General features: G+C 71.3%; 87 protein-coding genes, 1 pseudogene and 1 riboswitch. Of the genes and pseudogenes, 59 read left to right on the top strand and 29 right to left on the bottom strand.

Annotated features, from left to right (window positions below):
• From AB0J06_RS17445 to AB0J06_RS17425, 5 genes and pseudogenes are all read left to right on the top strand, one after another.
• A partial coding sequence (locus AB0J06_RS17445) for a DegV family protein (protein ID WP_357429592.1) occupies positions 1 to 262 on the top strand: 262 nt, incomplete at its 5' end.
• Positions 263 to 442: 180 nt separating this feature from the next.
• Positions 443 to 1,324 carry a ComEA family DNA-binding protein gene (locus AB0J06_RS17440; protein WP_357429590.1) on the top strand — a complete coding sequence of 294 codons (882 nt, stop codon included), beginning with the start codon at positions 443 to 445 and terminating at the stop codon, positions 1,322 to 1,324.
• Positions 1,321 to 3,717 carry a ComEC/Rec2 family competence protein gene (locus tag AB0J06_RS17435; RefSeq protein WP_357429588.1) on the top strand — a complete coding sequence of 799 codons (2,397 nt, stop codon included), beginning with the start codon at positions 1,321 to 1,323 and terminating at the stop codon, positions 3,715 to 3,717. Before AB0J06_RS17440 ends, AB0J06_RS17435 begins: the two co-directional genes overlap by 4 nt.
• A 117-nt stretch (positions 3,718 to 3,834) precedes the next feature.
• A complete protein-coding gene (gene holA, locus AB0J06_RS17430; protein ID WP_357429586.1) occupies positions 3,835 to 4,809 on the top strand; it encodes a DNA polymerase III subunit delta in 975 nt (324 codons plus the stop codon).
• Between the two features lie 29 nt (positions 4,810 to 4,838).
• A pseudogene (locus AB0J06_RS17425) lies at positions 4,839 to 5,144 on the top strand (hypothetical protein); the annotation flags it as partial.
• A gap of 708 nt (positions 5,145 to 5,852) precedes the next feature.
• Here the strand turns inward: AB0J06_RS17425 and rpsT are convergent.
• Both rpsT and AB0J06_RS17415 read right to left on the bottom strand, forming a co-directional pair.
• Positions 5,853 to 6,119, bottom strand: a complete 267-nt coding sequence (gene rpsT, locus AB0J06_RS17420; RefSeq protein ID WP_357429584.1) for a 30S ribosomal protein S20 — start codon at positions 6,117 to 6,119, stop codon at positions 5,853 to 5,855.
• A gap of 117 nt (positions 6,120 to 6,236) precedes the next feature.
• Positions 6,237 to 7,220, bottom strand: a complete 984-nt coding sequence (locus tag AB0J06_RS17415) for a phosphotransferase (RefSeq protein ID WP_357429582.1) — start codon at positions 7,218 to 7,220, stop codon at positions 6,237 to 6,239.
• Positions 7,221 to 7,266: 46 nt separating this feature from the next.
• Here AB0J06_RS17415 and AB0J06_RS17410 point away from each other — a divergent pair, with 46 nt between their 5' ends.
• The 7 genes from AB0J06_RS17410 to AB0J06_RS17380 all read left to right on the top strand — a co-directional run bounded on the left by AB0J06_RS17410 (position 7,267) and on the right by AB0J06_RS17380 (position 13,937).
• Positions 7,267 to 7,803 (top strand): DUF4240 domain-containing protein, encoded by a 537-nt coding sequence (locus tag AB0J06_RS17410; RefSeq protein ID WP_357429580.1) that lies wholly within the window; start codon positions 7,267 to 7,269, stop codon positions 7,801 to 7,803.
• Positions 7,804 to 7,921: 118 nt separating this feature from the next.
• Positions 7,922 to 9,805 (top strand): translation elongation factor 4, encoded by a 1,884-nt coding sequence (gene lepA / locus AB0J06_RS17405; RefSeq protein ID WP_357429577.1) that lies wholly within the window; start codon positions 7,922 to 7,924, stop codon positions 9,803 to 9,805.
• Positions 9,806 to 9,807: 2 nt separating this feature from the next.
• Positions 9,808 to 10,317, top strand: a complete 510-nt coding sequence (locus AB0J06_RS17400) for an NUDIX hydrolase (protein WP_357429575.1) — start codon at positions 9,808 to 9,810, stop codon at positions 10,315 to 10,317.
• A gap of 74 nt (positions 10,318 to 10,391) precedes the next feature.
• Positions 10,392 to 10,670: a GlsB/YeaQ/YmgE family stress response membrane protein gene (locus AB0J06_RS17395; RefSeq protein WP_357429573.1), complete on the top strand. Its 279-nt coding sequence runs from the start codon at positions 10,392 to 10,394 to the stop codon at positions 10,668 to 10,670.
• 161 nt (positions 10,671 to 10,831) lie between these two features.
• Positions 10,832 to 12,124: a sugar ABC transporter substrate-binding protein gene (locus tag AB0J06_RS17390; RefSeq protein WP_357429571.1), complete on the top strand. Its 1,293-nt coding sequence runs from the start codon at positions 10,832 to 10,834 to the stop codon at positions 12,122 to 12,124.
• Positions 12,121 to 13,110: a sugar ABC transporter permease gene (locus AB0J06_RS17385; protein ID WP_357429569.1), complete on the top strand. Its 990-nt coding sequence runs from the start codon at positions 12,121 to 12,123 to the stop codon at positions 13,108 to 13,110. Before AB0J06_RS17390 ends, AB0J06_RS17385 begins: the two co-directional genes overlap by 4 nt.
• Positions 13,107 to 13,937: a carbohydrate ABC transporter permease gene (locus AB0J06_RS17380; protein WP_357429567.1), complete on the top strand. Its 831-nt coding sequence runs from the start codon at positions 13,107 to 13,109 to the stop codon at positions 13,935 to 13,937. The genes AB0J06_RS17385 and AB0J06_RS17380 overlap by 4 nt, the downstream gene beginning before the upstream one ends.
• Positions 13,938 to 14,044: 107 nt before the next feature.
• Here the strand turns inward: AB0J06_RS17380 and AB0J06_RS17375 are convergent, their stop codons facing one another.
• Complete coding sequence (locus tag AB0J06_RS17375; protein WP_357429565.1) at positions 14,045 to 14,935, bottom strand: hypothetical protein; 891 nt, start codon at positions 14,933 to 14,935, stop codon at positions 14,045 to 14,047.
• A gap of 141 nt (positions 14,936 to 15,076) precedes the next feature.
• Positions 15,077 to 15,862 carry an enoyl-CoA hydratase-related protein gene (locus AB0J06_RS17370; protein WP_357429563.1) on the bottom strand — a complete coding sequence of 262 codons (786 nt, stop codon included), beginning with the start codon at positions 15,860 to 15,862 and terminating at the stop codon, positions 15,077 to 15,079.
• A gap of 17 nt (positions 15,863 to 15,879) precedes the next feature.
• Here AB0J06_RS17370 and hemW point away from each other — a divergent pair, with 17 nt between their 5' ends.
• The gene (hemW, locus tag AB0J06_RS17365; RefSeq protein WP_357429561.1) at positions 15,880 to 17,103 is read left to right on the top strand and encodes a radical SAM family heme chaperone HemW; all 1,224 of its coding nucleotides are present in this window, start codon (positions 15,880 to 15,882) and stop codon (positions 17,101 to 17,103) included.
• A gap of 49 nt (positions 17,104 to 17,152) precedes the next feature.
• Here hemW and AB0J06_RS17360 read toward each other — a convergent pair whose 3' ends face one another.
• Complete coding sequence (locus tag AB0J06_RS17360) at positions 17,153 to 17,809, bottom strand: DUF4870 domain-containing protein (RefSeq protein WP_357429559.1); 657 nt, start codon at positions 17,807 to 17,809, stop codon at positions 17,153 to 17,155.
• A 226-nt stretch (positions 17,810 to 18,035) separates the two neighbouring features.
• Here AB0J06_RS17360 and hrcA point away from each other — a divergent pair, with 226 nt between their 5' ends.
• The 3 genes from hrcA (at position 18,036) to AB0J06_RS17345 (ending at position 21,024) form a co-directional block, all read left to right on the top strand.
• Positions 18,036 to 19,058, top strand: a complete 1,023-nt coding sequence (hrcA, locus tag AB0J06_RS17355; protein ID WP_357429557.1) for a heat-inducible transcriptional repressor HrcA — start codon at positions 18,036 to 18,038, stop codon at positions 19,056 to 19,058.
• A gap of 81 nt (positions 19,059 to 19,139) precedes the next feature.
• On the top strand, positions 19,140 to 20,276 hold the full coding sequence (gene dnaJ / locus AB0J06_RS17350) for a molecular chaperone DnaJ (RefSeq protein WP_357429614.1): 1,137 nt from the start codon (positions 19,140 to 19,142) through the stop codon (positions 20,274 to 20,276).
• A 4-nt stretch (positions 20,277 to 20,280) separates the two neighbouring features.
• A complete protein-coding gene (locus tag AB0J06_RS17345) occupies positions 20,281 to 21,024 on the top strand; it encodes a 16S rRNA (uracil(1498)-N(3))-methyltransferase (protein ID WP_357429555.1) in 744 nt (247 codons plus the stop codon).
• Between the two features lie 89 nt (positions 21,025 to 21,113).
• On the opposite strand, the gene AB0J06_RS17340 is transcribed toward AB0J06_RS17345, so the two are convergent.
• Together AB0J06_RS17340 and AB0J06_RS17335 are read right to left on the bottom strand one after the other, a co-directional pair.
• Entirely contained in the window at positions 21,114 to 21,899 is a 786-nt protein-coding gene (locus AB0J06_RS17340) for a serine protease (protein WP_357429553.1), read from the bottom strand.
• A gap of 138 nt (positions 21,900 to 22,037) precedes the next feature.
• Positions 22,038 to 22,787 carry an SDR family oxidoreductase gene (locus AB0J06_RS17335; RefSeq protein ID WP_357429551.1) on the bottom strand — a complete coding sequence of 250 codons (750 nt, stop codon included), beginning with the start codon at positions 22,785 to 22,787 and terminating at the stop codon, positions 22,038 to 22,040.
• 74 nt (positions 22,788 to 22,861) lie between these two features.
• Between AB0J06_RS17335 and AB0J06_RS17330 the strand changes: the two genes are divergently transcribed.
• From AB0J06_RS17330 to AB0J06_RS17290, 9 genes are all read left to right on the top strand, one after another.
• Positions 22,862 to 23,212 (top strand): histidine triad nucleotide-binding protein, encoded by a 351-nt coding sequence (locus AB0J06_RS17330; protein ID WP_357429549.1) that lies wholly within the window; start codon positions 22,862 to 22,864, stop codon positions 23,210 to 23,212.
• A 101-nt stretch (positions 23,213 to 23,313) separates the two neighbouring features.
• Positions 23,314 to 24,687, top strand: a complete 1,374-nt coding sequence (locus AB0J06_RS17325) for a serine hydrolase domain-containing protein (RefSeq protein ID WP_357429547.1) — start codon at positions 23,314 to 23,316, stop codon at positions 24,685 to 24,687.
• 330 nt (positions 24,688 to 25,017) lie between these two features.
• Positions 25,018 to 26,076 carry a PhoH family protein gene (locus tag AB0J06_RS17320; protein WP_357429545.1) on the top strand — a complete coding sequence of 353 codons (1,059 nt, stop codon included), beginning with the start codon at positions 25,018 to 25,020 and terminating at the stop codon, positions 26,074 to 26,076.
• 17 nt (positions 26,077 to 26,093) lie between these two features.
• Positions 26,094 to 26,561, top strand: coding sequence for an rRNA maturation RNase YbeY (gene ybeY, locus AB0J06_RS17315; protein ID WP_357429543.1), 468 nt, complete (start codon positions 26,094 to 26,096; stop codon positions 26,559 to 26,561).
• A complete protein-coding gene (locus tag AB0J06_RS17310) occupies positions 26,558 to 27,979 on the top strand; it encodes a hemolysin family protein (protein WP_357429541.1) in 1,422 nt (473 codons plus the stop codon). The genes ybeY and AB0J06_RS17310 overlap by 4 nt, the downstream gene beginning before the upstream one ends.
• Positions 27,972 to 28,358, top strand: a complete 387-nt coding sequence (locus tag AB0J06_RS17305) for a cytidine deaminase (protein WP_357429539.1) — start codon at positions 27,972 to 27,974, stop codon at positions 28,356 to 28,358. The genes AB0J06_RS17310 and AB0J06_RS17305 overlap by 8 nt, the downstream gene beginning before the upstream one ends.
• Complete coding sequence (era, locus tag AB0J06_RS17300; RefSeq protein ID WP_357429537.1) at positions 28,355 to 29,290, top strand: GTPase Era; 936 nt, start codon at positions 28,355 to 28,357, stop codon at positions 29,288 to 29,290. Before AB0J06_RS17305 ends, era begins: the two co-directional genes overlap by 4 nt.
• Positions 29,291 to 29,314: 24 nt before the next feature.
• Positions 29,315 to 30,154: an NAD(P)-dependent oxidoreductase gene (locus AB0J06_RS17295; protein ID WP_357429535.1), complete on the top strand. Its 840-nt coding sequence runs from the start codon at positions 29,315 to 29,317 to the stop codon at positions 30,152 to 30,154.
• Positions 30,155 to 30,297: 143 nt separating this feature from the next.
• Entirely contained in the window at positions 30,298 to 31,458 is a 1,161-nt protein-coding gene (locus tag AB0J06_RS17290) for an acyltransferase (RefSeq protein WP_357429533.1), read from the top strand.
• Here AB0J06_RS17290 and AB0J06_RS17285 read toward each other — a convergent pair.
• Entirely contained in the window at positions 31,439 to 32,215 is a 777-nt protein-coding gene (locus AB0J06_RS17285; RefSeq protein ID WP_357429531.1) for a DUF4097 family beta strand repeat-containing protein, read from the bottom strand. The two genes, AB0J06_RS17290 and AB0J06_RS17285, sit on opposite strands and share 20 nt — an antisense overlap.
• Before the next feature lie 143 nt (positions 32,216 to 32,358).
• Here AB0J06_RS17285 and recO point away from each other — a divergent pair, with 143 nt between their 5' ends.
• Positions 32,359 to 33,135 (top strand): DNA repair protein RecO, encoded by a 777-nt coding sequence (gene recO, locus AB0J06_RS17280; protein ID WP_357429528.1) that lies wholly within the window; start codon positions 32,359 to 32,361, stop codon positions 33,133 to 33,135.
• A gap of 8 nt (positions 33,136 to 33,143) precedes the next feature.
• Positions 33,144 to 33,959: an isoprenyl transferase gene (locus AB0J06_RS17275; protein ID WP_357429611.1), complete on the top strand. Its 816-nt coding sequence runs from the start codon at positions 33,144 to 33,146 to the stop codon at positions 33,957 to 33,959.
• Between the two features lie 27 nt (positions 33,960 to 33,986).
• On the opposite strand, the gene AB0J06_RS17270 is transcribed toward AB0J06_RS17275, so the two are convergent.
• On the bottom strand, positions 33,987 to 34,697 hold the full coding sequence (locus AB0J06_RS17270) for an HAD hydrolase-like protein (RefSeq protein ID WP_357429526.1): 711 nt from the start codon (positions 34,695 to 34,697) through the stop codon (positions 33,987 to 33,989).
• Positions 34,694 to 34,990: an MTH1187 family thiamine-binding protein gene (locus AB0J06_RS17265; RefSeq protein WP_357429524.1), complete on the bottom strand. Its 297-nt coding sequence runs from the start codon at positions 34,988 to 34,990 to the stop codon at positions 34,694 to 34,696. The genes AB0J06_RS17270 and AB0J06_RS17265 overlap by 4 nt, the downstream gene beginning before the upstream one ends.
• Before the next feature lie 256 nt (positions 34,991 to 35,246).
• Here AB0J06_RS17265 and AB0J06_RS17260 point away from each other — a divergent pair, with 256 nt between their 5' ends.
• Positions 35,247 to 35,510 carry a hypothetical protein gene (locus AB0J06_RS17260; RefSeq protein ID WP_357429522.1) on the top strand — a complete coding sequence of 88 codons (264 nt, stop codon included), beginning with the start codon at positions 35,247 to 35,249 and terminating at the stop codon, positions 35,508 to 35,510.
• Positions 35,511 to 35,717: 207 nt separating this feature from the next.
• On the opposite strand, the gene AB0J06_RS17255 is transcribed toward AB0J06_RS17260, so the two are convergent.
• The 5 genes from AB0J06_RS17255 to AB0J06_RS17235 all read right to left on the bottom strand — a co-directional run bounded on the left by AB0J06_RS17255 (position 35,718) and on the right by AB0J06_RS17235 (position 40,986).
• Positions 35,718 to 36,218, bottom strand: coding sequence for a hypothetical protein (locus AB0J06_RS17255; protein WP_357429520.1), 501 nt, complete (start codon positions 36,216 to 36,218; stop codon positions 35,718 to 35,720).
• Positions 36,218 to 37,927: a PHP domain-containing protein gene (locus tag AB0J06_RS17250; RefSeq protein WP_357429518.1), complete on the bottom strand. Its 1,710-nt coding sequence runs from the start codon at positions 37,925 to 37,927 to the stop codon at positions 36,218 to 36,220. The genes AB0J06_RS17255 and AB0J06_RS17250 overlap by 1 nt, the downstream gene beginning before the upstream one ends.
• 119 nt (positions 37,928 to 38,046) lie before the next feature.
• Positions 38,047 to 38,847, bottom strand: a complete 801-nt coding sequence (locus AB0J06_RS17245; RefSeq protein WP_357429609.1) for an energy-coupling factor transporter transmembrane component T — start codon at positions 38,845 to 38,847, stop codon at positions 38,047 to 38,049.
• Between the two features lie 5 nt (positions 38,848 to 38,852).
• A complete protein-coding gene (locus AB0J06_RS17240) occupies positions 38,853 to 40,277 on the bottom strand; it encodes an ATP-binding cassette domain-containing protein (RefSeq protein ID WP_357429516.1) in 1,425 nt (474 codons plus the stop codon).
• Between the two features lie 118 nt (positions 40,278 to 40,395).
• Positions 40,396 to 40,986, bottom strand: a complete 591-nt coding sequence (locus AB0J06_RS17235; protein ID WP_357429514.1) for an ECF transporter S component — start codon at positions 40,984 to 40,986, stop codon at positions 40,396 to 40,398.
• A 75-nt stretch (positions 40,987 to 41,061) separates the two neighbouring features.
• Positions 41,062 to 41,166, bottom strand: a riboswitch (TPP riboswitch).
• Between the two features lie 222 nt (positions 41,167 to 41,388).
• On the opposite strand from AB0J06_RS17235, the gene AB0J06_RS17230 reads away from it, so the two are divergent.
• The 7 genes from AB0J06_RS17230 to AB0J06_RS17200 all read left to right on the top strand — a co-directional run bounded on the left by AB0J06_RS17230 (position 41,389) and on the right by AB0J06_RS17200 (position 48,329).
• On the top strand, positions 41,389 to 42,393 hold the full coding sequence (locus AB0J06_RS17230) for a permease (protein WP_357429607.1): 1,005 nt from the start codon (positions 41,389 to 41,391) through the stop codon (positions 42,391 to 42,393).
• A complete protein-coding gene (locus AB0J06_RS17225; protein ID WP_357429512.1) occupies positions 42,390 to 43,163 on the top strand; it encodes a TIGR03943 family protein in 774 nt (257 codons plus the stop codon). The genes AB0J06_RS17230 and AB0J06_RS17225 overlap by 4 nt, the downstream gene beginning before the upstream one ends.
• 26 nt (positions 43,164 to 43,189) lie before the next feature.
• Positions 43,190 to 44,020 (top strand): alpha/beta hydrolase, encoded by an 831-nt coding sequence (locus tag AB0J06_RS17220; RefSeq protein WP_357429510.1) that lies wholly within the window; start codon positions 43,190 to 43,192, stop codon positions 44,018 to 44,020.
• Positions 44,017 to 44,811 (top strand): AAC(3) family N-acetyltransferase, encoded by a 795-nt coding sequence (locus AB0J06_RS17215; protein ID WP_357429508.1) that lies wholly within the window; start codon positions 44,017 to 44,019, stop codon positions 44,809 to 44,811. The genes AB0J06_RS17220 and AB0J06_RS17215 overlap by 4 nt, the downstream gene beginning before the upstream one ends.
• A gap of 91 nt (positions 44,812 to 44,902) precedes the next feature.
• Positions 44,903 to 45,652, top strand: a complete 750-nt coding sequence (locus tag AB0J06_RS17210) for an SIS domain-containing protein (RefSeq protein WP_357429506.1) — start codon at positions 44,903 to 44,905, stop codon at positions 45,650 to 45,652.
• 72 nt (positions 45,653 to 45,724) lie between these two features.
• On the top strand, positions 45,725 to 46,231 hold the full coding sequence (locus AB0J06_RS17205; RefSeq protein WP_357429504.1) for a DUF6328 family protein: 507 nt from the start codon (positions 45,725 to 45,727) through the stop codon (positions 46,229 to 46,231).
• Between the two features lie 121 nt (positions 46,232 to 46,352).
• Complete coding sequence (locus tag AB0J06_RS17200; RefSeq protein WP_357429502.1) at positions 46,353 to 48,329, top strand: acyl-CoA dehydrogenase family protein; 1,977 nt, start codon at positions 46,353 to 46,355, stop codon at positions 48,327 to 48,329.
• A 101-nt stretch (positions 48,330 to 48,430) separates the two neighbouring features.
• Here AB0J06_RS17200 and AB0J06_RS17195 read toward each other — a convergent pair whose 3' ends face one another.
• The 7 genes from AB0J06_RS17195 to AB0J06_RS17165 form a co-directional block, all read right to left on the bottom strand.
• Positions 48,431 to 49,042 (bottom strand): hypothetical protein, encoded by a 612-nt coding sequence (locus AB0J06_RS17195; protein ID WP_357429500.1) that lies wholly within the window; start codon positions 49,040 to 49,042, stop codon positions 48,431 to 48,433.
• 63 nt (positions 49,043 to 49,105) lie between these two features.
• On the bottom strand, positions 49,106 to 49,507 hold the full coding sequence (locus tag AB0J06_RS17190) for a Fur family transcriptional regulator (protein ID WP_357429498.1): 402 nt from the start codon (positions 49,505 to 49,507) through the stop codon (positions 49,106 to 49,108).
• A complete protein-coding gene (locus tag AB0J06_RS17185) occupies positions 49,504 to 49,803 on the bottom strand; it encodes a metalloregulator ArsR/SmtB family transcription factor (protein WP_357429496.1) in 300 nt (99 codons plus the stop codon). Before AB0J06_RS17185 ends, AB0J06_RS17190 begins: the two co-directional genes overlap by 4 nt.
• A gap of 68 nt (positions 49,804 to 49,871) precedes the next feature.
• Entirely contained in the window at positions 49,872 to 50,753 is an 882-nt protein-coding gene (locus tag AB0J06_RS17180) for a metal ABC transporter permease (RefSeq protein ID WP_357429605.1), read from the bottom strand.
• On the bottom strand, positions 50,750 to 51,517 hold the full coding sequence (locus AB0J06_RS17175; RefSeq protein ID WP_357429603.1) for a metal ABC transporter ATP-binding protein: 768 nt from the start codon (positions 51,515 to 51,517) through the stop codon (positions 50,750 to 50,752). Before AB0J06_RS17175 ends, AB0J06_RS17180 begins: the two co-directional genes overlap by 4 nt.
• The gene (locus AB0J06_RS17170; protein WP_357429494.1) at positions 51,508 to 52,455 is read right to left on the bottom strand and encodes a metal ABC transporter substrate-binding protein; all 948 of its coding nucleotides are present in this window, start codon (positions 52,453 to 52,455) and stop codon (positions 51,508 to 51,510) included. Before AB0J06_RS17170 ends, AB0J06_RS17175 begins: the two co-directional genes overlap by 10 nt.
• Positions 52,456 to 52,523: 68 nt before the next feature.
• Positions 52,524 to 52,781, bottom strand: coding sequence for a DUF6703 family protein (locus AB0J06_RS17165; RefSeq protein WP_357429492.1), 258 nt, complete (start codon positions 52,779 to 52,781; stop codon positions 52,524 to 52,526).
• 55 nt (positions 52,782 to 52,836) lie between these two features.
• On the opposite strand from AB0J06_RS17165, the gene AB0J06_RS17160 reads away from it, so the two are divergent.
• The 6 genes from AB0J06_RS17160 (at position 52,837) to AB0J06_RS17135 (ending at position 60,165) form a co-directional block, all read left to right on the top strand.
• A complete protein-coding gene (locus tag AB0J06_RS17160; protein WP_357429490.1) occupies positions 52,837 to 53,178 on the top strand; it encodes an antibiotic biosynthesis monooxygenase family protein in 342 nt (113 codons plus the stop codon).
• Between the two features lie 132 nt (positions 53,179 to 53,310).
• Entirely contained in the window at positions 53,311 to 53,787 is a 477-nt protein-coding gene (locus AB0J06_RS17155; RefSeq protein ID WP_357429601.1) for a hypothetical protein, read from the top strand.
• Positions 53,788 to 53,943: 156 nt separating this feature from the next.
• On the top strand, positions 53,944 to 55,323 hold the full coding sequence (locus AB0J06_RS17150; protein ID WP_357429487.1) for a glycine--tRNA ligase: 1,380 nt from the start codon (positions 53,944 to 53,946) through the stop codon (positions 55,321 to 55,323).
• Positions 55,324 to 55,438: 115 nt separating this feature from the next.
• The gene (dusB, locus tag AB0J06_RS17145) at positions 55,439 to 56,590 is read left to right on the top strand and encodes a tRNA dihydrouridine synthase DusB (protein ID WP_357429485.1); all 1,152 of its coding nucleotides are present in this window, start codon (positions 55,439 to 55,441) and stop codon (positions 56,588 to 56,590) included.
• Positions 56,591 to 56,841: 251 nt separating this feature from the next.
• On the top strand, positions 56,842 to 59,550 hold the full coding sequence (gene ppdK / locus AB0J06_RS17140) for a pyruvate, phosphate dikinase (protein ID WP_357429483.1): 2,709 nt from the start codon (positions 56,842 to 56,844) through the stop codon (positions 59,548 to 59,550).
• A 255-nt stretch (positions 59,551 to 59,805) separates the two neighbouring features.
• Positions 59,806 to 60,165: a VOC family protein gene (locus tag AB0J06_RS17135; RefSeq protein ID WP_357429481.1), complete on the top strand. Its 360-nt coding sequence runs from the start codon at positions 59,806 to 59,808 to the stop codon at positions 60,163 to 60,165.
• On the opposite strand, the gene AB0J06_RS17130 is transcribed toward AB0J06_RS17135, so the two are convergent.
• Complete coding sequence (locus AB0J06_RS17130; protein ID WP_357429479.1) at positions 60,162 to 60,665, bottom strand: hypothetical protein; 504 nt, start codon at positions 60,663 to 60,665, stop codon at positions 60,162 to 60,164. The two genes, AB0J06_RS17135 and AB0J06_RS17130, sit on opposite strands and share 4 nt — an antisense overlap.
• 149 nt (positions 60,666 to 60,814) lie before the next feature.
• Between AB0J06_RS17130 and AB0J06_RS17125 the strand changes: the two genes are divergently transcribed.
• Together AB0J06_RS17125 and AB0J06_RS17120 are read left to right on the top strand one after the other, a co-directional pair.
• The gene (locus AB0J06_RS17125) at positions 60,815 to 62,065 is read left to right on the top strand and encodes a deoxyguanosinetriphosphate triphosphohydrolase (RefSeq protein ID WP_357429598.1); all 1,251 of its coding nucleotides are present in this window, start codon (positions 60,815 to 60,817) and stop codon (positions 62,063 to 62,065) included.
• Positions 62,066 to 62,143: 78 nt separating this feature from the next.
• Positions 62,144 to 62,821 (top strand): class I SAM-dependent methyltransferase, encoded by a 678-nt coding sequence (locus tag AB0J06_RS17120; RefSeq protein WP_357429477.1) that lies wholly within the window; start codon positions 62,144 to 62,146, stop codon positions 62,819 to 62,821.
• A gap of 133 nt (positions 62,822 to 62,954) precedes the next feature.
• Here the strand turns inward: AB0J06_RS17120 and AB0J06_RS17115 are convergent, their stop codons facing one another.
• Complete coding sequence (locus AB0J06_RS17115; protein ID WP_357429475.1) at positions 62,955 to 63,374, bottom strand: NUDIX domain-containing protein; 420 nt, start codon at positions 63,372 to 63,374, stop codon at positions 62,955 to 62,957.
• A 20-nt stretch (positions 63,375 to 63,394) separates the two neighbouring features.
• A complete protein-coding gene (locus tag AB0J06_RS17110) occupies positions 63,395 to 63,742 on the bottom strand; it encodes a VOC family protein (RefSeq protein WP_357429473.1) in 348 nt (115 codons plus the stop codon).
• A gap of 72 nt (positions 63,743 to 63,814) precedes the next feature.
• Here AB0J06_RS17110 and AB0J06_RS17105 point away from each other — a divergent pair, with 72 nt between their 5' ends.
• The gene (locus AB0J06_RS17105) at positions 63,815 to 64,189 is read left to right on the top strand and encodes a metalloregulator ArsR/SmtB family transcription factor (protein ID WP_357429471.1); all 375 of its coding nucleotides are present in this window, start codon (positions 63,815 to 63,817) and stop codon (positions 64,187 to 64,189) included.
• Positions 64,186 to 64,764: an SRPBCC family protein gene (locus tag AB0J06_RS17100; protein WP_357429469.1), complete on the top strand. Its 579-nt coding sequence runs from the start codon at positions 64,186 to 64,188 to the stop codon at positions 64,762 to 64,764. The genes AB0J06_RS17105 and AB0J06_RS17100 overlap by 4 nt, the downstream gene beginning before the upstream one ends.
• Before the next feature lie 15 nt (positions 64,765 to 64,779).
• On the opposite strand, the gene AB0J06_RS17095 is transcribed toward AB0J06_RS17100, so the two are convergent.
• From AB0J06_RS17095 to AB0J06_RS17085, 3 genes are all read right to left on the bottom strand, one after another.
• The gene (locus AB0J06_RS17095; protein WP_357429467.1) at positions 64,780 to 65,079 is read right to left on the bottom strand and encodes a hypothetical protein; all 300 of its coding nucleotides are present in this window, start codon (positions 65,077 to 65,079) and stop codon (positions 64,780 to 64,782) included.
• Between the two features lie 216 nt (positions 65,080 to 65,295).
• Positions 65,296 to 65,499 carry a DUF397 domain-containing protein gene (locus AB0J06_RS17090; protein WP_357429465.1) on the bottom strand — a complete coding sequence of 68 codons (204 nt, stop codon included), beginning with the start codon at positions 65,497 to 65,499 and terminating at the stop codon, positions 65,296 to 65,298.
• A gap of 7 nt (positions 65,500 to 65,506) precedes the next feature.
• Positions 65,507 to 66,418 (bottom strand): helix-turn-helix transcriptional regulator, encoded by a 912-nt coding sequence (locus AB0J06_RS17085; RefSeq protein WP_357429463.1) that lies wholly within the window; start codon positions 66,416 to 66,418, stop codon positions 65,507 to 65,509.
• A 176-nt stretch (positions 66,419 to 66,594) separates the two neighbouring features.
• Between AB0J06_RS17085 and dnaG the strand changes: the two genes are divergently transcribed.
• Together dnaG and AB0J06_RS17075 are read left to right on the top strand one after the other, a co-directional pair.
• The gene (gene dnaG / locus AB0J06_RS17080; protein ID WP_357429460.1) at positions 66,595 to 68,469 is read left to right on the top strand and encodes a DNA primase; all 1,875 of its coding nucleotides are present in this window, start codon (positions 66,595 to 66,597) and stop codon (positions 68,467 to 68,469) included.
• Between the two features lie 2 nt (positions 68,470 to 68,471).
• On the top strand, positions 68,472 to 69,002 hold the full coding sequence (locus AB0J06_RS17075; RefSeq protein WP_357429458.1) for a hypothetical protein: 531 nt from the start codon (positions 68,472 to 68,474) through the stop codon (positions 69,000 to 69,002).
• Positions 69,003 to 69,143: 141 nt separating this feature from the next.
• On the opposite strand, the gene AB0J06_RS17070 is transcribed toward AB0J06_RS17075, so the two are convergent.
• Positions 69,144 to 70,346, bottom strand: a complete 1,203-nt coding sequence (locus tag AB0J06_RS17070) for an ROK family transcriptional regulator (protein ID WP_357429456.1) — start codon at positions 70,344 to 70,346, stop codon at positions 69,144 to 69,146.
• 369 nt (positions 70,347 to 70,715) lie between these two features.
• Between AB0J06_RS17070 and AB0J06_RS17065 the strand changes: the two genes are divergently transcribed.
• From AB0J06_RS17065 to AB0J06_RS17010, 12 genes are all read left to right on the top strand, one after another.
• The gene (locus tag AB0J06_RS17065; RefSeq protein WP_357429454.1) at positions 70,716 to 71,654 is read left to right on the top strand and encodes an ABC transporter ATP-binding protein; all 939 of its coding nucleotides are present in this window, start codon (positions 70,716 to 70,718) and stop codon (positions 71,652 to 71,654) included.
• A 1-nt stretch (position 71,655) separates the two neighbouring features.
• On the top strand, positions 71,656 to 72,423 hold the full coding sequence (locus AB0J06_RS17060) for an ABC transporter permease (RefSeq protein ID WP_357429452.1): 768 nt from the start codon (positions 71,656 to 71,658) through the stop codon (positions 72,421 to 72,423).
• A 39-nt stretch (positions 72,424 to 72,462) separates the two neighbouring features.
• On the top strand, positions 72,463 to 73,272 hold the full coding sequence (locus tag AB0J06_RS17055; protein WP_357429450.1) for an ABC transporter permease: 810 nt from the start codon (positions 72,463 to 72,465) through the stop codon (positions 73,270 to 73,272).
• Positions 73,273 to 73,639: 367 nt separating this feature from the next.
• Positions 73,640 to 74,752 (top strand): sugar phosphate isomerase/epimerase, encoded by a 1,113-nt coding sequence (locus AB0J06_RS17050; RefSeq protein WP_357429448.1) that lies wholly within the window; start codon positions 73,640 to 73,642, stop codon positions 74,750 to 74,752.
• 327 nt (positions 74,753 to 75,079) lie between these two features.
• Complete coding sequence (locus tag AB0J06_RS17045; protein ID WP_357429446.1) at positions 75,080 to 76,258, top strand: ROK family protein; 1,179 nt, start codon at positions 75,080 to 75,082, stop codon at positions 76,256 to 76,258.
• A complete protein-coding gene (locus AB0J06_RS17040) occupies positions 76,255 to 77,826 on the top strand; it encodes a sugar ABC transporter ATP-binding protein (RefSeq protein ID WP_357429444.1) in 1,572 nt (523 codons plus the stop codon). The genes AB0J06_RS17045 and AB0J06_RS17040 overlap by 4 nt, the downstream gene beginning before the upstream one ends.
• Positions 77,827 to 77,977: 151 nt before the next feature.
• Entirely contained in the window at positions 77,978 to 79,018 is a 1,041-nt protein-coding gene (locus AB0J06_RS17035; RefSeq protein WP_357429596.1) for an ABC transporter permease, read from the top strand.
• A 117-nt stretch (positions 79,019 to 79,135) separates the two neighbouring features.
• Positions 79,136 to 80,206 (top strand): substrate-binding domain-containing protein, encoded by a 1,071-nt coding sequence (locus tag AB0J06_RS17030; protein ID WP_357429442.1) that lies wholly within the window; start codon positions 79,136 to 79,138, stop codon positions 80,204 to 80,206.
• A 21-nt stretch (positions 80,207 to 80,227) separates the two neighbouring features.
• The gene (locus AB0J06_RS17025; protein ID WP_357429440.1) at positions 80,228 to 81,445 is read left to right on the top strand and encodes a Gfo/Idh/MocA family oxidoreductase; all 1,218 of its coding nucleotides are present in this window, start codon (positions 80,228 to 80,230) and stop codon (positions 81,443 to 81,445) included.
• A gap of 216 nt (positions 81,446 to 81,661) precedes the next feature.
• A complete protein-coding gene (locus AB0J06_RS17020) occupies positions 81,662 to 84,919 on the top strand; it encodes a ThuA domain-containing protein (protein ID WP_357429438.1) in 3,258 nt (1,085 codons plus the stop codon).
• A 314-nt stretch (positions 84,920 to 85,233) separates the two neighbouring features.
• Complete coding sequence (locus AB0J06_RS17015) at positions 85,234 to 86,409, top strand: inositol-3-phosphate synthase (RefSeq protein WP_357429594.1); 1,176 nt, start codon at positions 85,234 to 85,236, stop codon at positions 86,407 to 86,409.
• Positions 86,409 to 86,721, top strand: a 313-nt coding sequence (locus AB0J06_RS17010; RefSeq protein WP_357429436.1) for a UbiA family prenyltransferase, incomplete at its 3' end; no start/stop codon positions are given. The genes AB0J06_RS17015 and AB0J06_RS17010, both read left to right, overlap by 1 nt.

The raw sequence follows: 86,721 nt of genomic DNA, 5'->3' as shown, positions 1-86,721 counted from the left end.
GTTGGCCCGGCTGGTCGATCTGGCGGTCGAGGCGGCGGGGGAGTCCGAGGTCGACGTGGCGGTGCACCATCTCGACGGCGCGCAGCGGGCGGGTGATCTTGCGGGAGTGCTCGCGCAGCGGCTCGGTGACCGGCTGAGGGACTGCTACGTGACGGAGATCGGCGCGGTGGTCGCCGCCCACGTCGGCCCCGGCCTCGCCTGCATCGTCATTCACCGCCGCCCGCCTCTTTCCGTCGATCAAGGACATATGCGCGGGGTTTGATCTCTGATCGTGTGTATACGCCCTTGATCGATGGAAAGCTCCTTGATCGGCCGGTGACGCGAGTCGCTCTGCATAGCAGGGACTGCGCATGATCAGGGCTTTTTCCACAGGGGCCGCGGCTGTCCACAGCCGGTCGCCGGCGGCGTGCTGTCGGTCCCGCTGCCGACCTACCTTCTGCCCGTGCCCGACGATGACGAGATCGCGGTCCGTGCCCGGTTGCTGCGCCTGACCGGCCGGCTGGCCGAGATCGAGCTGCCCCCGGTCATCCGGCCGCCCGGGCCGGCCACGCCGACCCGGACCCCCACGGGAAGCGGCGGGGCGGCGCCGGAGAGGCCGTCCGGTGCGCTCCCGCCGGCTGCCGCACATCCCGGTACCGGTGACGAACATCTGCCCACGCCGAGCCGGCTGAGCGGCCAGGGCGCCTTCGATCCCGGTCGCCGTGGCATCAAGGCGCTGGGTGTCATCGCGGCTGTCGTCGTGGTGGGCGCCGGGGTCGTCGCCTGGTGGTCGCGGCCAGCCGTCGAGCCGGTGCCGGGCGCTCCGGCTGAGCTGACCGCGGCGCCGCCGACGGCGTCCGCGCCCGCCGCCAGCGGCGGCGGCGAGGTGGTGGTGGCGGTCGCCGGCAGGGTACGCCGTCCCGGCCTGGTCCGGTTGCCGACCGGAGCCCGGGTCGCCGATGTCCTCGACGCCGCTGGCGGAGCTCTCCCCGGCACCGACGTGGCCCTGCTCAATCTCGCCCGGAAGGTCAGCGACGGTGAGTTGATCATGGTTGGGGTGACCCCGCCACCCGGCGTCGGCGCACCACCGGGCATCGCACCGGGGGCCGGTGGACCGGAGGGGGCCGCCCCGGCCCCCGGTGCGCCCGGTGGCGGGAAGATCAATCTCAATACCGCGACACTGGCGCAGCTCGACGCGCTGCCCGGGGTCGGCCCCGTGCTCGCCCAGCGGATTCTCGACCACCGTCAACGGCGCGGCAGCTTCCGCTCCGTAGGCGACCTGCGCCAGGTCGACGGCATCGGGGATGCCCGTTTCGAGCAACTGCGTGAGCTGGTGACGGTGTGACCGGCCCGGCAGCAGACGACCCGCCGCCGGACCCGCCGCCGGACCTGCGGCTGGCCGGGCTGGCGGTGGCGGCCTGGCTCTCCGCTCTGGCCTGCCTGCACGTCTCCGCACGCACCGGAGCCGCGCTCGCCGGCGTGGCGGCCGGGTCCGCCCTCGTCGGGTCCGTGACCGACCGGCTACGCAGCCTCCGGCTCCCGTCCATCGTGGACAGGGTGCGCTGGGTCGTGGTGGCCGTGCTGCTCGGCGTGGTGTGCGGGAGCGTCGCCACCGCCGCCCGGGTGGCGGTACGGGACGCCGACCCCTTGGCCGCCCTCGTCCGACAGCATGAGTCGGTCACCGCGGACCTCGTCGTCCGTGACGATCCGCGTCCCGTCGCCGGAGCCACTGGGCGTCCACCGGTCTTCCTGCTCTCCGCCGAGCTCTCCCGCGTGCGCGCCACCGGCCCGGACGCCGTGCGGATCGCCGTGTCGGCGCGTGTGCTCGTGCTCGGCAGCGACGCGGGATGGCGTCCGCTCCTGCCCGGCCAGCGGGTGACCGTCGCCGGTCGGCTCCTGCCGCCGCGCGGTGGCGACCTGCGCGCAGCGGTCCTCTCCACCGACCGCGCCCCGATTCCGCGCGGTCGTCCGTCATGGGCTCAACGGGTCGCCGGATCGTTGCGCGCGGGCCTGCAGCGGGCGTGCGCGCCGCTCCCCGACGAGCAGGGCGGTCTGCTGCCCGGGTTGGTGGTCGGCGACACGACCCGACTGGATCCGACGGTCGAGGAGGATTTCCGCGCCACCGGGATGACGCACCTGGTCGCGGTGAGCGGCTCGAACGTCGCGATCGTCGTCGGGATGGTGCTGTTGCTGGCGCGCTGGGGTCGCGCCGGTCCGTGGCTGGCCGCCGCCGCGTCCGCCGTGGCGCTGGTCGGCTTCGTGATCCTGGCGCGTCCGTCGCCGAGCGTCATCCGGGCCGCCACGATGGGCGCCGTCGCCCTTCTGGCGCTCGCCGCGGGCCGTCCCCGTGCGGCCGTGCCGGCGCTCGGCGCGGCCGTCACGGTGTTGGTCGTGCTGGATCCGGAGCTTGCGGGGGACCCGGGATTCGCGCTCTCCGTCCTCGCCACGGCCGGCCTGCTTCTGATCGCGCCGCGGTGGCGCGACGCGCTGCGTCGGCGGGGGGTGCCGGCGGGCGTGGCCGAGGCGCTCGTCATTCCCGCCGCCGCACAGCTCGCCTGCGCTCCGGTCGTCGCCGGGCTCTCCGGCACGGTGAGCCTCGTGGCCGTACCGGCGAATCTGCTGGTCGTGCCCGCGATCGCGCCGGCAACTCTGCTCGGGGTCGGCGCCGCCGTGCTGTCGCCGTTCTGGCCGGCCGGCGCGGAGATCGCCGCCTGGTTCGGTGGCTGGCCGGCGTGGTGGCTGGTGACCGTGGCACGCTACGGCGCGCAGCTCCCCGCCGGCACGTTGCCCTGGCCGGGCGGGGTCGCCGGTGGCCTGTTGCTCGGAGCGCTCACCGTTGCCCTGCTCTTCGCCGTTCGACACCGTCTTGTCCGCCGGCTGGTCGCGGTGCTGGCGGTCGCGGTGGTGGTCGGCGCGCTGCCCGTGCGTCTGGTCGCATCGGGCTGGCCACCGCCGGGCTGGGTGCTCGCGGTGTGCGCGGTGGGCCAGGGGGACGCGGTGGTTCTGCCCGTCTCAGCCGGGACCGCCGTTGTGATTGACGCGGGACCCGATCCGGCGGCCGTCGACCGGTGCCTGCGCCGGCTCGGCGTCCGGGCCGTGCCGCTGCTGGTCGTGAGTCACTTCCACGCGGACCACATTGGCGGCTTCGGCGGGGTTCTCCGGGGACGTCGGGTTGGCGCCGTGATCACGACGAGGTGGCCGGAGCCCGCGATGGGGCGCGATGCGGTCTACCGGGCCGCGGCGCGGCGCGCGGTTCCGGTCGCCCCCGCGCCGGTCGGCTGGAGCTACCGGCGGGGGCTGCTCGAATTGACGATGATCGGCCCGCCGGACGAGATGACCGGCACCCGGTCGGATCCGAACAACAATTCGCTCGTGCTGCGGGCGACGGTGCGCGGAGTCGCCATGCTGCTGGTCGGCGATGCGGAGGGGGAGGAGCAGCGGGCGTTGCTGGACCGGTTCGGCGCCGCGTCGCTCCGTGCGGACGTGCTGAAGGTCGCCCATCACGGCTCGGCCTACCAGGACACCGCCTTTCTCGACGCCGTGCGGCCGAAGGTGGCGTTCGTGGCGGTCGGGGCGGACAACGGGTACGGGCATCCCAATCCCGGTGTGCTGGCCAGGCTCGCGCGGGGTGGAGCGCGGGTGCTGCGGACCGATGTGGACGGGGACCTCGCCGCGGTGCGGGGCGACCGGGGCCTCGCGGTCGCGGTGCGCGGGCCGGACATCGGTGAGTGGAGGTAGGCTTTGTAAGCTTTGTACCAATAATAGTAGATGTCTGGATTAGCGTTGGGTGATCAGTCCGATACTCGTCGGGATGAGGTGAGCCGCCGCGGCCGGACGCATGCGACGATGGCGAGCGTGGCCCCCACAGATCTCGCCCTACTCCAGCTTGTCCTCGGCGACGAGGAGTTGCTCGCCACCCGGGCAGTGACCGAGGCGATCGAGCGGGCGCGGGACCTGGAGCCCGGCGCCGACGTTCGCGAGTACGAGGCGGGAACGCTGACGCCGGGCGAGGTCGCGGAGATGCTGAGCCCGTCGCTCTTCGGCGGGCGTCGGGTGCTGATCCTGCGCTCCGGTCAGGACGCCCGCAAGGATCTGGTCGCCGCACTGCTGGCGTACGCGAAGAACCCCGATCCCGACGTCACGCTGGTCGTCGCGCACGCCGGTGGCGCCAAGGGCAAGGCCTTCGCCGACGGCCTGCGGGCGGCGGGCGCGACCGTGGTGCCCGCGGCGAAGCTGAAGGGGGACCGCGAACGGGTCGCGTTCGTCCGCGACGAGATTCGGCGGCTTGGTGGCCGCTGCACCGACACCGCGGCCGAGGCCCTGCTCGCCGCCGTCGGCAACGACCTGCGCGAGCTCGCGGCGGCCTGCGCGCAGCTCATCGCCGACACCGACGGCAAGATCGACCCGGGCACCGTCGCCCGTTACTACCGCGGCCGGGCCCAGGTGAGCGGCTTCACCGTCGCGGACGCCGCCATGGTCGGCGACGTGCCGGCCGCGCTGGAGGCGCTGCGGTGGGCGCTGCACGTCGGTGTCGATCCGGTGCCGATCGCGGACGCGCTCGCCGACGGCGTACGGACCGTCGCCCGGGTCGCCTCCGCGGGGCGGGGGAGCGCCTACCAGCTCGCGAGTTCGCTGGGCATGCCGGCGTGGAAGATCGAGCGGGCCCAGCGGCAGGGGCGTGGATGGACGGCCGAAGGGCTGGTCGACGCAATGCACGCGGCGGCCCAGTGCAACGCCGACGTCAAGGGCGGCGCTGACGACCGTGGCTACGCCCTGGAGCGCGCCGTCTTCGCCGTCGCCGCGGCGCGGCACGGAAGCGCCGGGCGGTGAGCGGGGAGCTCCGCCCCGGTCGGGTCGGGCTGTCGCCCGAGGAAGCCCAACTGCAACCGCTGTACGCGCGGGTAATCGGGCTGCAATATCTCAACCCCGGCGGAGTGCTCTGCTTCTTCTTCTTCGAAGGCGCGATCGCGCTCGCGGTGCTGCTGGCACTCGCCGAGTTGGTCACCTGGTGGGCGGTGCTGATCCTGCCGGCCACCGTGGGGGTGATGGTCAAGATCAATGACCTGGTGGCGGGTGCGGTGGTGCGTTCGGCGGCGCAGGTGCCCGCGCGTGAGCAGGAGCGGTTCCGACGTGAGGTGACGCCGGTGGTCGGCCGGGCCACCGTCCCCGATCCCGCCGCCGCCGACGACGCCGCGGGCGAGCCGACCGGCGCGCCGGACGAGCGTGCGGTGTCGGCGGCGCGCCCGTCGGATGTGCGCGGGGGACCGGTGCCGGCAGCGGAGACGCCGGGAGTGGATCCAGTGCCGGACGACGCCCGCTCGACGCGTGACAGCCGGGGGCCGGCTCTGCCCGGGGCGGAGCCGGCGATCGGGGGAGCCGTAGCCGGGGAGCCGGAGAACGCGTCGGACGTGGATGCGGTTGGCCCCGCCACCGCGCCGCCCATACCGGTCGCGTCGACGAGGTTGCCCGCACCCGCGCCGCCCGGTCCTGAACAGCTCACGCACGCCGGCTCGGCGGAGGACCTGAAGAGGATGGGCCCAGGGAACGGAGGACCCTGTCCCGCGCTGCGCGTGGGGGGCGACCCCGGGGCGGAGTCCGGCCGGCTCGGCGCCGCGCGCGAAAACGCCGGCACTGCGCGTCCGCTCAACGCACCCGCCGCCGAGCACCTGCAACGACCGGCGCGGCAGCGGACCGATCCGACGGATCGGATGGATCAGGCGGACACGCCCGAGCAGCGGTCACGGCAGTCGGCCAGCCGCCGCTACGAATGACCGCTCGGCAGCCGAACGTGGTCGGCTCCGGACAGCCCAACGGGCACCGCCCGGAGCCGTGAGACTCGGACGATGCCCGTGCAGGTAGGTGCGTCGAACCCGTCAGGCGGAGAGCGACTCCAGGCGCTTGGCGATGGCCGACTTGCGGTTCGCCGCCTGGTTCTTGTGGATAACGCCCTTGCTGACCGCAACGTCGAGCTTGCGCGAGGCTTCGCGCATGAGGGCGGTGGCCTGCTCGGCGTCGCCAGTCTCGCTCACCGCGTTGAACTTGCGGATGGCGGTCTTCAGCGCCGACTTGACCGACTTGTTGCGCAGCCGGGCCTTCTCGTTCTGCCGGTTGCGCTTGATCTGGGACTTGATGTTCGCCACGCGACAGCCTCGTCCTGGTAGTTCGGGTTGATTACGTCTTCGAGCGCAGGCAACAACAGCGCGTCGCCAGGCGCGAAAATTCAGGCTACCAGGTCGGCGGGGTCGAGCCAAAATGGCTCAGCTCCACCCCCGCCGTGCGGAGAGCCAGGTCAACGCTATCCCGCCGCTCCATCGCGCGTGTGCGCGAAGGTGCGGGGAGGCGTCGGTGGCCCCCGCCGCGCTCCGGGTGAGCCAGTGCCCGCAGAGCGCGGCCAGGGTGGCGTCGAGCGCGTCCGCCGGGGCGTCCCGGGCCGTCGGATGCGCCGCGAAGAGCGCGTCGGCGTCGAGTCCGCTGGCGTACGCGGTGACGAGCAGGCCGGCGGTGTCGAACCAGGCCGGGCCGAGGCAGGGCCAGTTCCAGTCGCAGATCCAGGCCGCGCCGCCCCCGTCGATCAGCACGTTGTCCAGCCGCAGATCGCAGTGGATCACCCCGCCACCGGTGGCGTACGCGGGGAGGGCCGCCTCCAGGGCGGCGAGTTCGGCCAGCCGGGCCGCCGCGTGTGACGGGACGGCGGGGAGCGCTTCGCGCCCGGCGACGATCTCGCCCCACCAGCTCAGGTCGGCGCGGAGCAGGTCGGCGAGGGTGGGGAGCCCCACGCGGAGAAGCTCGGCGGGGGGCTCCCGCAGGGCCGCCGCCGCGGTCGCCCACGCGGTCAGGGTCGCGTCGAGGTCGTCGGGGGCCCAGGGCAGGCGGGGCATCCGGCCGTCGATCGCGTCGAAGCAGACAACGGTGTGCCCCGCCGCGTCCAGGGTCCAGCGGAGCCGGGGCGCGGGGACCACGGCGGGCAGGATCGCGGTGATCGCGGCCTCCCGTGCGTACCAGTCGGCGACGTGTGGCTGGTCGCTGCGGGAGGCGGCCTTGACGAAGACCCGGTCGCCGTCCGCGGCCGTCAGGACGGCCGCGAAACCGCGGGTGAAGCCGCCGCCCGCGGTGACCGCGGCGGTGACCGGCACGCCGATCCGCGCGGTGATCGCGTCGCGCAGCGCCGCGGGGAGGTCCGCCCAGTCCGGGCGTACGGCGGTCGCGCCGTACGGCACGGGCGGCACGGAGATCGGGAGCATGCGCCCATGGTGCCGGTGTCGTACCGACATGGCACACTGCCGCGCCATGAACACCCAGCAGTTCTGGACGTTGATCGAGCAGGCCCGGGCGGGCGCCGAGGGCGAGCCGGCGTCGGTCGCGGCGCGGGCGACGGCGGCGCTCGCCGGTCATGACGTCGCGGAGATCGTGGCGTGGGACCGGCATCTGCGAAGGGTGCTCACCGCCTCGTACCGCGAGGACCTGTGGGGCGCCGCCTATCTGATCAACGGCGGCTGCTCCGACGACGGCTTCGACCATTTCCGGGGCTGGCTGATGACGCAGGGCCGGGACGCGTTCGCCCGGGCGGTGACGCAACCGGATTCCCTGGCGGAGCTCCCGGCGGTGCGTCGGGCGGCGGCCACCGGCGAGGAGTTGGAGGCGCCGGACATGCTGGGGATCGCCGAGCGCGCCCACGTGCAGGTGGCCGGCGTCGAGTTGCCCGTCGAGCCCGATGCCACGCCCCCGCCGGCCACGGACGAGTTCTGGGACTTTGACGACGAGGACGAAGCGCGCAGGCGCCTGCCAGGGCTGGCGGCGCTCTTCGTGGAGCCGCCGCAGGAGTGATCCGGCGCTGCTCGGAGGAGTGATTCGACGCCGGTTCCGGGGGGCGTGGGAGCATAGAGTTGGTCGGCGGCACCGCCGGCCGTTGTTCACCGCAGCCAGCCGACCAGAACGGACCGCCGTGCCACCCACGCTCGACCCCGGCGCGAACGCCCCCGGTGCGACCGCTTCCGATCGCCTCCGGAACTTCTGCATCATCGCCCACATCGACCACGGAAAGTCGACGCTGGCCGACCGGATGCTGCAGCTCACCGAGGTGGTCGACCCGCGGCAGATGCGCGCGCAGTACCTCGACCGGATGGACATCGAGCGCGAGCGCGGCATCACGATCAAGAGCCAGGCCGTGCGCATGCCGTGGACGGTGCGCGAGGGGGACCAGCGGGGCGAGCACGCCGTCCTGAACATGATCGACACTCCGGGACACGTCGACTTCACGTACGAGGTGTCGCGGTCGCTGGCCGCCTGTGAGGGCGCGGTGCTGCTGGTCGACGCGGCGCAGGGGATCGAGGCCCAGACTCTGGCCAACCTCTACCTGGCGCTGGAGAACGACCTGCACGTCATCCCGGTGCTCAACAAGATCGACCTGCCGGCGGCGCAGCCGGAGAAGTTCGCCGAGGAACTGGCGCACCTCATCGGCTGCCAGCCCGAGGACTGCATCCGGGTCTCCGGCAAGACCGGTATGGGGGTCGCGCACCTGCTCGACGAGATCGTCCGGCAGTTCAAGCCGCCGGTCGGCGACGCCGCGGCCCCGGCGCGGGCCATGATCTTCGACTCGGTCTACGACGTCTACCGGGGCGTGGTCACCTACGTCCGCGTGGTCGACGGGCGGATATCGGCGCGCGACAAGATCAAGATGATGTCGACCGGCGCGGTGCACGAGCTGCTCGAGATCGGGGTGATCTCCCCGGAGATGCAGAAGGCGCAGGCGCTCGGCGTTGGTGAGGTGGGCTACCTCATCACCGGCGTAAAGGACGTGCGGCAGTCGCGGGTGGGCGACACGGTCACCATCAACGCCCGTCCGGCGTCCGAGTCCCTCGGTGGCTACAAGGACCCCAGGCCGATGGTCTACTCCGGCCTCTACCCGATCGACGGATCGGACTACCCCAACCTGCGCGAGGCGCTGGACAAGCTCAAGCTCAACGACGCCGCGTTGAACTACGAACCGGAGACGTCGGGGGCGCTCGGATTCGGCTTCCGCTGTGGGTTCCTCGGGCTACTCCACCTGGAGATCATCGCGGAACGGCTGGAGCGCGAGTTCGGGCTGGACCTGATCTCGACCGCGCCCAACGTCGTCTACCGCGCCGTCCAGGAGGACGGCAGCGAGATCGTCGTGACGAACCCGAGCGAGTACCCGACGGGCAAGCTCGCCGAGGTCTACGAACCGATCGTGCGTGCCACGGTGCTGACGCCCAACGACTACGTGGGCGCCGTGATGGAGCTGTGCCAGGGACGGCGCGGCACGCTGCAGGGGATGGACTACCTGTCGGCCGACCGGGTGGAGCTGCGCTACACGCTGCCGCTCGCTGAGATCATCTACGACTTCTTCGACCAGCTGAAGAGTCGCACCAAGGGCTACGCGTCGCTGGACTACGAGCCCTCCGGCGAGCAGCAGTCCGACCTGGTCAAGGTCGACGTCCTGCTGCACGGCGAGCCGGTCGACGCGTTCAGCGCGATCGTGCACAAGGACAAGGCCTACAACTACGGCGTCACGATCGCGTCGAAGCTGCAGAAACTGATCCCCCGGCAGCAGTTCGAGGTGCCTATCCAGGCCGCCATCGGCAGCCGCGTGATCGCCCGGGAGACGATCCGCGCGATCCGCAAGGACGTGCTCGCCAAGTGCTACGGCGGCGACATCACCCGTAAGCGCAAGCTGCTGGAGAAGCAGAAAGAGGGCAAGAAGCGGATGAAGATGGTCGGTCGGGTGGAGGTGCCGCAGGAGGCCTTCATCGCCGCCCTCTCCACGTCGGACGGTGGCGACGGCAAGGCGGCCGGCGGAAAGAAGTGACGGTGCGCGCCTACGGCAGCGTCGCCTCGTTCTGTCCGCGCTGCGCGGCCCCGCTGTCGGAGGCTCCGCCGACCCGCTGCGCCGCGTGCGACTACTCGCTCTACGTCAACGCCCGTCCGACGGGAAGCCTGATCGTGCTCGACGGGGATCGGTTCCTCGCGTTGAAGCGGGCGGCCGAACCGCGGTCGGGGCTGTGGGAGACGCCGGGCGGCTTCTGCGACGGCTGGGAGCATCCCGCCGACGCCGCGGTGCGCGAGGGGCGCGAGGAGCTCGGCGTCGAGGTCACTCTCGGCGACTTCGTCGGGATGTACGTCGGCAGCTACGAGTTTCAGGGCGAGACGCTGCCCGTACTCGACTGCTTCTTCCTCGCGACCATCGAGCACGGTGACATCACGTTGGACCCGGCGGAGTCGTCGGACCTGCGGTGGTTCGCGCTGCGCGACGCGCCGCCGCTGGCGTTCGCGACCATGGACGCGGCGATCCGAGAAGTCCGGCAACGTCTGGGGCGGTAATCCGGTTTGGATTTTCCGGGGGCCGGGAATTTACCGGTCACACACGAAAACGTGAACCCCCGGAGGAGAACGACATGACTGTCACCGGCATCATCACCGCCCTCATCGTTGGTCTCGTCATCGGTGCCCTGGGCCGTCTGGTCATTCCGGGCAAGCAGAACATCCCGATCTGGCTCACCATGCTGATCGGTGTGGGCGCTGCCCTGCTCGGCACCGTGATCGCCCGCGCGGCCGGCCTCGCCACCACCGACGGCGTCGACTGGACCGAGCTCCTCATCCAGGTCGTGCTCGCGGCCATCGGTGTCGCCATCGTCGCCGGTGTCGGCGGCCGTCGCGGCGTCAGCCGTTACTGATCCTCGCCACTGCCTCTAGGGGGCGCCTGACCGACTGGTCAGGCGCCCCCTACGCTTTCTGCCGGGCGAGGTCCGCGGCCCGCACCCTCTGTCGTAAAGGAAATTTACCTACTATCGTGCGGCGCAGTAGGTAAATGCCAGACGGTGCGAGGAGAAGTGGCGTGAGAACCTGGAGAGGGCTCGTCCCGTTCACCGCCGTGGCGGCCTCGGCCGCAATGCTGCTCAGCGGATGTGGCGGCGGCTCGGACGCCGACAAGGCGGTCGACAACAGCAAGTTGACCGTCTGGATGATGGGCGACGGCGGGGCGGCGCAGACGGCGTTCCTCGACGGCGTCGAGACCGAGTTCAAGCAGAAGCACCCTGGCACCGACGTGGTCGTGCAGTACATCCCGTGGCTCGAGGCGCCGAAGAAGTTCCAGGCCGCGCTCGCCGGTGGGGACGGACCGGACGTGACGGAGCTGGGCAACACCGAAACCCAGGGCTGGGCCGAGCAGGAGGCGCTCGCCGACCTGACCGGCCGGATGGGCAGCTGGTCCGAGGGGAAGGACATCCTCCCCGATCTGGTGAAGAACGCGCAGCTCGACGGCAAGCAGTACGGCGTGCCGTGGTACGCCGGCGTCCGCGCGATGTACTACCGGACCGACTGGTTCGCCGAGGCCGGCGTCAAGCCGCCGACCACCTGGGACGAGCTGATCGCCGCCGCCAAGGCGGTCCAGGCGAAGAAGCCCAACACGTACGGCATCGCCCTGCCGGGTAACTCCGAGCTCCCCTTCTACTCCCTGCTGTGGTCCGCCGGCGCGGAGATCGCCACGAAGGACGGCGACGCCTGGAAGTCCGGCTACAACACCCCGGAGGCCAAGCGGGCGGTCACGTTCTGGACGGAGCTGGTGACCAAGCACAAGGTCGCCCCGCCGGCCGCCGCCGGGTGGAACGAGCTCGACGCCCGTACGCAGTTCGCGACCGGCAAAGCGGCGATGGCCTTCGCCGGCAGTTGGCAGCAGGGCGCGATGAAGAAGGACAACCCCGACATCGAGAAGGTGTGGGGCACGTTCCCGATCCCCGGCCCGGACGGCAAGCCCGCGCCCGCCTTCGCCGGTGGGTCGGACGTGGCGATCTGGAAGGACAGCAAGCGGCAGGATCTCGCCTGGGACTACCTGACGGTGCTGCTCAAGAAGGAGAACGACCAGAAGTTCGCCAGCAGCCTCGGCTTCTTCCCGGTCTACTCCGACCTCGTGGCCGGTGGCAGCTACCGCAACGACAAGATCATGGCCGCCTTCGCCGCCACGATGCAGAACACCAAGCTGACCCCGATGACGCCGAAGTGGGTCGAGGTGAGCCGGACCAAGACGGTGACCCAGGCGATGAACAGCTCGGTCATGAAGGGCCAGAAAACGGTCGAGCAGGCGACCGCCGAGGCCGCGACCGAGATGGAAAGCATCCTCAACGCCAAGTGACCACCCTGACCACGCCATCCCGGGGCGCCGCCGCGCGGGACACCACCCCCGCGCGGCGGCCCCGAAGGCGGGGGAGTCCCCTGCCGTACCTGCTGCTCCTGCCCGCCCTCCTGGTCATCGCGGTGCTGCTGCTCTGGCCGCTCGGCCAGGTCGTCGCGATGTCCTTCCACCAGCTGGGGATCCGGCAACTCCGCGGCGACCGGGAGTGGCCGTGGGTGGGTCTCGGCAACTACGCCGAGATCCTCGGTGACCCCTTCTTCCACACCGTCCTGCGCAACACGGTGCTCTTCGCCGCCGCCAACGTCGTGCTCACGATGATCCTCGGTACCCTGGTCGGCCTGCTGCTCAACCGGCTCGGTCGGCGGATGTCCACCTTCGTCGGCAGCTGCGTGATGCTCGCCTGGGCCACTCCGGCGCTGACCGGCACGATCGTCTGGAAGTGGCTCTTCGACGACACCAGCGGGCTGGTCACCTGGCTGTTCAACCAGCTCCCCGACGGGCTGTCGCAGGCCCTGTTCGGCCGCGCCGACTGGAGCGGATACGGCTGGTTCAACTCGCCGCTCACCTTCTTCTCCGTGCTGACCCTCGTGGTGGTGTGGCACTCCTTCCCGTTCGTGGCGGTCAGCGTGCTGGCCGGACTCAAGAGCGTCCCCGCCGAGCTGCACGAGGCGGCGCGTGTCGACGGCGCCGGGCCCTGGCGGGTCTTCTGGTCGGTGACGTTCCCGCTGCTGCGACCGGTCTTCGGCATTCTCGTGGTGCTGTCGACCATCTGGGACTTCAAGGTCTTCACCCAGCAGTACGTCCTCGCCGGCGGGACCCAGGACCGCTCGACGTTCATGCTCTCGATCTACTCGTACTCGATGGCGTTCTCGCCCCCGCCGAAGTTCGGCCTCGGTTCGGCCATCGCGGTCATCCTCACCGTGATCCTGCTGGTCGTGACCGGGTTGTACGTGCGGATGGTGCTGCGGCAGGAGGAGGAGTCGTGAAGCGTTTCGCCCTCAACGCCGTCGGGCTGCTGGTGGCGCTCTTCGCGGTCTTCCCGGTCTTCTGGATGATCTCCACCTCGCTGAAGCCCAACAGGGAGATCTTCTCGGCGACGCCGCAGCCGGTGCCGCGCGAACCGACGCTGCAGCACTACCGCAACATCCTGAGCGGCGACCTCATCCCCGGGGTCAGCTTCACCGACTTCTTCATCAACAGCGCGATCGTCGCCATCGCGACCGTCCTCCTCAGCGGACTGTTGGCGCTGCTGGCCGCGACGGCGGTGGCCCGGTTCCGATTCCGGTTGCGTACGGCGTTCCTCGTGATGCTGCTGGTCGTGCAGATGATCCCGCTGGAAGCGCTGGTGATCCCGCTCTTCCTGATGATCCGTCGCCTCGGGCTCTACAACCAGTTGCCCGGCCTGGTCCTGGTCTACCTCGGCTTCTCGTTGCCGTTCGCGGTCTGGATGTTGCGGGGTTTCGTCGCGGCGGTGCCGCGTGAGCTGGAAGAGGCGGCGGCGATCGACGGGGCCACCCGGTGGCAGGCGTTCTGGCGGATCCTGTTGCCGCTGGTCGCGCCGGGGCTGGTCGCGACCAGCATCTTCTCGTTCATCACCGCGTGGAACGAGCTGATCTTCGCGCTCACCTTCATCAGCACCGAGGACCGCTATACCCTGCCCGTCGCGATGACCTATTTCTTCGGACGCGACGACACCGCCTGGGGCCCGGTCATGGCGGCGTCGACGCTGCTGACGCTGCCGGTAATGATCTTCTTTGTGCTGGTGCAGCGCCGGATGGTCTCCGGCCTGGTCTCCGGCGCCGTCAAGGGCTGAGGGAAAGGACAGGGTCTCGCCGGATTGGGCGACGAACTGCTGCAGCGCCGCGACGGCCGGGTAGGGACGTGGATCAGTGTGCCGGGCAGGTAAGTGTTTCCGCGCGATCAGCCCTCGGCGAAGACTTCGGCGGTCACCTGCTGCGTGCCGGTGGTCGCCCCAGTGCCGATCTTCGCCCAGATGCCGTCCTTGGCCGTCCACTCGAGGTCGCCGAAGCGCACCCGCTTCACTCCGTGGTCGCTGGCGTGCGAGACGAGCCAGTGCGCGTACCGCCAACCCGAGCGGCTGTTGGCGGCGGAGACGGTGACGCCGGTCAGCTCAGTGGGGGTCGCCGTGTCCAGGTTGCCCCAGTCGAGCAGGAGCCCGTTGGCGAGTGCGGAAGCCGCGGCGGTGCCACGCATCGCCGGCTCGCGCGCCACCGTGCAGGCCACCGCCTCCGCGGCGTCACCGAGCAAAGCCCGACTCAGCACCCGCGATTCGTCGGCCCACTGCTCGTACGCCTCGGGAAACGCCGACCGCTGCACCGTCTGGGCCGCATCGGTGACCCGCATCTTCTCCCAGCCGCGCACCTTCTTGAGCGCGGCGTAGAAGGTGTTCGTCGCGTAGCGGGTGTCGCGGATCTCTTCCACGCTGCCCCAACCCTGACTCGGTCGCTGCTGGAACAGGCCGACCGAGTCGCGGTCGCCGCCCGCCAGATTCTCCAGCTTCGACTCCTGGAACGCGGTCGCGAGCGCGACGATCACTGCCCGTTCCGGCATCTTGCGCTGCATGCCGATCGCGGCGATCGTGGCGGCGTTCGCCATCTGCTCGGCGTTGAGGGTGACCGTCCGGGTGCCCCCGGGCGAATCGGGGATCTCGGCCCGGACGGTGCAGGTGCGGGTCGCCCGGGGCAGCGGCAGGTGCGCGCTCAACTGGCGCAGCACGATGTAGACCCCGACCACGGCGATCAGCGCCAGTGTCACGGTTACCGCCACCATCGCTCGAGTACGCACCGTCACCCCCACGTCAGTCCTGAATCAAGCCTACGCCCGATTGGCCGGATGGCATGCGCGGCTGGGGCGTTTCGCGCCCCGTACGGCGTTATCGCCTCCTTGACCGGTACGGGGAGCATTGCGACGCAGGAGTTTCGTCTGATCCATTTAGGCCGGTGGAAGCCACGACGGGGACCGCTTCTCGCGGAACGCCAGCACGCCTTCGCGCCCCTCCTCGGAGAGGAAATACCCGGTCGACAGAGCGGCCAAATCAGAAACCTCTTCACGCACCGTAGCCGCCGGGTGGCGTCGTAGCAGCTCCTTGGCCCCGGCGAGCGCCCGCGGTCCGCCGCGGACCAGCGCCGCGCAGTAGTCCCGCACCGTATCGTCCAGCGCCTCGGCGGGTGGCGCCGCCGTGACCAGACCGATCTGTTCGGCCCGCCGCCCGTCGAACGTCGCCCCGGTGAGGTAGAGCTCGGCCGCCGCGCGCGGCGCCAGCCGGGGCAGCACGGTGGCCGAGATGACCGCCGGGATCACCCCGATGCGCACCTCGGTGAAGGCGAAGGTGGCGTCCTGCGCGCAGACGGCGATGTCGGCGGCGGCGATCAGGCCGAGCCCGCCCGCCCGCGCCGGCCCCGCGACCCGCGCCACCACCGGTTTCGGGCACTCCCACACCGCCGCCAGCACGTCACCGAGCATTCCGGCGGGCACCGTGCCGGAGGCGTACGCCGCCGCGGTCTCCTTCAGGTCCGCGCCGGAGCAGAAGACCGGGCCGGCGTGCGACAGCACGATGACCCGTACGGCGGGATCCTCGACGGCCGCCCGCACTGCGCTGAGCAGTTGCGTCATGAGCGGGGTCGACAGCGCGTTGCGGTTGTGCGGACTGTCCAGGGTGAGGGTGGTCACGCCGTGGTCGGTGGCCACCCGGACGAGCTCGTCGGCGTCGGAGGTCATGCGGGCACACTAGTCGTATGCCAGGTGTCCTTCCCGATGGTGAACCCGTGCCCACCGACGGGTCGCTGCCGGTTGCCGCGCGCGCCGCAGTGGGCCAGCGGGGGTTCGGTGTCTACGTCCACGTGCCGTTCTGCGCCAGCCGTTGCGGCTACTGCGACTTCAACACGTACACCGCCTCGGAGCTCGGCGGCGGGGCGAGCCGCGAGGGGTACGCGGACGCCGTCCTCGCCGAGCTCAAGCTGGCCGCCGGGGTGCTGGGTGACGCCCCGCCGCGCCGGGTGGACACCGTCTTCGTGGGCGGCGGCACCCCGACCCTGCTGCCCGCCGACGATCTCGCCCGGATCCTCGACGGCATCGACGCGACCTGGGGGCTCGCCGCCGACGCCGAGGTCACCACGGAGGCCAACCCGGAGTCCGTTTCGCCGGCATCGCTCAAGACGCTGCGCGCGGCCGGGTACACCCGGATCTCGCTGGGCATGCAGTCCGCCTCGCCCGGCGTGCTCGCGCTGCTCGACCGGCGGCACACCGCCGGCCGGGCCGTCGCCGCGGTCGGCGAGGCACGGGACGCCGGTTTCGACCACGTCAACCTCGATCTGATCTACGGGACGCCGGGGGAGAGCGCGGAGGACTTCGCCGGGTCCCTCGCCGCGGTGATCGCCGCGGGGGTCGACCACGTCAGCGCGTACGCGCTGATCGTGGAGGACGGGACGCGGCTCGCCGCCCGGATGCGCCGCGGTGAGCTGCCGTACCCGTCGGACGACGTGGCGGCGGACCGCTATCTCGCCGCGGAGGCCGCGCTGCAGGCGGCCGGCTTCTCCTGGTACGAGGTGTCGAACTGGGCCACCTCGCCGGACGCCCGCTGCCGGCACAACCTGCTCTACTGGACCGGCGGCGACTGGTGGGGCCTCGGCCCGGGAGCGCACAGCCACGTCGGTGGGGTGCGCTGGTGGAACGTGAAACACCCGAGCGTCTACGCCGAACGCGTGGCGGCCGGCGCGTCGCCGGGGCAGGCGCGGGAGGTGTTGAGCGCCACCGACCGACGGGTCGAGGACGTGATGTTGCGACTGCGGCTCGCGTCGGGGCTGCCGTTGGACGTGCTCGACGAGGCCGGCCGGGCGGGTGCGGCGCGGGCCCTCGCCGACGGGCTGCTGCAGCGGTCCGGGTACGCCGCCGGGCGCGCGGAGCTCACGCTGCGCGGGCGGCTCCTCGCCGACGCGGTCGTTCGCGACCTGCTGCCCTGAGCGCGGCGCATCCGTGGCGGGACCGCGTGCCGGCCCCGCCACGACTCGCCTACTTGATCCAGGAGACCGTCATCGGGTAGCGGTAGAGCTGCCCCTCGTTGGCCCGGACCCCGCCGATGATGCCGAAGATGATCGGCACGAGCGGTACCAGGAACAGCACCATCGGGATCACCAGCCAGAAGAGGCAGCCGCCGAGGGCCAGCGAGACGAACGAGACGATCGACCAGAGGATCTGGAAGTTGAGGGCGGCCACCGCGTGGGCCCGGACCGTCGGCGACTGCTGCCCCTTGGCGAGCAGCGCGATCAACGGTGCGACCCAGCCGAGGGTGCCCCAGCTGATCAGCGCGCCGACGGCGCCGCCGAAGTGGGCGATCAGCGCCCAGGTCTTCTCGTCGTTGTCCGCGTAGCCGCTCGGGATCCCGCCGGCGCCGTAGTAGCCACCGGCTGGCGGGTAGCCGCCGCCGGGCGGCGTGCCGTACGGCGGGGGAGGCGGGTAGCCGGCACCGGGTGGTGGGTAGCCGCCACCGGGCGCCGGCGGTGGGTAGCCGCCACCGGCCGGTGTGCCGTACGGCGGTGGCGGCGGGTAGCCGGGAGGGCCGGACTCGCCGGACGTGGGGTGGGACCCGGGGCCCGGGGGTGGAGACGTCGGGTGCGGGGGTGTGGCACCGGGATCGCCGTCTCCGAACGGGCGAGGTGGCTCAGTCATGAAAATCACCGTAGGGGCCGGCATCAACGGATGCGAGGTAACACTCGGACCGCCGCGCTGATCGGGGCTTTCAGCACTCGCACCGTCTCGGATACAGCTACCGCGTACCGTATTTGTCCGGCATATACTGCTCCACCGGCAATGTGATCATCGCTTCCGCCTGGTCGCCGACGTATGCTGGCACTCGCTACAGTCGAGTGCCAGCGTAGTGCGCGAGGAGGTGGAGATGGGTCTCGACGACCGGAAACTCGACGTGCTCCGTGCCATCGTCGAGGACTACGTTGCGACCCAGGAACCGGTCGGCAGCAAGACGCTCGTCGAACGGCATCAGCTCGGCGTGTCGCCCGCCACGGTGCGCAACGATATGGCCGTGCTCGAGGAGGAGGGCTACATCCGGCAACCGCACACCAGTGCGGGCCGCGTCCCGACCGACCGCGGCTACCGGCTCTTCGTGGACCGCCTCTCGCGGGTGAAGCCGCTCACCCCGGCCGAGCGCCGGGCGATCGAGCGTTTCCTGGTCGGCGCGGTGGACCTCGACGACGTCGTGCACCGCACCGTACGGCTGCTCGCGCAGCTCACCCGGCAGGTCGCCGTCGTGCAGTACCCGAGCCTGGCCCGATCCTCGGTCCGTCACCTGGAGCTGGTGCCGATCTCCACCACCCGGCTCATGCTCGTCATGATCGCCGATACCGGTCGGGTCGAGCAGCGACTGGTCGAACTCCCCGGCCCGGTGCCGGCCGACGACATCACCGACCTGCGCCGCCTGGTCAACGAAAAGCTCGGCGGCAAGCGTCTCTCGGACACCCCGCCGCTGGTGCAGGCGCTGGTCGAGGAGGCGGTGCCCGCCCTGCGGCCGGCGATGGCCACTCTCGCCTCGGTGCTGCTGGAGACCCTCGTCGAACGGCACGAGGAGCGCATCGCCCTGGCGGGTACGGCTAACCTGACCCGGGGTGGCGTCCTCGATTTCCAGGGCTCGTTACGCCCGATCCTCGAGGCGCTCGAGGAGGAGGTCATCCTGCTCAAGCTGATCGGTGAGGTGGAGCCGAGCACGCTTCGGGTGCGCATCGGCGACGAGAACGAGTTCGACAACCTCCGGTTGGCCTCCGTGGTCAGCACCGGTTACGGACCGGGCGCCACCATCGTGGGTGGCCTCGGTGTGCTGGGGCCGACCCGGATGGACTACCCCGGCACCATCGCCACGGTGCGTGCCGTGGCACGCTACGTGGGCGACCTGCTGGCCCAGAACTGACCCGCCGGCTCGGCACCGACCACCGGCGGACTGCCCACGCGAGACTGACATCGCGCGACTGACATGAGGACACGGAACGCAGTGGCCAAGGACTACTACGGGATTCTCGGCGTGAGCCGGGAAGCCTCCGACGACGAGATCAAGCGGGCCTACCGGAAGCTGGCGCGCCAGTTCCACCCGGACGTCAACCCGGATCCCGAGGCGCACGAGAAGTTCAAGGACATCAACGCGGCGTACGAGGTCCTCTCCGACGACCAGAAGCGGCAGATCGTCGACCTGGGCGGAGACCCTCTCGCGCCGGGCGGCGGTGGCGGCCCGGGCGGGCCCGGCGCCGGCCCGTTCGTCGGCTTCCAGGACATCATGGACGCGTTCTTCGGCGGCGCGGGCGGCGCGTCCCGCGGGCCGCGGCCGCGGACCCGGCCCGGCGCCGACGCGATCCTGCGTCTGGAGCTCGACCTCAACGAGACCGCCTTCGGCGTCGAGGCGCCGATCACCGTCGACACCGCCGTGGTCTGCACCACCTGCTCCGGCGCCGGCACGGCCGACGGCACCCACCTCGCGACCTGTGAGGCGTGTGGCGGGCGGGGCGAGGTTCAGTCGATCCAGCGCACCTTCCTCGGTCAGGTCGTCTCCTCCCGCCCCTGCACCGTCTGCCAGGGCTACGGCACGGTCATCCCGCACCCCTGCCCGACCTGCGCGGGTGACGGCCGGGTCCGCACCCGCCGTTCGCTGACCGTCAAGATCCCGGCCGGGGTCGAGGACGGCATGCGGATCCGCCTCGCCCAGCAGGGCGAGGTGGGCCCCGGTGGCGGCACCGCCGGTGATCTCTACGTGGAGATCCACGAACGGCCGCACGACGTCTACTCCCGCAAGGGCGACGACCTGCACTGCCGGGTCACGGTTCCGATGACCGCGGCGGCCCTGGGCACCCGGTTGACCATCAAGACTCTCGACAGCGAGGAACCGGTCGACGTCAAGGCCGGCACCCAGCCGGGCGCGACGCTGCGGCTGCGCGCCCGGGGCGTGCCACACCTGCGCGGCACCGGTCGCGGCGACCTCTACGTGCACCTCGACGTGCGCACGCCGACCAAGCTCGACGCCGACCAGGAGCGGACGCTGCGCGAGTTCGCGAAGACCCGCGGCGAAGAGGTGGCCGAGCTCAGCAAGCAGGGCGGCTTCTTCTCCCGGATGCGCGACGCCTTCAACGGCCACGCCTGACCCGGTGAGCGCACCGCTGTTCCTGGTCGGGTCGCTGCCGTCGGGCGACACCTACACCCTCGGCGGGGCCGAAGGTCACCACGCCGCCACCGTGCAGCGGTTGCGGGTGGGGGAGGAGTTGCTCCTCGCCGACGGACGCGGTGGCAGCGCGACGGCGGTGGTCACCGCCGTCGGCCGGGGCCACCTCGATCTGTCGATCCGCTCCCGCCGGCACACCGAGCCGCTCCACCCGCGCCTCGTCGTCGTGCAGGGGATCGCGAAGGGCGACCGGGGCGAACTCGCCGTGCAGGCGATGACCGAGGTCGGGGTCGACGAGATCGTGCCCTGGGCGGCGGCGCGGTCGGTGACGCAGTGGCGCGGTGACCGGGGCGCGCGCGCCCGGGACAAGTGGGCGACGACCGCCCGGGAAGCGGCGAAACAGGCCCGTCGCGCCTGGCTGCCGGTGGTCGCCGGGTCCGCGTCCGACCCCGACGAGTCGACTGCGGCGGTGACCCGCCGGCTCGGCGCCGCCGCGGCGGGCTTCGTGCTGCACGAGGAGGCGGAGACCCGGTTGTCGACCGTGGAGCTGCCCGACCAGGGGGAGATCGTTCTCGTGGTGGGGCCGGAGGGTGGCATCGCCCCCGCCGAACTCAAAGCGTTCGAGGCGGCCGGCGCGCGGTCGGTGCGCCTGGGCGAGGCGGTGCTGCGCACATCGACGGCGGGGGTGGCCGCGCTCGCCGTCCTCTCGGCCCGGCTCGGCCGATGGTGACGATCACGCCGCACGCCGGCACCGTCAGGTAGAGACGGCGCCGCCCCGCCCGAACGGGTCCGGGCGGGGCGGCACGGGCGGTACGGCAGCTACAAGCCCGCGGCGGCGGAGGCGATGGCCGAGGCGAACGTGCTGACCTCCGTGTAGACGCCGGGGTAGTTGGGGCGGGCGCAGCCGTTGCCCCAGCTCACGATGCCGACCTGGATCCACGCGTTGGCGGCGTCCCGGCGGAACATCGGGCCACCGGAGTCACCCTGGCAGGTGTCGACCCCGCCCTGCGCGTAGCCGGCGCAGATTTCCTCGTTCGGGACCAGATCCGGGTACGACTGCCGGCAGCTCGCGTCGCTGACGAACGGCACCTGCGCCTTCAGCAGGTAGCGCTGCTGTGCGCCGCCCTCCCGGTTGGCGCCCCAGCCGGCGACGGTGAAGGTGCCGCTGTTGTACGCCGTCGTGGTCGCGATCTTCAGCGTCGGGAGGCTGACCGGGCTGGCCAGCTTGATCAGCGCCCAGTCCTTGCCGGTGCCGTTGTACCCGGGCGCGCGGTAGACGTAGGTGGACTTGCGGGTGATCCGGGTCGACGACTGCAGGTCCACCGACCCCATCGTCGCGGTGATACTGGTGTTGGCGCCCGTCCTGCTCACGCAGTGGGCGGCCGTGATCACGATCTGCGTCGTGTAGAGGGCGCCGCCGCACCCCATGGAGAGCCGCACCATCCAGGGGAACTCGCCTTCCGCGGCTCGCGTGCCGCCGACGACGAACGGCGTGACCCCCGGGTCCGGGGCGGCCGCGGCCGGCGACGCCACGGCGACCGCGCCGAACGACATCGCGGTCAGCGCGGCCGCCGCCGCGCCGAGCAACTTCTGCCAACGAACCATGGCTCCTCCAGCGGGGGCGCGACGTGCCCCACGGGCACGCCGACGGATCAGTGCCGGCAGCGTACGAAGCGCGATAGAGCCATGACAATATGTCGATGCCATACCAGTTGCGTCATAGCGACCCGACGTGGCGCGGGCTCAGCTGCGCAGGTAGGACGCCCCGTTGAGATCGATGATCGTGCCGGACGCCCACTCCGCCTCCGGCGAGGCGAGCCAGTGCACCGCCGCGGCGATCTCGTCGGGGCGGGCGACGCGGTTGAACGGGCTCTGCGCCCGGATCTCGGCGCCGCGTGCGGCCTTGAGGTGCTCGTTGGTCATGTCGGTCTCGACGAAGCCGGGCGCCACGGCGGCCACCGCGATGCCGTACGGGCCGAGCGCCACCGCGAGCGACTGGGTCAACGCGTTGAGCCCCGCCTTGCTGGCGCCGTACGCCGGCTGGCTCGGCTCGCCCCGGAACGCGCCCCGCGAGGAGACGTTGACGATGCGACCGCCGCGCTCCCGCATGTGCCGCGCCGCGCACCAGATCGCGTTGGCCGCGCCGACCAGGTTGGTGTCCAACGTGCGCCGCCACTGCTGTTGCCACTGCTCGTACGACGTCTCGAGGACCGGGTGGGGCTGGTAGACGCCGGCGTTGTTGACCAGCACGTCGAGCCCGCCGAGCCGATCGGCCGCGCCGTCGACCATCTGCTGGACCGCGGCCGGGTCGGTGAGGTCGGCGCGGACCACCACGTGCCCCTCGCCGGGCAGCGACGCCGTCAACTGCTCGGCGAGGGTCGCCGAGTCGCGGTGGTGTACGGCGACCCGGTCACCGCTGGCGGCGAATGCCGCCGCGACCGCCCGTCCGATCCCCCGGGAAGCCCCCGTCACCAGCACCGCTCGTCCCGTCACGCGCTCCATCATGCCCGGTGCGGGCCGTCGGCGGTGCGTGACGCCCCGCCGGGGACGCGCCTACCATGCCTGGGGTGAACATTGACTGTGTCTTCTGCCGCATCGCGGCCGGCGAGATCCCGACGACCGTGGTGCGCGAGACCGACACCACGCTCGCGTTCCGTGACCTGGCGCCGCAGGCCCCGGTGCACGTCCTGGTGATTCCGAAGGAGCACTACGCCGACGTGGCCACGCTCGGCCAGGCCGATCCCCAACTCGCCGGTGAGGTGCTCGCGACGGCCGCCGCCGTGGCCGAGTCCGAGGGGCTGCTCGCCGACGGCTTCCGGCTGATGTTCAACACCGGCGCGTACGCCGGCCAGGAGGTGTTCCACGCGCACGCGCACGTGCTCGGCGGTGCGCCGCTCGGCCCGATGCTCGTTCGCTGAGGTTGAGCGGTGTGGTGGGGCCCGGTGTTGTCCACAGGCGATGACACGGGTCCTTCCGCTCGCCGCCGGTATCCTGCTGGTGATCTTGAAGGGGGAGCGGAATGGGTGACGCCGGCCGCGGGCTGGAACGGATGGTGCGGCAGACGCAGGCCGAGGCGCGGATCCCCGCGCTCTCCGCGGCGCTGCACCGGGCCGACCGTCCGCTGTGGAGCTGTGCGGTGGGCGGTTCGGGCAACGACAGCCCGCTCAGCCCGGAGAGCCAGTTCCGGATCGGCTCGGTGACGAAGACGTTGACCGCGGTCCTCGTCATGCAGGCCCGCGACGACGGCCTGCTCGACCTGGACGATCCGGTCGGGCGCCACCTCGACGTGCCCGCGCACGGCGAGCTGACCGTGCGGCGGCTGCTGTCGCACACCTCCGGGCTCCAGCGCGAGCCGTACGGCGACGTGTGGGACACGCTGCGCGCGCCGGACACCGACCAGCTCGTCGCCGACCTGGTCCGCGCCGAACGGGTGCTGTCCCCGGCCCGCCGCTACCACTACTCCAACCTGGGTCTCTCGCTGCTGGGCCACGCGGTGGCCCGACTGCGCGGCGGCACCTGGGCCGAGGTCCTGCAGGACCGGATCCTCACTCCGCTCGGGCTCACCCGCACCACGGTCCGGCCCGATCCGACGGCGGTGACCGGATTCCTGGTCGACGCGTACTCCGATCACGCCCGGCCGGAGCCGCCGGCCGACTTCGGCGCGGTCGCGCCCGCCGGGCAGATCTGGAGCAGCGCTCCCGACATGGCGCGGTGGGCGGCGTTCCTGGCCGACCCGGCCGCGCTCGACCCCGGTGCCGAGGTGCTGCGACCGGCGACGCTCGACGAGATGCGCTGGCCGTTGACGGTCACCGACGAGTCGCTGTGGGTGGGCGGGTTCGGGCTCGGCCTGATCCTGGTGCCGCAGGGCGACCGGGTGCTGCACGTCGGCCATGACGGGGCGATGCCCGGCTTCCTCGCCGGCGTCTACGGCCGTCGGGGCGGGGCCGGCACGGCCGCGGCGATGGGCTGCGCCGTGCTGGGCTCCTCGGGCACGGCCGTCGCGACGATCGAGTTGCCGCACCGGCTGCTCGCCGCCGCGGTGCAGGAGGACCCGGCCGACATCGTGGCCTGGACACCCGGGGAGGCGGCTCCGGCGGCCTATCGCTCGGTGCTGGGACGCTGGTGGGGCGAGGGCTTCGAGTACGTGTTCTTCTGGCGGGACGGGGCGCTGCGGGCGCGGGGCGCGGACGACCCGGCCGGGAAGCCGCCGTCGGTGTTCATGCCGCTGCCGGATCAGCCCGACGTGCTGCGGACCGTTTCGGGGCGGGAGGTCGGCGAACTGCTGCGGCTCACCCGTGACGAGGCGGGGACGGTGGTCCGGATGCACTGGGCCACGTACCGGATCACCCGGACGCAGGAAACCTTCGACGGCGTCACCGTCAGCGAGCCGTGACCTCCGGCGGTCAGGGCGTACGGGGCGTTCGGCATGGTTCTAATGTCCGCTTTGCTGCTGATCGACTGAGCTCGCCGCGCTGGTCGATCAAGGACCTTCGCGTCGATCAAGGGCCCGTTCACACGAGTTGATCTCCACCCGTGTGAAAATGACCTTGATCGGCGAGGGGAGCGGGCCCGAGGACGGGGTACAGGACCAGGGTGCGGGCGCGCGGAAATGGACGCGGTGCGCCCGGCGTTGAGCCGATACGATGGAACAATCGTCCGCTCGCCGCGCACAGCGCGCGGCACCGAGATCGAGAGCAGGTGGCGTAGGCCCACGGGCCGACCTATGACCGGCACTCCTCCTCCCGGCCCCGCCCGGGTGCAGACCAGGATCACGGTTCCTGATCCGCAGATCATGGTTAACCTCCTTGGCGCAGGTGACGAGATCCTGCGGCTGGTCGAGCGATCGGTCGACAGTGACGTCCACGTGCGCGGCAACGAGATCACCATCACCGGCGCTCCCGCGGACAACGCGGTCGCAGAGCGCCTCTTCAGTGAGCTGCTCGAGCTGATTGAGAAGGGCGAAACACTGACCACCGACGCCGTCCGGCGAACCGTCGGGATGCTCGAGCAGGGCACCACCGAGCGGCCCGCCGATGTCCTCACCCTCAACATCCTGTCCCGGCGCGGGCGGACCATCCGTCCCAAGACGCTGGGTCAGAAGCGCTACGTCGACGCGATCGACGCCCACACCATCGTCTTCGGCATCGGCCCCGCGGGCACCGGTAAGACCTACCTCGCCATGGCGAAGGCCGTCCAGGCCCTGCAGGCCAAGCAGATCAGCCGGATCATCCTGACCCGGCCGGCGGTCGAGGCGGGGGAGCGGCTGGGCTTCCTGCCCGGCACCCTCTACGAGAAGATCGACCCTTACCTGCGTCCGCTCTACGACGCCCTGCACGACATGCTCGACCCCGACTCCATCCCCAAGCTGATGGCGGCCGGCACGATCGAGGTGGCCCCGCTGGCGTACATGCGTGGACGCACGCTCAACGACGCGTTCATCATCCTCGACGAGGCGCAGAACACTACGCCCGAGCAGATGAAGATGTTCCTGACCCGGCTCGGCTTCAATTCCCGGATCGTCGTCACGGGTGACATCACCCAGGTCGACCTGCCCGGGGGCACCACCAGCGGGCTGAGGATCGTCCGGGACATCCTCGCGGGTGTCGAGGACGTCCATTTCGCGGAGCTGGGCAGCTCGGATGTCGTGCGGCACAGGCTCGTCAGCGAAATCGTCGACGCGTACGCCCGCTACGACGCCGAGCGTGAGGCCGAACAGGGCCAGGGCGTCCACGCCGTGCCGGGCCGGACCGCTCAGGGCGGCCGCGCCAACCGGCGCCGATAACCAACCGGGGGATTTAGTTGTCCATCGAGATCGCCAACGAGTCCGGGCTCGACGTCGACACCGACGCCGTGCTCGCCGTGGCCCGCCACGCGCTCGGCGAGATGGGGGTCAACCCCCTCGCCGAGCTCTCCATCCTGCTGGTGGACGTGGAATACATGACGGAGCTCAACCACCGCTGGATGGGCGGTGAAGGCCCGACCGACGTGCTCGCGTTCCCCATGGACGAGGGGAGCGTCGACCACGGGCCCGGCGAGGTGAGCTCGGGCGAGCCCGGCCTGCTCGGCGACATCGTGCTCTGCCCGGAGGTCGCCGCGAAGCAGGCGGCCACCGCCGGGCACACCCCCGCGGACGAGCTGCACCTGCTGACCGTGCACGGCGTCCTGCACCTGCTCGGCTACGACCACGCCGAGCCCGATGAGGAGCGCGAGATGTTCGCGTTGCAGGCCCGGCTGCTCACCAGCTGGCGGGCTGCGCAGACACAGTGACCGGGGAATTCGCGGCGACGCCGCTCGCCGCCGTCGATGTGGCGTCCGGCCTGCCCGACCTGCAGCTGCTCGTCTTCGCCGCGGGGCTGGTCGTGCTGGCCGGCATCGTCGCGATGACCGACGCCGCGCTGGTCGCGGTCTCGCCGGCCCGCGCCGCCGAGTTGGCCCGCGACGGGGTCCGCGGGGCGAGGCCGCTGCAGATCGTCGCCTCCGACGTCGTCCGCCATCTCAACCTGCTGCTGCTGCTGCGACTGCTCTGCGAGCTGACCGCGACGACGCTGGTGGCGCTGGTCGCCGTCGACACCTTCGGCGCCGGCTGGACGGCCGCCCTGGTCACCGCCACCGCGATGACCGTGGTCAGCTTCGTCGTGGTCGGGGTCGCGCCGCGTACGCTCGGCCGCCAGCACGCCTACGCCGTCGGCCGGATCACCGCGCCGCTCGTGCGCGGGCTGGGCCGGGCGCTCAATCCGCTGGCCTCGCTGCTGATCCTGATCGGCAACGCGGTCACACCGGGTCGCGGCTTCCGCGAGGGCCCGTTCGCCACCCAGATCGAACTGCGTGAGCTGGTCGACCTGGCTGAGCAGCGCGGCGTGGTGGAGCACGGCGAACGGCAGATGATCCACTCCGTCTTCGCGCTCGGTAACACCATCGCGCGTGAGGTGATGGTGCCGCGCACCGAGATGGTCTGGATCGAGTCGGACAAGACGCTGCGCCAGGCGCTCGGCCTGTTCCTGCGGTCCGGCTTCTCCCGCATCCCGGTCATCGGGGAGAACGTCGACGACGTGCTCGGCATCGTCTACCTCAAGGACGTGATCCGGCGCCTGCAGGGGGGAGACCCCGCGGCCAACGCCCTGCCGGTCGTCCAGTTGATGCGTGAGGCGATCTTCGTCCCGGAGTCGAAGCCCGTGGACGACCTGCTCTCCGAGATGCAGGCCGCCCGCACCCACCTGGTGATCGTCGTGGACGAGTACGGCGGCACCGGCGGCCTGGTCACGATCGAGGACATCCTCGAGGAGATCGTCGGCGAGATCACCGACGAATACGACGTGGAGCGCCCGCCCGTGGAACGGCTCGACGACGGGGCGGTACGCGTCACCGCCCGGCTGCCGGTCGAAGATCTCGGTGAGCTGTTCGACGTCGAGTTGCCCACCGATGAGGTGGAGACCGTGGGCGGGCTGCTGGCCCAGGCCCTGGGCCGGGTGCCGATCCCCGGCGCGACCGCTACGGTAGGCGGGTTGCGACTCGTCGCCGAGGGCACCACCGGCCGGCGTAACCGCGTCGATTCGCTCCTGGTGCGCCGCAGCACCGCCGAGGACGGGTCCGACGACGAGATGTCGGACGGCTCGGCCCCGGGTGACGTGTCCGGTCCGCGCGCATACCAGAGCTGGTCAGAGGAGAGGCAACCCGCTGATGCCTGAGTCATCCACCGCACCCGTCGGGTCGTCGGCCGCGCCGGTGCCCGCCGAGTTGAGCGCCGAGGACGCCAAGCTGGTGACGCTGGCGCGGGGCGCCCGCGCCCGGATCGGGGCGATCGAGGGGGCCGCGGTCCGCGACCAGGACGGGCGGACGTACGCGGCGGCGAGCGTCTCGCTTCCGTCGCTGACGCTCACGGCGCTGCAGCTTGCGGTGGCGTCCGCAGTCGCCGCCGGCGCCACCCGGCTGGAGGGCGCGGCCGTGGTCACCGAGGCCTCCACGCTCGACGGCGCCGGTCACACCGCGGTCCGCGATCTGGCCGCCGACGTCCCCGTCCACGTCGCCGCCCCGGACGGCACTCTGCTCGGTACGGTGGTGGAGTGAGCGCGCGCGGCGAGCGCAACGCCCCGGTCACGGCTCCCGCGCGGCAGGACGCCCCGACGTACCGGGCGGGTTTCGCCTGTTTCGTCGGACGACCCAACGCGGGCAAGTCGACGCTGACCAACGCGATCATCGGCCAGAAGATCGCGATCACCTCGAACAAGCCGCAGACGACCCGGCACATCATCCGCGCCGTCCTGCACCGCCCGGATGGGCAGCTCGTCCTCGTCGACACGCCCGGACTGCACCGACCGCGGACCCTGCTCGGTGAACGTCTCAACGATCTCGTCCGGCAGACGTGGAGCGAGACCGACGTCGTCGGCCTCTGCATCCCGGCTGACGAGCCGATCGGTCGCGGCGACCGTTTCATCACCGGCGAGATGGCCGAGCTGAAGGCGACCGTGCTGGCCGTGGTCACCAAGACGGACCTGGTCGACCGCAAGCGCCTGGCCGAGCAGTTGCTCGCGGTGAGCGAGCTCGGTGACTTCGCCGAGATCGTGCCGGTCAGCGCCGTCTCCGGTCACCAGGTCGACACCCTGGTCGAGGTGATGACGCGCTACCTGCCGCCCTCGCCGCAGCTCTACCCCGACCACATGCTCACGGAAGAGCCGGAGCAGGTGCTGATCGCGGAGTTGATCCGGGAGGCGGCGCTGGAGGGGGTCCGCGACGAGCTGCCGCACTCCATCGCGGTGGTGGTCGAGGAGATGCAGCAGGAGGGCTCGGTCACCAAGATCTACGCGGACCTCTATGTCGAGCGCCCGAGTCAGAAGGCGATCGTCATCGGGGCGAAGGCCAGCCGGCTCAAGTACGTGGGCACCCGGTCCCGGCAGGAGATCGAGACGTTGCTGGGCAGGCGGGTCTATCTCGACCTGCACGTACGGGTCGCCAAGGACTGGCAACGCGATCCGAAGCAGCTTCGCAAGCTCGGCTTCTGACACCCGCAACCGGAGGCGGTCATCGTGGAACGGGTTCTCATCACGGGTGCCGGTGGCCGCATCGGTCAGATGCTCCGCCCCCGCCTGGCCGCTCCCGGCCGGACGCTGCGCCTGCTCGACCGGGTGGCGCAACCGCCGGCCGAGCCCGGTGAGGCGGTCGAGGTGGTCGCCGCGGACCTCTCCGACGTCGACGCGGTGCGGCAGGCGTGCACCGGCGTCGACGCGGTGGTCCATCTGGCGGCGCTGAAGACCGAGGACACCTGGGAGAACATCCTGCGGGTCAACGTGGACGGCACCCGTACGCTGCTCGATGCCGCGCGGGTCGCGGGCGTGCGCCGCGTTTTGCTGGCCTCGTCCATCCACGCCGCGGGCTTCTACCGCCGCGAGGGGACGACGCCGGAGCCCGCCGGGGTGCCCGCCCCGAGCGGACCCGACGGCGTGCCGTCGGACTCGCCGCCCCGGCCGGACAGCTACTACGGGTGGAGCAAGGCGGCGGTCGAAGGGCTGGGCAGTCTCTACGCCGACCGGTTCGGCATGACCGTCTTCGCGCTCCGGATCGGGGCGTGCTTCCCCGAGCCGCCCGGTGAATGGGCATTGGACTCGTGGCTCTCCCCGGACGACTGCGGGCGCCTGATCTCGGCGTGCCTCACCGCCGACGCCACCGGCTTTCGCGTGCTCTGGGGCGTCAGCCGCAACACGAGGCGATGGTGGTCGCTGGCGGAGGGTGCGGAGATCGGGTACGACCCGCAGGACGACGCGGAGAAATACGCCGATGTGGTACCCCCCGCGACGGGTCAGCGGGCGACCGCGATGGGCCTGCTCGGGCACACCTTCTGCGTGACCCCGCTCGGCGTACCTCGATAGCCGCGCCTTTGCCGATGTGGGCTTTTTCACCCGTCCGGTTACGGGTGGAGCGTTCCTTCCTGCACCCACCTGGGTAGAGCGTCAGGTGTCCCCGAGGCCAACCTGAGATGCCACTCCCAGGTTCGTGCGATACGTATGAGTTGATGCGAAACAGATACCTGGATCTGCTGCGCTTTCTGGCAATCATCCGAGTTGTCGTCTATCACGCCACGGGCTGGGCCTTCCTGACCCTGGCGTTCCCGGCGATGTCCGTGATGTTCGCCCTCGCCGGATCCCTGATGGCCGCCTCGTTGGACCGGTCCGGTCCCGCGGCGGTGGGCCGTCGACTGCGTCGGTTGCTGCCATCGCTCTGGATGCTCGCGGCGGTCTTCGTGCCGGCCATGCTGGTCACCGGCCTCGCCGTGAACTGGCGGCTGGTCTTCTGGGCGCTTCCCCTCTCCGATCCGCCGAGCAACGGCTGGGGAGCGCTGGCGCTCAGCACGATCTGGTATCTGCGCGACTATCTATGGTTCGTGCTGTTGTCGCCGCTGGCCCTGCCGCTGTTCCGGCGGTTCCCGGTGCCCACCGTCATCGCCCCGTACGTGTTGCTGGTGGCCGTCGAGTTCGGTCTGCTGCCGGCGAACGAGGTGGTGCAGGACATCGGCCTGTACTTCGGTGCCTGGCTGCTCGGCTTCGCCCACCACGACGGGATGCTCCGGCGGATGCCGCGCCGGGTGCTGGTCGCCCTCTCGACCGCCCTCAGCGGGCTCGGCGCGGCCTGGATCCTCACCCACCCCGGACCCCGCGGCTTCGACATCAACGACATCCGCCTGGGCAATGCCCTCTGGTCGATCGGCTTCGTCCTGATCCTGCTCGGTCTGGCCCCCGCGCGTGCCGCATGGATCGACCGGAACGCGCTGGTCAGCCGGGCCGTCACCGTGCTCAACCAGCGGGCGCTGACCATCTATCTGTGGCACATGCCGATCCTGCTCGGCATCATCACGGTCACCGTCCGGCTCGGCTGGGGCGCACTGACCCCGTCGGGGATCGCGCTGCGACTGACCGGCCTGGCGGTGCTTCTCGCCCTCGCCGTGGCGTTGTTCGGGTGGGTCGAGGATCTCGCCGCGCAACGCCGGCTCGCCGTGGTGCCGGGGCCCCGCCGCGCGGCCGACGCTCCGTTGGTGACCGCCGACGCGGCCGTCACCCCGGGCAGGGTGACCGCCGGGGCGGGCGCACGGGCGCGTCCGGACGACCCGGCGCTCCGGCCCACCGACGCCCCGGTGGTGGCCGGGCCCCGAGCGACCGTCAGCGGCGCTTCACCGTGATGTCGCCGCTCCCCGTTTCCAGGTCCAGCGCCGACGACGCCCCAGGGTCGTCGCTCACCTCGAGGTTCTTGCTCCCGGAGCCGGTGCTGGCGGCGATTCGATAACCGCCGTCCGGCACGGTCAGGTCGATCGACCCGCTCGACGCGCGCGCCCGCACGGCAGCCGGGGTGGCCAGCGCAAGGGTGATGTCGCCGGAGCCGGTCTCCGCCTCGACCCGGCCGCGACCGAGGCCGCGTCCGTCGATCGAGCCCGAACCCGTGTGCGCGGAGACCGCGGCCGCGGCGTCGACCAACTCGATGTCGCCGGAGCCGGTCTCCGCGGTCACCGTGCCGAACGCGCGGGTCACGGTGATCGAGCCGGACCCGACCTTCACCTCCACCGCGGATACGTCCGTGAGATCCAGGTCGCCCGAGCCGTTCTCGCCGCGTACCGCGACCCCCTGCGGGGCGAGGATGTCGTACGAGACGCTGCACCGGCGTCCGCAGTCGGTATCCACCGCCAGCACCGTGCCGTCGATGCGGTAGGTCGCACCGGGCTCGCCGCCCTGGTAGCGCACCACCCGCTTGATCTGCACGGTCGAGACCGGGCCGGTCCGGACAACGATGTTCCCGCTGCCGGGGGCGATGGTGATTTCAGTGATCTTGACGGCCTCGGTGCGGCTGAAGTCGAGCCGCCGTTCGGCGAGGGCGCCGCAGCCGGCCAGCGAGAGGAGAGCGGTGGCCCCCGCTGCGGCCGTGACGGTCCGGGAGTAACGCATGCGACGGACGTTACGGGCGGCCGACCGACGGCGGAATCCGGCACGCCCACGAGCTGTCCCGGAAACGACCCTGAGATCCGGGTCGGGGTTCCCCATGTGCCGGGCGCGGATCATCGGCGGACGGGCCGGGGCAGAATGGCGGGGTGCCCGGATACCGCCGCCAGCTCTACCGCGACGACGCAGTGGTTCTGCGCGTGCAGAAACTGGGCGAATCAGACCGCATCATCACGCTGCTGACCCGCCGGCACGGTCGCCTCCGCGCGGTCGCCCGCGGGGTACGGCGCACCACCTCGCGGTTCGGCGCCCGGTTGGAGCCCTTCGGTCACGTCGACGTGCAGCTGGCCGGCGACCCCGAGGGGCACGGCACGTCCCTCCAGTCGGTGAGCCAGGTCGAGGGCATCAACCTCTACGGCAAGCGGTTTCTCGCCGACTACCCGCGGTACACGGCGGCGAGCGCGATCGCCGAGACCGCCGAACGGCTCACCCCCGTCGAACGCGAGCCGTCGCTGCGGCTCTTCCTGCTCACCATCGGCGCGCTGCGGGCGCTCGCCGACGGGGAACACGCCACCACCCTGGTGCTCGACGCCTACCTGCTGCGCGGCATGACCTTCGCCGGCTGGGCCCCGGCACTGGCCGCCTGCGCCGTGTGCGGCACTCCCGGACAGCACCGCGCGTTCTCCGTACCGGCCGGAGGTTGTGTCTGCCCCGACTGTCGACCGCCCGGCGCCGCCCACCCGGCGCCCGCCACCCTCGACCTGATGTCCGCCCTCACCTCCGGTGACTGGCGGGTGGCGGACGCGGCCGAGACGGCCACGCGCCGGGAGTGCAGCGGCCTGGTCGCGGCGCACCTGCAGTGGCATTTGGAACGCGGGTTACGCTCGCTGCCGCTGGTCGACCGGAACCCAGGAGAGCGCTCTTGATCAAGTCCATGAGCCGCCGCGGCGCGCCGCGTCGGCCCACGCCACCCACCCCGCACCCGTCCGGGGCCCGACCCCCGGCGCTCCCCGCCGACAGTCTGCCCCGGCACGTGGCCGTGGTGATGGACGGCAACGGGCGGTGGGCCAAGGAGCGCGGCCTGCCCCGAACGAAGGGGCATGAGCAGGGTGAGTTCTCCCTCTTCGACACGATCGAGGGTGCGATCGAGCTCGGCGTCCCCTACCTCTCCGCGTACGCCTTCTCCACCGAGAACTGGCGGCGCTCGCCGGACGAGGTGCGCTTCCTGATGGGGTTCAACCGCGACGTGATCCGCCGTCGCCGGGACCAGCTCGTCGACCTGGGCGTACGGGTGGTCTGGTCGGGCCGCGCCGGACGGCTCTGGAAGAGCGTGATCTCCGAACTCCAGACCGCGGAGGAGATGTCGCGGGGCAACTCGACGATGACCCTGCAGTTCTGCGTCAACTATGGCGGGCAGGCCGAGATCGCCGACGCGGCCGCCGCGATCGCGCGGGACGTGGCGGCCGGCAAGGTGGACCCGGACAAGGTCAACGAGAAGCTGATCTCGCGCTACCTCTACCACCCCGAGGTGCCCGAGGTCGATCTCTTCCTGCGCCCCTCCGGCGAGCAGCGCACCTCCAACTTCCTGCTCTGGCAGTCGGCGTACGCGGAACTGATCTTCATGGACACGCTCTGGCCGGACTTCGACCGCCGGCACCTCTGGTACGCCTGCGAGCTCTACGCCCAACGCGACCGCCGATTCGGTGGCGCCATCCCGAACCCGGTCCCACCGCCTCCGGCCGGGGGCTGAGCGCAGGGCAACCCGGCCTGCGGAGGCTCAGGGGGCGGCGGCGCCAGCGAGGACGTCCACCACCGCGTCGACCTCGCTCAGATCGTCGAAGACGAGATGCGCCCCCGCCGCCGCCAGCTCAGCCGCGCTCGTGTCGCCGGTCGCCACCCCGATCGCCGTCACGCCGTTGGCGAGGGCGCCCGCCACGTCGTGCACGGTGTCACCGATCACGACAACCTCCGCGTCCGCGAAGCGGCCGTGCCCTCGCTCGGCCAGCATCCGGCAGCGCCGCACCAGGTCGGCCCGGACCAGGTCCTCCCGGCCGTACCCGCCGATCTCGAAGTCGACCGCCGCATGCAGGTCGAAGGCGGTGAGCTTGGCTAACGCCACCGGGGCGATGTTGCCGGTGACCAGCGTCTGTACGACGTGGGGGCGTGCGGCGAGCGCGGTGAGCACCTGCGGCACGCCGGGCAGCACCCGGCCCACGTCGCGGAGCAGGTGCCGGCGGGCGTGGAACTCGTCGGCGTAGACCTGGAAGAACGTCTCCAGGTGCGGCGTGCAGTCGGCGATGCCGTGCAGGGCGAACGCCTCCGCCGCGATGTCCCGGTCGGTGCGCCCGCCCGGATACGGCATCTGCCGCCAGGCGACGCCGGTGACCTTGGTGAACGCCTCGGCGTACGCCAGTTTGGCGACGCCGCCGGTGTGGACCAGCGTCCAGTCGATGTCCCACATCAACAGCCGCCGGGCCGGGGTGTTCACGCGTCGGCCAATCGTGCCTCGAGGTCCACGACTTTGCTGGTCAGACCGTCGGTGACACCCGGCCGGATGTCGGCCTTCAGTACCACGCTGACCCGCGGCGCGTGCGCGGCCACGACGTCGACCGCCCGTTTGACCACCGCCATCACCTCGTCCCACTCGCCCTCGACGAGGGTGAACATGGCATCGGTCTGGTTGGGCAGCCCGGACTCGCGGACGACCCGGACGGCCTCGGCGACCAGGTCACCGACGGACTCGCCCACCCCGAGCGGGGTGATGGAGAAAGCGATCAGCATGACCCGATCCTTGCACTCGGCGAAAACCGGATGTGGTCGCTGGCGTTCTCCGCTACCGTCGTGCGCATGCGTTACTGACGCCCATTCCGTAGACCGTGCCGACCCGCTGCGCTGTGCGCGCGGGCCGTGAGCACGCCGGGCGTCTCTTCTTCCTGCCGTTCCTGGCACCACCGTTCGGTGGCTGGACGTCCGGCATCCCCCTTTCCAGCGCGACCGCCTGCGAGAGCGCGGCATTTCCAGGACAAGGAGGCACCGTATGGCTGCCAAGCGGCACAGCGAAAGCGCCCGCCGGAACGTGGACGCGGGGTTCGCGGTCCACCCCGGCAAGGACGAGATCGAGGGACTGACACCGGGCAAGCCGGTGCGGCTGCCCGCCGTCGCTGACGGCGGCGGCGTGACCGACGCGTGGCAGGCCCCACCGAAGGCCGCGCCGGGATGGCGTGGCACCGATCGGGGCGGGAGCGGCCGGCGTGCACAGGGGGCGCCGCAGGCGCGTCGCTACGCGTTCCGTCGCAGCTGACGGACCGCGCCCCGACCAGGGGTTTCGGGTACGTCCGTAGTCGCTGGAGCGACCACAGACGTACCCGACCTCGTCCGTCGATCAAGGAGTTGCGCGTCGATCAAGGACGTATTCACATGATTGGAGATCAAACCGTGCGCATACGCCCTTGATCGACGAGGCGGACGGGGCGGACGGGGCAGGCGGGGCGGGGCGGGGCAGGGGGGGTTAGTGGCCGGCGCAGCAGGGGGTGGGATTCGGCATCTCGAACGGCGCGATGCGGCCCGGGCGCAACGGCGTCGCGATCAGCGTCAGCTCGCCGTTCCTCCACTGTGGGCGGACGAAATCGCCGGTCTCGATCGCCGTCTCCGGCGCCGCGCGGGCCCCGCCGAGCAGGACCACCTGGTCGATTGCGGTCCGTTCGAGCAGTTCGTCGACACGCACCGTGCCGACCAGGTGTTCGATCCCGGGATAGAGCACCGCGCGGCCGGAGCGGCGGGCCCGGTGTTCGTGGACGGCGAGCGCCGTCCCCTCCCGCAACTCCGGCAGGCCCGGCGGAAGCGGCACCGGGGAGGAGACCGACAGGCTGATCGCCACGTGTGGCCGGGGGGTGCGGACAAGATGCGTGCAGGCCACGAGCCCCGGGAGGCCGAGCGGCCGCACGTTCTCGCGCAGCCAGTGCTCGGCCTCCCGGTCCGTCCCGTGACCGAGACTGATACCCAGGTACATCAGACCGGCAGGATCCAGATCGGGTTCGCGTAGAACCAGAGGTCCTTCCACGGGTCGGCGTCGCCGACCACGTCCATCGCCGGGCCGACCGGGTCGACGCCCGCGCCCAGCAGGCCTGCGGTAGTGCGGTTGCCGTCGGTGCCGCGGACGCGGACGTAGAAGGGCTTGTCGACCTTGCCGAACGAGTAGCTGAACGAGACCTTCGACGAGCCGCGCGCGACCTCGAAGGACTTGACCACCTTCGTGTTCGGGGCGGTGAAGCTGTCCGGGTCGGAGACCGGCCCGCTCACTGCGCCCGCGATCACGTCGACGCGGGCGAGCACCGGCACGAACTGCGCCCAGTTGGGGGTGGTGGCGAGGTCGACGTCGATGGTGAGCTCGACGGACTGGCCGCGGCGGACCCGCATGACACCGCCGAGCGGCGTGCCGGAGTTCGCGCGCCGGTCGCCCGCGACCCGGGTTCGGACGTCGAGGCCCCTGATCAGGCCGCCGTGGTCGACCCAGACCCGCCCCGCGCGGAGCCCGTCCATCACGGCGCGGTATGCGAACGATGTGGCGCCGACGTGGGTACGGCTGTAGTAGCCCGGCCAGAAGTCACCGGCCGTGGTGAGGACCTGGCCGCCGTGTACGGGGTCGTTGTACCTCCCGTTCGCGTTGAAGTCGCTGCCCGGCCCGCGGGTGGCGGAGTCGAGGTAGATGGTGTGCGAGTCGGAGTTGGCCGTCACCCACCAGGCGCGCCCCTCCGCGAGCAGGCTGTCCCAGAGGCCGCCGACCGTGGAGGTCATCCAGTCGAAGCCGCCCCAGGTGCGGTAGCTCTCCAGCGGGTAGCCGGGGAAGGACGCGGCGGACGGGCTCCCCTCGTAGTAGCCGCGGCCACCGCCGGCGCCGTGCGGCTTGGTGATGCCGGCGGCCTGGTGGCCGGGTGCGCCCTCCATGCCGACCGCGACGCTCGGGTCGGCGTCGCGCCAGGCCCGGATCTCGTGAGGGGAGTCGACGCCGCGTCGCGACGGGTGGTTGGCGAGGAAGAGCGCGCCGTCGACGCGCCGCTTGCGGACGGCCTCGCCGAGGAACTTGATGCCGGCGATGGCGAGCGCCTCGTTGGTGGCGCCGGGATCGCTCGCCTTCCTGACCGTACCGTCGTAGGCGTTCTCGAACTCCTTGAGGACGGCCACCTCGTGCTGCCCGGGGTGGACGAAGACGGTGCCGTGCTCGGCGGCCGGGATGTTCCACTCCAGTCCCTGGAAGACCAGCAGGTCGCGCAGTTCGGAGCGGGCCGCCCGGATGTCGGGGTTCACCTTCTCCACGCCGATCTTCGCGTGCGCGTCGGTGCCGTGGTCGGTGACGACCATCCAGTCCAGGCCGTACGCCCGGGCGTGCTGCGCCTGGTCGAGCACCCGGTACATGCCGTCCGGGCTGTACTGCGTGTGGATGTGGTGGTCGCCGGCAAGCCACTGGAAACCGCCGGTGCGCTCCCGGTCGCCGCCCGGCCCTTGCTGGTGGTCGGCCTGCTGGGCGTGGGCGGCGTGCGGTGCGGCGAGCACGGTGGCGGCCGCGCCGGCGCCGAGGAGGCCGGCGTTGCGCAGGAAGCCGCGGCGGGAGAGGTCCGACGGCGCCAGTTCACCGTCGGGCACGGACAGATCAAGAGCGGGGGGTACGTCAGCGCCGGTGGCGTGGTCGTGATCATGGTGGTGATGGTGGCCGTGGCCCATGGGTCGCTCCATGATGGCGGGAGTTCAGGTGCCTTCAATGTGGCGCAACATCAAGAACGGGAGGTGACCTGCTCACAGCCCCTGTGCGAACATGCGGCTGCCGCTACGGGTGGCGGAGATCAGCTGATCAGCGGTCGGAACGTGCCGAGCACGATGCTCACCGTCAACGCGAGCGCCGCCAGCGCGACGGCCCCGGCGACCAACGCCGCGTCGGCGGCGGTGAAGCGCTGCTGGCGGGCGAGCGTACGCGGGGTGCCGGCGTCGAAGCCGCGGGCATCCATCGCGGTGGCGAGCCGGGTGCCGCGCCGGATCGCCCCGACCAGCAGCGCGAACGCGGTGGAGGCGAAGATTCGCAGCCGGGCCAGCGGGTTCCGCCCCGCGTCCACGCCGCGGGCCCGCCGCGCCATCGAGAGCATCTGCCACTCGACCGACAGGAGCGGCAGCAGCCGGAACGCGGCGAGCGCGCCGATCGCGAAGCGCGGCGACGCCTTGGCGTTCTGGATCAGTGCGTCGGCCAGGTCGGTCGGGTCGGTGGTCGCGAAGACCATCACGCCCGGCAGCGCCACCGCGATCACCCGCAGCGCCAGCCCCAGGGCGTCGGCCAGCACGCCGGTGGTCACCGCGACCGGCCCCACGGTGAGCAGGACGGTGCCGGTCCGCTCGGCGGCGAAGAGCACCAGGGTGACCACGATCCCGAGGGCGGATGCCAGCAGCGGCCAGGCCCGGCGGGCGAGCGTCCGGTACCGGACGCCGAAGAGCGGCAGCACGGCCAGCTCGATGGCGATCGCCACGGCGGGCGCGACCGGATCGATGGTGGCGATCAGCGTCAGCGAGAAGAGCAGCGCGGCGGCGAGCTTGGCAACCGGATTGCGCCGGGCCAGCGGGGCATTGTTGTCGGCGACGGGGGCCCCGCGCGGCAGCTCCGTCACCGCGTCACGCTCCGGTCCAGGGTCACGGTCCGGTCGGCCAGCGCGGCGACGAAGTCCGCGTCGTGGGTGACCGTGACGATGCCGTGACCGGCGTCGCGCAGCGCGGCGAGCAGCTCGACCAGCTCGATCCAGGTCCGCCGGTCCTGACCGAAGGTCGGCTCGTCCAGCACGAGCAGCCGGGGGGCGGTGGCAAGCGCCGTGGCGACGCTCAGCCGCCGCGCCTCGCCACCGGAGAGGGTGTACGGGTTGGCGCCGGCGAGCCGGTCCAGTCGTAGCCGCCCCAGCAGCTCGTCCACGATGGATCTGGTCTCCGTCTCCGATCGCCCGGTGCGGCGGGGACCGAGTGCCAGCTCGTCGAAGACGGTGCTGGTGACGAACTGGTGCTCGGGATCCTGGAAGACCGAGCCGATCCGGCGGGTCAGCGCGGGCGCCCGCCAGCGGTGCGGGGGAGTGGCCGCGTCCCGTCCGGCCAGGGTGGTCGAGGCGCTGACCCCTCCGGCGCCCGGCTTGAGCAGCCCGCCGAGCAGGAGCGCCAGCGTCGACTTGCCGGCGCCGTTCGGGCCGAGGACGGCGAGCGCCTCGTTGGCCCGTACGGTCAGGTCTGTCGGCGCCAACCGGGGCGGCAGCCCGAGCCCCTCGGCGGCGAGCAGCGGATCGCCCGGGGCGGTGCGCGCCGGCCGTGGCGTCACGGGTCGGCCGGGCACCCAGACGCCGGCGGCGGCCAGCGTCTCGCCGTGCCGGTCGAAGACCGCGTCCGGCGTGCCGTCGGCGCTGATCCCGCCGCCCGGCGCGAGGACCACCACCCGGTCGACCAGCGGGAGCGCCTCGGCGACCCGGTGCTCGACGAGGATCAGGGTGGTGTCGGGGCGGAGCGCGGTCGCGATCGCCTCGCGGACCAGGATCGCGCCCACGGGGTCGAGGTTGGCGGTCGGTTCGTCGAGCAGCAGGAGGTCCGGCCGGAGTGCGAGGGCCCCGGCCAGTGCGAGGCGTTGCTGTTCGCCGCCCGAGAGCGCGGCGGTCGGGCGGTCGCGGCCGTACGGGAAACCGACCCGGCGCAGCGCCTCGTCGACCCGTGGCCAGATCTCGTCCGCCGGGACGCCCCGGTTCTCCAGCCCGAACGCGACGTCGTCGCCGGAGCGGGCCATCACCAGCTGCGTCTCCGGGTCCTGGAAGACGATGCCGACCCGTTCGCGCGCCTTGCGCGGGTCCAGCCCGTCGATCTCGACGAGGCCCTCCTGTTCCCCGGAGTCCTCGGGGAGCAGCCCGGCGAGCGCGGCGAGCAGGGTGCTCTTGCCGGCTCCGGAGGGGCCGAGCAGCAGGACGCGTTCGCCGTGCTCGATGCGCAGGTCGGCGCCGCGTACGGCCCAGGCCTTGCGACCGGCGTGCCGCCACCCGAATCCGCGCAGCTCAACCGCGCCCACGCCGGCTCCCTTCCCTCGCGCGCCCGGTCCCATCCCCGTCGATCATGAAGTTGTCGCCCGTGCGGGCCGGTTCCCGGGCGACAACTTCATGATCGACGTGTGCATGTGGAGGTGGGGGTCAGACGGCGGCGCGGTCGCGGCCGGCGGGGAAGCGGTCCAGGACGCCGGTCTGGGCCAGCGCCCGGGTCAGTGCCCACCCGCCCATGCCGGCGATCAGCGCGGCGCTGATCACGGTGATCACGAGGTACGGGAGCCGCACGGTCGCGAAGTCGTAGGCGTAGTAGTACCGGACCTGGTCGAACATGGCGGCGGCGAGGCCGGCGAGGGCGCCGGCCAGGGTGGCGACCGGCAGCCGGAACGAGCGGTAGCCGACGGCGAGGAACGCCAGTTCGGCGCCGAGGCCCTGAGCCAGGCCCTGCATGATCACCACGGTGCCCCACTGGCTGCCGAGTAGCGCGGAGATGAGTGCGGCGAGCAGCTCGCAGTAGACCGCCGCGCCCGGCTTGCGGATCACCAGCCCGCCCAGCACGGCCGGCAGCAGCCAGACGCCGTAGATGACGGCCTGCGCCGGCGGGAAGAACGTGAACGCCGCCTCGGTGGCGGACCAGACGAAGCCCCAGGCCCAGAAGACCACGCCGAAGGCGACGGCGAGGATCGAGGCGATGACGATGTCCAGCGTGCGCCAGCGGCTGCTGGTGGGTTGACTCATTATGTTGGCTCCCAGTCCTCTATCGAACCAGGAGAAGACGCACGCCATGACCGTGATGCCTCGGTCATGGCGCGGCTGGAGAATCGACCGAACTCCCTGCGCTGGCATTACCCAGATCAGGTTCGAGGGTCTGCGGTGTCACCCGCACTCTCAGCGCTGTGCGCTCCCCTGTCGGATGTGAAGTTGTCTCGCTGACGCTAGCACCCGGGGCGCGGACGCGAACAGCCTGGTAAACCGCGCGGTGCGCCGCTTGGCCGCGGTGTCCGGGTTAAGGTGGTCTGCCCGCCCGAGTCCGTCGAGCCAAGGGGACAAGCTGTTGTGACCTCCGCCGACCCCACGGCCACCCGGCCCGGCGTCGCGGGCGACGAGATCGAATGGACGATCCCGCCCGCCGACCCCGCGGTGCCGGTCGCGGCGCCCCCCGATGACCCGGAGCCGCCGCGTCGACGGCTCTTCGGCGACCGCGTCGGATCGGTCGAGGTCCTCGCCGTCCTGCTGATCCTGCTGGTCGTCTTCCGTGCGCAGGTGGCGAGCCTGATCTCCGACCCGCGCCTGCAGACCTGGACCACCGTCTTCGTGTCGGTGATGGTGCAGGCGATGCCGTTCCTCGTCTTCGGGGTGGTGCTCTCGGCCGTCATCGCGGTCTTCGTGCCCCGGTCGTTCTGGGCGAAGGCGCTGCCGAAGCACCCCGCCCTCGCCGTGCCGGTCGCCAGCTGCGCCGGGGTGGTGCTGCCCGGCTGCGAATGCGGGTCCGTGCCGATCGCCGGATCGCTGATCCGCCGCGGGGTCACCCCCGCCGCCGCGCTGGCGTTCCTGCTGGCCGCGCCGGCGATCAACCCGATCGTGCTGACGGCGACCGCGGTCGCCTTTCCCGACAACCCCGAGATGGTGGTTGGTCGCGGGGTCGCGAGCCTGATCGTCGCGATGGTGATGGGCTGGCTGTGGCTGCGGCTCGGCCGCGCCGAGTGGATCAGACTGCCGCACCGGCCCGACCTCGACGACCTGTCTCGGGGCCGGGCATTCTGGGCGGCGGTACGGCACGACGTCATGCACGCGGGCGGCTTCCTCGTGATCGGCGCGATGGCGGCGGCCGCCATCAACGTCCTCGTTCCCGAGGTGTGGTTGCAGCGGCTCGCCGACAACCCGGTGCTGTCGGTGATCGCCCTCGCGGTGCTCGCCGTGCTGCTCTCCATCTGCTCCGAGGCCGACGCGTTCGTCGCCGCGTCGCTCTCCCAGTTCTCGCTCACCTCGCGGCTGGTCTTCCTGGTGGTCGGGCCGATGGTCGACCTGAAACTGATCTCGATGCAGGCCGGCACGTTCGGCCGTCGGTTCGCGCTGCGGTTCGCGCCGGCGACGTTCGCGATCGCGGTGCTGGTCGCCGTCGCGGTGGGAGGGGTGCTGCTGTGAACCGGCAGGCTCAGGGCGTCGTGCTGCTGCTGCTCGGCGGCGCCGTGGTCAAGGCGAGCGTCACCGACATGTACCTGCGCTACGTCAAGGAGGGGCTGCGCCCGTTCCTGATCATCGCGGGTCTGCTGCTGGTCGCCGCCGCGGTGATGACGCTCTTCTACGATCTCCGCCGCCGGCCGGCACCCGCGTCGGGCGGGACGGCCGGTGACGGTCCGGTCGACCCCGGGAGCGCCGGGGATGACCACGGGCACGACCACGGCGGTCGCGGACACCACGAGCCGCGGGTGGGTTGGCTGCTGATCCTGCCGGTGCTCGGCCTGCTGCTGGTCGCTCCACCGGCGCTCGGGTCGTACGCGGCCGGTCAGGCCGGCACCGCCCTCTCCAGCCAGCAGGTCTCCGACTATCCGCCGCTTCCCGACGGTGATCCGGCGAAGGTCAGCGTCCTGGACTACGCGTCCCGGGCGATCTTCGACAAGGGCGCCTCGCTCGGGCAGCGCCGGGTCCAGCTCACCGGCTTCGTGGCCACCGGGCCGGACGGGCAGCCGATGTTGGCGCGGATCATCCTCTCGTGCTGCGCCGCCGACGGGCGCCCCATCAAGGTGGGGCTGGACGGCAACGCGCCGGGCGGCCTCGCCCCGGACACCTGGGTCGAGGTGATCGGCGCTTACACCGACCGCACCGGCACCGACCCGGTCAACGGCGAGGGCATTCCCTACCTGAAGGTGGAGACGTGGCGGGAGATCGAGCCGCCGAAGCAGCAGTACGAGTGACCGGTGGGCCGGGTACGCTCCGGGCCATGCTGATCACCGCGCGAGGGTTGACCTTCGATGTCCGCGCGGGCGGTCCGGACGACGGCGAACCGGTCCTGCTGCTGCACGGGTTTCCGCAGCACAGCGGAGAGTGGGCGGAGGTCATCCCGGCGCTGCACGCCGCGGGACTGCGTACGTACGCAGTGGACCAGCGCGGCTACTCGCCGGGCGCCCGGCCGACGGAGGTGGCGGACTACCGGATGGCGGAGTGTGTCGCGGACGCGGTGGCTCTGCTCGACGCGCTGGGGATCGACGCGGCGCACATCGTGGGGCACGACTGGGGCGCTGTCGTGGGCTGGCAACTCGCGGCCCGTCATCCGCAGCGTGTGCGCACGCTGACCGCCGTCTCCGTGCCGCACCCCGCGGCGATGGCGCACGCCTTGGCGACCGATGCGGGGCAGCGGCGGCGTTCGGCGTACATCGGGTTGTTCCAGCAGTCGGGCAAGGCCGAACGGGTGCTGCTGGACCACGACGGCGCCGGGCTGCGTCAACTGCTGAGCGGCGTGGGGGAGGAGCGCGTCGACACGTACGTCGGGCCGATGCGCGCACCGGGCGCGCTCACCGCGGCGCTGAACTGGTACCGCGCGCTCTCCCACCGTGACCTGGAAGGGCTCGGGCCGGTGGCGGTGCCGACGACGTACGTGTGGAGCGACGGCGATCTGGCGATCGGGGAGACGGCCGCGCTGGCGTGTGCCGAGCACGTCCGCGCCGACTACCGGTTCGTGCGGCTCGCCGGGGTGACGCACTGGGTTCCCGACGAGTCGCCCGCGCCGCTCGTCGACGCGATCCTGGCCCGTGCCCGCCGGGCGCCGGCATGACCGTGCCGAGCACTCCCCGGCCGCGTACCCGGACCTCGCTCGCCGCCGAACTGCGGGAACTGGGGGTACGCCCCGGGTCGGTCCTGCTGGTCCACTCGTCGCTGCGCCCGTTGGGTTGGGTCTGTGGTGGTCCGCACGCGGTGGTGCTCGCCCTGCGTGACGCGCTCGGGCCCGACGGCACGCTGGTGGTGCCGACGCACACGCCGGACAACACCGATCCGGCCACCTGGCGAAACCCGCCCGTGCCGCACGAGTGGTGGCCGGTGATCCGCGACGAGATGCCGGGCTTCGATCCGGCGGCGACGCCGAGCCGCTGGATGGGAGTGATCGCGGAGGCGGTGCGGACCTGGCCGGGGGCGTGCCGCAGCGATCATCCGCAGGTGTCGTTCGCCGCGGTCGGACCGCGTGCCGAGGAGATTGTCGCCGGGCACGCCCGTGCCGGCATGCTCGGCGACGAGTCGCCCCTCGCGCGCCTCTACGACCTCGACGGGGACGTGCTTCTGCTCGGCGTCGGGCACGATTCGAACACCTCGCTGCACCTGGCCGAATATCGCCGACCGGAGCCTCCGCGCGAGCGGGTCGGCGCGGCGGTGCGCACGGCCGACGGCGGTCGGGAGTGGGCGTGGTGGGAGGACGTGGTGCTGGATGAGAGCGACTTCGACCTGCTCGGTGAGGACCTGGACGCGACGGGCGTCGTGCGCCGCGGCCGGGTGGGCAGCGCGGAGTGCCGGCTGATGCGGCAACGCGGGGCGGTCGACTTCGCGGTCGAATGGTTGATCGGTAACCGCTGACGATGAAGAGCGGACCGGACCCTGCCGCCGGGCCGACGGCGGCCGGGCCGACGGCGGCCGGGGAGACGGCGGCCGGGGAAACGGAGGACGGATGACGCTCAGCGCGGACGGCTATCTCGCGGTGGTCACCGAGACGGTCCACCGGGTGGCGGAGAGTCAGCGCGAGGAGGTGCGGCGCGCGGCGGAGTTGATAACGGCGGCGCTGCGCGCGGACGGCGTGGTGCACGCCTTCGGCACCGGGCATTCGGAGGCCTTCGCGATGGAGATCGCGGGTCGGGCCGGCGGCCTCGTGCCGACGAACAAGCTCGCGCTGCGCGACGTGGTGCTCTACGGCGGCGACCCGCCCACGGTCCTCGGCCCGATGCTCGAACGGGATCCGGCGGTCGCGCACCGGCTCTACGAACTCGCGCCGGTGCAGCAGCAGGATGTTTTCGTGATGGCCTCCAACTCCGGGGTGAACGGCGCGGTGGTCGAACTGGGCCTGCTGGTCAAGGAGCGGGGGCACCCGCTGATCGTGGTCACGTCGCGGGCGCACTCGGCGCAGGTGGCGTCGCGGCATCCCTCCGGGCGCAAGCTCGCCGAGTTGGCCGACGTCGTTCTGGACAACGGCGCCCCCTACGGCGACGCCACCGTGCCGCTGCCCGGTGGCGGGGCGGTCGGCGCGGTCTCGTCGATCACGGCGGCGTTGCTGGCGCAGCAGATCGTCGTGGAGGTGGTGCGCCGGCTCGTCGAGGCGGGCGAGACGCCGCCGGTCTATCTGTCGGCGAACATCCCGGACGGCGACGCGCACAACCACGCCCTGGAGGCGCGCTATTCGGGACGGATCCGGCGCGGCGCCTGAGCCCAGTTTGATCGCGGCGGCGATCGGGCAATCCGGCGCGCGTATCCGGTGTGCGCAACGGGAGGAGCGTCAATGAGCAGGGAGACCGAGAAGGAGCGTTGGCGTCGGAACTTCGCGGATCTGCTCCAGGAGTTGCGGGTGGCGCAGACCGGCGTGCAGATTCTCTTCGCGTTTCTGCTGACCCTGCCGTTCAGCAACGGCTTCCCGGACGTGACCCCGTTCCAGAAGGACGTCTACGTCGTGGCGCTGCTCGCCGCGGCGGCCGCCACCGCGATGATCATCTCGCCGGTGGCGTTCCACCGGGCGCTCTTCCGACTGGGGCGCAAACCGCAGCTGGTCCGCTTCGCGCACCGCATGGCCACCGGTGGACTCGCGTTCATGCTCATCGCGATGGTCAGCTCGGTGCTGCTGATCACCGACTTCATCCTGCCCCGGACGGTCGCGTTCGTCCTCACCGCCGCGACCGGCGTCTGGTTCCTGGTCTTCTGGGTCATCCTCCCGTTCGCCACGCGGATGACCGACGAGGACGACGGGGACGAGGAGAACGAGCGGGAGGAAGTGAATCCGCCGCCTCGCTGACGCGCCGACGGCGGGAACCGCGAACGGTAGGCATCGATGACCCTACCCCTCGGTAGTACCCGGTAGTAGCGTTGTCCGCAGACAGCGTTCGCGTAGCCGTACCCACCTCTAGGGGGTAGCCGTGACCACGACGCAGAACAGCCGGCCGGCCGAGCCCGGCTCCGACGGAGCCGGGCTGCTCCCCGCCGAGGCCGGGCAGGTCTCCGAGCAGGAGTCGCGGCAGGTCGCCGAGGCCGCGCGCGAGTCCGAATGGGGCAAGCCGAGCTTCGGCAAGGAACTCTTCCTCGGCCGCCTCCGGCTCGACCTGATCAACCCCTGGCCGACCCCCGACCCGGCGGCGACCGTCAAGGCCGACCCGTTCCTTCGCACGCTCGAGGAGTACGTCCGGTCCGGTGTGGACGGCGCGGCGATCGAGCGGGACGCGCGGATCCCCGACGAGGTCTTCCAGGGGCTGGGCCGGCTCGGCGCGTTCGGGATGAAGATCGATGAGAAGTACGGCGGCCTCGGCCTCTCCAATCTGCACTACTGCCGCGCGCTGATGCTCGCCGGCTCGGTCAGCCCGGCGATCGGCGCCCTGCTCTCCGCGCACCAGTCGATCGGGGTGCCGCAGCCGCTGAAGATGTTCGGCACCGACGAGCAGAAGCAGACGTTCCTGCCCCGGCTCGCCGCCGGAGAGGTGTCGGCGTTCCTGCTCACCGAGCCCGATGTCGGCTCCGATCCGGCCCGGCTGGCGACCATCGCCGAGCCGACGGAGGACGGCACCGGCTACCGGCTCAACGGCGTCAAGCTCTGGGCCACCAACGGCACGGTCGCCACCCTGCTCGTCGTGATGGCCCGGGTCCCGGCCACCGATGGACGGCGGGGCGGGATCACCGCCTTCGTGGTCGAGGGGGATTCGCCCGGCATCACCGTCGAGCGCCGCAACGCGTTCCTCGGCCTGCGTGGCCTGGAGAACAGCGTCACCCGGTTCCACGACGTGTTCGTGCCGCGGGAGAACGTCATCGGCGGCGAGGGGCGCGGCCTGAAGATCGCGCTGACCACGCTCAACACCGGTCGGCTGTCGCTGCCCGCGATGTGTGTCGGCGCGGGCAAGTGGTGCCTCAATGTGGCGCGCGAGTGGGCCGCTGAGCGGGTCCAGTGGGGTCGACCGGTCGGTGCGCACGAGGCGGTGGCGACGAAGCTGTCGTTCATCGCCGCGACCACGTACGGCATGGAAACCATGCTCGACCTCTGCTGCCTGCTCGCCGATGACGACCGCAACGACATCCGGATCGAGGCGGCGCTGGTCAAGCTCTACGCCAGCGAGATGGCGTGGCGGATCGCCGACGAGCTGATCCAGATCCGGGGCGGGCGCGGCTACGAGACCGCGGACTCGCTCGCCGCGCGGGGTGAGCGTCCCGCCGCCGTCGAGCAGATCCTGCGCGACCTGCGGATCAACCGGATCTTCGAGGGCTCCACCGAGATCATGCACCTGCTCATCGCCCGGGAAGCCGTCGACGCCCACCTCTCGGTGGCCGGCGACATCATCGACCCGGAGGCGGGGCTGGGGCGCAAGGCGCGGGCGGGCGCCCGCGCCGGGGCGTTCTACGCCAAGTGGTTGCCGACGCTCGCCGTCGGCCGGGGTCAGAGCCCCACGGCGTACGCGGAGTTCGGCCCGCTCGCCACCCACCTGCGCTACGCCGAGCGCGCCTCGCGCAAGCTCGCCCGGTCGACGTTCTACGCGATGTCGCGCTGGCAGGGGAAGCTGGAACGCAAGCAGGGCTTCCTGGGGCGGATCGTGGACATCGGCGCGGAGGTCTTCGCGATCTCGGCGGTCTGCGTGCGGGCGCATGCCGAGCGTCAGACCCGCCCCGAGGGCGTCGAACTCGCCGACCTCTTCTGCCGCCAGGCGCGGCTGCGCGTCGACGCGCTCTTCCGTGCCCTGTGGGAGAACACGGACTCCGTGGACGTGGCTGCCGCGAAGCGGATCCTCGACGGCCGCTACGCCTCCGTCGAGGACGGGATCGTTGCTCCGGCCGCCGACGCCGCGTGGGTGGCGGCCTGGGAGCCGGGTCCGTCATCCGTGCCGGACGTGCGACGCCGCATCCCGCCCGGTTAGCTCCCGCCACGAGCAGTATCGCGCTACTTCCGGGAACGAGTGGCCCCACGAGCGCGGGGAGGCACGACATCCCGGAAGTGGCGCGATCGTGACGTATGGCGTCACGCGCGGGACGTGGGCCGCAGGCCGAGGGCACGCAGCTCCAGCTCCGCCAGCGCGTCCACCGTGGATTCGTCGCCCCGGCGCCACGCCTCGGCCACGTCCGGGTCGATCCGGGTGAGCGTGCGCAGCGGCCGGGTCGCCAGGGCCCGCAGCGCGAGCAGGTCCCGCCCGGCGGGCGCCGAGCGCAGCGCGGCTGCCGTCGCCGCGCGCCGCATCCAGCGCACCCGCAGTGGCAGCCAGCCGAGGAGCACCACCCCGAGCGGGAAGACCAGCAGCGCCAGGGCGAGCGCGAGCGCGAGATCGCCGACCAGCGCCTGCTGATCGCGGCCCGCTTCGGCCATCGACCGTGCCGCCTCGGCCGCCTTGTTGAACGGCGCGGTCAGGTCGTCGCCGACGATCGGGACCCGCCCCACCTTGCCGCCGGCGTCCGCGAGGTTGTCGGCGAGGCCGCCACCGGCGCCCTCCAGCTTCTGACCCGGTACGGCGAGCTTCTCGATCAGGTCGTGCAGCCACATCGCGGCCCGGACCCAGGCGTAGACCCAGGCGACGACGAGTAGATCGGTGACGAGTTGGCGGGCGGCGGTCGGAAAACGGTCGGCGTAAATCTTCACGCCGCTCAGCGTGCCGCATCGAGCGCCCGCGTCAAGCCGCCGGGGAGATCAGCGGGGCCGCGGTCAGCGGGCGCAGTCAGGACAGGTGCCGAAGATTTCCAGGGTGTGGCTGACGTTGGCGTAGCCGTGCTGCGCCGCGACCCGCTCCGCCCAGCTCTCCACGGCCGGCCCCTCGACCTCGACCGTCCGGCCGCAGGAGCGGCAGACCAGGTGATGGTGGTGGCCCTGGCTGCACCGGCGGTAGAGGTGCTCACCGCCCGGTGGCCGCATCACGTCGATCTCACCGGAGTCGGCCAGCCCCTGCAGCGTGCGGTAGACGGTGGTGAGCCCGACCCGCTCACCCCGGTCGCGCAGCATGGCGTGCAACTCCTGGGCGCTGTGGAACCCCTCCACGTCGGCGAGGAGGGCACTGACCGCGCTGCGCTGCCGGGTGTTGCGGACGGCGGTGCTGTCTCCGGTCGTCATTTGGCCTCCCGGGCGTGGCTGATCGCGTCGGCCACGATGTGCGCGATGTGCTCGTCGACCAGGGCGTAGGCGATCTCCCGGCCGCGGCGGGACCCGTGCACCACCCCGGCGCCGCGCAGCACCCGCAGATGCTGGGAGACGAGTGGCTGCGCCGCGCCGAGCTTGTCGACCAGCTCGTGGACGCAGCGCTCGCCGGCCGCGAGTTCGGTGACGATCGCGACCCGGAGCGGGGCGGAGAGCGCACGCAGCAGTTCACCGGCGCCTTCGTAGCCCTCGTATCCGTTCGTGGTCGTCACCCCGTAACGGTAACCAATGCCAGCGGCGCCCCGCGCCGCCGGCGTCCGCCCGGCGATCCCGGACCCGGTCAGCGTTCGAGCACCACGTCGGGCGGTTCGAGCTCGGGGGCGGGATGGTGGGCCACCGGCACGGACCGTCGGCGCAGCGCGCGCCGGAGCGCGGCGCCGAGCGCCACCGCGAGGAACGCGGCGATGGCCAGCACGACGATGGTGGCGCCGGGCGCGGTGTTGGCCTGACCGGCGAGCCACACCCCGCAGCCGGCGGCGAGCACGCCGACCCCCATCGCGAGCGCCATCGTGCTGCGGAAGCCGCGGGTGACCTGCTGGGCGGTCGCCACCGGCACGACCATCATGGCGCTGATCAGCAGCAGCCCGACCGTGCGCATGGCGATCGTGACGGTCATCGCGGTGGTCACCGCGAGCAGCAGGTTGAGTGTGCGCACCGGCAGACCGGAGACCTTCGCGTACTCCTCGTCGTGGGAGATCGCGAAGAGCGCGGGACGCAGCAGCAGCATCGCGGCGAGCAGCGTCACCGCGAGCACCACGATCACCACCAGGTCGGCGGGGGAGGTGGTGGTCAGCGAGCCGAAGAGGTACGCCATCAGGTTGGCGTTGCTGCGGTTGGCCGACAGACCGACGAGCATGACGCCGCCGGCGATGCCGCCGTAGAAGAGCAGCGCGAGGGCGAGGTCACCGGAGGTGCGACCGCGTTCCCGGATCAGTTCGATGGTGACGGCGCCGGCGGCGGCGACCAGCATGGCGGTGAGGATGGGGGACTGGTCGAGCAGCAGTCCGACGCCGACGCCGGTCAGCGCGACATGGCCGACGCCGTCGCCGATCAGCGACATGCGGCGCTGCACGAGGTAGATCCCGAGCGCCGGTGCGGTCAGCCCGATCACGAGCGCGGCGATCAACGCGCGGATCATGAAGTCGTACTGGAAGAGGTTCATGCGCTCCACATCCGCGACGATTCCGTCGGAGCGTGCGGATGCACGTGGTCATGCCCCGGCTCCGCGTGGTGACCCGCGGGCGACGGCACCGGACCGTCGTGCGCGATCTCTCCGTGATGGACCACGACCGCCCGGCTGATCAGCGGGTGCAGCGGGCCGAGCTCATGCGCGACGAGCAGGACGGTGCCGCCCTCGGCGACGAACCCGCGCAGCGCGTCGGCGAACGCCTCCTGGCTGGCGGCGTCGACCCCCGCGGTCGGTTCGTCGAGCACCAGCAGTTCGGGCTGGCCGGCGAGCGCCCGGGCGATCAGGGTGCGCTGCTGCTGGCCTCCGGAGAGGGTGGCGACCGGGTCGCCGGCCCGGTCGGCGAGCCCCACGGCGCGCAGCGCGGCGGCCACGGCCTCCCGGTCGGCGGAGCGCGCGGGACGGAACACGCCGCGCCGGGCCAGCCGCCCGGCGGCGACGACCTCGGCGACGGTGGCCGGTACGCCGCTGCCCGCGCCGAGCCGCTGCGGCACGTAGCCGATGCGTCGCCACTGCCGGAACCGGCGTGCCGGCGTGCCGAAGAGGGTGACGGCGCCGCCGGTGAGCGGCACCAGGCCGAGGATGGCGCGGACCAGGGTGGACTTGCCGGAGCCGTTGGCGCCGAGGACGGCGACCACCTCGCCGGCCGTCACGGTGAGCGAGACGCCACGCAGCACGGGACGTCCGTCGTAGGCGGCCGTCGCATGCTCGACCTGAATGACGATGGGGCTCACGAGCAGCCCAGCGCCGGCTTGAGCGCGGCGAGGTTGGTGCGCATGACCGAAAGGTAGTCGCCGCCCGTGCCGGGCTGCAGTCCTTCGATCGGGTCCAGGACGGCGGTCTGCGCCCCCACCTCACGGGCGATGGTCTCGGCGACCTTCGGGCTCACCAGCGTCTCGAAGAAGATCGTGCTGGCCTTGTGCTCCCGTGCCTCGCTCGCCACCTCGACCAGCCGCTGCGCCGACGGCTCGTCCTCCGGAGTCAGCCCGGCGACGCTGATCTGTTCGAGCTTGTAGCGCTGCGCGAGGTAGCCGAAGGCGCTGTGGCTCGTCACCACCTCCCGGCGCTGGCAGGTCTTCAGCGACTGCTCGTACTCCCGGTCCAGTTTCTCCAGGTCGGCGCGGAGAGCGCTGGCCCGCGCCGGGAAGTCGGCGGCGTGGTCGGGGTCGGCGGCGGCGAGCCGCTCGGCGAGCTTGTCGCCGATCGCGGCGAGCCGGGTGGGGTCGAGCCAGACGTGCGGATCCTTGCCGCTCTGCTCCTCCTTGTGCCCCGGCTCACCCTCGTGCTCGTGCCCTCCCGCGCTCGCGTCGAGCAGCGGCGCGACCGTGGCGACGTCGAAGGCGTGGTTGTCGGCCTGCTGCGCCACCGCGTCGTCGACCGCCGGCTGGAAGCCCTTGAGATAGACCACCAGCTTCGCGTCGCTGATCTGGCCGACCTGCCGCGGGTTGAGCTCCAGGTCGTGCGGCTCCGCGCCGGGCTTGGCGAGGTTGGTCACCCGCACGGCGTCGCCACCGATCCGCTCGGCGACGAACTGCAGCGGGTAGAACGCGGCGACCACCGTCACCCGGTTGGGGTCGGCGTCGGCCGAGCCGGCCGAACAGGCGGCGGCGCCACCGAGGGTGAGGAGCGCGGCCGCGGTCGCGGCGAGGGTACGGCGGAGAGCGGTGCGGCTGGGCATGCCCCAACTCTCCGCGACAATGAGAATGATTGTCAAAAACGCATGGGTGCATGCGATGGGGAAACGGGTCAGAAGATCTTCATCAGCGCCGCGGTGATCAGCAGGCCCAGGACGAGCAGGCGGAGCAGCCGGGTACGGGGCGCCTGGACCGGCCACGTCGTCACCAGCAGCGCCACCAGGCCGGCGGCGAGGACCAGCAGCAACGCCCCGCCGATGATCCCGGGGGCGAAGAAGCCCGCCAGCACCAGCACCAGCGCGCCGAGGAAGACCGCCGTCGGGTTGAGCCGGGCGAGCCGGGCCAGCGGATCGTTCTGCGTAGGCTGCATCCGACAGACTCTAATGAGACACCCGGTTCTGCTGGGACACTGAGGAGGAAAGCGCGTGCTGGTGATGAACCGGTTTGTCGTGACCGAGGACGGAGCCGGCGCGTTCACCGAGCGGGCCCATGCGGCGCTCGCCGCGCTCGCTGGCCGACCCGGATACCGGCACGGCCAGCTCACCCGCTCGCTGGACGAGCCGGACCACTGGTGCCTGGTGACCGAGTGGGAGTCGGTCGGCACCTACCGCCGCGCCCTCGGGGCGTTCGACGTGAAGGTGTACGCCACCCCACTGCTCGCAGAGTCGCTGGACGAGCCGTCGGCGTACGAACCGCTCGCCAGCGCGGAACCGGGCGGCGTGGTCGCCGTGTCGACCAGCGACCGGGCCACGGATCCGAGCCGCTGAGCGGCAACCACTACCCTTGCCCTCATGACCGTTTCCGGACCGGCCGGCCCGCCGCCGCACGCCGTACCCCGCGGTCCGGATTGGGGCGCGGGCGGCCCGCCGCCGCCCGGTGTGCCCGTGCCGCCGCCGGGTGTGCCCGTGCCGCCGCCGGGGCCGGGGGTCTCCCCGCCCTTCGCCGCGCCTCCCACCGAAGGACGCACCACCCGGCTCTGGATCGGCCTCGGCGTGGCGGCCCTCGCGGTGGTGCTCTGCTGCGGCGGCGGAGGGGCGGCGCTGCTCGGCCTCGCGGTGACCGGCACGCAGGCGGTCAACGAGCGGGCGCGGGTCGTGGTCGGGGAGTACTTCGACGCCGTGGAGCAGGAGGAGTACGACAAGGCGTACGCGCTGCTCTGTGGCGACGTCCGGCGCCGCGAGTCGCCACCGGAGTTCGAACGACGGGTGGCCGCGGAGCCGCAGATCACCTCGTACACCGTCCGGGACGCCACGATCGCCAACGAGGTGATCGTGCCGGTGGACGTGACCTATGCCCGTGGCGGTGGGCGAACGGTGCGCGTCGTGCTCGCGCAGGACTCCGGGACCGGGGAGTTCGAGGTCTGCGGGGTCCGCTAGCGCTCCCGCCGTGGACCGGCGGCGCGGCCGGCGACGGCTCCCGCGTCCGGCCGGGGTAATCTGCTGGGCGTCGGCCGTCGGTGGCCGTACCGTTGTGCCTGCTGTTTCATACGTCCCCGTCCCCGCCGACCGCCAGCCGGCGTAGTGAGGAAATTCATGCCAGCCGACCGTATCGACGCCGTTGTCAGCCTCGCGAAGCGTCGCGGTTTCGTCTTCCCGTCCAGCGAGATTTACGGCGGCACCCGCTCCGCCTGGGACTACGGTCCCCTCGGCGTCGAGCTCAAGGACAACGTCCGCCGGCAGTGGTGGAAGACCATCGTCCAGCAGCGCGACGACGTCGTGGGCCTGGACTCGGCGGTGATCCTGTCCCGGGACGTCTGGGCCGCCTCCGGTCACCTGGAGGCGTTCGTCGACCCGCTGACCGAGTGCCAGTTCTGCCACAAGCGCTTCCGCGCCGACCACCTGGAAGAGGAGTTCGAGGCGCGGCACGGCCGCCCCCCGACCAGCCTCGCCGAGCTCAACTGCCCCAACTGCGGCAACAAGGGCACGTTCAGCGAGCCGCGGATGTTCAACGGCCTGATGAAGACCTACCTGGGCCCGGTCGAGAGCGAGGAGGGCCTGCACTATCTCCGTCCGGAGACCGCGCAGGGCATCTTCGTCAACTTCGCCAACGTGATGACCGCCGCCCGCAAGAAGCCGCCCTTCGGCATCGCGCAGACCGGCAAGTCGTTCCGCAACGAGATCACCCCGGGCAACTTCATCTTCCGCACGCGCGAGTTCGAGCAGATGGAGATGGAGTTCTTCGTCGAGCCCGGCTCGGACGAGCAGTGGCACGAATACTGGCTCCAGGAGCGCTGGAACTGGTACCTCGACCTGGGCCTGAGCGAGTCGAACCTGCGGTTCTTCGAGCACCCCAAGGAGAAGCTCTCGCACTACTCGAAGCGGACGGTGGACATCGAGTACCGCTTCCGGTTCGGCGGCAGCGAGTTCTCCGAGCTGGAGGGCATCGCCAACCGCACCGACTTCGACCTCTCCACGCACAGCAAGCACTCCGGGGTCGACCTCTCCTACTTCGATCAGGAGAAGGGCGAGCGCTGGGTGCCGTACGTGATCGAGCCGGCCGCCGGTCTGACCCGCGCGGTGCTGGCGTTCCTGCTCGAGGCGTACGACGAGGACCAGGCGCCCAACACCAAGGGCGGCGTCGACAAGCGCACGGTCATGCGGTTCGACCCGCGACTCGCGCCGGTCAAGGTGGCGGTGCTCCCGCTGTCGCGCAACCCCGACCTCTCCCCGAAGGCGAAGGGGCTCGCGGCCGACCTGCGCAAGCGCTGGGTGGTCGAGTTCGACGACTCCCAGGCGATCGGCCGCCGCTACCGCCGGCAGGACGAGATCGGCACGCCGTTCTGCGTGACGGTCGACTTCGAGACGCTCGAGGACAACGCGGTGACGATCCGCGACCGGGACACGATGACCCAGGAACGGGTCTCGCTGGACCAGGTCGAGCGCTACCTGATCGAGCGCCTGCCCGGCTGCTGACGTGTGACGAACGGCCCCTTCCTGCCTCGCGACGAGGCGGAGAGGGGCCGTTCTGCGCAGCTCAGGCCGGTGGCCGAGTGGGTGTTCCGCGCAGGGCCGTGGAATTCTTGACGGCGTGACCGTCACCGCCGCGCCCCCTGCCCTTCGCCCGCTCACCCTCGGACCGCACCAGGTGTGGCCGCCCGTGGTGCTCGCGCCGATGGCCGGGATCACCAACATCGCCTTCCGGAAGCTCTGCCGGGAGCAGGGGGGCGGTCTCTACGTCTGCGAGATGATCACCACTACCGCGCTCGTGGAACGGAACCCGAAGACCCGGCGCATGATCGCGTTCGACCCGGAGGAGCGCCCGCGGAGCCTGCAGCTCTACGGCATCGACCCGGACGTCACGGCCGCCGCGGTGCGGATCGTGGTCGAGGAGAACCTCGCCGACCACATCGACCTCAACTTCGGCTGCCCCGTCCCGAAGGTGACCCGCAAGGGGGGTGGGTCGGCCCTGCCGTGGCGGCGCCGGCTCTTCGCCCGCATCGTGCGGGCGGCCGTCGACGCCGCGGCGCCCGCCGGGGTGCCGGTCACGGTCAAGATGCGCAAGGGCATCGACGACGAGCATCTGACGTACGTCGACGCGGGGCTCGCCGCGCAGGACGCCGGGGTGGCCGCGGTCGCCCTGCATGGGCGTACGGCGGCGCAGCGCTATTCGGGACAGGCGGACTGGGACGCGATCGCCACGCTCAAGCAGGCGCTGGACGTGCCGGTGCTGGGCAACGGCGACATCTGGGAGGCCGACGACGCGCTGCGGATGGTCGCGCACACCGGCGCCGACGGGGTGGTCGTCGGACGCGGGTGTCTGGGGCGGCCGTGGCTCTTCGCGGACCTGGCGGCCGCGTTCAACGGGCGGTCGGAGCGGGCGCTGCCGCTGTTGGGTGAGGTGGCGACGGCGATGCGGCGCCACGCCGAGTTGCTGAGCGAGGCGTTCGGCAGCGAACGGGACGCCTGCACGGACTTCCGCAAGCACGTCGCCTGGTACCTGAAGGGCTTCCCGATCGGCAGCGAGCTGCGCCGGTCGCTCGCCATGATCACCAGCCTGGCCGAGCTCGACGACCTGCTCGGCAGGCTCGATTCCGCGGAGCCCTTCCCGACCGACACGCTCGGCCAGCCCCGCGGGCGCACGAACTCGCCGGGGAAGGTGTTCCTGCCCGACGGTTGGCTCGACAGCCGTGACGACGAGGCGGTGCCGGAGGGCGCCGAGCTCGCCGACTCCGGCGGCTGACGGTCGTCCGTGCCGCTACCAGCCCGAATGCGCACTGTTGCGCGTGGTAGCGCTCCCAGGAAACCGTACGAACGTCCCCAGCCCGGGCCACTGTGCGACTCGTCACCGAACCCTCCCGGCTAACCGTGCAGTCGCTTAGCCTTCGCCCACCAATGGCCATTGGTTCCCCTGGTACGGAAGTCCGACGATGGGGTACGGAGAGCGTACTGAACCTTCGTTCAGTGTCGACCGGCGGCGCGTGGGAGGCTCTGGTGGCAGCGGAAGCAGCGGCGAAGCACAAGTTTGTGTACGACTTCGCCGAAGGAAACAGGGATCTGCGGGATCTGCTCGGTGGTAAGGGCGCAAACCTGGCGGAGATGATAAATCTCGGCCTGCCCGTGCCGCCCGGCTTCACCATCACCACCGAGGCGTGCCAGGCATACCTGGCCACCGGAGAGCAGCCGGAAGGGCTGGCGGAACAGATCGCCGCCCACCTCGCCCGGCTGGAAGAGACGCGGGGCAAGCGGCTGGGTGACGCCGCCGACCCGCTGCTCGTCTCGGTGCGCTCCGGCGCGAAGTTCTCCATGCCCGGCATGATGGAGACGGTCCTCAACGTCGGCCTCAACGACGAGAGCGTGACCGGCCTCTCCGCCCAGGCCGGCGGCAACGACCGGTTCGCCTGGGACTCGTACCGCCGCCTCATCCAGATGTTCGGCAAGACCGTCTGCGAGGTGCCCGGCGAGGAGTTCGAGCACGCCCTCGACGGGGCCAAGCGCGCCAAGGGCACGAACAACGACCTCGACCTGGACGCCGACGACCTGCGTGCGCTGGTCGGCACGTACAAGAAGATCTTCGCCAAGCACACCGGCCGGGAGTTCCCCCAGGACCCGCGCGAGCAGCTCGACCTCGCCATCAGGGCGGTCTTCGAGTCGTGGAACGCCGACCGGGCGATCCTCTACCGGCGGCAGGAGCGGATCCCGACCGACCTCGGCACCGCCGTCAACGTCGTCGCGATGGTCTTCGGCAACCTCGGTCAGGACTCCGGCACCGGCGTCGCCTTCACCCGCGACCCGGCCAGCGGTGACCAGGGCCTCTACGGCGACTACCTGGCCAACGCGCAGGGTGAGGACGTGGTCGCCGGCATCCGCAACACCGTGCCGTTGCAGGACCTCGAGCGGCTCGACAAGCGGTCGTACGACGAACTGCTCGGCATCATGGCCACATTGGAGGGTCACTACCGCGACCTGTGCGACATCGAGTTCACCATCGAGCGCGGCAAGCTGTGGATGCTGCAGACCCGGGTGGGCAAGCGCACCGCGGCGGCGGCCTTCAAGATCGCCAGTCACCTCGTCGACGAGGGCATCATCGACCTCGATGAGGCGCTGCACCGGGTCTCCGGTGCGCAACTCGCCCAACTGATGTTCCCCCGGTTCGACCTCGCCGACTCTCCGGAGGTGCTCGCCACCGGCGTGGGCGCGTCGCCCGGCGCCGCCGTCGGCGCAGTGGTCTTCGAGGCCAAGCGCGCGGTCGAGCTCGCCAAGGAGGGGCAGGCGGTCATCCTCGTCCGGCGGGAGACCAACCCCGACGACCTGCCCGGCATGATCGCCGCGCAGGGCATCCTGACCTCGCGCGGCGGCAAGACCAGTCACGCGGCCGTGGTCGCCCGGGGCATGGGCAAGACCTGCGTCTGCGGGGCGGACTCGCTCGAGGTCGACGTGCGCGGCGGGAAGTTCACCGTGGGCGGTCATACGGTCAGCGAAGGCGACGTGATCTCCGTCGACGGCACCACCGGCCGGGTCTACCTCGGCGAGGTGCCGGTGCAGCCATCGGCGGTGGTCCAGTACTTCGAGGGGACCATGACGCCGGAGGAGACCGGCGACCCGCTCGTGGCCGCCGTACACCGGATCATGTCGCACGCCGACGAACTGCGGCGGCTGCGCGTGCGCACGAACGCCGACACCGGCGAGGACGCCGCGCGGGCACGCCGTTTCGGCGCCGAGGGCATCGGCCTCTGCCGGACCGAGCACATGTTCCTCGGCGACCGGCGCGAGTTGGTCGAGCGGCTGATCCTGGCCCGCACGAGTGAGGAGCGGGAGGCGGCGCTGGACGCGCTGCTGCCGCTGCAGCGCGCCGACTTCGTGGAGATCTTCCGCGAGATGGACGGCCTGCCGGTGACGGTGCGCCTGATCGACCCGCCGCTGCACGAGTTCCTGCCGCCGCTGGAGGAGTTGGCCGTGAACGTCGCGGTCGCGCAGGCGCGGGGCGAGGACGCGGCGAAGGACGAGGCGCTGCTCGCGGCCGTCCGTCGGATGCACGAGCAGAACCCGATGCTGGGACTGCGCGGCGTACGCCTCGGGCTGGTCATTCCGGGGCTCTTCGCAATGCAGGTACGGGCGATCGCCGAGGCCGCGGCGGAGTGCGCCGGGCGGGGCGGCGACCCGAAGCCGGAGATCATGGTGCCGCTGGTCGGCGCCGTGCAGGAGTTGGAGACGGTCCGCGCCGAGGCCGAGAAGATCATCGCGGAAGTGCAACGCGAGAAGGCCGTCGAGATCCTGATCGGCACGATGATCGAGGTGCCGCGCGCCGCGCTGACCGCCGGCCAGATCGCCGAGGCGGCCCAGTTCTTCTCCTTCGGCACCAACGACCTGACCCAGATGGGCTGGGGCTTCTCCCGCGACGACGTCGAGGGCGCCTTCTTCTGGCGGTACCTGGAGCTGGGCATCTTCGGCATCTCGCCGTTCGAGTCGATCGACCGGGAGGGCGTCGGCCGGTTGGTGCGGATCGCGGTGGACGAGGGGCGCGCCGCGCGTCCCGGCCTGAAGATCGGGGTCTGCGGCGAGCACGGTGGTGACCCGGAGTCGGTGCACTTCTTCCACGAGGTCGGGCTGGACTACGTCTCCTGCTCGCCGTTCCGCGTCCCGGTGGCCCGGCTGGAAGCCGGCCGTGCCGTGGTGGAGTCGGCGGGATCCGACAGCCGCTGACGACGCGGGGCCCGACGCGGTGAGCGTCGACGAACGACCTGTCCGTCGATCAAGGACCTATTCGTACGATCAGAAGCGTGCGGAGAAGTCCTTGATCGACGGGTCGGATCGGGTGGCGATGTCGGCTGAACGGATGCCGACGGTCGCCGCTATGGTCACGCTCCGTGCCTGAGTAACCGCTCGCGCTGCCGCTCACGCGCACGCGTCGTAACCTGGGGCGTCATCTCCTCGATCCCGTCAACGGAGGCAAGGCCCATGGCTAGCCAGTGGGAGAACCTGGTCGTCGACGCCCGTGACCCCGCGCGTCTCGCGCGGTGGTGGGCGGAGGCCCTCGGCTACCAGATCACCTACGAGAAACCCGACGAGATCGAGATCCGTCGCACCGCCGAGGAGTTGCCCGGCCTCGTCTTCGTGCCCGCGAGCGAGGCGAAGGATCTCAAGAACCGGCTCCACATCGACCTGCGCCCCTCCGACCAGGAGGCCGAGGTGGAACGTCTGGTCAACATGGGCGCGCGGCACGTCGACATCGGTCAGGGCGCGGGGGTCGGCTGGATCGTGCTGGCCGACCCGGAGGGGAACGAGTTCTGCGTCCTCAAGCAACGCGGTCCCGTCTAGCCCCTGGCTGTGCGGTGCCGGGCCGCCGCCGCGACGGCCTTGCGCAGCGCGGTCAGGAACGCGTACCCGTCCGCGTCGTCGCCGAGGCCGATCCAGACCGAACTCACGGTGCCGTGGGCGGACCACTGCGCCGTCACCGCGACCCCGAAATCGGTGATCACCGAATGCAGGGCGGTCAGCGACGGCCCGAGCGTCATGCCGGCGAGCCGCGCCGACATGACGTGGGTCCGGTGGCTGGCCTCGGTGCGGGCGACGACCAGATAGCGCGGCAGCAGGATGTCGACCCGGTGCTGCTCGCGCCCGTCGCCGACGTCGAACATGCGCGCGTTCAGGACCGGCCGCCTCACCTGCACGGACCGGGTGGCGCAGCAGGCGGTCGCGGTGTGCAACTCGCCCATGAGCTGGCCGGCGCAGTGCTCCTCGATGGCACCGCGCACCGCCGGACCAATCTCGTCCATGCCGATCGTCCGGCTGCTCCGTAGCCACACTCGCCCGGTCACGCGGCTGATTGTCCGCTCGACGACACGTCACATCAGTCGCCATCCGGACAGTCCGTCACTGTCGGTCCCGGCGGCTAGGCTCGGCCGGTGACCGAGCTGACCGATCAGACCGCGCACCACGGGCGTCCGTGGTGACGCCGCGCGCCGCGCTGACCGGGTCGCCCGACGCCGAGCGGTGGAGCCCCGAGCCGCCGAAGGACACCGGCCACAGCCGCAGCCCTTTCGAGCGCGACCGCGCGCGGGTGCTGCACTCGGCCGGGTTCCGTCGGCTCGCCGCGAAGACCCAGGTGCACACCGCCGGCGCGGTCGGGCCCACCGCCACGGACGACTTCCTGCGCACCCGGCTGACGCACTCGTTGGAGGTCGCCCAGATCGCCCGGGAGATGGGGGAACGCCTCGGGTGCGACCCGGACGTGGTCGACGTCGCCGGGCTCGCCCACGACCTTGGCCACCCGCCGTTCGGCCACAACGGCGAGACGGCGCTCGACGCGGTCGCGCAGCCGTGCGGCGGTTTCGAGGGCAACGCGCAGACGCTGCGCGTACTCACTCGGTTGGAGGCCAAGGTGCTCGGCCCGGACGGGTCGTCCGCCGGGCTCAACCTCACTCGGGCCTCGCTCGACGCGACCTGCAAGTACCCGTGGCCGCGCCGGGCCGGAGAGCGCAAGTTCGGCGTCTACGCCGACGACGGTGAGGTCTTCGCCTGGCTGCGCCGGGGCGCGCCGGAGGCCGGGCGGCGCAGCCTGGAGGCCCAGGTGATGGACTGGGCCGACGACGTCGCCTACTCGGTGCACGATGTGGAGGACGCCATCTACGGTGGCTACCTCCCGCTGCGCCGGATGCTGGACGACGCCGACGAGCGGGCCGCGCTCTGCGCCGACGTCGCGGAGAGCTACTCGGCGGAGTCCGCCGGCGATCTCGGCGCGGTGCTGCTGACCCTGCTGGGCGACCCGGCGCTGCGGCCACTGGTGGCCTATGACGGCAGCCACCGCGCGCAGGCCGCGCTCAAACGGATGACCAGCGTGCTGACGGGCCGGTTCGTCGCGGCCGCGGTGACGGCCACGCGGGAGCGGTTCGGAGAGGACCAGCTCCGCCGGTACGTCGCCGACCTGATCGTGCCGCGCGACATCCGCGCGCAGTGCGCGCTGCTCAAGGGCATGGCACTGCGCTACGTGATGCGGCGGCCGGGCGCGCGCAGCGCCTACGACCGGCAGCGGGAGCTGCTCACCGAGCTGGTGTCGGCGGTGGCGGCGGGTGCGCCCGAGGGACTCGACCCGATCTTCGCGCCGCTCTGGAAACTCGCTCCCGACGACGCGGCCCGCCTGCGGGTCGTGATCGACCAGGTCGCTTCGCTGACCGATCCCGCGGCCATGGCCTGGCACGCGCGGCTCACCCGCCGCTGACCTCGGGAGGAAGTGTTGGCCAGTGCTGTCGCTGACGCGATTTTCGCGCAACGCCGGCTCGCCGAGATCTACGACCGATTGGACGCCGACCGCTCCGACCTTGACCTCTACGCGGCGCTCGTCGACGAGTTCACGGCGCGGACCGTCCTGGACATCGGTTGCGGAACCGGCACCTTCGCCTGTCTCCTGGCGAGCCGCGGAGTGACGGTGATCGGGGTCGACCCCGCCGCCGCCTCGCTCGACGTGGCCCGCATGAAGCCCGGCGCGGACAAGGTCCAATGGCTGCACGGAGACGCCGCGTCCCTTCCCCCGCTTCAGGTGGACCTCGCGACGATGACCGCGAATGTCGCTCAGGTCTTTCTGACGGACGAGGAATGGACCTCCACACTGCGTGCCACCCGCGCTGCGCTGCGACCAGGAGGGCGGCTCGCGTTCGAGAGCCGACGGCCCGAGCGCAGGGCATGGCGCGAGTGGAACCGGGAGAAGTCATTCACCCGCGCCGTCATCCCGAACGTCGGCGGCGTCGAGACCTGGGTGGACGTGACCGACGTTCGGGGCAACCTTGTCTCTTTCCGGTGGACCTTCGTGTTCGAGAGCGACGGTGCCGTGCTGACGTCGGATTCCACGTTGTGTTTCCGTACTCGCGACGAGATCGCCGACTCGCTGGTCTCAGCTGGCTTGATCGTCGATGATGTCCGAGATGCCCCGGACCGACCGGGCCGTGAACTTGTTTTCATCGCGCGCCGACCGGCTTGACTCTCCTCGCCTGTGGATGCGGTCGGGCCGGTGCGCGAGCTGCGGTTCGATTTAGCGTCGGCTCGACGGCGAGGAGGGCGAGCACGGCGGCGGCGCGTGTGGTCGACCGCAGCGGCCTCAGTCCGGGTCACCCTCACTGCAGCTCGCCGGCGGCGTGCAGCTCGTCGAAGATGAGTTGGTCGACGGGGGAGACGCGCTCGCGATCGGCGTACGTCAGCCAGGCCAGCTCGGCGATCTCGGAGCTCGGGGCCAGCGCGCCGACGTAGTCGCCGGTGTAGCAGCTCATCCGGACGCGCACCCCGGCCGGCTGGCCGTGCGCCTGTGCCTCGAAGGTGCCGGCGGGGGTGACGGTCTCCGGCATGATCGTGACGGTCAGCTCCTCCGCGACCTCCCGGACCAGGGTCTGCACGTCGCTCTCGCCGGGCTCGCGCTTGCCGCCGGGGAGGTAGTAGACGTCCTTGCCGTGGGAGCGGGTGCTCAGGATCCGCCCGTCCTCGACCCGCAGCCACGCCACCTTGTCGATCAAGCCCTGCGTACCGGTGGGACCCGCCATGTCAGTAGGACCCCTTCGTATCAGTAGGAGCAGACTTCGAGGCGGTTGCCGTCGGGGTCGCGGAACCAGAACCAGGTGACCGGCTGATCCGGCGCGCGCTCCACCGGGCCCACCTCGACATCCCGCTCGGCCAACCAGGCGTGCGCCGCCTCGGCGTCGGCGGCGTAGAAGTTGAACCCCGACCACTCGGTCGCCGCTGGCCCGAGCAGGGTGAGTGGCGGCCCGTCCGGCGCGCGCAGCACGAAGATGTGTTCGGTGTGGAAGAGCTCCGGCCAGCCGAGCGTCTCGGTATACCAGCGGGCGGCCGCGGCGAGGTCGGTGACCTTGACGAAGACGGTGTCGACCTTGTGGAAAGGCGCGTCGGACATCTCGCCAGCCTAGCGGTGCCGGGAATCCCATCATGATTAGCTTATATAAGCCTGAGCTGATAATCTCTCCCCGTGCGCGCGTTCGACATCCTCGGCGACCCGGTCCGGCGCCGCATCCTGGAGTTGCTCGCCGACGGCGAACGGGCCGCCGGAGACGTCGGCGCGGTCGTGCAGGAAGAGTTCGGCATCAGCCAGCCGGCGGTCTCCCAGCATCTGAAGGTGCTCCGGGAGAACGGCTTCGCGCGGGTCCGCGCCGAGGGGGCGCGGCGGCTCTACGCCGTCGATCCCGAACCGCTGCGCGAGGCCGACGTGTGGTTGGAGCACTTCCGGCGCTTCTGGACGCCGCATCTGGACGCGTTGGCGACCGAGCTGGCGCGCGGCAAACGCGGGCGTCGACTCCGCGAACAGCGGGCAGCAGATTCCCCTGAAGGCGAGGAAAAATCATGACCGGCACGTTCGACCCCGTCAGCGACACCGATCGCGAACTGCGCAGCCACCACACCGGCCTCAACACGCTGCTGATCCGCCGCAGCTACGACGCCACTGCCGAGGACGTCTGGGACGCCCTGACCGACCCCGAGCGGCTGGTGCGCTGGTTCCTGCCGATCACCGGAGACCTGCGCGTCGGCGGTCGGTACAGCCTGGAGGGCAACGCCAGCGGCGAGATCGTCCGCTGCGACAAGCCGCGTGAGATCGCGGTGACGTGGGAGTTCGGCGGGGGGACCAGCGATGTCCGGCTGCTCCTGACGCCGAAGGGCGACACGACCGTCCTGGAGCTGGAGCACTCCCCGGTGCCCGCCGAGATCATCCCCAACGCCTCGCCGGAGATGTGGGGGCTGGGCGCGGGATGGGAGATGGGCCTGACCGCACTCGGCGACTACCTGGCCGGCAAGCTGCCCGAGGGCAGGGCGGCGGACTGGATCGCGAGCGCCTCGCCCGAGGACCTGATGGCCGCCGGTCAGCTCTCCGTCCGGATCAGCGACGCCTGGAGCGCGGTCATCGCCGCCAGGCAGACGCCCTAACCCACGCCGGTGTCGTCACCTCGCCGGCGATCCCCCCGAGTGGTGGGCGATTGCCACCAGATCCGCGCAGAGCAGGGCGGACCATCGACGCTCCACGCTGGACAATGGAGCCGAGATGATCTGCGGACGGTCCCCCTCGGTGAGCACCGTGAGGGCGGAGCCGTCCGGCCAGGCGAGCACCCAGCCGGCAACCCCCGGCGGCAGGTCGTCCTGGTCGGCAGGCTCGGGGTGGCGGTAGAGCGCGCAGAGCCGGGGTGCGTCGGCGAGGGCGACGACCTCGAGGTCGTCGATGGCGCAGAACTGCGGTACGGGCATTCGATGCTCCTGCGGGCGCAGTGGCGACGAGGGCGCGGGGGGCCGGGCCATCCGGTGTCGCTTCATGAGCGGGTGCCACGGACTCCGGTGAGTTGATGATCTGCTCTGGATTAGCGAGAGTCACTCAGTAGTGAACAGTTCATGGACCCGACCCACACAGTATTGCGCGCAGAGCGGGCGAGAACAAGACCGCGATGAATGTCTGTGGCGGGCCGGTCAGCGCCGATTCCCGGCGCGCAATCGGTCCAGGTACGCCGACCACGCCATCGGCGTGAAGACGAGAAGCGGCCCGGTCGGGTCCTTCGAGTCACGCACGCCAACGGCTGAACCATCCGTCGCGACCGCGACCTCGACGCAGTTGTCGTTGCCGCCATTGCTGCGGCTCGACTTGATCCAACCGTGGAACACCCGCTGAGTCATCGCGCGTTCATCTCTTTCCTGCGCGTCGTGCCGTCGCCGTGGCGGAGCCTCGTGCGGCTATCCGGTCGGCCGCCTCGGTGAGGAACGCGAGGCTCTCCCCGGCTGGCAGCGCGGCCTCGCGAAGCTGATCGTACAGCCGGAGATAAGGTTCGACCTCGCCCTGGGCGGTGAGGATCAGATCGGTGGTCTCGGTGTCGACCGCCACCACGACGGGATCGTCGTGGTCGGGGTAGGCGTAGAGCGAGAAGGGTGTTCGCGGCTGCACGTAACCGGGGAGCGCGACCTCGATCGGGAGCACCCGTACGGTCGTCCTCGCCGCGGGCTCGCCCGCCAGAGTGACCAGGTGGCGCAGCTGGGCCGCGGTCACCTCGGGCGGCGCGCCGAGTCGGCGTACCGCCAGCTCCTCCAGCACCACCTCGTAGCTGGGCCCGTCCGGTCGCCGCAGCATTCGCTGTCGCGCGCCGCGCGCCTCCACCGCCCGGCTGAGGTCGGCGGGCATCGGCTCGCCCTTGCGTACGGTCTGTTCGGCCCGCACCCGGATGTATTCCGGCAGCTGGAGCAGGCCGGGCACGACGACCGTCTGGTATTCGCGGATGGTCGCCGCGCCGGCCTCCAGATCGGCGTAGAGCTGCTGGCGGACCCCCATATCGGTGCCGTACTCCTCCCACCAGCCGCGCTCGCCGCCGTCACGGGCCACCGCGATCAGTGCGTGCCAGCGCTCGCCGGTCACGCCGAGCGCGTCGAGGAGCTTCATCACGTCCGGCACACTCGGGCGGGTGGTCGCCGTCTCCAGCCGACTGATCTTCAGTCGGTGCATCCCCACCTGCTTACCGAGCTGCTCGTGCGTCAGGCCGGCCGCCTCGCGCAGGGCGCGCAGCTCGGCCGCGAGCCGCTTGCGGCGTACCAGGGGGCTGGCCATGCCGGTCCTCCGTCACGGGGTGGGGGCAGGTGATTCTATCGATGCCCGTGCGGGCGCAGGGGGCCAACGGGAGCGCGGGCCGACGTGACGTGCGCTGCGTCCGTCAACCCCTACCAGTCATGATCGGATAGGCAGGGCAGGATGTACCCCGGAGAGAAGGGGGTGAGCGGCGGCGCATGGCTGGTCGAATCCGGGACGAGGACATCGCGCTGGTGCGTGAACGCACCTCCATCGCCGACATCATCTCCGAGAGCGTCACCCTCAAGTCGGCCGGTGGCGGCAACATGAAGGGGCTCTGCCCGTTCCACGACGAGAAGACGCCGTCGTTCACGGTCGCTCCCGGCCGAAATGTCTACTTTTGCCACGGCTGCGGAGCCGGTGGGGACGCGATCAAGTTCCTCATGGACGCCGAGCACCTGACGTTCATCGAGTCGGTCGAGCGCCTCGCCGACCGGTCCGGCATCCAGCTGCGCTACATCGAGGCCGGTCCGGCGCCCGTACGCCAGCAGCCCGGCCAGAAGCAGCGCCTGGTCGCCGCGCACGCCGCGGCCGTCGAGTTCTACACCGGCCAGCTCGGCACGGCCGGGGCGCGCCCGGCCCGCGAGTTCCTCGCCCAGCGCGGTTTCGACAAGGCCGCCGCCGAGCGCTACGGCTGCGGGTTCGCGCCGGACGCCTGGGACCCGCTCACCAAGCACCTGCGGCAGAAGGGCTTCACCAGTCAGGAGCTGATCACGGCCGGGCTGTCCCGGGAGGCGCGCTCGGGTTCGCTGATCGACCGCTTCCGTCGCCGGCTGCTCTGGCCGATCCGGGAGATCTCCGGTGACGTGATCGGCTTCGGCGCCCGCAAACTCTTCGACGATGACGACGGGCCGAAATACCTCAACACCCCCGAGACGCCGATCTACAAGAAGTCGCACGTCCTCTACGGCATCGACCAGGCCAAGCGGGAGATCGCCAAGCAGGGGCGGGCGGTGATCGTCGAGGGTTACACCGACGTAATGGCCTGCCACCTCGCCGGGGTGCCGACCGCCGTGGCGACCTGTGGCACCGCCTTCGGCGCCGACCACATCTCGGTGCTGCGCCGCCTGCTGATGGACACCGACGCGATCGCGGGGGAGGTCATCTTCACCTTCGACGGGGACGCCGCCGGCCAGAAGGCCGCGTTGCGCGCGTTCGAGGACGACCAGCGCTTCGTCGGCCGCACCTTCATCGCGGTCAGCCCCGACAACATGGACCCGTGCGACCTGCGGCTCGCCAAGGGGGACATGGCGGTCCGCGACCTGGTCGCCCGGCGGGAGCCGCTGGTCGACTTCGCGCTGCGCCAGGTGCTGGACCGTTACGACCTGGACACCGTCGACGGCCGGGTCGAGGCGATGCGCCGCGCGGCGCCGCTGGTCGCGAAGATCAAAGACCGGGAAAAGCGTCCGGAGTACGTCCGCAAGCTCGCCGGCGATCTCGGCATGGAGATCGAGCCGGTGCAGCGGGCCGTGCTCGCCGCCGCCGCGGCGCCACCCAAGGCGGGCAACACCGGGGCGACCGAGGCTCCGGCCCGGCCCGCGCCGGTCGAGTCCGACGTGGACAATCCGCAACTGATGGTCGAACGCGAGGCGCTCAAGCTCGCCCTGCAGCTGCCCGTGCTCGCCGGGCCGATGTTCGACGCGCTCGGCACCGAGGTCTACCGCCACCCGCTGCACCGCGCGATCCGCGTCGCGATCGCCGAGGCCGGCGGCGCGGCTGTCGGGGCCGGTGGCGCGGTCTGGATCGAAGCGGTTCGCGACGCCGCCGCCGACCTCGCCGCCAAGGCGCTCGTCGGCGAACTCGCCGTGGAGCCGCTGCGGCTCGACGGCGAGCCCGACCCGCGCTACGTGTCGGTGACGCTGGCCCGGCTCGAGTGGGGCGCGGTGACCGGGCGGATCCGCGACCTGAAGTCGAAGGTGCAGCGGATCAACCCGGTGGCCCACAAGGATGAGTACTTCGCCCTCTTCGGTGAGCTGCTCTCCCTCGAACAGCACGCACGGGCGCTGCGCGAGCAGGCCGCAGGAGGGTTGTAGACGTGTTCGCACTGTTCCGCCGCCGGCCGAAGTTGCCGGCCGACCGTCGTCCGGCGCTCGACCGTGAGGAGCGGGTGCTCGCCTGGGCGAGCCTCGCCGACTCCGACGCCGTTCTCGTGGTGACCAACCGGGGCCTCTGGCTGCCGGGACGGGACGCCCGACTGGGCTGGCACGACATCCACAAGGCGGTCTGGTCGGGCACCGAACTCGCGGTCACGCCGGCCGCGACGGTCGAGCAGCGTGACGGATACCGCGTCGTCGCCGACCGGGCGGTGGAGTCCTACCGGCTGCCCGACCCCGGCGAGGTGCCGGAGCATGTCCGGACCCGGGTGACCGGCTCCGTGGCGTACAGCCTGCACCACCAGTTCGACGCCGGCGGAGTGCGGGTCGTGGGGAGGCGGGTGAGCGGCGTGGACGGGCTGAGCTGGACCGTGCGCTACGACCCGGCGACCGACGGCGATTCGGCCGAGGCGCGGGAGTTGACCGCGGCGCTGGTCGCCCAGGCCCGCGGTACGGCCGACCCCACGCTGTAGCCCGCGCGCCCGCCCCCGGCGCCTCCGTGGATCAAGGGAGTCGTCGTCGATCAAGGACGTATGCACACGATCGGAGATCAAACCGTGTGCATTCGTCCTTGATCGACAGACAGAGGGAGAGAGGGACCGTCCGGGGCGGGGTCAGGTGGGGGTGCTGGCGGTGAAGACGTGGTCGCTGACCATGCGCGTGGCGCCGACGAGTCCGGCCTGGTCGCCCATCTCGGAGAGCACGATCGGCATGTCGCCGGTCGCCAGCGGCAGCGATGCGCGGTAGACCACGCCGCGGATCTCGGCGAGCAGCGCGTGCCCCATCCCGGCCAACCCGCCACCGATGACGATCATGCCCGGGTTGAAGAAGCTCACCAGGCCGGCCAGCACCTGCCCCACCCGCCGTCCGCCGTCGCGCACCATCCCGATCGCGACCGGGTCGCCGGCGGCGGCCGCGTGCGCGACGTCGACCGCGCTCAGCGTGCCGGCCTGCGCGAGCTGATCGGCCAGGTGGTCGGAGCGGCCGGTGCGGGCCGCGGCGAGGGCGTCGCGGGTGAGCGCCGCACCACCGAAGTACGCCTCCAGACAGCCGACGTTGCCGCAGACGCAGACGGGGCCGTTCGCGTCGACGGCCGTGTGCCCGATGTCGCCGGCGCAGCCGTTGGCGCCCCGGTAGACCGCGCCGCCGACGACGATGCCGGCGCCGATGCCGGCACCGATCTTGACGAAGAGGAAGTCGTCGAAGGACTTGGCGATGCCGGCGTGCTTCTCGCCGAGCGCCATGATGTTGACGTCATTGTCGACCAGGACGGGGCAGCCGAGCTCGGTGCTGAACATTTCGCGTACGGGAAAGCGGTGCCAGCCGGGCATGAAGGGCGGTGAGACCGGCACGCCCTCGCGGAAGCTGACCGGGCCGGGGATGCCGATGCCGGCGCCGGTGAACCGGGTGGTGCCCGAATCCGCGCGGACCTTGTTGATCAGCTCGAGCGCCTGGCCGATCACCGTGGTCGGTCCCTGACGCAGCTCGGTGTGTTCGGTCACCCGCGACAGCACGCGCAGCTCGCCGTCGGTGACCGCGAGGTCGATGGTGGTGGCGCCGATGTTGACGCTGAGAAACCGTGTCGCGGCGGCGATCCGGACGATCGAGGAGCGTCGCCCGCCCCGCGATGCGGCGGGGCCGACCGTCTCGATGAGGCCGCGCTCCAGCAGCCGGTCCAGCTCGGTCGCCACCTTGGAGCGGGAGAGTCCGACGGCGTCCCCGAGCTCGGCGCGGGAGGCCGCTCCGTCGTCGCGGAGCAGACGGAGGACCTGCGACTGGTGCGGGTTTTCCGGCCAGACTCCCAACACGTTCGTCATTTTCCTAACCTGGAGCTGGCGCGGCTGCAGCGACTGGTCGACGGTAGGGCGATAGGCGGGTGCGATCCGTTGTCGCCCTGTCTCCGGCCGATCGAGCGGTGGCGGTCGGCGGTTTCGTCACCTCGCGAGGTGACGAAGGGCAAGCCTGATCTTACGCATCCGGGGGAGCAGCCCCTTCGTGTGCTGGAAACTTAAAGCATTTCCCCCTCAACTTCAAGAATCTTAAGACAAACTTTGTTCTCGTAAACACAAAAGCAGGGTTGTGGGTTGTCGTGACCGATGATCATCATTGCCCGCCGCCCTGGTCGTACCGGGCAATCGCGGAAACTCGGTAGCGGGGGTGTCGTACCTCGGGGTTAGGTTCTTTCGGTGACGGCGAGCAACGATCACGCACTGATCCACGCACGCGGACTGCGAAAGCGGTTCGGCGATTTCACCGCCGTGGACGGCATCGACGTCGACGTGCCGCGTGGGGAGGCCTTCGGCTTCCTCGGGCCCAACGGGGCGGGCAAGAGCTCGACCATGCGGATGGTCGCCTGCGTCTCCCCGCCCACCGGCGGGACGCTGCGGATCCTGGGCATGGACCCGCTCCGGGACGGCCCGGCCATCCGCGCCCGGCTCGGTGTCTGCCCGCAGCTCGACAATCTCGATCCAGAGCTGACGGTGCGGGAAAATCTGACGACCTATGCGCGTTACTTCGGCATCCCGCGCCGGGTGGCGCGGCAACGCGCCGACGAGCTGCTCGATTTCGTGCAGCTCGCCGACCGGTCCGGCAGCAAGGTCGAGCCCCTCTCCGGCGGGATGAAACGCCGGCTGACGATCGCCCGGGCACTGGTCAACCAGCCCGAGCTCGTGCTCCTCGACGAGCCGACCACCGGCCTCGACCCGCAGGCCCGGCACCTCGTGTGGGAGCGGTTGTTCCGGTTGAAGCAGCAGGGGGTGACGCTCGTGCTCACCACGCACTACATGGACGAGGCGGAGCAGCTCTGCGACCGGCTCGTCGTGATGGACGCCGGCAGGATCGCCGCCGAGGGTTCGCCCCGCGATCTCATCACGCGATACTCCACCCGGGAGGTGGTGGAGCTCCGCTTCCCCACGGATTCGCAGCAGGACTTCGCCGGCAAGCTGACCGGGCTCGGCGAGCGGATCGAGGTGCTGCCCGACCGGATCCTGCTCTACGCCGACGACGGTGACGCGGCGCTCGCCCAGGTGCAGCTGCGCGGGCTGGAGCCGACCAGCGTCCTGGTCCGGCGCAGCAGCCTGGAGGATGTGTTCCTGCACCTGACCGGCCGGACGTTGGTGGACTGACGTGAGCGCGCTGACCCCGACCCTGGCGGTGCTGGAGTTCCATCTCATCGGCTACCGACGCACCTGGCGCGGCAGCGTCTTCTCCTCGTTCCTGCTGCCCCTGCTCACCGTGCTCAGTTTCGGCGTGGGCGTCGGCGCCTACGTGGACAGCGGCATCGACGGCGTGCCCTATCTCGACTGGATCATCCCCGGGCTGATCGCCTCCACCGCGATGCAGGTCGCGATGATGGAGTCCACCTGGCCGGTGCTGAGCCGCTTCGAGTGGGTGAAGACGTATTTCTCGCAGGCCGCGGCGCCGCTGCGGATCAGTGACATCCTCGGCGGACAACTGGCCTTCACCCTCCTGCGGGTGCTGTTGACCGCCGCCGCGTTCCTGTTGGTCGCGGCCGGCTTCGGCACGCTGCACTCGGCGTGGGCACCCGCCACACTCCTCCTGGTGCTGCTGGTCGGGGCGGCGGTGGCGTTGCCGACCATCGCGTTCAGCGCGAGCATCCACAGCGACAGTTACCTCGCCCTGCTGTTCCGGGTCGCGGTCATTCCGATGTCGTTGTTCGCCGGCGTCTTCTTTCCGGTCGAGTCGCTGCCGGACGCGCTGCGCTGGCTCGCCTACGTGTCGCCGCTCTGGCACGGCGTCGATCTGTGCCGGGCCGTGACGCTCGGCGTCGCGCCCGCCTGGTCCGTGACCGGTCACCTGCTCTACCTCGCCGCCTGGGTGGCGGTGGGCTGGCTGCTCGCGCACGCCCGGTTCCGCCGCCGCCTGATCGGCTAGCGCGGACGGGCAGCCCAGGAAGCACAGGAAAGAGATGTGATGGTCAGCCTCGTCCTGCCCCGACTGATCGGGCTCCCCGCCGCGGCCCGGCGCTCCGTGTCGGTGATGGAGCGCAACGCCGCCGCGCTCAAGTCCGCCTACTGGTTGGTGTTGATCTCCGGCTTCCTCGAGCCGGTGCTCTACCTGCTCTCCATCGGTGTCGGTGTCGGTGCGCTGATCGGCGACCTCACCCTCCCCACCGGACAGGTCGTCACCTACGCGGCCTTCGTCGCGCCGGCGATGCTCGCGTCGTCGGCGATGTCCGGCGCGCTCGCGGAGACCACCTTCAACTTGTTCGGGAAGATGAAATACGTGAAGCTGTACGACGGGATCCTGGCGACCCCCGTGCAGCCGTTCGAGATCGCCCTCGGCGAGCTGGGTTGGGCGATGCTGCGCGGCGCCGCCTATTCGGCCGGGTTCCTCGGCGTCATGGTGGCGATGGACCTCACCACCGCGGGGCGCGCGCTGGCCGCCTTCCCGGCCGCGGTCCTGGCGGGCTTCGCGTTCGGCGCGCTGGGCATGGCGCTCTCCACATTCATGCGCAGCTGGCAGGACTTCGACCTGATGGGGTCGGCCCAGTTCACGCTCTTCCTCTTCTCCGGCACCTTCGTGCCCGCCGAGTCCTACCCGACGGTGCTGCGGTGGCTGGTCGAGGTCACGCCGCTGTACCGGGCGGTGGATCTCCTTCGGGGCATCAGCCTGGGAAGCCTCGGTGCTGTGCAGCTTTTCGACGTCGGTTACCTGCTCGCGCTGACGGTGCTCGGGTTGACGGTCGCCGGACGGCGGATGGGCAAGCTGCTCTACAAGTAACCACCACCGTCGATAACTTCGTCTCGACTGAGGACAAAGCTATCGGCCTGACGCCCGAAAGTTTGCTTGATCGGGGTCTTTCTTTCCCTCACCTGTAGGGATACCGTCTGCCCAGACGTAACACGTGCGACACAAGTCGCAAACGTCGAGGTCAGCACCGTAAGGGTCCGCCAGGACCCGGGTTGCACCGTGCCAGGGGCGTGGCACGGGCAGCCGCGGACCCTCCGTCGTGACAACCGGTCCCGGCGGCGGCCCGCCCGCACGCCCCGGGCCATCGCGTATCGGCGGCGCATGGCCCACGTACACCGCGGACCCTCCTATTCGAACATCAGGCGACCAGCGGGTCGCCGTAGAAAGGTGGAGAAAAATGGACGAGGTGCAACGCCGTACGGGCGACGCCGCCCGACCCAACCCCGCGCTCACCCGGCGCCGGATCCTCGCCGCCTCGGCCGGGGCGGCGGCCGCCCTCGGCGCCGTCGGGCTGCCCGTGCTGCAGACCGGCCGCCCGGCTACCGCCAAGGACGATTGGCGGGTCGACCCCCTCATTCCCGAGCGCAACCGCGGCATCATCCTCTACAGCGTCCGGGACCGGATCGGTGCGGCGCCGGACGACAGCGGAGTTCCGTACGGCTTCGAGCGGGTGCTCGCCCGCCTCGCCGAGATGGGTTACAAGGAGATCGAGTTCGCCGGTTACAACCAGCACACCTCGATCCTCGGTCGGCAGATCACGCCAGCGGAGATCCGCAAGATCCTCGACGACAACGGCCTGGTCGCCAACGGCACCCACACGTCGATCAACGCCGCCACGTTCCAGCAGCAGTTGGACATCGCGGAACAGCTCGGCATGAAGAACATCGGCACGGGCGGTGACCCGACCGGCAGCGCGCACCAGGCCGACTGGGACGCCGCCGCGGACCTGTGGAACGAGCTGGGCCGGCAGGCGAAGGCGCGCGGGATGCGGCTCTACACCCACAACCACGACGCCGCCTACGGGTTCCTGCTCGACAGTGGCCCGCTGGACGCCAACAACAAGCCGACCCGCTCGTCCGGCATCCGCAAACTCGAGTACTTCATGGGCAAGACCGACCCGAAGTACGTCTTCTTCGAGCTGGACATCTTCTGGGCGTACGTGGCCCGCTACAAGCACACCAAGTACGTCAACTCGTCGGGCCGCGAGCGCACCGACCTGTTCGACCCGATCCTGACCGTGGCGAAGCGTCCCAAGCGCTTCCCGCTCTTCCATGCCAAGGACGGCAACCGGAACACCGCGGTGCCCAACGGCTACGACATGACGCCGTTCGGTGAGGGCGACATCAATTTCCAGCAGTTCTTCCAGACCATCGGCGAGTACGACTTCCACCACGCCAACTGGGAGATGGACACCGCGCCCGGCGGCGCCGCCAACCCGGGCCAGTCGTTGGACTTCGCCAACCTCAGCTACCAGAACATGTCCGAGTTGACCATCTACAGCAACGACTGATCCGGATACCGACACGGACGGCGACCCGGCCGCGCACCGCGCGCGGCCGGGTGTCGCCGCATGCCCGCGACGCCTTGCTGATCAAGGGATTCGTCGCGCCCGCGCCGGGTCCGTCGGCTGTGGACCTCGTGATCACGGTGGCCGGGGAGGGCGCGGAGGGTGCGGAACAAGATTGTTTTGCCGGGCCTGTCAATGACTTCTGCTTTGTTCGATAAAAGTTACGGCCTTAGTGGAGCAAAGCTCTAGACACGAAGGTGAGAACGCTCCTACTGTGTCGAGCACAACACGCCGAGGTTGCGTCGGTGTGAATCCCCCGGAGGTGACCCAGTGCGCACCGCGGACCCCCTGCATCTGCGACTGCTGCGCCTGCTGCGCGACCAGGGCGCCATCTCCCGCGCCGAGCTCGCCGACCAGCTGGAGATCCCGCGTCCGCGGCTCCTCGCCGAGCTGGACCGGTTGGTCGGCACGCGATTCGTGACCGAGGCAGGGATGGCCGCCTCCCGTGGCGGCCGCCGCTCCACCCTGGTCGAACTCAACCCCGATCTCCGCTTCGCCGCCGTGGATCTGGGCGCCAGCTCCATCGACGTCGAGGTCACCAACGGCCGGCTGGAGCCGATCGCCGCCTACAGCGAGGCCTCGGACATCCGCTCCGGTCCCAAGGTGATCCTGCACCGGGTCAACGAGCTGCTGGCCAAGGCGAAGGTCGACGGCGTCTACGAGCGGCTCGACTCGATCGGCATCGGCGTGCCGGGGCCGGTCAGCTACCGCGACGGCGTCCCCGTGTCGCCGCCGATCATGCCCGGCTGGGACCGGTTCCCGGTCCGTGAGCTGCTCACCCGTGAGCATGGCTGCCCGGCGGTGGTCGACAACGACGTCAACATCATGGCGATCGGGGAGCGGCACGGCGGGGTCGCGCACTCCGTCGACGACTTCCTCTTCCTGAAGATCGGCACCGGCATCGGCTGCGGCATCTACCTGACCGGTGGGGTCTACCGCGGCACCGACGGCTGCGCCGGGGACATCGGCCACATCCAGGTCGACGCCAACGGCCCGATGTGCTCCTGCGGCAACGTCGGATGCCTGGAGGCGCTGTTCAGTGGGGCGGCGCTGGCCAAGGAGGCCACCATGGCGGCCCGCGCCGGCACCTCCCCGGCCCTCGCCGAGCGCTTCGCGGCGGGCGGCGCGGTCTCCGCCCGCGATGTCGCGGAGTGCGCGACCGAAGGCGACCCGACCTGCATCCGACTGATCCGCGACGGAGGACGCCGGGTCGGCAGCGTCCTCGCCGGCCTGGTCAGCTTCGCCAACCCCTCGATGATCGTCATCGGCGGCGGGCTCGCCCACCTCGGGCACATCCTGCTCGCCGAGATCCGCAGCGTGGTCTACCGCCGTTCGCTGCCGCTGGCCACCGGCAACCTGCCGGTGGTCCTCTCCGAGCTGGGCTCGCGCGCCGGCGTCACCGGGGCCGCGGTGCTCGCCAGCGACGTCGCCTTCGAGCAGGCGTCATGACCGAGTCAACCATCGTGAGCGGAGGAAGCGAGATGGCCGAGACCGACGAGCGTCCGGTCGTGCTGCGCCTCACCGACGTGGTGAAGACCTTCCCCGGCGTACGCGCCCTCGACGGCGTGCAGCTGGAGGTCCGCGCCGGCGAGGTGCACTGCCTGCTCGGGCAGAACGGCGCCGGCAAGTCGACCCTGATCAAGGTGCTGGCCGGGGTGCACCGCCCCGACTCGGGCCAGGTCGAGTGGCTCGGCGAGCAGGTGGACTTCGCCAACCCGCAGGCCGCGATGAAGGGCGGCATCGCCACCATCTACCAGGAGCTCGATCTGGTCGAGGACCTGTCGGTGGCGGAGAACGCCTTCCTCGGCCACGAGCCGCGCCGGCTCGGCTTCGTCCGCACCGGACAGATGGCGCGGGCCACCCGCGACATCCTCGGTCGGCTCGGCCACGCCGAGATCCCGCCGCGCCGCCTGGTGCGCTCGCTGCCCGCGGCGGGCAAGCAGATCGTCAGCATGGCCCGCGCCCTGTCGCACGAGGCCAAGCTGATCATCATGGACGAACCGAGCGCGGTGCTCGCCCATGACGAGGTCGGCAACCTCTTCCGGATCATCCGGGAGCTCACCGCGCAGGGGATCGCGGTCATCTACATCTCGCACCGGCTGGAGGAGATCCGCGAGATCGGCGACCGCGTTACCGTACTCAAGGACGGCCGGACCACGGCCGCCAACCTGCCCGCGCGTTCCACCCCTACGCGCGAGCTGGTCAGCCGGATGACCGGACGCACCATCGAGTACGTCTTCCCGGAGCGCCCGGCGGCCGAGCCCCGCGGCGGGGACCTGCTCCGGGTCGACGGGCTCACCCGGCACGGCGAGTTCGCCGACGTCTCCCTCTCCGTCGGGCCGGGCGAGGTCGTCGGCATCGCCGGTCTCGTCGGATCCGGCCGCTCCGAACTGCTGGAGACCATCTTCGGCGCCCGCCGCGCGGAGGCGGGCACGGTGCGGATGTCGGGTAAGGCGTTGCGCGCGGGGAGCGTCGGGGCCGCCGTCCGCGCCGGCATGGGGATGGCGCCGGAGGAACGCAAGAGCCAGGCGCTGCTGCTCGGCGAGCCGATCTACCGCAACGTCACGCTCTCCACGTTCAGCCGACTCGCCCGCGCCGGGTTCACCGACGCCGGGCGTGAGCTGGCCGAGGCGAACCGGATCGCGGAGAAGCTGGACCTGCGCCCGCGTGACGTGCGGCGGGCGGTGCGTCAGCTCTCCGGCGGCAACCAGCAGAAGGTGGTGGTCGGCCGCTGGCTGCTGGGGGAGACCCGGCTGCTGCTGCTCGACGAGCCCACCCGCGGCGTCGATGTCGGCGCCCGGGCCGAGCTCTACCAGGTGATCCGTGCCCTGGCCGCGCAGGGCGTCGGGGTGCTGCTGGTCTCCAGCGAGGTGCCCGAGGTGCTCGGTCTGGCCGACCGGGTGCTGGTCATGCGCGAGGGGCGGGTCATCCACGAGGCGCCCGGCAGCGAGCTCGACGAAGAGACCGTGCTGGATCTCGTGATGGCGGGATCGCTGATGGAAGGCGCCGCCGCATGAGCGACGCGACCCGAAGCGGGGGCATCGATACCGGGGGAATCGATACCGGGGGAATCGACACCGGCCGACTTGCGAACGAAGGAGAAGGACTGTGACCGCGGACGAGGCGACGGCGCATGCCGGACCTGGGGAGGCAACCGCGACCGCGACGATGCCCGGACCGGCGAAGGAACAGCACCGCGGCGACACGGGAAGCTGGTGGCGCTCGGACGCCAGCGACTACGCCAAGCGCAACCTCGGGCTGGTCGGGGTGCTGGTGGCGCTGGTCGTCATCGGCATCATCACCCAGCCGGAGCTCTACAGTGACGCCACCTGGGTCAAGAACAACACGTTCACGATCCTGCAGCAGGCCTCCGCGATCGGTGTGGTCACGGTCGGTATGACGTTTGTGATCATCGGCGGCGGCATCGACCTGTCGGTCGGCGCGATCATGGCGCTGGCCGGCGTCTGGGCCACCACGCTGGCGACCCAGAGCTACGGCGCCGGCGGCATGATCTTCACCGGGCTCGTCGTCGGCCTCGGCGTCGGCCTGGTCAACGGGGTGCTGATCTCGTACGGCCGGCTGGTGCCCTTCATCGCCACGCTGGCGATGATGGTCGCGGCCCGCGGCCTGGCGGCCGAGATCTCCAACAAGCAGACGCAGGTCTCGACCTCGCAGTTCATCAACGACATCGCGAGCACCAAGCTGCTCGGCATCCCGGTGCTGGTGGTGATCCTGGTGGTCGTCGCGGCGCTGGGCTGGGTGCTGCTCAACCGCACCACCTTCGGCCGGCGCACGGTGGCGGTCGGCGGAAACGGCGAGGCGGCCCGCCTCGCCGGCATCAACGTCAAGGCCCACACCCTGATGCTCTACGCCCTCTCCGGGCTCTGCTGCGGCATCGGCGCGATCATGCTGACCGCCCAGGCCAACTCCGCGCAGGCCGCGATGGCCAACCTCTACGAACTCGACGCGATCGCCGCGGCGATCATCGGTGGCACGCTGCTCAGCGGCGGCCGCGGCACCATCGTCGGAGCGCTCCTCGGGGTGCTCGTCTTCTCCACCATCACGAACCTCTTCGCGATCAACGGCCTCACCACCGAATCGCAGAACATGATCAAGGGCGGCATCATCGTCGCCGCCGTACTGGTCCAGCAGTTCCGTTTCAACTCCCTGACCCAGCTCCTGTCGCGCAACAAACTCACCACCGGGTAACCCACCGCCCCAGCACCACCTGGGTGACCGTCCCGCCGGGACGGCCGCCGGGCCCGTCACACCCGAAAACCCCACCACCGCACCCACATCCCCACCACCTGACACCAGGAGGTCGTCATGACCAAGTTCTTCGGCAGGGCGGAAGGAAGCGACCTGTCCCGTCGCCGGCTGCTGCTCGGCGGTGCCGCGGTCGGCGCCGGCGCGCTGCTCACGGCGTGCACCAGCAACGAGAGCTCGCCACAGAGCGCCCAGACCAAGGGGGCGGACGGCGCCAACCCGAACGCCGCCGCCGGCAAGAAGGTGGTGGTCGGCTTCTCCGCGCCCGCGGCCGACCACGGCTGGCTCGCCGCGATCACCAACAACGCCAAGTCGCAGGCCGCGGCGTACTCGGACGTGGAGTTCAAGAGCGTCGAGGCCGGCGCGGACGCCGCGGCCCAGCGTGCCGCGATCGACACGTTGATCGCGCAGAAGCCGGACGTCATCGTGATGCTGCCGCATGACGGCAAGGAGCTCACCGCCAGCGGCCGCAAGGCGATGGAGGCGGGGATCCCCGTGATCAACCTCGACCGGGCCTTCACCCAGGCGCTCGCCTACCGCGTCATGATCAAGGGCGACAACTACGGCATGGGCGTCTCTGCCGGCAACTACATCGCCGCGGAGCTCAAGAAGAAGGGCGTCACCGCCCCGATCATCGGCGAGATCGCCGGCATGGACGAACTGGAGCTGACCCAGGAACGCTCCACCGGCTTCCGCGAGGCGCTCGCCGCCCACGGTTTCAAGGTCGCCAACCGGCGGGCCGCCCGGTTCACCGCGGACAGCGGCCAGCAGGAGGCGGCGAACCTGCTCCAGGCGCTGCCGAAGATGGACGCGCTCTGGAACCACGACGACGACCAGGGGATCGGCGTGCTCGCGGCGGTCAAGCAGGCCAACCGGAGTGAGTTCTTCATGGTGGGCGGCGCCGGCTCGAAGGCCGCGATCGAGGCGATCCAGGCCGACAACAGCGTGTTGAAGGCGACCGTCACCTACAGCCCCTCGATGGCTTCCTCGGCGATCTCGCTGGCCCGGCTGCTCGGGCAGAGCAAGGGCATGTCCGACCTGGTGGAACTCCAGGTGCCCAAGGAGATCACGCTGGCCTCGGAGACCATCACCAAGGAGAACGCGAGCAGCTACCTCAAGCTCGGGTTCTGACATAGCGGGGGGAGTCCCACCTTGTCCACTGTAGAAAATGAGCTGCGGATCGGCATGGTCGGCTACGCGTTCATGGGCGCCGCGCACTCGCAGGCGTGGCGCACCGTGAACCGGGTCTACGACCTGCCGGTGCGGGCCCGGATGGCGGTCGTCTGCGGCCGGGACGAGTCGAAGGTGGCGGAGGCCGCCACCCGGCTCGGCTGGGAAGGCCACACCACCGACTGGCGCGCGCTGATCGCCCGGGACGACATCGACGTGATCGACATCTGCACGCCGGGCGACAGCCACGCCGAGATCGCGATCGCGGCGCTGGCCGCCGGCAAGCACGTGCTGTGCGAAAAGCCGTTGGCCAACACCGTCGAGGAGGCCCAGGCCATGACGGCCGCGGCGGCCGAGGCGCGGGCCGCGGGCGTACGGGTGATGTGCGGGTTCAACTACCGTCGCGTCCCGGCGCTCGCCCTGATGCGGCAGCTCGTCGAGAGTGGCCGGATCGGCGTCATCCGGCACGTGCGCGCCACCTACCTGCAGGACTGGATCGTCGATCCGCAGTTCCCGCTCGTGTGGCGGCTACAGAGGGACAAGGCGGGCTCCGGCGCGCTGGGTGACATCGGCGCGCACATCATCGACGCCACCCAGTTCGTGACCGGCCAGCGGATCACCAGCGTCAGCGGCCTGACCGAGACCTTCGTCAAGGAACGGCCGCTGCCGGGGGAGGCCAGTGGCCTCGCCGCATCGGTCGACGGCCACCTCGACGGGGCCGGCCCGGCGACCGGCCCGGTCTCCGTGGACGACGCGGCGCTCTTCATCGCCCGGCTCGACGGCGGCGCGGTCGGCACGTACGAGGCGACCCGCTTCGCCACCGGCCGCAAGAACGGGCTCCGCATCGAACTCAACGGCTCGCTCGGCTCCGTCGCGTTCGACTTCGAGCGGATGAACGAACTGGAGTTCTACGACGCCACCCTGCCCAGCCAGGAGCAGGGGTTCAGTCGGATTCTGGTGACCGAGCCGGAGCACCCGTACCTGTCGGCCTGGTGGCCCGCCGGCCACCTCATCGGGTACGAGCACTCCTTCACCCACCAGGCGCGTGACTTCCTGGAGGCGCTCGCCAACGGGGTGGACCCGTCGCCGTCGTTCGCCGAGGCGCTCCAGGTCCAGCGGGTGCTGGAGGCGGTGGAGCGCTCGGCGCAGGAACGGGCGTGGACCGCGGTGGAATCGGCCCTCACCGCGGCACCCGCCTGAACGAAGAGACTCCTCGCGTCCGCACGCGAGGGTCCGCACGCGGTTGCGCCCCGCGTGCGGAGCTGCGGACACGAGGAACGGCCGTCCGGCGCGGCCGGACCGGGATTCCCCGGCCGCGCCGGACGACCAGAGGCGCAACAGCAGGACCTTGGCGGACGTGGCACCGCGCCAGGGGTAGGCATCGACGATATCCGCCAGCCCCCCGGAGGAACACACATGGCAACAACGGCACGACGATGGTTCGCCCTCGTCGCCGCGGCCACGCTGTCCGCCCCCCTGATCGCGACCGGTACCGCGACGGCACACCCCGGACACGACGGCCATGACGGCTACCAGGTGCTCGTCTTCACGCGCACCGACGGTGTCCCGCACGACTCCATCGACAAGGGTGTCAGCGCCATCCGCGCCCTGGGTGACAGCAACGGCTTCACCATCGACGTATCGCGGAACGCGACCGCCTTCACCGAGGAGAACCTCGCCAACTACAAGGCCGTGGTCTTCCTCAACACGACCGGCGAGCTGCTCAACGACCCGCAGCAGGCGGCGTTCGAGCGGTACGTCAAGGCCGGCAACGGCTATGTCGGCGTGCACGCCGCCGCCGAGGGCGAACCGCAGTGGGCCTTCTACCGCGACCTGGTCGGCAGCACCGTCTCCGGCGCGTCCGCGGTGGCCCGGGCGACGATCGACGTCGCGGATCGCGCGCACCCGTCGACCCGGCCGCTGCCGCGCGAGTTGACGCTCGACGAGGAGTGGTACAACTTCGCGACCAACGTGCGCGGCACGGCCCACGTGCTGGCGACGGTCAGCGAGAAGAGCTACCCCGGCGGCACGATGGGCTTCGACCATCCGGTCACCTGGTGCCGCGACTACCAGGGCGGCCGCTCCTGGTACACCGGGCTCGGCCACTCCTCCGGCACGTACGCCAACGGCGCCTTCCGCAAGCATCTGCTGGGCGGCATCCAGTGGGCGGCCGGCGCGGCTGCGGGGGACTGCGGCGCGACGGTGCTCGCCAACTACGAGAAGGTCGTGCTCAACGACCAGCCGGGCGAGCCGATGACGCTGGCCGTGCTCCCCGACGGGCGGGTGCTGCACAACACCCGGGGCGGTGAGGTCCGGCTCTACGACCCGAAGAGCGGGGCGAGCCCCATCATCAACACTCTTCCCGTCTACCAGCACGACGAGGACGGCCTGCAGTCCGTCACGCTCGACCCCGACTTCGCCACCAACAAGTGGGTCTACCTCTACTACGCCCCGAAGCTGAACACGCCCGTGGACGATCCGGCGACCCCCGGTGTCAACGAGGGCGACGCCCCGGCGACCAGCGCGGATCCCACGGTCTGGGACACGTTCAAGGGCTACAACCAGCTGTCCCGGGTGAAGTTCGTCGAGGAGCCGAGCCCGCACCTGGACATGTCCACCGAGCAGCAGATCCTGCGGGTGGACGTCGACCGGGGCATCTGCTGCCACGTCGCCGGTGAGGTCAAGTTCGACGGCAAGGGCCTGCTCTACCTGGTCACGGGTGACGACACCAACGCGGGCGGCTCGGACGGCTACACCCCGATCAACGAGTCGCCGACCCAGGGCCCGGGCTATGACGCGCAGCGTTCCTCGGCCAACACCAACGACCTCCGCGGCAAGCTGCTGCGGATCAAGGTCAAGGCGGACGGCACGTACAGCATCCCCGCCGGCAACCTCTTCCCCGAGCCCGCCGACCGCGACAACAAGACGCGGCCCGAGATCTTCCTGATGGGGCTCCGCAACGCGTTCCGCTTCGACGTCGACGCCCGCGGCTTCGTCTACGTCGGTGACTACTCGCCCGACTCGCGCGTGCCCAGCGCCACCCGCGGCCCGGAAGGCGCCGGTCGCTGGTTCGCCACCAACAAGGCCGGCAACTACGGCTGGCCGTACTGCTACTCGCCGACCCTGCCCTACATCGACTACGACTTCGCCACGAAGACGTCGAAGGGCGCGTTCAACTGCGCGGCCCCGGTCAACGACTCGCCGCGCAACACCGGCCGCGGCACGCTGCCGCCGGTGCAGCAGCCGCAGTTCTGGTACACCTTCAACGGCACCACGCCCTGCGCGGACACCTACCTGGCCAGCCCGGCCGGCACCTGCGACTTCAAGTGGCCGGTGATCGGCACCGGTGGCGTCGGTCCGATGGGTGGCCCGGTGTACAAGTACGACGACGCCCTGCAGTCGGCGAACAAGCTGCCGGAGTACTACAACGACGCCGTCGTCTTCGGCGAGTTCACCCGCGACAAGATCTTCATGATGCGCACCAACGGCAGCGGCCAGCTGCACGGGGTGGAGCAGTTCCTGCCGGGGTTCGTCTTCGACAACCCGATGGACATGGAGTTCGGCCCGGACGGCAGCCTCTACCTGCTGGAGTACGGCGACGGCTTCTTCCGGGCCAACCCGGACGCCGCGCTGTCGGTGGTCCGCTACGTCAAGGGAACCCGTGGACCGGTCGCCGAACTCAACGCGACGCCGACCTCCGGCCGGACCCCGCTGACCGTGCAGTTCTCCAGCGCCGGTTCGCGCTCCCCGGAACCGGGCGAGTCGATCTCGGTCGCCTGGGACTTCGACGGCAACGGCACCACCGACTCCACCGCGGCGAACCCGTCGCACACGTACACGGTCAACGGGGTCTACTACGCCAAGCTGACGGTGACCAGCACCAGCGGCAAGACCGCGTCGCTGAGCCGGACCATCACGGTCGGCAACACGGCCCCCACGGTGACGGTGACCTCCCCGGTCTCGGGCTCCTTCTTCAACTGGGGCGACCCGGTGCCGTACACCATCACGGTCACCGACCCGGAGGACGGCGAGATCGACTGCAGCCGGGTGACCGTGACGTTCGTCCTCGGCCACGACGGCCACGGGCACCCGGACAGCTCCACCACCGGCTGCACCGGCACGCTCGCGACCCCGGCCGACGGTGGTGACCACGCCGGTGGCTACCTCTACGGCGGCATCAGCGCCACGTACACGGATCTGGGCGCGAACGGTCAGCCCGCGCTGACCACGGTCGGCCAGGCCACCGTCCAGACGCGCCAGCAGCAGGCCGAGAACGCGCAGGTCAAGCAGGGCGTCACCACCGCCACCACGAACGACGCCGGCGGCGGCCTGCACCTGACCGGCATCGACAACGGCGACCACATCGCCTTCGATCCGATCAACCTGGGCGACGCGGAGAGCATCACGTTCCGCTACGCCGGCGGCTCGACCGCGACGGTGGGCACCCCGCGGGCCACCGTGGAGCTCCGGGTGGGCGCGCCGGACGGCCCGCTGGTGACCACGGCGACGCTCAACGCCACCAGCGGCACGACCGCGTGGGCGAGCCAGACGGTCCCGGTCAGCCACCCGGCCGGCGCGCAGCAGCTCTACCTGGTCTTCAAGCCGGTCACCGGCGGACCGACCAGCGGCTTGGTCAACCTCAACTGGGTCGAGTTCGGCACCACGACCCCGTAAGGCGCCCGGTGGTCGGGCGGGTCCGCCCGCCCGACCACCGGGGGACATACAACTGAATAGCACGTGGAACAGCGGGGGAGGCAGGGTCGAGACGCCGACCGACCCTGCCTGCCACTGCCCCGTCCGCCTGGTCGACCGGGCCCGGGACGGCGTCGTCGACGCCGACTTCGGCGCCGTCACGGTGGTGCCACCCTGGCTCGGCCAGGCGGACGGGGCCCAATTCTCCCCGGTGCGGTTATCGATCGACATCGACCGGTTGGCCGTCACGGGGGGAACGGCACAACGGCCATATCGGCGTGGCACTGGAGGCGAAGATGCGTACGGGAGTCTGGTTAATCGGCGCGCGTGGCTCGGTCGCGGTCACCAGCATCGTCGGAGCGCTGGCGCTGCGCGCCGGGCTCGCCGAGCCGACCGGCTGTGTCACCGAACTGCCGGAGCTGCGCAGCCCGGCGCTGCCCGGGCTCGGCGATCTCGTCTTCGGCGGGCACGACATCGCCGAGACGCCGTTGCTGAAGAAGGCGGACGGGCTCGCCGCCGCCGGAGTCGTGCCGGCCCGGCTGGTCGACGCCGTCCATGACGAGTTGACCGCGGTGGAGCGGGAGGTGCGACCGCTGCCGACCGCCGCCACGCAGGCGATGACCGCGGAGCTGATCGCCGCGGACCTCGTCGCGTTCCGGGAGCGGCACCGGCTCGACCGGGTCGTCGTGGTCAACGTCTCCACCACCGAACCCGTGGCAGCGCCGCACCCGGCGCACGCCGAGCTGGCCGCGCTCGACGCCGCGCTCGCGGCCCCCGGCGAGGTGCTTCCGGGCAGCTCGCTCGTCGCGTACGCGGCCTTCCACGCGAGCTGTTCCTATGTGGACTTCACGCCGTCCACCGGCGCCCGGCTGCCCGCCCTCGCCGAGCTGGCGCACGAGCGCGGGGTGCCCTACACGGGGCACGACGGCAAGACCGGCGAGACGCTGGTGAAGTCGGTGCTCGCCCCGATGTTCGCGCTGCGTCACCTGCGGGTGCGGACGTGGTCCGGGATCAACCTGCTCGGTGGCGGCGACGGCGCCAACCTCGCCGACCCCGCCGCCAACGCCGCGAAGACCGCGAGCAAGCAGCGTGTGCTCGGCGAAACGCTCGGCTACCAGCCGCAGGGGACGACCCGCATCGAGTACGTCGACGACATCGGCGACTTCAAGACGGCCTGGGACCTGATCACCTTCTCCGGCTTCCTCGGCACCGCGATGCGCATGGAGTTCTCCTGGCACGGCTGCGACTCCGCGCTCGCCGCCCCGCTCGTGCTGGACCTGGCCCGGCTCACCGCCGCCGCGCACCGGGTCGGACGCGCCGGCCCCCTGCCCGAACTCGCCTTCTTCTTCAAGGATCCGATCGGCGCCGGTCCGCACTCGCTCGCCGAGCAGTGGGCGGTGCTCGCCACGTTCGTCGGCGGGCTCGGCGTCAGCGGATCCGACGCCGGCGGCCGCGACGGGGACGTGGTCTGATGCCGCGGTTGCGTGATCTCGTCGAACTGGTCCGCGCGCCCGCCGCGCTCTCCGTCCCCGGTGATGTGGTGGCCGGCGCCGCCGCGGCCGGCGTGCTCGACCGCCGCACCCCGGTGCTGGCCGGCGCGTCCGTCTGTCTGTACTGGGCGGGGATGGCGGCGAACGACTGGGCCGACCGGGAACTAGACGCGGTGGAGCGCCCCGAGCGCCCGGTCCCGTCCGGCCGGGTCAGCGCCCCCGCCGCGCTGGGGATCGCCGCCGGGCTGACCGCCGCCGGGCTGGCCCTCGCCGGCGCCGCGGGCGGACGGCGGG

This window comes from Micromonospora sp. NPDC049679 (assembly GCF_040659735.1).
Classification (GTDB): domain Bacteria; phylum Actinomycetota; class Actinomycetes; order Mycobacteriales; family Micromonosporaceae; genus Micromonospora_I.
The sequence above is the reverse complement of the archived record's forward strand: the minus strand, read 5'-3'. Positions and strand labels throughout refer to the sequence as shown.

Bases quoted from the DNA above. Each gene is read 5' to 3' on its own strand.
- AB0J06_RS17115 (WP_357429475.1), bottom strand. From the start codon at position 63,374: ATGGCGGGTCCCACCGGTACGCAGGGCTTGATCGACAAGGTGGCGTGG.
- AB0J06_RS17085 (WP_357429463.1), bottom strand. From the start codon at position 66,418: ATGGCCAGCCCCCTGGTACGCCGCAAGCGGCTCGCGGCCGAGCTGCGC.
- AB0J06_RS17050 (WP_357429448.1), top strand. From the start codon at position 73,640: ATGGACGAGGTGCAACGCCGTACGGGCGACGCCGCCCGACCCAACCCC.
- AB0J06_RS17100 (WP_357429469.1), top strand. From the start codon at position 64,186: ATGACCGGCACGTTCGACCCCGTCAGCGACACCGATCGCGAACTGCGC.
- AB0J06_RS17235 (WP_357429514.1), bottom strand. From the start codon at position 40,986: ATGAGTCAACCCACCAGCAGCCGCTGGCGCACGCTGGACATCGTCATC.
- AB0J06_RS17135 (WP_357429481.1), top strand. From the start codon at position 59,806: ATGGCTAGCCAGTGGGAGAACCTGGTCGTCGACGCCCGTGACCCCGCG.
- AB0J06_RS17395 (WP_357429573.1), top strand. From the start codon at position 10,392: ATGACTGTCACCGGCATCATCACCGCCCTCATCGTTGGTCTCGTCATC.
- AB0J06_RS17205 (WP_357429504.1), top strand. From the start codon at position 45,725: ATGAGCAGGGAGACCGAGAAGGAGCGTTGGCGTCGGAACTTCGCGGAT.
- AB0J06_RS17410 (WP_357429580.1), top strand. From the start codon at position 7,267: ATGAACACCCAGCAGTTCTGGACGTTGATCGAGCAGGCCCGGGCGGGC.
- AB0J06_RS17110 (WP_357429473.1), bottom strand. From the start codon at position 63,742: ATGTCCGACGCGCCTTTCCACAAGGTCGACACCGTCTTCGTCAAGGTC.
- AB0J06_RS17165 (WP_357429492.1), bottom strand. From the start codon at position 52,781: ATGCAGCCTACGCAGAACGATCCGCTGGCCCGGCTCGCCCGGCTCAAC.
- AB0J06_RS17250 (WP_357429518.1), bottom strand. From the start codon at position 37,927: ATGGGCCACGGCCACCATCACCACCATGATCACGACCACGCCACCGGC.
- AB0J06_RS17320 (WP_357429545.1), top strand. From the start codon at position 25,018: ATGACCGGCACTCCTCCTCCCGGCCCCGCCCGGGTGCAGACCAGGATC.
- AB0J06_RS17030 (WP_357429442.1), top strand. From the start codon at position 79,136: ATGACCAAGTTCTTCGGCAGGGCGGAAGGAAGCGACCTGTCCCGTCGC.
- AB0J06_RS17180 (WP_357429605.1), bottom strand. From the start codon at position 50,753: ATGAACCTCTTCCAGTACGACTTCATGATCCGCGCGTTGATCGCCGCG.
- AB0J06_RS17370 (WP_357429563.1), bottom strand. From the start codon at position 15,862: ATGACCTCCGACGCCGACGAGCTCGTCCGGGTGGCCACCGACCACGGC.
- AB0J06_RS17015 (WP_357429594.1), top strand. From the start codon at position 85,234: ATGCGTACGGGAGTCTGGTTAATCGGCGCGCGTGGCTCGGTCGCGGTC.
- AB0J06_RS17290 (WP_357429533.1), top strand. From the start codon at position 30,298: ATGCGAAACAGATACCTGGATCTGCTGCGCTTTCTGGCAATCATCCGA.
- dnaG (WP_357429460.1), top strand. From the start codon at position 66,595: ATGGCTGGTCGAATCCGGGACGAGGACATCGCGCTGGTGCGTGAACGC.
- AB0J06_RS17095 (WP_357429467.1), bottom strand. From the start codon at position 65,079: ATGCCCGTACCGCAGTTCTGCGCCATCGACGACCTCGAGGTCGTCGCC.
- AB0J06_RS17360 (WP_357429559.1), bottom strand. From the start codon at position 17,809: ATGACTGAGCCACCTCGCCCGTTCGGAGACGGCGATCCCGGTGCCACA.
- AB0J06_RS17150 (WP_357429487.1), top strand. From the start codon at position 53,944: ATGCCAGCCGACCGTATCGACGCCGTTGTCAGCCTCGCGAAGCGTCGC.
- hrcA (WP_357429557.1), top strand. From the start codon at position 18,036: ATGGGTCTCGACGACCGGAAACTCGACGTGCTCCGTGCCATCGTCGAG.
- AB0J06_RS17260 (WP_357429522.1), top strand. From the start codon at position 35,247: ATGGCTGCCAAGCGGCACAGCGAAAGCGCCCGCCGGAACGTGGACGCG.
- AB0J06_RS17265 (WP_357429524.1), bottom strand. From the start codon at position 34,990: ATGCTGATCGCTTTCTCCATCACCCCGCTCGGGGTGGGCGAGTCCGTC.
- AB0J06_RS17340 (WP_357429553.1), bottom strand. From the start codon at position 21,899: ATGGTTCGTTGGCAGAAGTTGCTCGGCGCGGCGGCGGCCGCGCTGACC.
- AB0J06_RS17190 (WP_357429498.1), bottom strand. From the start codon at position 49,507: ATGACGACCGGAGACAGCACCGCCGTCCGCAACACCCGGCAGCGCAGC.
- AB0J06_RS17305 (WP_357429539.1), top strand. From the start codon at position 27,972: ATGCCTGAGTCATCCACCGCACCCGTCGGGTCGTCGGCCGCGCCGGTG.
- AB0J06_RS17020 (WP_357429438.1), top strand. From the start codon at position 81,662: ATGGCAACAACGGCACGACGATGGTTCGCCCTCGTCGCCGCGGCCACG.
- AB0J06_RS17275 (WP_357429611.1), top strand. From the start codon at position 33,144: ATGAGCCGCCGCGGCGCGCCGCGTCGGCCCACGCCACCCACCCCGCAC.
- AB0J06_RS17210 (WP_357429506.1), top strand. From the start codon at position 44,903: ATGACGCTCAGCGCGGACGGCTATCTCGCGGTGGTCACCGAGACGGTC.
- AB0J06_RS17415 (WP_357429582.1), bottom strand. From the start codon at position 7,220: ATGCTCCCGATCTCCGTGCCGCCCGTGCCGTACGGCGCGACCGCCGTA.
- AB0J06_RS17040 (WP_357429444.1), top strand. From the start codon at position 76,255: ATGACCGAGTCAACCATCGTGAGCGGAGGAAGCGAGATGGCCGAGACC.
- AB0J06_RS17285 (WP_357429531.1), bottom strand. From the start codon at position 32,215: ATGCGTTACTCCCGGACCGTCACGGCCGCAGCGGGGGCCACCGCTCTC.
- AB0J06_RS17255 (WP_357429520.1), bottom strand. From the start codon at position 36,218: ATGTACCTGGGTATCAGTCTCGGTCACGGGACGGACCGGGAGGCCGAG.
- AB0J06_RS17070 (WP_357429456.1), bottom strand. From the start codon at position 70,346: ATGACGAACGTGTTGGGAGTCTGGCCGGAAAACCCGCACCAGTCGCAG.
- AB0J06_RS17055 (WP_357429450.1), top strand. From the start codon at position 72,463: ATGGTCAGCCTCGTCCTGCCCCGACTGATCGGGCTCCCCGCCGCGGCC.
- AB0J06_RS17170 (WP_357429494.1), bottom strand. From the start codon at position 52,455: ATGCCCAGCCGCACCGCTCTCCGCCGTACCCTCGCCGCGACCGCGGCC.
- AB0J06_RS17215 (WP_357429508.1), top strand. From the start codon at position 44,017: ATGACCGTGCCGAGCACTCCCCGGCCGCGTACCCGGACCTCGCTCGCC.
- AB0J06_RS17220 (WP_357429510.1), top strand. From the start codon at position 43,190: ATGCTGATCACCGCGCGAGGGTTGACCTTCGATGTCCGCGCGGGCGGT.
- hemW (WP_357429561.1), top strand. From the start codon at position 15,880: ATGCCAGGTGTCCTTCCCGATGGTGAACCCGTGCCCACCGACGGGTCG.
- AB0J06_RS17325 (WP_357429547.1), top strand. From the start codon at position 23,314: ATGGGTGACGCCGGCCGCGGGCTGGAACGGATGGTGCGGCAGACGCAG.
- AB0J06_RS17035 (WP_357429596.1), top strand. From the start codon at position 77,978: ATGCCCGGACCGGCGAAGGAACAGCACCGCGGCGACACGGGAAGCTGG.
- AB0J06_RS17090 (WP_357429465.1), bottom strand. From the start codon at position 65,499: ATGACTCAGCGGGTGTTCCACGGTTGGATCAAGTCGAGCCGCAGCAAT.